The following is a 115343-nucleotide window of genomic DNA, read 5'->3' as shown; positions in this document are numbered from 1 at the left end:
TCATCCTGCAGACGGTCAACACCACCGCCCTCAAGAGCGACATCGCCAAGGCCAAGAGCGCGCACATCCCGATCTTCCTGACCTCGGTCAGCGCCGATCCGTCCGACATCCTCGGGGCGGTCGTCGTCGACCTGAAGGCGGTGGGCAAGCTGGACGCCGGCTGGATCGAGGACGACGCCGCGGGGCGCGACGTGCAGGTCGGTGTCATCGCGGGCGCCCCCGGAGCCGCCTCCGACCTGCTCGTCGGCGGATTCACCAAGGGGCTGCCGGCGAACGTGAGAGTGGTCGCGAACCAGCCCGCCATGTTCGTCGCCGCCAAAGCGAAGATCGTCGCCGCGGGCATGATCAAAGCGCATCCTGATCTGGACTACGCCTTCGTCGCCAACGAGGAGATGGCGTTCGCCGCCCGCAAGGCCTTCGACGCGGCCGGCGGCAAGGAGGTCAAGATCGTGACGGTCAACGGAACCGACGAGGCCCTCGCCGCCCTCAAGGACGGCCGTTTCGCCGCCACCGTCTCCAACTCGGCCAAGGACACCGGCGAACTGGCCGTCACCAACACCATCAGCCTTCTCCGTAAGGAGAAGGTGGAGAAGATCGCCACCACACCGGCCCGCCTGATCACCAGGACCAACGCGGACACCGCCCCGCTCTACTGCCCCTCCGACGGGTCGTGAGCGGGTCGGCGCGTCACGTCGTAGATGTGGTGTGTCACGTCGTGGACAGTGTGTCTACGACGTGACAGGCAGCCGCGCCGCCTTCCAGGCCTGGAAGCCGCCGACGAGGTCCGTCGCGCGGTGCAGGCCCAGTCGGTGCAGGGACGCGGCGGCCAGGGTGGACGCGTAACCCTCGTTGCAGATCACCACGACGCGCAGGTCGTGGTCGGTGGCTTCGGGGGCGCGATGGCTGCCCCGGGGGTCGAGACGCCACTCCAGTTCGTTGCGCTCGACGACCAGGGCGCCGGGGATGAGGCCGTCGCGGTCGCGCAGGGCCGCGTAGCGGATGTCGACCAGGAGGGCCTTGTTGCCGCGGGCCGCTTCGTACGCCGCCCGCGCCTCGATCCGCTCGTAGGTCGCGCGCGTCCGCTTCAGCAACTCGTCTATGCCGAGCGGCTGTTCGTGCGCGGCACTCACTGCCAGTCCTCCGGGCGCTCCACCTGCTCCAGGCGCAGTACCGGGCCCGTGCGGCTGTAGCGGCGGATCTGCGGCAGCGGCGGGTAGTAGGCGTGGACGGAGATCGCGTGCTCTTCGGAGGACTCGTTGAGCACCTCGTGGACGTGGTGCTGGCCGAAGGCGCGGCCCTTGCCGGTCGGCAGCCGCCGTTCGCGGTCCACGCCCTCCTCCAGTTCGAGGGTCTTCCAGCCGTTGCTCGGGAGCCGGGCGGCGAGCGAGTTCTCCTTGAGTTCGCCGGCGGCGGTGAGGAAGGCGCCGACCGACTCGGCGTGGTCGTGCCAGCCCGTGCCGCTGCCGGGCGGCCAGCCGATCAGCCACGCCTCGCTGCCGCCGGGACCTTCGAGCCGCACCCAGGTGCGGCCCTCGGGGTCGAGGGGGAGCGAGGCGATCAGCTCGGCGTCGACGGCCGTACGCCGGACGAAGTCGAGCAGGTCCGCCTGCGTCGGGGCCTGGGAGGGCGCGGCGGGGGACACGGAGGCAGAAGGGGAGACAGACACGTGCACCGTCCTGATGAGTGTTCGCGAAGGTGCGCGCAGGCATCACGACAGTGGCGCGCGCGGGTGAGAGAGATGCGAATTCAGCAGGCGACGTGACACACACAGCCCACGTAGCGGACGAGGTCCAGGTGGACCTTCCGCCAGAGGTGGACAGAGGTGTCGGTCATGGTCCGGAGTACAGCACGGCGGTGCGGGCCGGTCAACTCAGCGTCACTATGTGGACAGTTCGGATACGTCGGCCTCAGCGCGAGCCGGCCGTGGCCTCCGTCCTCGTCGGGCCGCCCAGGGTCGCCTCGGCCGCCGCGTACAGGTCGGCCGGACGCACCCCGCTCAGCGCCGTGACCAGGTGACCGTCGGGCCGTACGAGAAGGACGGTGTGGGCGGCGGCGCCCGGGTAGCTCTCGGCGACCAGCAGCTCGGCCGGGTGCGGCAGCGCCGTCACGGCGGCCGCGAGGCGGGGCATGATTCCGGCCGTCACCCAGTGCTTGCGCTCCCACACGCCCGTGCCCGGCGCGACCAGGACGACCAGCAGGGAGCCGCGCCCTAGGCGGTCCCGCAGCCGTACGAAGGCGCCGTCCTCGGCGGTGACCAGGACATCGGCGACCGGCGCGCCGGGCGGGGTGTCCACGGGCACCTCCGCCTCGATGTGCCGGGGCGCGAGCGGCGAGTCGGCGTACGCCCCCGGCGCACCGAGCGCGCCGTGCCCCAGGTGACCCTCCGTGAGCAGCACGTCGTGGCCGCGGGCCGAGCCCGGCACGACCGCGCGCAGTCCGGCGCCGCCGCGCACCAGCGGCAGCGCCTGGTCGGCGGCGCGCAGCCGGGCCGCGACGACCGCCCGCCGCTCCGCCTGATAACTGTCGAGCAGCGGCTCGTACGGCCCGTGGTGCCAGGCCAGGGCCAGTTTCCAGGCGAGGTTGTCGGCGTCCCGCAGCCCCTCGTCCAGCCCCTGTGTCCCGAGCGCCCCCAACAGATGTGCGGCGTCCCCGGCGAGGAACACCCGTCCCGCCCGCCACCGTCGCGCGAGCCGGTGGTGCACGGTGTGCACGCCGGTGTCGAGCAGTTCGTACGGCGGTGTCGGGCCCTCGGTCCAGCCCGCGAGCGTCTCCCGGATGCGGGCCAGCAGCAGCTCGGGGGTGACCAGGTCCTTGCCCGGCGGCAGCAGCCAGTCCAGGCGCCACACGCCGTCCGGGAGGGGGCGTCCGGTGACCTCCCCGGCCGAGGGTCCGGACGTCCGCCACGGAGGCGCCCGATGCAACAACGCCTGGTCGGGCCACGGAAGTTCCGTGCGCAGCGCGGCCACGGCGTGTCGCTCCACCGCCGTACGGCCGGGGAAGCGGATGTCCAGGAGTTTGCGCACGGTCGAGCGCGGGCCGTCGCAGCCGACCAGGTAACTGCCGCGCCACCAGGTGCCCTTGGGGCCGCGGGTGTGGGCGGTGACGCCCGTGGGCTCCTGTTCGAGCGAGTCGAGACGGTTGTCCACGGCGATCTTCACCAGCCGCTCGCCCGCGAGGGCCTGGCGGAGGGCGCCCGTGAGGACGTGCTGCGCGATGTGCAGCGGGGCGGGCTCGGTCTCGTCGAACGTGATCTCGCGCATCACCTGCTTGCGCCGCATCGACCGCCATCCGGCCCAGCGCGTCCCGAGCTCGGCGAGCGGCACGCCGGTCAGTCGCTCCAGGAGCGCTGCGGTGTCCTCCCTCAGGACGACGGTGCGCGCGGGGCGAGGTTCGTCCTTGCCCGGGCCCTCGTCGAGGAGGACGGAGGGCACCTCCTGCCGCGCCAGTGCCAGGGCGAGCGTGAGCCCCACGGGCCCCGCCCCGACGATGATCACCGGGTCCACGGTGCGGCGCCCCCTGCCCGTGACGGTGTCCTCAGGGACGCATGTGAGCAGGAAGTTGGAGCAGGGTGCACGATCACAGAACGTATGCAACCCATTGCCGGTGCTTGCGTCAAGTGACGGAGGCAGTGGCGATCATGCCACTGCCTCCGTGTCGTTCATGCCACTTGACCGATCATCAGATCGAGCCGCCGGCGCCGGCTCCGAAACTGCCCTGCACCTGCGCGGGGTTGAGCCCGGTGGCGTCTTCGAGGGCGACTGTCGCGCCCGTGCTCTTCTTGCTGCGCCGCAGCCTGCGCTCCAGCCAGCTCGCGAAGGTGGTGAGGGCGAGGTTCAGCACGATGTAGATGATTCCTACGACGATGAAACTCGCCACCACGTTGGCGTAGTTGGCCGCCAGGGTGCTGCGCGCGTTGAGCAGTTCGGTGAAGCCCAGCATCACACCGCCCAGCGCGGTGTCCTTCACGATGACCACGAGCTGGCTGACGATGGCCGGCAGCATGACGGTGACGGACTGCGGGAGCAGGATGCTCGTCATCGTCTGGCCCTTGCGCAGACCGATCGCGTGCGCGGCCTCCGTCTGCCCCTTGGGGAGGGACAGAATGCCCGCCCTGACGATCTCGGCGAGCACCGAGGCGTTGTAGAGCACCAGGCCGGTGACGACGGCGTACAGGGGCCGTTCCTCGCTGCCGATGCCCGTGGAGCGGACGTAGAACTCGTTCGCGAACAGCATCAGCAGCAGGACCGGGATCGACCGGAAGAACTCGACCACCACGCCGGCCGGGACGCGCACCCACCGGTGGTCGGACATCCGGGCGATACCGAAGAACGCGCCCAGGGGGAGGGCGATCACCATGGCGAGGCCGGCGGCCTTCAGGGTGTCGCCGAGGCCCGGCAGCAGATACGTCGTCCAGGCGTCCGACGTGGTGAACGGCTGCCACAGGGCCCACTTCAGCTGGCCCTTGTCGTCCATCGTCTGCCAGACCCACCACAAGAAGAGGGCCAGCAGGACGAAGAACACGACAGAGAGGAGCACGTTGCGCCGCTTGGCGCGGGGGCCGGGCGCGTCGTAGAGGACGGAGGTCATCGCTTCACCGCCAGTCGCTTGCCCAGCCAGCCGAGGAGGAGGCCGGTGGGCAGGGTCAGTACCACGAAGCCGAATGCGAAGACCGCGCCGATGGCGACCGTCTGGGCCTCGTTCTCGATCATCGTCTTCATCAGGGCGGCCGCCTCGGCCACCCCGATCGCGGCCGCCACGGTGGTGTTCTTGGTCAGCGCGATCAGCACGTTGGCCAGCGGAGTGATGACCGCGCGGAACGCCTGCGGAAGGATGATGATCCGCAGCACCTGACTGAAGCTCAGCCCGATGGCGCGGGCCGCCTCCGCCTGTCCGACGGGCACGGTGTTGATGCCGGAGCGCACCGCCTCGCAGACGAAGGCCGCGTGGTACCCCACGAGACCCAGCAGTGCCAGCCGGAAACCCTGCACCTTGAAGTCGTCGGACGCGCCCATGGTCATGCCGAAGATGTCGGCGAGGCCGAGCGAGGTGAAGACGATGATGACCGTCAGGGGGATGTTCCGGACGGTGTTGACGTAGAAGGTGGCGAAACCACGCATCAGGGGGACCGGGCTGACCCGCATGCCGGCCAGCAGTGTGCCCCAGACCAGGGAGCCGAGGGCGGAGAGGGCGGTGAGTTTCACCGTCATCCAGAACGCCCCGAGGACGTCATAACCTTGAAGAAAGTCGAACACTGTCTCCCGCGCTTCCGGGTATGGGGCCTGCCTTACCGGGGTTTTCTCGGGCTTACTTGACGATGTTGCCGATCTTCGGGGCGGGCTCGTTCTTGTAGTCGGCCGGGCCGAAGTTCTTGGTGACCGCGGTCTTCCAGGCGCCGCTGCTGACCATCTTCTCCAGCGCGGTGTTGATCTTGGTGACGGTCGCGGAGTCGCCCTTCTTGACGCCGATTCCGTAGTTCTCGTTGCTGAGCTTCAGGCCGGCGAGCTTGAACTGGCCCTTGAACTTGTCCTGCGCGGCGAAGCCCGCGAGGATCGAGTCGTCGGTGGTCACCGCGTCGACGGCACCGCTCTGGAGGGCCGCGATGCACTCCGAGTAGCCCGAGTTCTCACGGAGGTTGGCCTTCGGGGCGATCGTGTCGTGGATGTTCTGCGCCGAGGTCGAGCCGGTCACGGAACACAGGTTCTTGCCGTTGAGGTCCGTGGCCTTCGCGATCGTCGAGTCCTTCTTGACGAGCAGGTCCTGGTGGGCCAGCAGGTAGGGCCCGGCGAAGTCGACCTTCTTCTTGCGCTCGTCGTTGATCGAGTACGTGGCCGCGATGAACTTGACGTCGCCGCGGGCCAGCGCGTTCTCACGGTCGGCGCTCTTGGTCTCGACCCACTCGATCTGGGCGGGCTTGTAGCCGAGCTGCCCGGCCACATAGGTCGCCACGTCCACGTCGAAGCCGGCGTAGGTCCCGTCCGGCTGCTTCAGGCCGAGGCCCGGCTGGTCGAATTTGATACCGATCTTGATCTTGCTGCCGCCGCCCGAGCCCGAACCGGAGTCGTCCTTGTCGCTGCTCCCGCACGCCGTCGCGGCGAGCGAGAGGACGAGAGCGGTGGTCGCGAACACGGTGACCTTGCGGAGCTTCATGGTGAACATCCTTCGGCTGGAGAGGAGATGAGGGCCCGTCAGGGCGCGTGACGGTGGCCCTGAGGGTGTGCGGGACCCTCAGCGGCAGTCGGCGGCCGCCCGTCGTCGGCGGGCCGCCAGTGGCTGGCTGTAGCGGTTCGTCAGCGTTCGTGGCTGATCGTCGGTGGGTGTCGGCGCTGATCGCCGGCGGTCGTCAGTGGTGAAGGATCTTCGACAGGAAGTCCTTGGCCCGATCGCTGCGCGGGTTGCTGAAGAACTGGTCCGGCACGGCCTCTTCGACGATGCGGCCGTCCGCCATGAACACCACTCGGTTGGCGGCCGAGCGGGCGAAGCCCATCTCATGGGTGACGACGATCATCGTCATCCCGTCCCGGGCGAGCTGCTGCATGACCTCCAGCACCTCGTTGATCATCTCCGGGTCGAGGGCCGAGGTCGGCTCGTCGAAGAGCATCACCTTGGGGTCCATGGCCAGCGCCCGCGCGATGGCGACGCGCTGCTGCTGACCGCCGGACAGCTGGGCCGGGTACTTGTCCGCCTGCGTGGCCACGCCGACCCGGTCGAGCAACGCCCGGGCCTTCTCCTCGGCCTGCTTGCGGTCGGCCTTGCGGACCTTGATCTGACCCAGCATCACGTTTTCGAGCACGGTCTTGTGCGCGAAGAGGTTGAAGGACTGGAAGACCATCCCGACGTCCGCTCGCAATCGGGCCAGCTCCCTGCCCTCCTGGGGCAGCGGCTTGCCGTCGATCGTGATCGAACCCGAATCGGTCGTCTCCAGGCGGTTGATGGTGCGGCACAGAGTGGACTTCCCGGACCCGGAGGGCCCGATCACCACGACGACTTCGCCGCGGGCGATCGTCAGATCGATGTCCTGGAGTACGTGCAACGCGCCGAAGTGCTTGTTGACGCTCTTCAGGACGACGAGTTCGCCGGTCGCGGCCACATCTTCCTTGGCCACCGATACTTCGGTCATCGCTTGCTGGCTCCGTCCTCGTCGGTTGCGGAGGACAGTAGTGAGGCCTTACGACCAGCGTCATCACATCTGAGCGAGATCTGAGCATCACGATCGGATAGCAATAGGACACGTGTCGTAGCACTTTGTCGCCGGGATCCGTACCGGCTGGATAACGGAAGGCCGCACGCAACCGGAACCCACTTGACGGCGTCTTCGTCCATCAGCGTGACTGCCTGGGTGCACGCGCGCGTGAGACGTGCTTTTGTACAGGCCGACACCATACGAACGATGAACCGGAGGGGGCCGGGATGAGACTGCTCCTCGTCGAGGACGACAACCATGTCGCCGCCGCTCTGTCCGCGGTCCTGGCGCGGCACGGATTCGACGTCACGCACGCTCGCAGTGGCGAGGAGGCCCTCCAGGCACTCGTCCCCGAGAGCGACGGCTTCGGTGTCGTCCTCCTCGACCTCGGCCTGCCCGACCAGGACGGCTACGAGGTCTGCGGCAAGATCCGCAAGCGCACCAGCACCCCGGTGATCATGGTCACCGCCCGCTCCGACGTACGCTCCCGCATCCACGGCCTCAACCTCGGAGCCGACGACTACGTAGTGAAGCCGTACGACACCGGGGAACTGCTCGCCCGCATCCACGCCGTCAGCCGGCGCAGCGTCCACGAGGACGCCGGCGGGAGCGGAGACACCGCGCTGCGGCTCGGCCCGGTGCGCATCGAACTGCCCACCCGTCAGGTCACCGTGGACGGTTCGGTCGTCCAACTGACCCGCAAGGAGTTCGACCTGCTGGCACTGCTGGCACAACGCCCCGGAGTGGTGTTCCGGCGGGAGCAGATCATCAGCGAGGTGTGGCGCACCAGCTGGGAGGGCACGGGACGCACCCTGGAGGTGCATGTCGCGTCCCTGCGCGCCAAGTTGCGGATGCCCGCGCTGATCGAGACCGTACGGGGCGTCGGCTACCGGCTCGTCGCCCCGGCCACGTAGCGGGCCCGGGTGCGCACACGTCTTCTCCCGCTGCTCATCGTCCTGATGGCGGCCGTGCTGCTGGCGCTCGGTGTCCCGCTCGCCATCAGCACGGCCGCGGCCCAGCAGCAGAAGGTGATCGTCGACCGTATCGACGACACCGCGCGGTTCGCGGCCCTCGCCCAGTTCGTCACCGACGCGCCCACGGGATCACGCCCCGCCAACACGGTTCCGGACGAGCGCCAGGAGACCCTCGGCCGCGAACTCGCCAGCTACTACGAGGTCTACGGCATCCGCGCGGGCGTCTTCTACCGCACCGACATCTCCATGGCGAACGCGCCCGACGACTTCCTGCTGCCCAAGACGGGCGAGGTGCGCGACGCGTTCGCCGAGGCGCTTCTCAGCCGCCGCAGCCACGACCCGGAACAGGTCTGGCCCTGGCAGCGCAACCGCCTGGTCGTCGCCTCGCCGGTCATCCGGGACGGCGACGTGATCGCCGTCGTGGTCACCGACTCGCCCACCGGGCCGATGCGTTCACGGACCCTGCGCGGCTGGCTGACGATCGGCGCCGGCGAGATCGCCGCGATGCTGCTCGCCGTAGGCGCGGCCCTCCGGCTGACCGGCTGGGTCCTGCGACCCGTACGGGTCCTCGACGCCACCACCCACGACATCGCCACCGGGCGCCTCAAATCCCGGGTCGCGGCCGCCGGCGGGCCGCCGGAACTCCAGCGCCTGGCCCGCTCGTTCAACGAGATGGCGGACAACGTCGAGGACGTGCTGGAGCAGCAGCGCGCCTTCGTCGCCGACGCCTCGCACCAGTTGCGCAACCCGCTCTCGGCGCTGCTGCTGCGCATCGAACTGCTCGCACTCGAACTGCCGGAGGACAACGACGAGATCGCCTCGGTCCGTACCGAGGGCAAACGCCTGACCCAGGTCCTGGACGACCTGCTCGACCTGGCCCTGGCCGAGCACGCGGACGCCGACCTCAGGATCACCGACATCGGCGCGCTGACCGCCGAGCGCGTCGCGGCCTGGGCACCGACCGCCGAGGCCAAGGGCGTGCGCCTGGTGGGCAGTTGCCCGCCCACCACGGCCTGGGCCGACCCGGTCACGCTGTCCAGCGCGCTGGACGCGGTGATCGACAACGCGGTGAAGTTCACGCCCGAGGACGAGTCCGTCGAGGTGACGGTCGCGTCGAACGGCGAGACCACGACCGTCGTCGTCACGGACCACGGCCCGGGCCTCACCGAGGACGAACTCGCCCGCGTCGGCGACCGCTTCTGGCGCAGCGGCCGCCACCAGAACATCAACGGCTCCGGCCTCGGCCTGTCCATCTCCCAGGTCCTGCTGGCCGCGGGCGGCGGCTCCCTCACGTACGACCACCACGAGCCGCACGGCCTCAAGGTGACCGTGTCGGTGCCCAGGAGCGGGCCCACGGCCTGAACGGGCGGCTCAGAGGCCGGTGTTGAGGTTCCCGGGCCTGGGCCGGCGGTTCAGGGCCTGTGGCGGGCCCTGAGGCCCTGACGCCCGGTCCTGCGGCTCCATGTCTCTACGGCTTGACGGAGCGGTAGTAGCGTCGGGCGCCCTCGTGCAGGGCCAGGGGGTCCGTGTAGATCGCCGTACGCAGGTCCACCAGCTGTGCGGAGTGGACCTGCTTGCCGATGCCGTCGCGGCTCTTGATCACGGTCTTGGTGATCCACTCGGTGAGCCGGGCGTTCATGTCCTCGCGGGTCATCAGCAGGTTGGACACGGCGATGGTCGGGACGGTGGACCCGCGCTGGATGGTGGGGTAGGCCGACTCCGGCATGTTGGTGGCGCGGTAGTAGCGAGTGGCGTCGCCCTGCTCGTGCATCTTGGCCACGAGGGTCGCCTCTATCGGTACGAACCGGAACGCGTAGTTCTTGGCGAGGTCCTTCAGGCCGTCCGTCGGCAGCCCGCCCGACCAGAAGAAGGCATCGATCTTGCCCCGCTTGAGCAGGTTCGGTCCGGTGTCGATGCCGGCCGCCACCGGGTCGACGCCCTTCTTCGGGTCGATGCCGGCCGCCGTGAGCACCCGGTCGGCGATCAGCCGCACACCCGAGCGGTCCGGCCCTATGGCCACGCGCTTGCCCCGCAGATCGGTGACGGAGTCGATGTCCGAGTCACGCGGCACGATGAGCTGGACGTAGTCGTCGTAGAGCCGTGCGACCCCGCGCAGCCCGGCCGCACCGGGCTTGCCCTCCATCTCGTACGTACCCACCGCGTCGGCCGCGGCGATGGTGAAGTCGGCGTGGCCGGTCGCCACGCGCGCGACGTTCTCCTGCGACCCGTCGCTGTTCACCAGCTTCACCGTGAGGCCCGGCATGTCCTTGTCCAACTCGGTGCGTAGGAGCTTGCCGTACTCCTGGTAGACCCCCAGCGGGGTCCCCGTGCTGAAGGTGACCGTCCCGGTCGGCGGCTCGTCGCCCAGGGGCAGCAGCCACCACAGCAACAGCCCGAACGCGACGAGGCCGGCGGCCGCGCCCTGGAGGGCCCGGCGCCTGCTGATACGGGAGAACACCTTGAGCATGCGCGCGATCCTGCCAGCCCGTGCGCGGTGGTGACCAGGGCAGGGCGGCGGTCGGGGCTGTGCGGCGGATCGGGGCGGAGGGAATCGACGGAGGCTGATCGGCGCGGGTGACAGGGGGCTGGTGCGTGCGGTTGGAGTGCATGCGCCCCGGGTCTGCGAGCAGATCTGTCCGACAGCCCCTGGCGGTCCGGGGGTGTCAGTGGCGGCCATTAGGGTCGTCGCATGAGTTCTTCGCCCGCCGACCTGGTCCGCGAATTCCATCTGGCCTTCGGGCTCGACGCCCGCACCACCCCCGCCGAGGTCGCCCCCGACCTCGCCGCCCACCGGGGCGAACTGCTCGCCGAGGAGGCCGCGGAGGTCGCCGAGGTCTCCGTCAGCGGCCCCCTGGACCGGCTGGCGCACGAACTGGCCGACGTCGTCTACGTCGCGTACGGCACAGCCCTCGTCCACGGCGTCGACCTCGACGCGGTGATCGCCGAGATCCACCGCGCCAACATGACCAAGATCGGCCCGGACGGCGAGATCGCCCGCCGGGCCGACGGCAAGGTGCTCAAGGGGGAGCACTACGAGGCGCCGGACGTCTCCGGGGTGCTGCGCGAGCAGGGGTGGGGCACGGTCGACGAGTGACGTGAGGCACGGCGGTTTTCGGCCGCCGGAAGAGCCACTCCCGGCACCGCCTACCCTTGTCACATGAGCAGCGGTGACCGGAGCGAGGCAGTGGACGTCAAGACGTACGAAGTGCGCACTTATGGGTGCCAGATGAACGTTCACGATTCCGAGCGGCTCTCCGGTCTCCTGGAGGGGGCCGGTTATGTGCGCGCGCCCGAGGGTTCGGACGGGGACGCGGACGTCGTCGTCTTCAACACCTGCGCCGTGCGTGAGAACGCCGACAACCGGCTCTACGGCAACCTCGGCCGGCTCGCCCCGATGAAGACGAAGCGCCCCGGGATGCAGATCGCCGTCGGTGGCTGCCTCGCCCAGAAGGACCGCGACACCATCGTGAAGAAGGCGCCCTGGGTGGACGTCGTCTTCGGGACGCACAACATCGGCAAGCTGCCGGTCCTGCTGGAACGCGCGCGCGTGCAGGAAGAGGCGCAGGTCGAGATCGCGGAGTCCCTGGAGGCCTTCCCCTCGACGCTGCCGACCCGACGCGAGAGCGCCTACGCGGCCTGGGTGTCGATCTCCGTCGGCTGCAACAACACGTGCACCTTCTGCATCGTCCCGGCGCTGCGCGGCAAGGAGAAGGACCGCCGCACCGGCGACATCCTCGCCGAGATCGAGGCCCTGGTCGGCGAGGGCGTCTCCGAGATCACGCTGCTCGGCCAGAACGTCAACGCGTACGGCTCCGACATCGGCGACCGCGAGGCCTTCGGCAAGCTGCTCCGCGCGTGCGGCGCGATCGAGGGTCTGGAGCGCGTCCGCTTCACGTCCCCGCACCCGCGCGACTTCACCGACGACGTCATCGCCGCGATGGCCGAGACGCCGAACGTGATGCCGCAACTGCACATGCCCATGCAGTCCGGCTCCGACCCGATCCTCAAGGCCATGCGCCGGTCGTACCGCCAGGAGCGCTACCTGGGGATCATCGAGAAGGTCCGCGCGTCCATCCCGCACGCCGCGATCACCACCGACATCATCGTGGGCTTCCCCGGGGAGACCGAGGAGGACTTCGAGCAGACGATGCACGCGGTCCGCGAGGCGCGCTTCGCGCAAGCGTTTACGTTCCAGTACTCGAAGCGGCCCGGCACCCCGGCCGCGACCATGGAGAACCAGATCCCCAAGGAGGTCGTCCAGGAGCGCTACATGCGTCTCGTCGCCCTCCAGGAGGAGATCTCCTGGGACGAGAACAAGAAGCAGGTCGGCCGCACCCTGGAGCTGATGGTCGCCGAGGGCGAGGGCCGCAAGGACGGCGCCACCCACCGCCTCTCCGGCCGCGCCCCCGACAACCGCCTCGTCCACTTCACCAAGCCGGATCAGGACGTCCGCCCCGGTGACGTGGTGACGGTCGAGATCACGTACGCCGCCCCGCACCACCTCCTCGCCGAAGGCCCCACCCTGAGCGTGCGTCCCACGCGCGCGGGCGACGCCTGGGAGAAGCGCAACGCGGCCGAGGCCGCCAAGCCGGCCGGCGTGATGCTGGGCCTGCCGAAGATCGGCGCACCCGCGCCGTTGCCGGTCGCCACGGGGAGCGGTTGCGGCTGCGACTGAGGTCGTCGCGTCCCGCTGGGCGCGATGCCGGGCCGATGCCGGATCGACGTCGAGTCGACGGTGTGGCCATGCGGACTGTCAGCGTGACTTGTCGGGCGCCTTGTTAGTGTTCCGGCCATGCTCGTAGCCGCCGCTGTCTGTCCCTGCCCGCCGCTTCTCGTCCCCGAGGTCGCCGCGGGCGCCGCGCCCGAACTGGCCGCCGCGCGGGCCGCGTGCACCGACGCGCTGGGCGTGCTCGCCGCCGCCCGGCCCGACCGCCTGGTGGTCGTCGGGCCCGCCGAGCAGAGCGGGCGCGGGCCGCATCCTGAGGGCACCCGGGGCTCGTTCCGCGGCTTCGGCGTGGATCTCGCCGTACGGCTGGGTGGGAACGGGAACGGGGATGGGCCCGGGGACAGTGGCACGGCGTCGGAGCGTGAGCTTCCGCCCTCGCTCGCCGTCGCGGCGTGGCTGCTGGAGCGCACGGGGTGGTCCGACGCCCCGATCGAAGGTCTCGGCGTGGGGGAACCTCTTGAGGCCGAGCGGTGTATTCAAACCGGAAGGGACATCGTCGCGCAGGCCGACCGGGTCGCGCTGCTGGTGATGGGCGACGCCAGCGCGTGCCGGACGCTGAAGGCGCCGGGCTATCTCGACGAGCGGGCGGCACCGTTCGACGCGGAGGTCGCGCGTGCGCTGGGGGCGGCGGACGTCGCGGCCGTCAAGGCGCTGGACGCCGAGCTGGCGTACGAGCTGAAGGCGTCGGGCCGGGCGCCGTGGCAGGTGCTCGCGGGCGCGGCGGAGGGGGCGGACCTCGGCGGGGCGTTGTTGTACGAGGACGCGCCGTATGGGGTCGGGTACGTGGTCGCTACCTGGTCGTAGGTGCGGGTGCGGGCTCGTGGGGCGGCGGGGGCGGGGTGCTTGGCGCACTGAGGCCGTAGACGGGGGTGACGTGGTCTGGGCCGCCGTCGTCACTAGGGCGTGGCGTGATCTAGGCGTTGCGTGTGCGGGGTGCTGTGCGGTTGCGCCGGGCCGAGGGGTTGCGCCATGCGGCATGCGCTGCGCCCCAGGTGGGGTGGGGCCGGCGAGCTAGGTAGTGGTGGGGGAGGGCAACGGAGACAGTCCTCTGAGAGCGCCCTGGGGTGACCCATGCCTGCGCCCGGCGCGCGTGACACACTCCCGCCGGCCACAGTCGTTGCGCAGACGGCAGACGGCAGACGGCAGACGGCAGACGGCAGACGGCAGACGGCAGACGGGCAGCGCGGCAACCGCGCAACGCGGGTCGCCAGGCGGCGGGCCCGAGGCGGCCGCAGCGCCCACGCACCGCCGTCGCCGCCACTCACCCCGCTCTGAATCGACCCCACCCTCCGGCATCCGAACCGCCCCCGTCCCCGGCCCACGAAACGGCGGACGGCCGAGGAGTCGTACGCCCCCGGCCGTCCGCCGATCGATGTGCAGGTGCCGTTCAGGAAGCCGGCGGGGTCGGGTCCGGCGGCGTGGTCGTGCCGCTGCCCTCCGCCCCCGTGCTCCCGGCGCTTCCCGTGTCGCCCTGGTGCGCGAGTCGGTCCATGGCGTCCTTGGCCTTGCCCGTGCCCGTCTGGATCTTGTCGCTGTACTTGCCCTTGGTCTTCTCGTCGACCATTTTCGCGGCCTTGTCCAGGCCGTTCTCGATCTTGCCTCCGTGTTGCTGCGCGAGGCCCGAGACCTTGTCCTTCGCCGGGGCGAGTTTGGCCTTCCAGCTGTCCATCAGACCCATGGTTCACCTTTCCACGCGGGGCAGTTACGTTCGGGCGCCTTCACCGGCCTCGTTGTCGGCGGCCACTTCGGCGGACTGCTGCTTCGGAATCTCGACGCTGTCGACAGCGTCGACGGACTCGCCGGTCAGGACGGCCTCCTTCGCCGTCGTCTCCGCCGCTTCCTCGACCCCTGCCCCCGCCTCGGTCTCCGACACCTCGTCCGCCGCTTCGGCCGTCAGTGCCTCGACCGTCTGCGTGTCGGCCACCGCTTCGGCGGTTGACGCCTCCTCCGTAGCCTTCGACCTCCGAAGAATCCGGTCAAAAACGCCCATATCAACTCCATACGTTACTCGTGCGGGCGAAATCCCGCGTAGCCCGGTGCGTCCGTTTGCGTCGCCCGGGTCACCGCCTCCAGAACCCGGCGGCGGGATACCTCGCAACGGGCAACGACCCCGCGCGCGTGCTGTCACGTAACTCGTTCGAGGCGAGGGTCCGACGTTTGCGAGACTGGGAACGTGAGCAGCGCACCCCCCGCCCCCCGAGTCATCGCCGTCGTCGGACCGACCGCGGCCGGAAAGTCCGATCTGGGCGTCTTCCTGGCCCAGCGCCTAGGTGGCGAGGTCGTCAACGCCGACTCCATGCAGCTCTACCGAGGGATGGACATCGGCACCGCCAAGCTGACGCCCGAGGAACGCGACGGTGTCCCGCACCACCTCCTGGACATCTGGGACGTCACGGTCACGGCGTCCGTCGCCGAGTACCAGCGGCTCGCCCGTGAGCGCATCGACGCACTGCTCGCCGAGGGGCGCTGGCCGGTGTTGGTCGGCGGTTCCGGGCTGTACGTGCGCGGGGCCGTCGACAACCTGGAGTTCCCCGGCACCGACCCCGAGGTCCGGGCCCGCCTGGAGGAGGAGCTCGCCCTGCGCGGCTCCGGTGCCCTGCACGCCCGCCTGGCCGCCGCCGACCCCGAGGCCGCGCACGCGATCCTGCCCAGCAACGGCCGCCGTATCGTCCGGGCCCTGGAGGTCATCGAGATCACCGGCAAGCCCTTCACCGCCAACCTCCCCGGCCACGACTCGATCTACGACACCGTCCAGATCGGCGTCGACGTGGCGCGCCCCGAGCTCGACGAGCGCATCGCGCGCCGGGTCGACCGGATGTGGAGCGCGGGGCTCGTGGACGAGGTGCGCGCGCTGGAGGCGCGCGGTCTGCGCGAGGGGGTCACGGCGTCCCGCGCGCTCGGCTATCAGCAGGTGCTCGCGGCGCTCGCGGGGGAGTGCACGGAACAGGAGGCGCGCACGGAAACCGTGCGTGCAACCAAGCGCTTCGCGCGCCGTCAGGATTCGTGGTTCAGACGCGATCCCCGGGTGCACTGGTTGAGTGGGGCTGCGGCGGATCTCACAGAACTGCCGCACCTGGCACTGGCGTTGGTCGAACGACCGGTCACAGCCTGATCACGTCATGGCATCGGGACGCTCCGGCCGAGGTTCCGGCCTCCGGGGGCGTGCCATCATCGAGCTTCGATCGACCAAGTGGAGTCCGAGTTGGGAGGGCGCGTGGCGATGGAGGCCGGCCCTCGCGACACCGCAGAAGGCATCGATCAGGTCACCGCTGACCTTGGTGAACCGGAAGAGGCCGACGGCCGACTGAGCCCGGACGGCCCGGACGAGATCCAGGGTGGCGTGACCGCAGACGGTCCCGGGCCCGACGAGATGTTCGCCGGCCCCGAGGTCGAGGTCGAACTCCGCCCGCAGCGCCGCCTGCGGATCTGGCAGCTCGCTCCCATCGTGGCCCTGGCCGCGGTCGGCTCCCTGATGTTCGCCTTCCCGCTCGCCTTCGACTTCGGCGACAGCGGGGCCGTGGTCGCCATGCTCGGTCTGCTCATCTGCTCCTGCGCGGCCGGCTGGGGTACGACGGCCGCCCGTCGCGTCGGTTACACCTGGCCCGGCTTCCCGCAGCGCGGCTCCGGGCGCCGTCCGGACTGGCGGGTCGTCATCGCGTACGCCCTGGTGGTGGCCGTAGTCGTGGTCCTGGCCGTGTGGCGCGTGGCCAGGCTCCGCTAGCGCCGACCTCTGTCGCTGAGCCGTTCACCGGGCTCGTCGGGTTGTCATAGCCACCCCGTACGATCGAGGAATGAGCACGCGGATCGCCTTCCTCAAGGGGCACGGCACGGAGAACGACTTCGTGATCGTCCCGGACCCCGAGAACGCCATCGACCTGTCCCCGGCCGCCGTGGCCGCCCTGTGCGACCGCCGCGCGGGTATCGGCGGCGACGGACTGCTGCACGTCGTGCGGTCCGCCGCGCACCCCGAGGCGCGGGACATGGCCGCCGAGGCGGAGTGGTTCATGGACTATCGCAACGGCGACGGGTCGATCGCGGAGATGTGCGGAAACGGCACCCGTGTGTTCGCCCGCTATCTCCAGCGAGCCGGATATGTGGCCGAAGGTGACTTCGCGATCGCCACGCGCGCGGGTGTGAAGTCCATGCACATCGCCAAGGACGGTGACGTCACCACCGGTATGGGCAAGGCCCGCCTCCCCGAAGGGGATGTCAACGTGAGCGTGGGCGAGCGCAGTTGGCCCGCGCGGAACGTGAACATGGGCAACCCGCACGCGGTCGCCTTCGTCGACGACCTCGCGCAGGCCGGCGACCTGTTGTCCCCGCCGCCCTTCAGCCCGGCCGCCGCCTACCCGGACGGCGTGAACGTGGAGTTCGTGGTCGACCGCGGCCCCGGACATGTCGCCATGCGCGTGCACGAGCGCGGCGCCGGCGAGACCCGCTCGTGCGGCACGGGCGCGTGCGCGGTCGCCGTGGCCGCCGCCCGCAGAGACGGCGCCGACCCTGCCGTGACCGGGACGCACGCGACGTACACCGTCGATGTGCCCGGTGGAACGCTGGTGATCACCGAGCGGCCCGACGGTCAGATCGAGATGACCGGTCCCGCGGTGATCGTCGCCGAAGGCGAGATCGATGCCGAGTGGCTGGAAAACGCCATCCGCTGAACGGGTGAATCGCAGTCCTGGCCGCTCCGGACGCCCTGATCCGAAGTCTCCGACGTCCGGTGCGGCCGGAAACCACGGCTGACCTGATATGCCGTGGCGCAAAACCGTAAACCTGCCGACCTTCGCTCGAATGGGTGATCCGTTTCACGCTCGGCGAGAGGCGGTCAGTCGCACGTGGTGGGCTCGGTAGCATCAAGCACCGGCCCGGACGGGGGATCGAAGATCCCCTGAGCCGAGTACGCCATGGGGCACCCGTCCGCCGGTCAAGCAGCCGGAGGTGCCCATGAGTGCGGAGGCCACGAACCCTGCGAGCCCAGGCCCTGTGACCAACACAGTGCCCCGCAGGAAGGCCCGCCCCCGGATCGACCTGCGCAGGCTCGGCCGGGCCGCCCTGCTCGGTCCCACCGCGCGCGACCGGCTGCCGGACGCCATCGGCCATGTCGCCGAGGCGCATCGCGCCCACTATCCCGACGCCGACCTCGAACCGCTGCGCCGCGCCTGGGTCCTGGCCGAGTCCTCGCACCGCGGCCAGATGCGCAAGAGCGGCGAGCCGTACATCACGCACCCTCTCGCGGTGACGCTGATCCTCGCCGAACTCGGCGCCGAGACAACGACGTTGACGGCCTCCCTCCTCCACGACACGGTCGAGGACACGGAAGTGACACTCGATCAGGTCGGCGAGGAGTTCGGCGCCGAGGTGCGCTATCTCGTCGACGGCGTCACGAAGTTGGAGAAGGTCGACTACGGCGCCGCGGCCGAGCCGGAGACCTTCCGCAAGATGCTGGTCGCGACCGGCAGCGACGTCCGCGTGATGTCGATCAAACTCGCCGACCGGCTGCACAACATGCGCACCCTGGGCGTGATGCGCCCCGAGAAGCAGGCCCGCATCGCCAAGGTCACCCGGGACGTCCTCATTCCGCTCGCCGAACGGCTCGGCGTCCAGGCGCTCAAGACCGAACTGGAAGACCTGGTCTTCGCGATCCTCCACCCCGAGGAGTACGACCACACACGCGAGTTGATCGTCGACAACGCCTCGCGCACGGACGACCCGCTCGCCGAGGTCACCGACGAGGTGCGCACCGTCCTGCGCGACGCCGGCATCCAGGCCGAAGTCCTCATCCGGCCACGGCACTTCGTCTCCGTGCACCGCGTCGCCCGCAAGCGCGGCCGACTACGTGGCGCCGACTTCGGCCGTCTCCTGGTGCTCGTCAACGAGGACGCGGACTGTTACGGCGTCCTCGGCGAACTGCACACCTGCCTGAAGCCGGTGGTCTCGGAGTTCAAGGACTTCATCGCCGTACCCAAGTTCAACCTGTACCAGTCGCTGCACACGGCCGTCGCCCACACCGACGGCCAGGTCGTCGAAGTCCTCATCCGCACCCACCAGATGCACAAGGTCGCCGAGGCCGGTGTCATCGCGCTCGGCAATCCCTACGCTCCTCCTTCGGAGGAGCAACAGGCCGCGAACGACGGCGAGCGCGCCGACCCCACCCGGCCCGGCTGGCTCTCCCGCCTCCTCAACTGGCAGGAGGGCGCGCCCGATCCCGACACCTTCTGGTCGACGCTCCGCGAGGACCTCGCCCAGGACCGCGAGATCACCGTGTACCGGCCCGACGGCGGCACGTTGGGCCTGCCCGACGGCGCGTCCTGTGTGGACGCCGCGTACGCGCAGTACGGCGAGGACGCCCACGCCTGCATCGGCGCCCGCGTCAACGGCCGCCTGGCGACGCTCAGCACGGCTCTGAAGGACGGCGACACCGTCCAGCTCCTCATGGGCCAGGACCCGGCCTCCGAGCCCTCCAGGGAGTGGCTGGAGCACGCGCACACGCCCGCCGCCCGGATCGCCATCCAGCGATGGATCGCGGCGCATCCGGGAAGCGACGACGGAGAGGGCGCGGCGGTGAACGAGGGGGCGCAGAGCGTCCGTTCGGCGCCCCCCGTCTCCGAAGTCACCCCGGGCACACTGAATTCCGGGGACGCCCCCGCCACCCCGGTCGTCGACCAGCCCGGCGCGACCGTACGGCTCGCCGGCTGCTGCACGCCCGTACCGCCCGACGAGGTCACCGGATTCTCGGTACGCGGCGGCGTCGTGACCGTCCACCGCGTGGAGTGCAGCGCGGTGGCGCACATGAAGAGCGTGGGGCGCGCGGAGGTCGGAGTGCGCTGGGGCGACACCACCGAGTGCCGCGTCACGCTGGTAGCCGAATCGTTCGGCCGCCCGCATCTCCTCGCCGACCTCACCGAGGCGATCGCCCTGGAGGGCGCGGAAATCGTCTCGGCGACCGTCGAACCCCCCACCCAGCAACGCGTCCGCCACACCTACACACTCCAACTCCCGGACGCCGCGCACCTCCTGACTCTCATGAGGGCGATGCGCAACGTACCGGGCGTCTACGACGTGAGCCGCGCGCAGCACCACAACACGACGGCCTTCTGAGCGGGGCGCGGGTTGCGCTGCCAGGCCGTTGAGGTGCGGGTTCGGCTTGAGCGGCCTCTGATCTTCGGAGACCTGCGTCTGTCTTGAGCCCCCACTGCTCCCCTGAAACGGGCGTGGGGTGCGCCATCGACCCGCGATCCATGCGCTTGGCTTGAGCTGCCTCTGGTCTTCTGAGGTGTGTGCCCGCATGGAGCCGCGCCTGGTCTTCTGAGCCGGCGTGGGTTTTGCGGTCGGCCTGCGGTATACGCGCTCGGCTTGAGCTGCCCTGGGCCTCTGGGGGCGTGGGTCTGCCTGGAGCCTCTGTTCCTCCGAGCCGGGCGCCGGCCTCACCACCGGCCCGCTGAGGTGCGCGCCCGGTTTGGATAGACCGTGGTCTCCTGGAGCGTGCGTTCAGCTTGAGCCGCCCCTGGGATTCTGAGGTGTGCCCCGTCTGAAGCCGTGGGCCGGACTTCCGAGACCCGCGTCCGCCTTGGTCCGCCCCGCCTCGTTGAGATACGCATCCGTCATGAGCTCCCCCGGAGGGGGCTTTGCGACGCTCGTCCGCCGTGAAGTCCTCCGGAGCTCTCAGACACGCGCCGACGCTGAGCGGCCGGTCCTCGGAGACATGCGCCGCCGTGAAACGGTCCGCCCCGTTGAGGCGTGCCTGATTCGAGTGTCCCCGGCACCCTGGAAGGACGTGCCGACGCTGAACGGCCGGGGCTCCGAGGCGGGCGCCGGCGCGAAACGGCCCGGCCCGCTGAGACGCGCTGACTTGAGTGCCCCGGCGCCTGAAACCACGCGTAGGCCTCTCCCCGACGCTCTGAAAGAGGCACGCGCGGGCATGCCACCCCCCAGCACACGGAAAGCCCGCGCCCGCCCGCACGCCCCGGTGTGTTCGGCGCCCCGTAAGCCCCCAGGAGGACCCCGTTCGAGTGGGCCGGGCGCGAGTCGGCGCCGTGGGGTACGTGTGCGCTGGTAGCGGTGGTGCATGCTGCTCACCCCTTGCACCGGCACGACCGGCATCGGCATCCCCCGCACCGGCTCCGGTGATCCGGCTCCCCGGTCGCGCACCAGGAACTCCCGACGGCTGAAGGCGGCGCTGCTCGCCTCTGCCGTGTCCGTCTGCCTCGTCGCCGCGAGTGCGCCGCCCACGCCCCTGGGCGTCGGTGACCGTCTCTTCCCGACGCTGGGCAACCCGGGCTACGACGTGGCGTCGTACGACCTCTCGTTCACATATCCCGGCAGCAACACCAAGCCGCTCCAGGCCGTCACCACCATCGACGCGTGGACGACCGAGACGCTGGACCGGATCAACCTCGACTTCGCGCACGGCACCGTGGACTCGGTCGAGGTCGACGGGCGGCCCGCGACCTTCGCCAGTGCCGGCGAGGATCTGGTCGTGACTCCGGAGAGGCCGATTTCCGAGGGGAGTTGGACGCGGATCACCGTGCGGCACACCAGTGATCCGGTGTCGGCCAAGGGCCAGGACGGCGGCTGGGTGCGCACCAAGGACGGGCTCGCGATGGCCAACCAGGCCGACGCCGCGCACCTGGTGTTCCCGTGCAACGACCATCCCTCCGACAAGGCGATGTTCACCATCAGGGTCACCGCCCCCAACGCCTACACGGCCGTCGCCAACGGACTGCCGGCGGGCGTCGACAAGGTCGGCGGGAACACCACCTGGACGTACCGCACCCAGCACCCGATGGCCACCGAACTCGCCCAGGTGTCCATCGGCCGCTCCGCCGTGCTGCACCGCACCGGGCCGCACGACCTGCCGATGCGGGACGTCGTCCCCGCCAAGGACGCCAAGCAGCTCGAACCGTGGCTCAAGAAGACCCCCGACCAGATCGCCTGGATGGAGAGCAAGGTCGGCCGGTACCCCTTCGAGACGTACGGGCTGCTCATGGCCGACGCGTCCACCGGCTTCGAACTGGAGACACAGACGATCTCTCTCTTCGAGAGAGATCTCTTCACCGAGCCCGCCTACCCCAAGTGGTACGTCGAGTCGATCATGGTGCACGAGCTGTCTCACCAGTGGTTCGGCGACAGCGTCAGCCCCCGCACCTGGTCCGACCTGTGGCTCAACGAGGGACACGCCACCTGGTACGAGGAGCTGTACGCCCAAGAGAAGGCGCACAGGCCGATGGAGACACGCATGAAGGCGGCCTACGCGGCCTCCGACGGCTGGCGCGCCGCCGGCGGACCGCCCGCACTCCCCAAGGCGCCCGCGCCCGGACAGAAGATCAGCATCTTCCGCCCCAACGTCTACGACGGCGCCGCCCTCGCCCTCTACGCCCTGCGCCAGGAGATCGGCCGCCCGGCCTTCGAACGCCTGGAGCGCACCTGGGTAAACGTTCACCGGGACGGCACGGCCACCACCGCCGACTTCGAGGAACTCGCCTCCGCGATCTCCGGCCGCGACCTGAGCGACTTCTTCCAGGGCTGGCTCTACGGCGAGAAGACCCCGCCGATGCCGGGTCACCCGGACTGGAAGTCGCAGGCACCGGTGAAATGAGGCGGTGACGGGCAATAAATAAGGCAGTGACGTGGCGATCCGCGCCGTGCGACCATCGTCGGGTCGGCGGCGCGGGTCACCGGGGGACACATCCGGCAGCCACCGGGAATCTCCGGAGGCGCTCGCACGTTGTGACCTTTGCAGGACTCCCATCGACGTAAGGACCCAATGACCTCCTCTTCTTCCCCTTCCCAGGACACTGAGCGCTTCGCGCACGCCTACCCCGAAGGTCTTCGGGCCGATGCCCTGATGGAAGAGGACGTCGCCTGGAGCCACGAGATCGACGGAGAGCGGGACGGCGACCAGTTCGACCGGTCCGAGCGCGCGGCCCTGCGCCGCGTCGCCGGCCTCTCCACCGAGCTTGAGGACGTCACCGAGGTCGAGTACCGACAGCTCCGCCTGGAGCGCGTCGTACTCGTAGGCGTCTGGACCACGGGCACGGTCCAGGACGCGGACAACTCGCTCGCCGAGCTCGCCGCCCTCGCGGAGACCGCGGGCGCGCTCGTCCTCGACGGTGTCGTCCAGCGCCGCGACAAGCCGGACGCGGCCACCTACATCGGCTCGGGCAAGGCCAACGAACTGCGGGACATCGTCCTGGAGACCGGCGCCGACACCGTCATCTGCGACGGTGAGCTCAGCCCGGGCCAGCTGATCCACCTCGAAGACGTCGTCAAGGTCAAGGTCATCGACCGTACGGCCCTGATCCTCGACATCTTCGCCCAGCACGCCAAGTCCCGGGAGGGCAAGGCGCAGGTCGCGCTCGCGCAGATGCAGTACATGCTGCCGAGGCTCCGCGGCTGGGGTCAGTCGCTGTCCCGTCAGATGGGCGGCGGCTCGGGCGGCGGCCTCGCCACCCGTGGGCCCGGTGAGACCAAGATCGAGACGGACCGGCGTCGTATCCGCGAGAAGATGGCGAAGATGCGCCGGGAGATCGCGGACATGAAGACGGGCCGCGACATCAAGCGCCAGGAGCGCCGTCGCCACAAGGTGCCCTCGGTCGCGATCGCCGGTTACACCAACGCCGGCAAGTCGTCCCTGCTCAACCGCCTCACGGGCGCCGGCGTGCTGGTCGAGAACTCGCTGTTCGCGACCCTCGACCCGACCGTGCGCCGGGCCGAGACCCCGGGCGGACGGCTGTACACGCTGGTCGACACCGTCGGATTCGTCCGGCACCTGCCGCACCACCTGGTCGAGGCCTTCCGCTCCACGATGGAGGAGGTCGGCGACGCCGACCTGATCCTGCACGTGGTGGACGGTTCGCACCCGGTCCCGGAGGAGCAGCTGGCCGCCGTACGCGAGGTGATCCGGGATGTCGGCGCCACCAAGGTGCCCGAGATCGTCATCATCAACAAGGCGGACGCGGCCGACCCGCTGACGCTCCAGCGGCTGATGCGGAACGAGAAGCGCTCCATCGCGGTCTCGGCCCGTACCGGCCAGGGCATCGCCGAGCTGCTCGCGCTCATCGACAGCGAACTGCCGCGCCCCTCGGTCGAGATCGAGGCGCTCGTGCCGTACACCCACGGCAAGCTGGTCGCCCGCGCCCACTCCGAGGGCGAGGTCATCTCCGAGGAGCACACCCCGGAGGGCACCCAGCTCAAGGCCCGGGTGCACGAGGAACTGGCGGCGGAACTCGCGCCGTACGTCCCGGCACCGCTGGCCTGACGGTCGTAGCAAGGCAAGTCCGAAGGCCCGCCCCCAACTCTCTTCCCGGGGGCGGGCCTTCGGCATGCACGCGTGCGTGAGGGTCAGCGGCCGCCGTACGTCCTGCCCATGTTCTCGTAGAGGGACTCGGCGGTGGTGCCCAGTTGGGGGCCCGCGAGCCAGGTGTTGTCGGACGGGCCGATCGACGTGTTGGAGACCAGCTCCGTCTTGCCGTCCACCACGCGGAACCAGCCGCCGCCGGACGAACCGCCGGTCATGGTGCAGCCGATGCGGTACATCGTCGGCAGGGCCGTGCTGAGCGACAACCGGCCCGGCCGGTCGAGGCACTTGAACATCTTCAGCCCGCTGTACGGCGGTGCGGCCGGGTAGCCCCAGGCGCCCATCGAGCCGACCTCGGTCGCGGAGGGCGCCGAGAAGTCGACGTCGAGCGCGGCGCCGACGGTCTCCTCAAGGGACTTGGAACCGGACTGCGGCTTCACATGCAGGATGGCGTAGTCGTACGCGGCACCCGCGCCGCCCGTCTCCGAGCCGCCCTGGATCCACTGGTTCGAGGTCGAGGCCCAGTCCGCCCACCACTGGCCGTAGGGAGCGATCTCGGACGCCGAGGCGTTGCTCAACTGGGAGGCGGACTCGCCGAGGTCGTTGTACGAGGGCACGAACTCGATGTTGCGGTACCAGCCACCGTCCTTGCCCGCGTGGACGCAATGGCCCGCCGTCCACACGAGGTTGGACCTGCCGGGGCGGTTGACGTCCTTGACGACCGTGCCGGAGCAGACCATCGAACCCTCGGGGGAGTCGAAGAACACCTTCCCGACCGGGGCCGCGTTCTGGTGGTACGGCGTCTTCTCGGCCGCGGCCTCGACGGGCGCCGGATCCGGGTCGCTGACGCCCTGGTCGGCGGCGGCGTCCTTAGTGGAGACCGTCTTGTTGGCCTCCTCGGCGGACTTCATCCGCTCGGGCTTCCACAGCCCCTTGATCACCGGGTTGACGAAGTCCTTGGCCTCACTGAGCCACTTGTCCTTGTCCCAGTTCTTCCAGCCGCCGTCCGCCCACTTGTCGACATCGACGCCGTGCGCCTTGAGTTTGCTGGCGACGGACGACGGAATCCGGCCCTTGTCCTGGCCGGAGGCCTGAGTGGCGGTGGCGGCGGGCTTGTCGCTCGCCGAGTCGTCGCCGTTGCAGGCCGTCGCGGTGAGCGCCAGCGCCGCGACGAGACCGGCGGCGACCAGGCCGGTGCGCCGCCCGCGCCGGGACGACGCGGACGTACGTGTGGAACGCATGGTGCGATAACCCCCGTGGAAACTGCTGACCTTCTCCTGCTGACCACTACTGATCGCGCACAACTGACCGTGTATTGCTGGTCGTTCTGCGACACCCCACTTATGCCGGGGGAGTTGGGGACGAACGCCGGTGAGGCGGTGAGGTTCCTGTGAGACACCCCGCCGTCGTCTGTCCCCCGACTGTGCCCGCCGCCGCGCCTACTGGCCGGCGAACTTCTTGCTGACCGAGTCGTACACACCCTTGGCCACATCGCCCAGCCGCGGACCCGCCAACCAGCCCGAAGTCACCGGCCCGATCGATGTGTTGGACACCAACGACGGCTTGCCGTCCGAGCCCGTCTCGACCCAGCCGCCACCGGACGAACCGCCGGTCATGCTGCATCCGATGCGGTACATCGTCGGGTCCGAGGCGTTGATCGACAGGCGCCCCGGCTTGTCCGTGCACTGGTACAGCGTCGAACCGTCATACGGCTTCGCCTCGGGGTACCCGGTCGCCGTGAGGCTGGACACCTTCGGCACGGCCGGCGCGCTGAAGTTCACCGGCAGCGCCGAACCGACTGTCTCCTCAAGGGACTTGCCCCCGTTGCCCTTCTCGGGCGTCACATGGATCACGGCGTAGTCGTACGACGAACCCTGCCCGCCCGTCTCGCCACCCTGGTCGATCCACTGCTGCGAGGTCTGCGCCCAGTCACCCCACCAGACACCGTACGGAGCGACCTGGTCCCGGGTCGCGGTCTCCAACTGCGCTGCGGAACGGCCCGCGTTGTTGTACGACGGCACGAACGCGATGTTGCGATACCAGCCGCCCTTCTTGCCGGCGTGCACGCAATGGCCCGCCGTCCACACCAGGTTGGACTTGCCCGGGTGCGCCGGATCCTCCACGACCGTCGCCGAGCAGACCATCGTGCCCTCGGGGGAGTCGAAGAACACCTTGCCCGCCGTCGCCGCGTTGGTGTGGTAGGTGGGCGTCACGGCCTTCGCGTTCACCACCGCGGGCGTCGGGTCGGTCACGCCCTGGTCACCGGAGATGTCATTGGTGTCGACGCCCGTGTCCGGGTCGTTCGCGTCCCGCATCCGGCCGGAACTCCACAGCCCCTTGATGATCGGGTTGATGTAGTCGTCGGCCTCGCGCAGCCAGTCGTCCCTGTTCCAGTTCTTCCAGGCGCCGTCCTTCCACTTGTCGATGTCGATCCCGTGCTCTTTGAGCTTGTCCCTGATGTTGTCCGGGATCTTGATCTTGCCGTCACCGGTCTCACTGCTGGTGGCTGACGCGGTGGACTTGCCATCGGCCTTCGTGTCACTGGAACCGCACGCGGTCGCAGTGAGCGCGAGCGCCGAGGCGAGGGCAACTGCGGCCAGCACGGGGGAGGTTCCGCGACGCGCGCCCCTCCCACGGCGGGTGGTGAAGGACGGCCGTATCGATCGCATGGTCTTGACTCCCCCTGGGTGAACGGATGTTGCGCTTCCGGCTGTGATCTCAGCGAACCCGCAGCCTTCGGAACGGCACCACACACTATGCGCTCGCTGTGGGGGACTTCCCACGGGACGGCAACGGTTCCGTCACGGCAAGGATCTTGGGGCAACCCGTAACCCCGTGGACGGTGCGGGGTTGGTAGCGAGGGGGCCTGCTGTCGATGCGCGGTCCCCTCGGCTCGTGCGGGTGGGCCTGGCGGTGTGTCTGCGGTGGGGCGGGAGGGTGGCCTTGGGACGTCAGTCGGTGGGCGGGCCGTACGAGAGCGTCCCGCGGAATTGCATCGGTACATCGACTGGCCCGCGCCGGTACGTCGACCGGTCTCCGCCGGCACGTCGAGGTGATTGTTCCGGATGGCGGACCGCCATCGGGCACCAACTCGGCTGATCCACAGCACCAGTTGCGCAACACCCAAGCTCAACCCGAGCCAAAAAACCGGGACTTGACCCCACGCGATTCCCACTCCGAAACACCTCCCGAGGAACTGTCTTGAATCCCACGCCCACCTCTGACGGCCACTCCCGCGAGGCGAGCCCTCGACACACGCAGACCCTGGCGTCGGCGTCGGCCGAGTCCGTTCCCCGGCAGCAGCCCCGGAGCCCAGAAGCAGGTCAGCCGCGCGGCACAACCGCCGACCTCCTGGAGCACCCCGACCCCCACATCGCCGCCCAGTCCGCGGCTGTCGAGAACCTCCTGCGCTGCTGGGTACGCGAAACGAACCTCCCCGCCCCCACCAACGGCACCCTCCACATCCCCCTCCCCGCCAGCGGTACAGCCCTACGAGCTCAGGTCCACTACTGGTCCCCGACGGGCTGGCACCGCTTCGGCCTTCCGCACCTGTCCGGCGCTCCCCACGGCGCACCACCGGCCGACGCGGTGACGGTCACGGCGTTGCTCGCCAGGGAGGCACGGTGGGTCGGCGGTGCCGCCGGGGTTGCTGACGTATCGGCAGTCCCCGGCGCCTCGTCGGTCGTTGAGGAGGCGGTGACAGCGGCAGCGACAGGGGCACCCGCAACACCACCCGAAACGGCACCCGAAACCGTGACCGACCTGGTGGCCCGCGTTGCGGACTCCGTCCGCCGTACCGTCACCTTCATCACCGACCGCCGTGCACACCCGGCCGACGGTCCCGATCTCTTCCTCTCCGCCGAACAGGCACTCCTGCTCGGCCACCCGCTGCACCCGACCCCGAAGAGCCGCGAGGGTCTCTCCGAGACCGAAGCCCGCCTGTACTCACCGGAGTTGCGTGGTTCCTTCCCGCTGCACTGGCTGGCTGTCGCCCCTTCCGTACTCGCGACCGACTCGGCCTGGACCGAACGGGGCAGACCTGTCCCCGCCGCTCACCTGACGGCCCAACTCGCAGGCTCCGAACTGCCGTTGCCCGAAGGTCATACCGCTCTTCCCCTCCACCCGTGGCAGTGGCGCGAGATCCAAAACCGAGCAGATATCGCAGCCTTGCTCGATGCCGGCCTGATCCAGGACCTCGGCACCCATGGCGCCCCGTGGCACCCCACCTCCTCCGTACGAACCGTCCACCGATCCGGCGCCCCCGCCATGCTCAAGCTGTCCCTGGGCCTCCGCATCACCAACTCCCGCCGGGAGAACCTCCGCAAGGAACTCCACCGCGGCGTCGAGGTACACCGCCTGCTGCGCACCGGCCTGTCCCAGGAGTGGCATGCCGCCCACCCGGGCTTCGACATCGTCCGCGACCCGGCCTGGCTGGCCGTCGACGCGTTGGACGAGTACGGCGCCGGCCCCGGGGAGCGTCGCGCAGGTGAGTGCGGTGCTGATCGAACCGGTCATGGTGAGCGGGATGCCCGTGTGCCCTTGGCCGGAATCGACGTGGTGATCCGGCACAACCCGTTCAGCGCGTCCGACGACGTGTCCTGCATCGCCGGGCTCGTCTCACTCCGGCCGTACCCCGGGCGGAGCGCCACCGTCGGCGGACCGGCGACAACCTTGCACACCAGCCACACCAGCCTCTCCGCGTCCGGCGCACCTCCGTTGCGGTCCCGTCTGGCCGAGGTCGTCACGGGCCTCGCCGCGCGAACCGGCCGGTCGCGCGGAGCAGTCGCCGCCGAGTGGTTTCTGCGCTACCTGGAGCAGGTCGTCCGTCCCGTGCTGTGGCTGGACAGTGAGGCGGGGATCGCCCTGGAGGCGCATCAGCAGAACACCCTGCTTCTGCTGGACGGTGAAGGTTGGCCCGTGGGTGGCCGCTACCGCGACAACCAGGGCTACTACTTCCGCGCCACCCGGCGCGCGGAACTCGACGCCCGGCTGCCCGGCATCGGCGAACACAGCGACACCTTCGTCTCCGACGAGGTCACCGACGAACGCTTCGCGTACTACCTCGCGATCAACAACGTGCTCGGTCTCATCGGAGCGTTCGGTTCGCAACGTCTCGCCGACGAGCGGCTGCTGCTCTCCGCCTTCCGCCGCTTCCTCGGTGACGTGGCCTCCGGTCCCGCCCGGCTGCGCACCTCCCTGCCGGCCCGCCTGCTCGATTCACCCGTCCTGCGCTGCAAGGCCAACCTGCTGACCCGGCTGCACGGCCTCGACGAACTCATCGGCCCGGTCGACACCCAGTCCGTCTACGTCACCATCGCGAATCCCCTTCGTTCCTGACCATCACCACCACCGTCACCGGATTCGAATGCCACCGGCTGCTTCCGGCTTCGACCGCCGCTGACCCCTCTAGGCCGCGACCACCACCAATCAACCCCCGACCACTGTCAACTCCCATCGCCCCTGAGGAACATGACCCACCCCATCTCCTGAGAGGAGCGCCACCGTGCCTCCGACCGATGCGCGCGCCGGCACTGCGACTGCCTCCGGCTCCGCCCCAGGCACCAGCGCGACTGCGAGCCAGAGTTCAGGTACGGACGGCGAGGACACCCTCGACCTCCGCCTGCCCGAGGAGTTCATCGCGCTCTGCTCCGAGGTAGAGACAGCTGACCCGGCATCCCACGGCGTGGCATCCCACGGCGCCGTAGCCCACGCCATCGGGCTACGGAACCCGCCAGAGGGCACGGAAGGCACGGCTCAGCCCAACCCCGCCGTCCAGCCCAACGCCGCTGTCCCGGCCGACATAGACGCCCCACCTACCTTTGGCTTCTCGGCCAACTCCCATATCCCGCCCGGCGACCACCTCCTCGACCGTGTCGCCGACTGGGGCCCGACCCGCACCCCCGCAGGCACCTTCCATCTCCTCCCCGTCCACATCGAACGCGACCTTCCGCTGATCAACCGCTGGATGAACGACCGCGCTGTCGCAGAGTTCTGGGAACTGGCCGGCCCTCAGGCGCTGACCGAGGACCACGTGCGCGCCCAACTCACCGGTGACGGACGCAGCGTTCCCTGTCTCGGCGTGCTGGACGGCACGCCGATGAGCTACTGGGAGATCTACCGGGCGGACCTCGACCCACTGGCACGCCACTATCCGGCCCGACCCCATGACACCGGCATCCACCTCCTTGTCGGCAACGTCGCCGACCGAGGACGAGGACTGGGCGGCACTCTCCTCCGGGCCGTCTCCGACCTCGTACTCGACAAGCGCTCCGCCTGCGCCCGCGTCGTCGCGGAACCCGACATTCGCAACACCCCTTCCGTAGCCGCTTTTCTGGGAGCCGGTTTCCGGTTCTCCGCCGAGGTCGACCTGTCCGCCAAGCGGGCCGCCCTCATGGTCCGAGACCGTTCCTTGCGTGATCTGTTGTAGCGCCACGTGGCAGCGCCATCACTTTTGGTACACCGCTCGGGCCGCTCGGGTTCCCACTCCCTCGAATCGGATTCCGGCATCCGCGCCTCGACCGCCCGACCACGCCGTCCAAACTCACCGCCCGAGCCCACCCCGAACCGACCGGATCCCCGAACAATCCGAGCCGGCCTGCCGAACCAATTCACCAATCCCAGCCCCCGAACCAATCCGACCCCACCCGCAACAACCCGACCCCACCTCGGACAACCCGACCCCACCTCGGACAACCCGAGCCAGCCTCGAACAACCCGAGTCCGCCTCGAACCAAACCAGCCCCAACCAGCGCCCCGTCCGCCCCAAAAAAACCAACCCCCTCCGCCCCGAACCGATCCCCACCTGCCCTGCCCCGAACCGACCCGATCTCCACCCGAACAAAACCCACCCCCACCCAAAAGCCCCCGGTCGAGATCCACCCCCTCCCTCCGTCTTGATCGCCCGGCTGTCAGTCCCGCCCCGTAGGCTGGTCGCGCTATGACGAAGCCCTCACTCCCCGAACTCCTGCATGCTGCCGTCACTGCCGTCGGCGGTTCGGAGCGCCCCGGCCAGGTGACCATGGCCGAAGCCGTCGCGGAGGCGATCGACGACGGTTCCCATCTGCTGGTCCAGGCCGGCACCGGTACCGGAAAGTCGCTCGGCTACCTCGTGCCCGCGCTCGCGCACGGGGAGCGTGTGGTCGTGGCGACCGCCACCCTCGCGCTCCAGCGCCAGCTCGTGGAGCGCGACCTGCCGCGCACGGTCGACGCGCTGCATCCGCTGCTGCGCCGCCGCCCTCAGTACGCGATGCTCAAGGGCAGGTCGAACTACCTGTGTCTGCACCGGCTCCACGAGGGCATGCCGCAGGACGAGGAGGAGGGCCTCTTCGACCAGTTCGAGGCGGCCGCTCCCACCAGCAAGCTGGGCCAGGATCTGCTGCGGCTCCGTGACTGGACGGACGAGACCGAGACCGGCGATCGCGACGACCTCACACCCGGAGTCTCCGACCGCGCGTGGGCGCAGATCTCGGTGTCCTCCCGCGAGTGCCTGGGCGCCCAGAAGTGCGCTTACGGGGCGGAGTGTTTCGCGGAGGCGGCCCGCGAGCGCGCCAAGCTCGCCGACGTCGTCGTCACGAACCACGCACTGCTCGCGATCGACGCCATCGAAGGCGCCCCCGTCCTCCCGCAGCACGAGGTGCTGATCGTCGACGAGGCCCATGAACTGGTCTCCAGGGTCACCGGAGTCGCCACCGGCGAGCTCACCCCGGGACAGGTCAACCGCGCCGTGCGCCGAGCCGCGAAGCTGGCCAACGAGAAGGCCGCCGATCAGCTCCAGACCGCCGCCGAGGGCTTCGAGCGGCTGATGGAGCTCGCCTTGCCGGGCCGCCTGGAGGAGATCCCGGAGGACCTCGGTTATGCCCTCATGGCGCTGCGCGACGCCTGCCGCACGGTGATCTCCGCGATCGGCGCCACCCGCGACAAGTCCGTGCAGGACGAGGACGCGGTCCGCAAGCAGGCGCTGGCCTCCGTAGAGGCCGTACACGACGTGTCGGAGCGCATCACCAACGGCTCCGAGTGGGATGTCGTCTGGTACGAACGCCACGACCGCTTCGGCGCCTCCCTGCGCGTCGCCCCCATGTCCGTGTCGGGTCTCCTGAGGGAGAAGCTCTTCACGGACCGCTCGGTGACCCTGACCTCCGCGACACTGAAGCTCGGCGGCGACTTCAACGGCGTGGGCGCCTCCCTGGGCCTCGCCCCCGAAGGCACCGCGGGCGACGACCTGCCGCAGTGGAAGGGCGTCGACGTGGGCTCGCCCTTCGACTACCCGAAGCAGGGCATCCTGTACGTCGCCAAGCACCTCGCGCGCCCCGCGCGGGATGGCGATCGGGCCGACATGCTGGACGAGTTGACGGAGCTGATCCAGGCAGCCGGCGGTCGCACCCTGGGGCTCTTCTCCTCGATGCGGGGCGCCCAACTCGCCGCCGAGGAACTGCGCTCCCGCATCCCCGAGTACCCGATCCTGCTCCAGGGCGAGGAGACGCTCGGTGAGCTGATCAAGAACTTCGCGGCCGACCCGAAGACCTGTCTCTTCGGCACGCTGTCGCTCTGGCAGGGCGTCGACGTCCCCGGAGCCAGCTGTCAGCTCGTCGTCATGGACAAGATCCCGTTCCCGCGCCCGGACGACCCGCTGATGAGCGCCCGCCAGAAGGCAGTTGAGGACGCCGGGGGCAACGGCTTCATGGCGGTGGCCGCCACACACGCGGCGCTCCTCATGGCCCAGGGCGCCGGCCGTCTCGTCCGCGCGTCGGGGGACCGGGGCGTGGTCGCCGTCCTCGACCAGCGGCTCGCAACCGCCCGCTACGGCAGCTATCTCAAGGCGTCACTGCCCGACTTCTGGTACACCACGGACCGCAACCAGGCCCGGAGATCGCTGGCCGCGATCGACGCGAAGGCGAAGCAGGAGGAAGCCGAAGCGGAATGATTCAGGGCGGTGTTGGCCCGGTCCGCCGGGTCAACACAGGATCGACGACCGGCATCGGATCGACGACCGGCTGCGCCCGGGGCCCGGACAGCACAGGACCCCGGAACCGGCGCAGGGGTCCCGGGGTCCGGTCCGAGGGCCGGGCCGATGAGGCCCGCCCGCCGCGGCCGTCACACGCGCCGCAGCACTGCCACCACCTTGCCGAGGATCGTCGCGTCGTCGCCGGGGATCGGCTCGTAGGCCGAGTTGTGCGGGAGGAGCCAGACGTGGCCGTCCTCGCGCTTGAAGCGCTTGACGGTGGCCTCGCCCTCCAGCATGGCGGCCACGATGTCACCGTTCTCGGCGACCGGCTGGCGGCGCACGGTGACCCAGTCGCCGTCGCAGATCGCGGCCTCGATCATCGAGTCACCGACGACCTTGAGGACGAACAGCTCACCGTCACCGACCAGTTGGCGGGGGAGGGGGAAGACGTCCTCGACCGATTCCTCGGCGAGGATCGGGCCACCGGCGGCGATCCGGCCCACCAAGGGGACGTACGACGCGGCGGGCTTGCCCGCGGTGTCCGTGGGCTGCACCGACGAGGACTGGTCGCTGCCGCGGACCTCGTACGCGCGCGGGCGGTGCGGGTCGCGGCGTAGGAAGCCCTTGCGCTCCAGTGCCATCAGCTGGTGTGCGACCGAGGATGTGCTGGACAGGCCCACGGCCTGGCCGATCTCGCGCATCGACGGCGGGTAGCCCCGTCGCTGCACCGAGTCCCTGATGACCTCGATCACCCGGCGCTGCCGGTCCGTGAGCCCCGAGCTGTCCGCCCGGATACCGGGAGGTCGGCCCGGCAGGGAACGCTTGTGTCCCTCGGGATTCGCGGCTTCGTTCATTGCATGCACCGGCTCGAGTCGGCCCTGGGAGCGATCCTGGGCAGTGATGGTGGCACTGTCTGCGGTGGTGGTCACGTCGGCCCCTCTCGATGGTCTCCCTGCTGGACAACGGTAGTTGCTTTCGAAAGGTTGCGCCAAACACACGTTCGAGTGAAAAAGTGCAGATAGCCTGTCGCGATCATGCGTCTGGGTGTATGGCTAGCGCGGCACCTGGTGGACAAAAAAGATCATTGTTGTACTCTCCGCCGCCGTGGTGGTGACCTTGTGGGTTGTCGCCTCAGTCTGCCACCCGGTGTCCCGGCAGTCGGGGGCCGGTCCCGTTCTGTGCGGGAGCCCCACGTCTCCTCCGTGCCGCGCTCACGGTATCTCCGTAAGTGGCCTGGCGGTACGGCTGTGCGCCAGCGTGTTCGGGGTGGCGGGACGGTCGTATGGCACATGCCAATACGGGCGCGACACGCGCGTACGGCGTGTTTGTGTGAGCCAATCACCACATCTAGTGGTTGGATTGCGATAGCAGCCCAGAAGTTGTGGTCCCCCGGGTCTCCAGAGTCTCGGTCATCGCCTATGCTTGGGGCTGCTTCGAGAGGCCCAAGGGGTCTCACGAGGCTATTGAGTCTGCTGCGAGGGAGGGTTGGAGACCATGCACTGCCCCTTCTGCAGGCACCCCGACAGCCGTGTCGTCGACAGCCGTACGACCGACGACGGCACGTCGATCCGCCGGCGCCGCCAGTGCCCTGACTGCTCCCGTCGTTTCACGACCGTGGAGACGTGCTCGCTCATGGTGGTCAAGCGGTCCGGAGTCACCGAGCCTTTCAGCCGTACCAAGGTCATCAACGGTGTGCGCAAGGCATGCCAGGGACGGCCTGTCACCGAGGACGCACTCGCCCAGCTCGGCCAGCGGGTCGAAGAAGCGGTGCGGGCCACCGGAAGCGCCGAACTGACCACCCATGACGTCGGGCTGGCCATACTCGGCCCGTTGCAGGAGCTCGACCTCGTCGCCTATCTGCGATTCGCCTCCGTCTACAGGGCGTTCAACTCCCTTGAGGACTTCGAGGCCGCGATCGTGGAGCTGCGCGAAGTGACCCCCGGCCCCGCCGCGGACGACGAAGACGCGGTATCGGGGAGCCAGGAAGACGACGGCGGGACCGGAGGGGCTGTTCAGGTCCCCGTGCCCGCCCACTCCGCCGACTGACCGACGGGCCGGAACCGGGCGGAGACCCCGGGTCCGGCCGGGCGTTGGCGAACCAGGACTTGTTGCGGGGCCATGAGCTGTGGGCGCCCGCGGCATCAGACAAACACTCTGCCACGGGAACATCGTGGCATTTTCAGGCGTTTTCGCCTGTAGAGGGAGGCGGCATGACAGAGACGGCGAGCGGTCCGGCACGAGGTTCCCGCGCGAAGGGCACCAAGGCCACCAAGGGACTGCGCATCGAGCGTATTCACACCACCCCCGGCGTGCATCCGTACGACGAGGTGGAGTGGGAGCGTCGTGACGTCGTCATGACCAACTGGCGCGACGGCTCGGTCAATTTCGAGCAGCGTGGCGTCGAGTTCCCCGCCGAGTGGGCGGTGAACGCGGTCAACATCGTCACCAGCAAGTACTTCCGCGGTGCCGTGGGCACCCCGCAGCGCGAGGTGAGCCTGAAGCAGCTCATCGACCGCATCGTGAAGACGTATCGGAAGGCCGGCGAGGACCACAAGTACTTCGCCTCGCCCGCCGACGCCGAGATCTTCGAGCACGAGCTGGCGTACGCCCTCCTGCACCAGGTCTTCAGCTTCAACAGCCCCGTCTGGTTCAACGTCGGGACTCCGCAGCCCCAGCAGGTCTCGGCCTGCTTCATCCTGGCCGTCGACGACTCCATGGAGTCCATCCTCGACTGGTACAAGGAAGAGGGCATGATCTTCAAGGGCGGTTCCGGCGCCGGCCTGAACCTGTCCCGCATCCGCTCCTCCAAGGAGCTGCTCTCCTCCGGTGGCAACGCCTCGGGTCCGGTCTCCTTCATGCGCGGCGCCGACGCCTCCGCGGGAACCATCAAGTCCGGTGGCGCCACCCGCCGCGCGGCCAAGATGGTCATCCTGGACGTCGACCACCCCGACATCGAGGACTTCATCCAGACCAAGGTCAAGGAAGAAGAGAAGATCCGCGCGCTGCGTGACGCGGGCTTCGACATGGACCTGGGCGGCGACGACATCACGTCGGTGCAGTACCAGAACGCCAACAACTCGGTCCGTGTGAACGACACGTTCATGAAGGCCGTGGAGAACGGCGACAAGTTCGGCCTGACGTCCCGCATGACCGGCGAGGTCATCGAGGAGGTCGACGCCAAGCAGCTCTTCCGCAAGATGGCCGAGGCCGCCTGGGCCTGCGCCGACCCGGGCATCCAGTACGACGACACCATCAACCAGTGGCACACGTGCCCCGAGTCCGGCCGTATCAACGGCTCGAACCCGTGCAGCGAGTACATGCACCTGGACAACACGTCCTGCAACCTCGCCTCGCTGAACCTGATGAAGTTCCTCAAGGACGACGGCAAGGGCCTCCAGTCCTTCGAGGTCGAGCGCTTCGCCAAGGTCGTCGAGCTCGTCATCACCGCGATGGACATCTCCATCTGCTTCGCGGACTTCCCGACGCAGAAGATCGGCGAGAACACGCGCGCGTTCCGCCAGCTCGGCATCGGCTACGCCAACCTCGGCGCCCTGCTGATGGCGACCGGCCACGCGTACGACTCCGACGGCGGCCGTGCTCTCGCCGGTGCCATCACCTCCCTGATGACCGGCACGTCGTACAAGCGCTCCGCCGAACTCGCCGCGGTCGTCGGCCCGTACGACGGCTACGCCCGCAACGAGCAGCCGCACCTGCGTGTCATGAAGCAGCACGCCGACGCCAACGCCGTGGCCCCGCGCGCGGACGACCTGGACACGCCCATCTGGGCCGCGGCCACGGAGTCCTGGCAGGACGTGCTGCGCATCGGCGAGAAGAACGGTTTCCGTAACTCGCAGGCGTCCGTCATCGCCCCGACCGGCACCATCGGTCTCGCGATGTCCTGTGACACCACCGGACTTGAGCCCGACCTCGCCCTGGTCAAGTTCAAGAAGCTGGTCGGCGGCGGCTCGATGCAGATCGTCAACGGCACCGTCCCGCAGGCCCTGCGTCGCATGGGCTACCAGGAGGAGCAGATCGAGGCGGTCGTCGCCCACATCGCCGACAACGGCAATGTGATCGACGCCCCGGGGCTCAAGCAGGAGCACTACGAGGTGTTCGACTGCGCCATGGGCGAGCGTTCCATCTCCGCGATGGGCCACGTCCGCATGATGGCCGCCATCCAGCCCTGGATCTCCGGCGCGCTCTCCAAGACGGTCAACCTGCCGGAGACGGCGACCGTCGAGGACGTCGAAGAGGTCTACTTCGAGGCGTGGAAGCTGGGCGTCAAGGCGCTCGCGATCTACCGCGACAACTGCAAGGTCGGCCAGCCCCTCTCCGCGAAGACCAAGGAGAAGGAGAAGGTCGAGGTCACCGCCAAGGCCGAGGAGACCATCCGTACCGCGGTCGAGAAGGTCGTCGAGTACCGCCCCATCCGCAAGCGTCTCCCCAAGGGCCGCCCGGGCATCACGACCTCCTTCACGGTCGGCGGCGCCGAGGGCTACATGACCGCCAACTCCTACCCGGACGACGGTCTCGGCGAGGTCTTCCTGAAGATGTCGAAGCAGGGCTCGACCCTCGCGGGCATGATGGACGCCTTCTCGATCGCCGTCTCCGTAGGCCTGCAGTACGGCGTGCCCCTGGAGACGTACGTCTCCAAGTTCACGAACATGCGCTTCGAGCCGGCCGGCATGACGGACGACCCGGACGTGCGGATGGCGCAGTCGATCGTCGACTACATCTTCCGTCGCCTGGCGCTCGACTTCCTGCCCTTCGAGACGCGCTCCGCCCTCGGCATCCACTCCGCCGAGGAGCGCCAGCGTCACCTGGAGACCGGTTCGTACGAGCCATCCATCGACGATGTCGAGGTCGACGTAGAAGGCCTGGCCCAGTCGGCGCCGCGCGCCCAGGAGTTGAAGGCCGTGGCCCCGCCGAAGGCCGTGGCCGAGGCGGTCAAGCCCGCTCCGCAGCAGGCGCACACCAGCGCCGAACTGGTGGAGATGCAGCTGGGCATCCAGGCCGACGCCCCGCTCTGCTTCTCCTGCGGTACGAAGATGCAGCGGGCCGGTTCCTGCTATATCTGCGAGGGGTGTGGCTCGACCAGCGGCTGCAGCTGATCAAGGGCACTCGCTTGAAGTGAACCAGCTGGTCAGGGCGGTGAAGCCGGTATTCGGGCTTCACCGCCCTCAGCATGTCCGGGCCCGGGGCGAATCCGGTTTCCCAGCGGAACGATCAGCGGTTAATCTCCCTCGACGCGCATAGCGTGCGCACAGGGGGGTGGGGGCATGGTCGACAATTCCGTCGAGCCCGAAAAAGGTATGAGGGCGGGGGCCCAGGCAGTCGCGGCGGTGGTCGTGGTCGGGGGTGTCGTAGGCGGCATGTGGGGACTCGGGGAAGTCCTGCCGAAGACGTCGCAGCAGGACGGCAGACCGGCGACCTGCACGGCGAGCACAGACAAGACACTGCCGGCGAAGTACGTCTCGCCGGCACAACTCTGCACGGCACTGAACCGCACGGACCTTCCGGTGCTCCTGAGGACCCCGGACGAGCACGCGGAGACCGCCGGAGGGAGCGCGGGCTGGATGACGCTCGCCGGTGGCACCAAGATCGCCAGCCCCGAGGCCGAGGTAGACCTGACGACCTATTCCGTACGACTGTCGGCGTCCTACGACGACATTCCCGTCGCCCAGGCGGCCCGGTACGTGGATTCCAGCTCGCAGGTGAAGATGGTCCTGGGGCACCCGGCCGTTCTCTACTCGAACCAGACCATCGCGATTAGCTTCAACCTCGGTGGGGGCAAAGCCAGTACGGGCCCAGGGGGCATCGCCCGCAGCCTCCTGGTGTCCACCAGTGCGAAGGACGGCGGCGACTCCTTCGAGATATCCATCTGGCGTCAGGACGACGTGCCACCCGACGACGAGGCGCTGTTCCGCATCGCCGAGGAGGTGCTGCCGACGGTCCCGGGCTGGACCGCCGGCTGACGCGCCGTCCGCGACGGGCTCAGGGCTGCTGCTGCGCCCTGCCCATCGTCCTGGTGAAGGTCGCGGGGTCGTCCTCGAAGCCGCGGATGCCGGGATGGAAGTCCCAGCTTCCGGACTCGTCCCGGACGAATTCCCCGACCGTCGCCGCCGTAGCACCGAGGACGTCACCGAAGTCGTCCTCGGTGAGGACGGTGTACCCCTCGCGGATGCGCAGCTTCGGGTTGAGGACGTTGACGAACGTGCGGTGGGCGACGCGCTGTTGGATGACGACACCGACCACCACGCGCGCGTACCGGTCGGAGAGCCGGTCGAGCTCCAGGGTCATGACCTCGTCCCAGCCGAAGCCCTTGCCGTCCTTGCTGTCCCGGTTGAGATAGATGGTGCCGTCGGGCGAGCGGCTGTCGAAGTGCACGGCGTACGCGGGAGCGCCGTACAGATCGCCCGCCACATACGTGGTGGCGACGATGTCCAGATCGACGGGCGGCTGCCCGGTGGGACTCGGATCCCACTGGAGCCCGACTTCGGCCTTGCGGATCCCCTTGTTGAGGCCGTTCACCACAGTTCCCCTTCCCCGTTCGCCTTGATCGCGCGCCCCAACTACTGGGCGATCAGCCTTCGTTGTCCATCGTGCCACGCGCGCGGGGGCGTATGCGCCGACGATCTCAGCCGGAGCGTGACCGGCGCCACGCTCCAGGGCCTTACGATGGCGCGGTGCTGGTCAAGTGGATTCGCTGCACCGTGGTGGACCGCCGCGGCTTCGAGCGCGGGCAGCGAAAGTGGGCGGGGCTTCTGGGGGAGCCGGGATTTCGGGGACAGGGGGGAGGCTGGAGCAGAGCGCGGCCAGGGGTGGCACACATTTTCGCGTTCTGGGAAAGCCGCGCCTTCTACGACTCCTTCATGGCCCGATCCCATGACCGGCTTGCGTCGGCCCAGGTGGGCACCTTCAAGGACGTGCAGGTCAAGCTGTTCGATCACCGCTTCGACGTGAAGACCGGCTTCGAGCCGCGCTTCACCGACGCCGACCTGGTGCGGGTGGCCCTGTTCCGCGTCCACGAGGAGCGCGCCGAGCACTTCACGCTGATGCAGGAGAAGGTCTGGAACCCGGCGATGGCCGGTTCCCCCGGCATGCTCCGCGGCCTGTTCGGCGAGGCCCCGGGACACGAGTTCATGGTGCTGTCGATGTGGCGCTCGGCCGCCGAGCACGGCAAGTACCGCACCGAGCGGATTGAGCGGCTCGCCCTGCGGGCCCAGATCGAGGCGGACATCGACTCCCTCACGGGAGACATCGTCCAATTGGAACCGTCCTGGACGGTTTGAAATCCGAACTGACGGCACCGGCGTCCCACGGTGTGAATCGTGCGCCCCTATGTGGCCGATCGGGCAGAATTCGTGTGACCTACGCCGTATGGAGCCCGTACGAGTGCTCGATATGCCGTCTCTCGATCTAGGGTTTTGGCATGGCACGACCACGGCGCATCGTCCTTGTCCGGCACGGCGAGTCAACGGGCAATGTTGATGACACTGTGTACGAGCGTGAACCCGACCATTCCCTGGCGCTGACCGACCAGGGCTGGCGACAGGCAGAGGAGACCGGAAAGCGGTTGCGGGAGGTGTTCGGCCGCGAGCGCCTCAGCGTGTACGTCTCCCCGTACCGCCGTACGCACGAGACCTTCCGGGCCTTCCACCTCGACCCCGACCTCGTCCGTGTCCGCGAGGAACCCCGGCTGCGTGAACAGGACTGGGGGAACTGGCAGGACCGCGACGACGTACGCCTCCAGAAGGCGTACCGGGACGCGTACGGGCACTTCTTCTACCGCTTCGCCCAGGGCGAGTCCGGTGCCGACGTCTACGACCGGGTGGGCGGCTTCCTGGAGAGCCTGTACCGCAGTTTCGAGGCCCCCGACCACCCGCCGAACGTGCTCCTGGTGACCCACGGCCTGGCGATGCGGCTGTTCTGCATGCGCTGGTTCCACTGGACGGTCGCGGAGTTCGAGTCGCTGTCGAATCCGGGGAACGCCGAGATGCGGATGCTCGTTCTGGGAGAAGACGGCCGGTACGCGCTGGACCGACCGTTCGACAGCTGGCGGGACCCGGAGCCGTACGGGATCACCGGATAGGGTGGCGGACCGATGATCGCTGACTCCTCTTCCGGTACTCCCGGCCCTTCTGTTACTTCTGCCTCTCCCGACTCACCCGATGCGCGCCTGGACCGCGCCCTGGCCAGCCTGCGTGGACTCGCCGTGGGCGACGCGCTGGGCTCACAGTTCTTCGTCCCTGTGAACCATCCGCTGCTCCTGGGCCGCGAGCTGCCCCCGACTCCCTGGCAGTGGACGGACGACACGGAGATGGCGTGCTCCGTGGTCGCCGTCCTGGCAGCTCACCGCCGTATCGACCAGGACGCCCTGGCCCGTTCCTTCGCCGAGCACCACGACTTCGACCGCGGCTATGGCCCCGCGGTCAACCGGCTCTTGCGCCTCGCCCGCGAGGGCGGCGACTGGCGCGAGCTGTCCTCCGCGCTATTCAAGGGACAGGGTTCCTGGGGCAACGGCGCGGCGATGCGGATCGCGCCCCTGGGCGCCTGGTACGCGGACGACCCCGAGCAGGCCACCCACCAGGCGGAGATCTCCGCCTACCCCACGCACCAGCACCGTGAGGCCGTGGTCGGCGCCATGGCCGTCGCCGCGGCCGCCGCCTTGGTCGCGGCCCCCGGCGGCCCGCCCACTGCCGAGGCACTCCTCGACGGCGTCATCGCACTCGTACCGAAGAGCGCCGTCGGCGCGGGCCTGCGTCGCGCCCGGGACATGCTCGACTACGCCGATCCCGGCACCGTCGCGGCCGTCCTGGGTTGCGGGCGCCGTACGTCCGCCCACGACACGGTCCCCTTCGCGCTCTGGTCGGCCGCGCGCGGCCTCAGCGACTACGAGGCGGCGTTCTGGGTCACCTCTCAGGTCGGCGGGGACGTGGACACCACCTGCGCCATCGTGGGCGGTGTGATCGCCGGAGGGAAGGCGGGGACGCCGCCCGCCGAGTGGTTGGAGCGGACGGAGGCGCTGCCGGGCTGGGTTCCGACGTCCGTCTGACGCCCTCACCTCGCCATCCGGGCAGCGCCGCCCCCAACCGACCGAAACTCTCCGTGCCCGTTGGGAACTCTCCGTGACTGCCCGCCCGTTGTCGTGGCGGTCGCTGTGCGGCACATGAGTCCGCACAGACGGGACACGACAGTCGGGGGGTGTGGTCATGAGGTTTTCGCTGGTGTCCGTGGGCCGGGCCCTGCCCTGGCTCGGCCGGCGGTCAGCCGACTCCCGCAGCCGCCGTGCCCGCGAGGGCGTCGAGGTCGCTCTTGCGGACCCGGATCACCAACCAGGCGGTGACCAGGGCGAGTACGGCCATCGCGGCGGCAGGGATGAAGGCCGTCGCGATGCCGTGCGCGAGCACCTCGTGTCCCCAAGGCGCGGGCAGTTGGTGCGACTTGGAGAATGCCGCCTTCTGACCCGCCGATCCGTCGGCCAGGAACTTCGGCAGCTGCTTCTTCGCCTCGTCCTTACTGGCCGAGCCGAACACCGTGGTCAGGATGGACAGACCGAGCGAACCGCCCACCTGCTGCATGGCGTTGAGCAGCGCGGAGGCCGCGCCCGCCTCGTGCTGGGCGACACCGGAGACGGCGGTCACCGTCAGCGTCACGAAGTTCAGGCCCATCCCGAAGCCGAACACGAGCATCGGGCCGAGCACTCCGCCGACGTACGAACTGTCCGAGCTGATGAGGGTCTGCCAGGCCAGCCCGATCACCGCGAGCGTCGAGCCCATGAGCATGAAGGGCCGTGGCCCGAGCACCGGCAGGAACCGCTGGGACAGCCCCGCGCCGGCCGCGATCACGAACGTCACCGGCAGGAAGGCGAGCCCCGCCTGGATCGGGGTGTATCCCAGCACGTTCTGCACGAAGAGCACGATGTAGAAGAACATCCCGAACATCGCGGCGGCCAGGCTCAGCATGATCACGTAGGTGCCCGAGCGATTGCGGTCGGCGAACATCCTGAGCGGGGTGATCGGCTCCTTGGCCCGGGACTCGGTGACTACGAAGGCCAGCAGCAGGACGACCGCCGCGGCGAAGGAGCCGATGGTCAGGCTGTCACGCCACCCCTTGTCCGCCGCGCGGATGAAGCCGTAGACGAGGGACGCCATGCCCGCCGTCGAGGTCAGTGCGCCCGCGATGTCGAAGCGGCCGGTGTGCCGTTCGGACTCGTTGATGTACAGCGGTGTGAGGACGGCGATCAGTATGCCGATCGGCAGGTTGACGAAGAACACCCAGCGCCAGTCGAGCCACTCGGTGAGCATTCCGCCCGCGAGCAGACCGATCGCGCCGCCGCCCGCCGAGACCGCTGCGAAGACTCCGAACGCCCTGTTCCGTTCCGGACCTTCGGGGAAGGTGGTGGTGATGAGCGCCAGCGAGGTGGGCGACGCGATCGCGCCACCCATGCCCTGGAGGACGCGCGCGGCCAGCAACTGCCAGGGTTCCTGGGCGAGTCCGCCGAGCAGCGAGGCGAAGGTGAAGAGCAGGATGCCGGTGGTGAACACCCGCCGTCGGCCGAGGATGTCGCCGGCCCGGCCGCCGAGAAGCAGCAGGCCGCCGAAGGTGAGCGTGTAGGCGCTGACGACCCAGGTGAGGTCGGTGGTGCTGAAACTGAGAGCGGCTTGAATGTGCGGGAGAGCGATGTTCACAATCGTCGCGTCGAGTACCACCATGAGTTGACAGGCCGCGATGACCGCGAGCGCGATGCCGGGATGCCCCTCCCGGCGGGCCGCTCCTGGCTTGGGGTGCTGAATCAACTGAGAGGTTGTCACTATGGGTCCCCCACAAGTGTGTTAGTGAACGCTCGCGTTCACTGCCGGGTCAACGGTAGTGAGTCCCCAACAGTGAACGCAAGCGTTCACTTAACTCGCCTTCGTGCGGCATCTCCCCGTCGCTGCCGCGTGACGCATCCCCGGTCCCCGTTCCCGATCCCCGGAATTCCCCATTCCACTGCTCGCTGGAGAAACTCAGATGGTTACTTCGGGCTGGACGGCCGCCCCCGCTCGGACGGCCTCCCTCCGACGCCGCGGCGCCGTGCTCGAACGCGCGATCCTGGACGCCGCGTTGGAGCAACTCGGCACGGTCGGATGGAACGCCCTCACGATGGAAGGCGTCGCCGCCGGCGCCCAGACCGGCAAGGCCGCGGTCTACCGGCGCTGGTCGTCCAAGGAGGACCTCGTAGCGGACGCGTTGCAGGCAGGGCTGCCGCGGTTGAACGAGGTGCCCGACCTCGGGAATGTACGCGAGGACCTGCTGGCGTTGTGCGCGCAGGCGCGCGACGCGATGTACTCGCGCCCCGGATACGCCCTGCGCTCGGTGATTCACGAATGCGACACCGCACAGGCGGAGCGCTTCCACGGCGTGATCTTCGAGGGGGTGGTAGAGCCGACGATCCGACTGCTCGAGGAGGTGATCAATCGAGGAATAGAGCGAGGTGAGGTCCGCGCCGACGCCTCCAACGGCTATGTCCTGGACGCTGTTCCGGCGATGATGATGTACCGCTCGAAGATGTGCGGCAGTGAATGGGGCGACCACGACATCGAGGAAATGATCGACCAGTTGATGCTTCCGCTGCTCCGGCCCGGCGGTGCGTGAAGCCGTATCGGAACGGTCTTCGGGGGGCTCGCGGAAACCCGGGTGTCGCAGAGGGGTCCGGGCGGCGTACCCTGAGCACGCCATGCCGTACGAACCACCCACTCACACCGTCGAGCGCTCACTGCGCGCCACGACCGGGGCCAAGGTCATTGCCGGCGTCGACGAGGTGGGGCGCGGTGCGTGGGCCGGCCCTGTCACCGTCTGCGCGGCGGTCACCGGGCTGCGCCGACCCCCCGAAGGCCTCACCGACTCCAAGCTCATCGCGGTCAGACGACGAACCGAACTCGCCGAGGAACTCCGCAAGTGGGTCTCGGCGTACGCCCTGGGACACGCCTCCCACGAAGAGATCGACGACCTGGGGATGACGGCCGCGCTGCGGCTCGCCGCGGTGCGTGCTCTGGAGTCCTTGCCCGTTCGCCCCGACGCGGTCATCCTCGACGGGAAGCACGATTACCTCGGGGACCCCTGGCGGGTCCGTACGGTGATCAAGGGCGACCAGTCGTGCGTGGCGGTCGCGGCCGCTTCGGTGATCGCCAAGGTTCAGCGCGACAAAATGATGGCCGAACTGGGCATCGACCATGCAGACTTCGCTTTCGCGGCCAACGCCGGGTATCCCTCACCCGTGCACAAGGCCGCACTGGAGGAGCGGGGGCCCACCCCGTACCACCGGTTGTCGTGGGCGTATCTTGATGCGCTGCCCCAGTGGCGGCACCTCAAGAAGGCCCGCAGTTGGGCGGAGGGAAACGTTCCGAAGATCGAGGGCCAGCTCGGTTTCGACTTCTGACCGTTCCGCTCGCACTCATGTGCCACCCGCTGCCGCAAGCCGCACCAGCGTTTGATAAAAATCAGCTCATGCCTCTCATTCCCGAGGAGCCTCAGATTCACGAGAGTGCCCAGGGTCCCAGCGTCACTCCGGCCAGTGGCCGCGTCGCGCCGACCCCCCGCCCTGTACCCGGTCCCCGCCCCGCGGCTCCGTCGCGTCCCGGTCGTCCCGGCCCCCTGCGGCCCACGGCGCCGGCGCAACGTACGCCGCGTGACGTGGCCGTGGCCAAGCCCGGACCCTCGGGTCCGGCTGTGCCCGCCTCCTCCGACACCGCTGTGGCGACCCCGCAGATCCAGCTGATCCCGGCCTCGGCCGAGGGCGCGCTGGACGCTGCCGAGGAAGCCCTGGACCTGCTCCTGGAGGCGGGCCGCGCCCCCGGTGACGTGCTGGTGATCACCACCGGCGAACTTCACCCGTGGGCCGCCCACGAACTGTCCTTCGGTGAAGCCTCCTACTGGGCGCAGCACGACGCGCGCGACGACGTCTTCTACGCGGACGCCGCCGTCGCGGGCCGGGCGGCGTCCCGTCCCGTCGTCGTGGTCGCCGTCAACGGCGGCGCGGCCGACGTTGCCACCACCGTCCTGCCCCTGGCCCTCGGCCGGGCCGGCACCCTGCTGATCGTCTGCGGCGACCCGCAGCAGATCAACTCGGTGCTGGGCGCGGGCGTCTGAGCCCTCCGGGAACTTCCGGAAGGCTCTCGGAGGGCGACGGCGGCCAGGTGAACGCCGTCGCGGCGGTCTGCGCACGGTGACGCATGCGGCGTGCACGGATTTCTGGTGCGGTCGGTGAAGTGCGCCTGCTGCGGCTGTACTTCTGTTCCGTGCGCCGTGACCGGAGTGCGGGCGGCTCGGCGTCGTAGGGACTCCACAGGGGTGGGACCGTACGGTCCGGGCACGGAGCCCGGACCGAGTGTCAGCGGGCCGCGGCGCGGCGCAGGACCTCCGACGCGGCGCCGCCGGTGCGGGGCAGCAGGGGCGGTACCTCGGACATGGCGAAAGGTTCCGGCGCGGAGTCCGCGCTGGGCCTACGGCCGCCGCGCCCTTCCCCGAGCACCTGCCAGCCGTCACGCGTCAGCGTGATGTAGGCCCCGCAGCGCAGCCCGTGCAGGGTGCAGGCGTCACGCAGCCCCCACATCCACGCGCCGTCCTCCTCCGTCCAACGCGCGTCGCCCTCACGGCAGTAGAGCAGCACGGCCGTACGCACCGGAGTGCGGCGGCGCAGATCGTGCGGGATGACACGGCGCAGCTGCGCGAGCAGCGCGTTGCGGAACATCCAGCCGTCGGCCGGGGCGGACCGCCGGACGAACGAGGCGCTCGCCAATAGCCGCTCGTCCGGATCGAGAACGGCCACGACCGCCGTCGCCGGTCTCGGCCGATGCCGGGAGTGCAGCCCGCTGACGACCTCGCGGGGATTGCGCAGCAACGGGATTCCGGCGGCTGCCCATTCGGAGGGTTCGAGCAGACGGGCGAGGGGGTTGGCGGAAGCGGCGGACAGGTCGGCAGACGTCGACGTGGATGCCGCGGAGGACGGAGCGAATCCGAAGGTCACGGTCCTCCCTTCGGCTACGCGCCCACACTTCGGGCGGGGTCGGATTCGGGGGAGCGCACACCGCAGCAGAGCCCTACCGGATCACGGACGAGCCGCGCGGGGAGCGGACTCCAATTCTTCCTGCCGAACTGGGATGCGGCAACGAGCAAATGGGGCCACCGACCCTTATCTGACGGACTATGGCTTATATCCCTACCCAACGCGTCACCTGGCGACGCCTGGGACATTCGGGCACGACACTTTCGTACGCCACTGAGGTGCGGAAGGTCCAGAGGGAGCCGGTCGGCCCGGGTGCGGGACAGGGGACCGCGCGCTTCGCCACGGCGGGGGATTGGGCCGTTGTCAGTGGCGTGCGGTTGCATGGGGGCATGAGCAACCAGGAGCTGCGTGCAGAAGCCGACGCCATCCTCGCCGAACTGGTCGGTGATCAGAGCGGTACGGCACGGCTGCGCGAGGACCAGTGGCAGGCGGTGGCTGCCCTGGTGGAGGAGCGCCGGCGCGCGCTGGTGGTGCAGCGCACCGGCTGGGGCAAGTCGGCGGTGTACTTCGTCGCCACCGCCCTGCTGCGCCGGCGCGGCTCCGGTCCCACGGTGATCATCTCGCCGCTGCTCGCGCTGATGCGCAACCAGGTCGAGTCGGCGGCGCGTGCCGGAATCCGGGCGCACACCATCAACTCGGCCAACCCCGAGGAGTGGGACGACATCTACGGAGAGGTCGAACGAGGCGAGACCGACGTTCTCCTGGTCAGTCCCGAACGGCTGAATTCCGTGGACTTCCGCGACCAGGTGCTGCCCAAGCTCGCCGCTACGACCGGCCTCCTGGTGGTCGACGAGGCGCACTGCATCTCCGACTGGGGACACGACTTCCGCCCCGACTACCGCAGGCTGCGGGCGATGCTCACCGAACTGCCCGCCGGCGTACCGGTGCTGGCCACTACCGCGACCGCCAACGCGCGCGTGACCGCCGATGTGGCCGAGCAGTTGGGCACGGGCGCCGGCGAGGCCCTGGTGCTCCGCGGTCCGCTGGAGCGGGAGAGCCTGCGGCTCGGAGTGGTTCAACTGCCGGACGCCGCGCACCGTTTGGCGTGGCTCGCCGAGCACCTGGACGAGCTGACCGGCTCCGGGATCATCTACACGCTCACCGTGGCCGCCGCCGAGGAAGCCACCGCCTTCCTGCGCCAACGCGGCTTCAAGGTGGCCTCGTACACCGGCAAGACGGAGAACGCCGACCGGCTGCAAGCTGAAATCGACCTCCAGGAGAACCGGGTCAAGGCCCTGGTCGCCACCTCGGCGCTCGGCATGGGCTACGACAAGCCGGACCTGGGCTTCGTGGTCCACCTCGGCTCACCCTCCTCACCGATCGCCTACTACCAGCAGGTGGGCCGAGCGGGTCGCGGTGTGGCCCACGCCGATGTGCTGCTCCTCCCGGGCCGCGAGGACGAGGCCATCTGGCGCTACTTCGCCGATACGGCCTTCCCGCCCGAGGTGCAGGTCAGGCAGACCCTCTCGGCCCTGGCCGACGCCGGACGGCCCCTGTCCGTGCCGGCCCTGGAGACGGCGGTCGACCTACGACGTGGCCGCCTGGAGACGATGCTGAAGGTCCTGGACGTCGACGGGGCGGTCAAGCGCGTGAAGGGCGGCTGGGCGGCCACGGGCGCGGAGTGGGTGTACGACGCCGAGCGGTACACGTGGGTGGCCAAGCAGCGGGCGGCCGAGCAGCAGGCCATGCGTGACTACGTGAGTACGTCCCAGTGCCGGATGGAGTTCCTGCGCCGGCAACTGGACGACGAAGGCGCGATGCCGTGCGGGCGCTGCGACAACTGCGCGGGCGCCTGGATCGACTCCTCGGTCTCCGTGGAGACGCTGACGGGGGCGACGAAGGAACTGGACCGCCCGGGGGTGGAGGTCGAGCCGCGGCGCATGTGGCCGACCGGGATGGCCGCACTGGGCGTCGACCTCAAGGGCCGTATCCCGGCGAAGGACCAGTGCTCCACCGGGCGCGCCCTGGGACGGCTCTCGGACATCGGCTGGGGAAACCGGCTGCGCCCGCTGCTGGCCGAGAACGCGCCCGACGGCCCGGTCCCCGACGACGTCCTGAAGGCCGCGGTGGCGGTCCTCGCCGACTGGGCGCGCTCTCCGGGCGGTTGGGCACCGAACGTCGCGGATGCCTCCGCCCGGCCTGTGGGTGTCGTGGCCGTACCGTCCCTGGGGCGCCCGCAACTGGTCGGCTCCCTCGCCCAGGGCATCGCGACCATCGGCCGTCTCCCCCTCCTGGGCACCCTGACGTACACCGGACCGGACGGCACGCACGGGGCACGCCGCAGCAACTCCGCCCAACGGCTCAGGGCCCTGTCCGACGCCTTCGCCGTCTCCGGGGAGCTGGCAGACGCCTTGGCCGCCTCTCCCGGTCCTGTCCTGCTCGTGGACGACTGCACCGACTCGGGCTGGACGCTCGCGGTTGCTGCCCGACTGCTCCGCCGGGCAGGTAGCGAACAGGTTCTGCCGTTGGTTCTGGCTGCGGCGGGCTGAGGTTTCGCTTTCGGGACCTGGTCGTGGGTGATCTGCGGTCGGGGTGATGGCGGCCTGCGGATGTGGTGATTCGCGCCGAGCCGGGGCGGGCTTCGGCGGCGCGGAATTGCCTCAGTCGGGGCGAGCTTTGGTTGCGGCGACTGAAGAGCCTCGGTAACCCCCTCCCCGCAGGGCGATCACACTGTCCATCGCCGAGGGCGGTCCGGATTTCCCGGTCAGGTGGGCCGACTTGGCCCTGTCGAACCTCATGTGGCGTGTCCCTGACCGGACTTATCCACAGGCTCAAGCGGAACCTCGCAATCCGCGAGATCGTCGAGGCATGACGAACCACAGCGAAACGACAGGATCCTCCGAAAACGGCGACATCGGCCCCACCGCGTACGACCGACACGGCAACCCCGAGCACCAGCTCACCTTGCGCACCCCCGCCGAACTCGCCGACGCCCTGCCCTATCTGCTCGGATACCGCCCCGAGGACAGCATCGTCCTTGTCGCCCTGCACGATCGGGACGGCCGGGGGCGGTTCGGCGGCAGGGCCCGGCTCGGCATTCCCGCCGGCGCGGACGACTGGGCCTCCGTGGCACGGCAGTTGGCCCACGGCCTGGTGACCGGCAGCGAGCGCAGGGGAACCCGGCCCGAGCAGATGATCGCCTACGTCTGTCAGGAACCGGCGCCGGGAGAGTCGGGGCGCCAGGTCATGGAGCGCCTGCGCCCGCTCGTGCAGAAGCTGCGCACCGAGTGCGGTCGGCTGGACGTGACGGTGATCGAGGCGCTCTGTATCTCGGACGGCCGCTTCTGGTCGTACTGCTGCGCGGGCAAGGGATGTTGCCCGGTCGACGGGTCCCCGATGGGCCTGCCCGGCACCTCCGTACTGGCCGCTGCGGCGACCTACGCGGGACTCCAAGTGCGCGGCACGCTGAGGGAGTTGCGGGCCAGGCTGCAGCCCTGGGAAACGGCTGTGGCGCTTCGGCAGGAAGTCGCGCTGGACGCCGCCGGTATGACCCTGGTTCCTAGGATCCTCGACGACGCCAGCCGAGCGGACGTGGCACAGGAGACCCTGGATCTGGCTCGGCGGATCATGAGGCGATTCGCCGCCGCACCGCACGTGTCCGGTGCCCTCCACGCGGACTTCCGTGACGACGCACTGCTCGCCCACGACGAAGCCGCCACGCTGATCCTCGGCCTCCAGGACCGCACGACCCGCGACCGCGCCGCCGAGTGGATGGAGGGCGAGGACGGGGCACCGGCCCTGCGCCTCTGGCGCGCGTTGGCCCGCCGCTGCGTCGGACCGTACGGCGAGCACGCCGCGGCTCCTCTCACCCTCGCCGGCTGGGTCGCTTGGTCAACCGGCGACGACCTGGAAGCCAGGGAGGCCCTGGCCATGGCCCTCGGCGCGGACCCTGACTACCTGTTCGCCCGCCTCTTGCACCAGGCCTGCAACGAGGGCCTGGACCCGGAGTCGATTCGGCGGTGTCTGCGCGCGGAGCGGGTGGGGCGGGCAGGAGCGGCGGAAGTTGGAGAGGGGACGGGTGCGGTAAGGGGCGCGGGAGTCGGAAGGGCGACGGGAGTTGGAGGGGCGGCGAGCGCCGGAGGGAAAGCCGGCGCTGGAGGAGCGGCGAGCGATGGAGAGATGACAGGGACTGGAAGGACGGCGGGAGCCGGAGAAACGACGGGAGTTGGAGAAGCGGCAGGCGTCGGCGAGATGGCGGGAGTTGGAGGGGCAGTGGGCGCTGGAGAGGTGTCGGTAGTTGGAAGGGCGGCGGGAGCCGGAGAGATGGCCGGCGCAGGAAGGGTGCCGGGAGTTGGAGGTGCGGCTGGAGTCGGAGAGGTGACGCGCGCTGGAGTGGCGGGCAGCGGCGCGGCGACAGCCGACGGTTCCGCACAACAGGGCGCGAGCGGCCCCGTCGACGGCCCGGCACCGGAGGCGGCCTCGCCCACGGTCTCCCGTCGTCGGCGACGCACCCGTACCGCGGACGGAACCGAGGGCCGTCCGCATCCCTCGGGCGTGAACGGCCGCCGATCCGGAACCGAGGGATCCCGTCCGCGCACACCGGCGCAGGGCACCGCACGCCCCGGCAGCACACGTCCGCATACCTCGAAGAAGGTCGATTCGCGGCGCTACGACACGTGCTCGGATGCGCCGCAGCCGGGGAGCAACGGCGTTGAGGGGGACGGGTGATCAAGGGTTGGAGGAGTGGAAGGCGGCCTCGCCGGTCCAGCGGTCGGAAGGGTGCGTTCGGAGCTTGGTTCCACGCTTGGCTTCACCGGGGCGTCCGATCGGCGGCGGTGACTCCGCAAGCGGTCAGTGTCCCCAGCGCGCGGGCTGACGCCGGACTTGCCGAGGGGCACGAGGCGCGAGAAACGGGCACGTGCGACCGACGGGCCGTGCGCCGGTTCGACGGTCACCGGGACCGGGGGACCAGCGTCGGCTGTCCGCCCTCTCAGCCCTCTCCGCCCCCTCCACCGCGCCGCCATTCGGTCGGCTTCCCAGGCCGCGGGCGTGACCACGAGGAGCCCGGCTCCGTTCACCTGAGTGGCGGAACGCCTGAACGGGTCGTGTCGCCGGACAGCCCTTGTCCTCCCGGAACCGTCCATCCGGCGCCGAACACGTCCGAGGCGCACAGAGCGCAGAAGAAGCCGCCCATGCACCAGCCGACTCCGCCCTCCGCCGCCGACGACCAGACTGACTCCGGTGTCCCCGAGCCGCGCCCGAGCCGGGGTACCAACTCATCGCCGCCGTACACGGGCACCGGCTCCCCGCTCCCGCACACGGGCGCGTCCGAAACGGGCACCGTCGACCCGGAGCACCCGCCGCAACCGTCCCATCCGCCCGCAGAAGGGTGGGCGCCCGGCCAGATCCGCCGCCCACCCCCGCCCGCATCCCCACGTCAGCCGTCTCCCAGCTCTTCACGCCGGCCCTCCCCGCCTCAAACTCCACCGCCATCCCAGCCACCCCCGTCCCGCCCGACGCCCCGCCGTTCCCTCGAACTACCCCCCACCCACACCACCCTGATCTGCGTAGCCCTCCCGGGCCTCGCCGTCTCCACCGAGCAAGGGCAGCTGAACGGCCGGGGGTTGGAGGGGTTCTACCGCGCGGGGCGACGTGTGCTCTCCCGCTGTCAGGTGCGAGTGGCCGGGCGGGAACCGCTGGCGGTGCAGGCCAGGATGACGGCTGCCGACCGCGCCCGTTTCGTGGGGACCATGCGGGTGTCCCCGGACTGCGGCCCGGACCCGGACCTCGTCGTCGAGCGCACCCGGCACGCCGACGGCACCGAGCGCATCACCCTGCGCAGCGTCTCCTGGCGCCCGCTGCGCCTGCCGGTCGAGGTCGCGCTCGGCACCGACATGGCTGACCTGGGCGCGATCGCCGCAGGCGGTGCAGGACCCGAACTGCCCGCGAGCGTCCACGACTCGGGCCTGCGATGGTCCGGCCCCACCGGCAACTCGGCGGTCACGGCCGACCCGCCGCCCGCCGACGCGCTGGCTTCCGCGGGGCTCCTGCGCTGGGAGTTCGAACTGCCACCGGGCGGCACGATGAGCGTGGAACTCCGGGTACGGCCGGACGGCGCGGGACCGATCCGGGCGGTGGGCCACGGCGCGACGAGTCCCCTGGCCTCCGCACGGGCGACCGGCGACGACCCCCGAGTCCAAGTGCTCATACGGACCAGCATCGAGGACCTCCAGGCGCTGCTGCTCCGCGACTCCGCGCACCCCTCCGACACCCACCTCGCGGCCGGGGCACCCTGGCGCTGCGGTCTGGCGCCGGCGGAGTCGCTCACGGCGGCGCGGATGACGCTGCCTCTCGGTACGCGGCTCGCCGCGGGCACCCTGCGGATCCTCGCCCGCACCCAACTCAAGCGTGCAGGAACGCAGTTGGGCATGATTCCCGGACCACGTCGTGACGCCGGTTCCCGCCTGCCGCCGAGTTGCACGGGGACGGAGGCGACCCTGCTCTTCCCGGTGCTGCTCGCGGAGGCCCGCCGCTGGGGGCTCCCCGAGCAGGAGACACGGGAGTTGGTCCCGGCCGCCGAGCGCTGCCTGGCCTGGCTGCGGACCACCGTGGGCGACGGCACATATCTGCGCGATCCGCACCCGGGTGGCCCCGTCCGCTGCGAGACACAGGCCCACGCCCACCGGGCGGCGCTGCTCGGTGCCGATCTGCTCGACGCGTTCGACAGACCCGGTGGCGTGGAACTGCGGCAGTGGGCGCAGGAGTTACGCACCGCTTTCCGCGAGGACTTCTGGATCGGGGATCTGGGCGGCGGCCGTCCGGCAGCGGCCAGATCCCCGGACGGACGCCTCGTACCGCACCTCGGCGCGACGGCGGCCCACCTCCTGGACACCGGCCTCTTGGGCGGTGGCGAGTACGCGCCAGGCCTCCTGGACAAGGTGCGGGCCGAACAACTCGCCCGGTTGCTCGGCGCCCCGGCCATGGATTCGGGCTGGGGACTGCGCAGTCTGGGCGTGAAGGAACCGGGATACAGCTCGTTCAGTCACCGGGGCGGAGCCGTGCGGGTGGCGGAGACGGCGATCGCCGTCGCGGGCCTGGCCGCCGCCGCGTACGAGAAGGAGGCGACCTCCCTGCTGCGGGGCGTCCTCGCCGCGGCCGAGACGTTCGGACACCGGCTCCCCGAGATGTACGCGGGGGAGCAGCGCACGGACGGGAGCGCTCCCCTTCCGCACCCGGCGGCCTGTCGCCCGGCGGCCACGGCGGCGGCCGCCGGGGTGCTGCTGCTGACCACCCTCGCGGGTATCCGCCCCGACGCCCCCGCCCGCACGGTCACCCTCCGCCCGGTGCGCAGCGCGCCCCTGGGCGAGATCGGCCTCGCCGGGCTGCGGATCGCGGGCGCCCCCTTCTCCGTACGGGTCGGCCGACTCGGTGTCGCCATGGTCGAAGAGGCGGCCGATGGCCTGCAATTGGGAGCGTGACCTCGGAGGGGGCCGTATCGGGAGACGACCGGAGGCGGTGGGCGAGCCGCACATCGCACCGAAGTGGATCAGTCATGGCGGTACCGACGAAGGGAGTGTTTATCGTCAGGCAGACGACTATGATCGCCGCATGTCCTACGACCCGTCAGCGTATCCGCCCTTCGCCGTCACCGTGGACCTGGTCGTGCTGACCGTGCGCCGCCATGCTCTGTGCGGGCTGGCGGTACGCAGGGGCGAGCCGCCGTTCCAGGGGCGCTGGGCGCTGCCCGGCGGCTTCGTGCGGGCCGACGAGGATCTGTCGCAGGCCGCCGCACGCGAACTGGCCGAGGAGACGGGACTGCGCGCCCACGACCCGGGCGCCCCCGCCCAGGACAACGGGGCGCATCTGGAGCAGCTCGCCACCTACGGCGACCCCAAGCGCGACCCGCGGATGCGCGTCGTCAGCGTCGCCCACCTCGCGCTCGCTCCCGACCTGCCCGCACCCCGCGCCGGTGGCGACGCCAGCAACGCACGCTGGGCGCCCGTCGACGAGCTGCTGAAGCAGGGCGGGTTCGGACGCGACGGTGATCCGGTGGCGCCACTCGCCTTCGACCACACGCAGATCCTGTCCGACGGCGTGGAGCGCGCCCGCTCGAAGATCGAGTACTCGTCCCTGGCCACGGCGTTCTGCCCCACCGAGTTCACCGTCGGTGAGCTGCGCCGCGTCTACGAGGCGGTGTGGGGCGTGGCGCTCGACCCGCGCAACTTCCACCGCAAGGTGACCGGCACGCCCGGGTTCCTCGTCCCGACGGGCGGTACGACGACCCGTCAGGGCGGCCGCCCCGCACAGTTGTTCCGGGCCGGCGGGGCCACGCTGCTCAACCCGCCCATGCTGCGCCCCGAGGTGTGACGCCGTAGCGTATCGCCCGAGGCGATCAACCGTTGCGGAGCGGGCCGTTCGGTGCCCGGAAAAACGGATATAGCGCGCTATCTTGCTGTGGGTGATCCAGGCCTTCGGACTGACCAGCAACGCCCGCAAGGAGCATCCGCCCGCCGTCGACGACGTCTCCTTCGAGGCACGTGCGGGCCGTGTCACCGCACTCCTCGGAGCACCGGGCGCGGGCAAGACGGCCGCGCTCAGGCTCATGCTCGAACTCCAACAGGGACGTGGAATCACCTACTTCAGGGGCCGCCCCCTGCACCGCATCGCCCACCCGTCGCGCGAGGTCGGCGTGCTCCTGGGCGATGTGCCGGGACACCCGGCCCGATCGGTCCGCGGCCACCTCCGGATGCTGTGCGCCGCGGCGGGCGTTCCGGCCCGGCGCGCCGACGAAGTCCTCGAAGTGGTCGGCATCGTCAGCCTGCGCGACGAACGCCTCGGCAGCCTCGCCCGCGGCATGGACCGCCGCCTCGGCCTCGCCTGCGCCCTGCTGTCCGACCCGCACACACTCGTGCTGGACGAACCCGCGGACGCTCTCTCCGCCCGCGAAAGCCGTTGGCTGTACGGCCTGCTGCGCGCCCACGCGGCCCAGGGTGGCACGGTCCTGTTCACCACCGCCGACCCCAAGGAGGCCGCCCGCAGCGCCGATCGGGTCGTCACCCTGGAGCAGGGCCGACTCGTCGCCGACCAGGGGGCCGGAGACTTCGCCCGCACCCGGCTGCGCCCCCGCGTCGCCGTCCGCAGCCCGCACGCCAACCGCCTCGCCGCCCTCCTCGCCAAGGAGGCCCGCACCGCACACCGCTCCGTAGAAGTCGTACGGGAGGACGGCAACCGCCTTTCCGTGTACGGCAGTACATGCGCCGACGTCGGCGAGACGGCGTTCCGGCACGACATCCTCGTCCACCAACTCGCGGACGAGATCGGGGACATGGGACCGGGCGCAGGAACGCCTTCCTACGGTGAGCCGGAATCCATCGATGAGCCGCGAGTGTCGGACGCCCCGTCGACAGCCGAGATGCCATCGGCCAGCACCGATGTGCCACGTGCCGAGCCGCCGACACGACTCACAGATGTTCCGCCCGTCGCCGAAGAACCGGAACCCGTCGCCGAACCCCACCCGTCGTACGAGGCCCGCGCAGCGGCCACTGCAAGCAACTCCGCCACAAACTCCCGGCTGGTTCCCCTCATCGACCCCGAGGAGTCGGCCGGCACCCGCCCCCGCGCGCGTGCCCCACGCGCCTCCCAAGTCCTCACCGCCGACGCCCTGTCCCCGCTCCCGCCCCCCATCTCCGTCCGCTCCGCCCCCAGCCCGCTGCGCCCGCTCCGCTACGAGTTGCGGCGGGCCGCCGGTGTCGGCACCGGGTTCCTGACCGGGGCCGCCGTGCTCGTCGTGTCCGCCCTCACCGCGCTGCTGTTGGCTCGCATCGGGCACACCCCACAGCCCCGTCTCCTGGCCGCGTGGCCGCGGGAGTTGCCCCTGCCTCCCGCGGCGCTCGGTGCGGGACTGCTCGGGGCGTTCGCGTTCGGTGACGAGTTCCGTCACCCCGCCCTGGCGGCGGACCGCGGCACCGTGCCCCGACGGATGGGGCTGCTCGTCGCGAAGCTCCTCGTCTCCGCGGCCACCGCGCTGCTGCTGGCCTTCCTCACGGTGGGCTGCGACGCCGAAGTGCTCTATCTCGTCTACGGACGGGAGCTCGCGCAAGTTCCCGCCGACTGGCTTTCGACGGGCGCGAGTTGGATCGGCCTGGTCGTCGGCTGCGCCTGGGCCGGCGTCCTGGCGGCCGGCATCTTCCGGTCCACCACGGCCGGGCTCGCCGCGGTGGTCGCCGTACCGATTCTCGTCGTACCCCTCGTGCACAAGGCGTTGGCAGGGCCTGCCGTGCGGACCGCGGAAGGCTTCCCGATGCGGATGCGGAAGGTGTTGCTGCTGCAGTGGCCCTTCGGGGGCGAGCGTTACCTGTCCGCTGCGGCGCGGGTGATCGCCCAACCCGTGGGCGGGGCACTGGCGTTGTCGCTGACCGCCCTGCTCTGCGCGTATCTGCTCACGACCCTGCGTAGCAGGGTCCGATGACGACCGTCCGCACCCTTCGGGGTGCCGCTCTGCGCACAACTCCCCGCAGAAAGCCCATTTCTTTCCGATAAGGCGTCAATTGCGACGGGGTGAGCGATCACCCTTTCGTGTGCTTTTCACCAAAGACCTCAAGGGAGTTGGAGACAGCGCCGACAAATGATCCGTGAGTACCCTTGCGCACACCATGATGACCGCCGCCCGCTCCGCAGACTCCGGTCTCGCCGGCCCGGGCGAACTCGACCGCTACCCCTTTGCCGAGGCGCCCGTCACCGAGCGCCTCGGAGCCCCTTCCTGGGACGGTTCCGACCCCGAGCTGGGCCGCGTGGGCCGGCGTGCCGCGGGCAACCGCGGACGCGGGCTGCACGGCCAACTCGTCCAGCAGCTGGGTCAGATGATCGTCTCCGGGGACCTGGGCGCCGACCGTCCGCTGGTGCCCGAGGAGATCGGCCAGCGTTTCGAGGTCTCCCGCACCGTCGTCCGTGAATCGCTCCGCGTCCTGGAGGCCAAGGGCCTGGTCAGTGCCCGCCCGAACGTCGGCACGCGCGTGCGTCCCGTCAGCGACTGGAACCTCCTCGACCCGGACATCATCGAATGGCGTGCCTTCGGCCCGCAGCGCGACAACCAGCGCCGTGAGCTGAGCGAGCTGCGCTGGACGATCGAGCCGCTCGCCGCGCGCCTCGCCGCCGGCCACGGGCGCGAGGATGTCCAGCAGCGCCTCTCCGACATGGTCGAGATCATGAGCCACGCCATGGGGCAGGGTGACGCGCTGACCTTCTCCCGCGCGGACGCCGAGTTCCACTCGCTGCTCATCCAGGTCGCGGGCAACCGGATGCTGGAGCACCTTTCCGGGATCGTCTCCTCGGCCCTCCAGGTCTCCGGTGGCCCGGTCACGGGCTGTGACCGCCCGACCGACGCCTCCCTGGGGCACCACGCCCGGATCGTCGACGCCCTCGCCGCCGGCGACGGTGCGGCGGCCGAGGCGGCCATGCGGCAGCTGCTCATCGTGCACCCCGAGGTGGAGCGCGTGGTGCCCGCCCCGCGCGAACACTGACGCGCACGGGATGGTCCGTGCGGTCGAGGTGTGCCGCGTTCTCGTGGCGGCGCCCGGCCGGGGCGCCCGTCTTCCGCCGGACCCCGCAGGATCCTCCAGGGAATCCGGCGGGGTCCGGCGGTGCGACGGGATGTCGGATCTCCCCGAGGAGCGCCTGTCACGGCCGCAGGTGCCCTCCTCTGCCCGTGTCTGACCGTTTTTGAACGCTTACGGGGTGTGACTCGGGCCACGCAGATTGGGCGTAACGCTCGCGGGCACTGTGCGATGACCTAAGAGGTGACAGCCGCGGAAGGGAATACGGACGCCGTTCAAGGCGCTGTGTTTCTTCCCGGCCCCAGCCCGCGCCGTCGGCCCATCCCCAAGTCGGCGGTCGTCGGCTCCTGTCCGTACCGGACGGGGCCGGAAGCCGTTTTCCATCGTTCCGAGAGGTTGTTCGTGTCGGCCAGCACATCCCGTACGCTCCCGCCGGAGATCGCCGAGTCCGTCTCTGTCATGGCGCTCATCGAGCGGGGAAAGGCTGAGGGGCAGATCGCCGGCGATGACGTGCGTCGGGCCTTCGAAGCTGACCAGATTCCGGCCACTCAGTGGAAGAACGTACTGCGCAGCCTCAACCAGATCCTCGAGGAAGAGGGTGTGACGCTGATGGTCAGTGCCGCGGAGCCCAAGCGCACCCGAAAGAGCGTCGCAGCGAAGAGTCCGGCCAAACGCACCGCCACCAAGACGGTCGCCGCGAAGACGGTGACCGCCAAGAAGGCCACCGCCACCGCCACTCCGGCGGCCCCCGTCGCCGACGCTCCCGTCGAGGACGACGCCGCGCAGAAGGTCGCTGCCAAGAAGACCGCGCCCGCCAAGAAGGCGGTCGCCAAGAAGGTCGCCGCCAAGAAGACGACGGCGGCGGCCAAGAAGACCAGTGCCAAGAAGGACGACGCCGAGGCAGTCGACGAAGAGGCGACCGAGGAGACCCCCGGCAAGACCGGGGACGAGCCCGAGGGTGCCGAGAGCGCCGGGTTCGTGCTCTCCGACGAGGACGAGGACGACGCGCCCGCGCAGCAGGTCGCCGCCGCCGGTGCCACCGCCGACCCCGTCAAGGACTACCTCAAGCAGATCGGCAAGGTCCCCCTCCTCAACGCCGAGCAGGAGGTCGAGCTCGCCAAGCGCATCGAGGCCGGTCTGTTCGCCGAGGACAAGCTGGCCAACGCCGACAAGCTCGCCCCCAAGCTCAAGCGCGAGCTGGAGATCATCGCCGAGGACGGCCGCCGCGCCAAGAACCACCTCCTGGAGGCCAACCTCCGTCTGGTGGTCTCCCTGGCCAAGCGCTACACCGGCCGCGGCATGCTCTTCCTGGACCTCATTCAGGAGGGCAACCTCGGTCTGATCCGCGCGGTCGAGAAGTTCGACTACACCAAGGGCTACAAGTTCTCCACGTACGCCACCTGGTGGATCCGTCAGGCCATCACGCGCGCGATGGCCGACCAGGCCCGCACCATCCGTATCCCGGTGCACATGGTCGAGGTCATCAACAAGCTCGCGCGCGTGCAGCGCCAGATGCTCCAGGACCTGGGCCGCGAGCCCACCCCGGAGGAGCTGGCCAAGGAACTCGACATGACCCCGGAGAAGGTCATCGAGGTCCAGAAGTACGGCCGCGAGCCCATCTCCCTGCACACCCCCCTGGGTGAGGACGGCGACAGCGAGTTCGGTGACCTCATCGAGGACTCCGAAGCCGTCGTCCCGGCCGACGCGGTCAGCTTCACCCTCCTCCAGGAGCAGCTGCACTCCGTCCTGGACACCCTGTCCGAGCGCGAGGCCGGTGTGGTCTCGATGCGCTTCGGTCTCACCGACGGTCAGCCGAAGACCCTCGACGAGATCGGCAAGGTGTACGGGGTCACCCGTGAGCGCATCCGCCAGATCGAGTCCAAGACCATGTCGAAGCTGCGCCACCCGTCGCGTTCGCAGGTGCTGCGCGACTACCTCGACTAGGTCGTGGTCGTACGACACGGAAGGCCCGGTTTCCCCTCAGGGGACCGGGCCTTCGTGCTGGCCGCGGGTGCGGCGCGCCGCGTGCTGGATCACTCTGGGTCTCCCATGACCATCCCAGAGTGAGGAACGTGCATGCGTCGTCCCCTTGCCCGGGCGCTGACCCGGCCGCTGGTCCTGGCGGCCGCCGCGTCCGCCATACCGCTGGTCTCGGCGGCCCCCGTGGCCGCCGACAGCATCGTCGTCGGCGGGTTCCCGGTCGATGTCTCCGTGAGCCCCTGGACGGTGGCGCTGTCCAGCCGTGACCGGTTCGGGGGTACCCGGGCGGGGCAGTTCTGCGGCGGCGTGGCCGTGGGCCGGACCACCGTGCTGACCGCGGCCCACTGCATGGGCGACGACGTCCTGGGGGCGCCGCCGCACCGGGCGGCCGACCTCAAGGCCATCGCGGGCCGTACGGACCTGCTGTCGGGCCGGGGCCAGGAGATCTCCGTACGCGATGTGTGGGTCAATCCGGAATACGACCCCGCCAGCAACGCCGGCGACTTCGCCGTGCTCACTCTCGCCGATCCGATGCCCCAGAGCTCGGTCATCGCGATGGCGGCCGCGGGCGACACCGCCTACCGGGCGGGCACGGCCGCCACGGTCTACGGCTGGGGCGATCTCACCGGCAGCGGCGACTACGCGGGAAGCCTGCACGCGGCGCGCCTGCACGTGCTGTCCGACGCGCAATGCCAGGAGGCCTATCCGGCCGGTGCCGACGGCACCTACCTCCCCGAGTCCATGCTCTGCGCCGGAGAGGCTCAGGGAGGCCGTGACGCCTGTCAGGGGGACAGCGGGGGGCCGCTGGTCGCCCAGGGTCGGCTGATCGGGCTCGTGTCGTGGGGCAGCGGCTGCGGGCGGGCCGGGAGCCCAGGCGTCTACACCAGGGTGTCTGACGTCCTGCGGACGCTGGGCCGCCACCGCGGCTCGCCAGGGCCGCACAAGGGTGCCTGACGGCATCTGAGAGGCATCTGCGGGTACGAAGACGGGCGGCCCCGCTCCTGTGGTTCAGGAGCGGGGCCGCCCGTCGCCGGCCTGGGCCGGTGCTGGCTCGTCGTGGACGCGATGTGTCAGCGGTCTTCTTCAGGAACGCTTGCTGCTGGAGCGGAGGTCAGCCGCTCCGACTCGTCCTGTATCTCAGCGGCGATCTTCTTGAGTTCCGGCTCGAACTTGCGGCCGTGGTGGGCGCAGAAGAGCAGTTCTCCGCCGCTCAGCAGGACGACGCGCAGGTATGCCTGGGCGCCGCAGCGGTCGCAGCGATCGGCGGCCGTCAGTGGGCTCGCGGGGGTCAGAACAGTAGTCACGTCGCCTCTTCTCTAGCTCGACGAGCTGTCGTACCAGGGTCAACATCCAACCAGGCCGAAAACGTTCCCGCTCGTGGCCTTTTCTCGAAAAATTCTTCCGGGGCGGCTGTCTGCTGCCGGTTGGCGGCGAATGTGCCGTATTGCGTGTCTATGTGTCTGTACGGGTTCGCGCTGTGGGGTCAGGGTCGGGTCCACCCGGCTGGATTGCCGGTTGTTCATGAGGACGTGCCCGGAGCCTAAATGGTTCATGCCCCGAAGGGAACGTGATATGTACTTCACTCCATCGAGGGATCGAACAGGCATACGACCCTGGACTAGTGTGAGGAGGAGACGAGGGTGGCGTTACAACGGCTCTACCAGGCCTCGGTACCCTCTGAGCGGCAACCGAAGCCGGGCCCTTACCCAAAAGGGCCTCATCTGAAATTCAGCGAGGAGCGAACCGCGTGACCGCCGAAACGTCCGTGCCGTCGACAGCGCTGCTGGCAGGAGCAGACCGGGACGGTTCCAACTACACCGCGCGGCACCTGCTCGTCCTTGAGGGGCTAGAGGCCGTACGCAAGCGCCCGGGCATGTACATCGGGTCGACCGACAGTCGTGGCCTGATGCACTGTCTGTGGGAGATCATCGACAACTCCGTGGACGAAGCCCTCGGGGGCTACTGCGACCACATCGAGGTGATCCTGCACGACGACGCCTCGGTGGAGGTCCGGGACAACGGCCGGGGCATCCCGGTCGACGTCGAGCCCAAGACCGGCCTCTCCGGTGTCGAGGTCGTCATGACCAAGCTGCACGCCGGCGGCAAGTTCGGCGGCGGCTCGTACGCCGCCTCCGGCGGTCTGCACGGCGTGGGTGCCTCCGTGGTGAACGCTCTGTCCGCGCGGCTGGACGTCGAGGTGGACCGCAGCGGCAACACCCACGCCATCAGCTTCCGGCGCGGTGTGCCGGGCTCCTTCGTGAACGCCGGTCCGGACGCCACGTTCGAGCCCGGTGGCCTGCGCAAGACCAAGCGGATTCCCAAGACCCGCACCGGCACGCGCGTGCGCTACTGGGCCGACCGCCAGATCTTCCTCAAGGACGCGAAGCTCTCCCTGGAGGGCCTGCACCAGCGGGCCCGGCAGACCGCGTTCCTGGTGCCCGGGCTGACCATCGTCGTCCGCGACGAGTACGGCCTCGGTGAGGGCGGCAGCAAGGGGGAGGAGTCCTTCCGCTTTGACGGCGGCATCAGCGAGTTCTGCGAGTACCTGGCGAGCGACAAGCCGGTCTGCGACGTACTGCGCCTGTCGGGCCAGGGCAGCTTCAAGGAGACGGTGCCCGTCCTGGACGACCACGGCCAGATGACGCCCACCGAGGTCACCCGGGAACTCGGCGTCGACATCGCGATGCGCTGGGGGACCGGTTACGACACGACGTTCAGGTCGTACGTGAACATCATCGCCACCCCCAAGGGCGGCACCCACGTGGCCGGCTTCGAGCAGGCCGTCGTCAAGACGATGAACGAGGTGGCGCGCGCCAAGAAGCTGCTGCGCGTCGCCGAGGACGACGTCGTCAAGGACGACGCCCTGGAGGGCCTCACCGCGGTCGTCACCGTCCGGCTCGCCGAACCGCAGTTCGAGGGCCAGACCAAGGAGGTGCTCGGTACGTCGGCGGCCCGCCGGATCGTCGCCAACGTGGTCGCCAAGGAGCTCAAGGACTTCCTGACCTCGACGAAGCGTGACGCGGCGGCCCAGGCCCGCGTGGTCATGGAGAAGGCCGTCGCCGCCGCACGCACGCGTATCGCGGCCCGGCAGCACAAGGACGCGCAGCGCCGCAAGACGGCCCTGGAGTCCTCCTCGCTGCCCGCCAAGCTCGCCGACTGCCGCAGCGACGACGTCGAGCGCAGCGAGTTGTTCATCGTCGAGGGAGACTCCGCGCTCGGTACGGCCAAGCTCGCCCGGAACTCCGAGTTCCAGGCGCTGCTGCCGATCCGCGGCAAGATCCTCAACGTCCAGAAGTCGTCCGTCACCGACATGCTGAAGAACGTCGAGTGCGGGGCGATCATCCAGGTCATAGGAGCGGGGTCGGGCCGTACCTTCGACATCGACGCGGCCCGCTACGGCAAGATCATCATGATGACCGACGCCGATGTGGACGGTTCCCACATCCGGTGTCTGCTCCTGACTCTGTTCCAGCGCTACATGCGGCCCATGGTCGAGGCCGGCCGGGTGTTCGCCGCGGTGCCGCCGCTGCACCGCATCGAACTCGTCCAGCCCAAGAAGGGCCAGGACAAGTACGTCTACACGTACTCGGACCGTGAGCTGCGCGAGAAGATGCTGGAGTTCCAGAGCAAGGGCGTCCGGTTCAAGGACTCCATCCAGCGCTACAAGGGTCTCGGTGAGATGGACGCCGACCAACTGGCCGAGACGACGATGGACCCCCGCCACCGCACCCTGCGCCGGATCAACCTCTCCGACCTGGACGCGGCCGAGCAGGTCTTCGATCTGCTCATGGGCAACGACGTGGCCCCGCGCAAGGAGTTCATCTCCAGTTCGGCCGCGACGCTGGACCGGTCGAGGATCGACGCCTGACCACAGGACCGGGCCCGGGTTCGACCTGGGCCCGGACTCGTGTCCCACCCGGGCCCGGGCCGCGGCTCGGAGGCTTGCACCCGGCCTCGGCGTGATCGCTCCGTTCCCGGCACGGACCCCTGTCGCCCCGCCTGGCCTCGGAACGGCGCCACCGGTCGGCTCCACCCGTGGGTGGAGGCTGACGCGTTTCGGAGATCCACCCACGATCCACCCTGGCGCCGATCTGCCGACCTGCGAATTTCCGTAGCGTCGAAGGCGTCGGCAGCGCTCGCCGCCGACGTCCTCTTCCGTTCACGGAGGCTCTGATGTCCGGGCTGGTCAACGCGTTGGTGATCGTGGCCGTCGTCGCGGTGGTGATCGTGCGGCAGTTCCGCGCCCGTCGGATCGACACCGACCGGCGCTGGTGGCTCCTCCCCGTGATCCTCGCTGTCGTGGCGCTGCGCGACCCCGGCATACTCGACGCCCACCACCACACCGGGTCGGCCCTCCTGCTCGCCGTCGAATTGGTCGTCGGGCTGGCCACCGGAGCCGGCTGGGCCTGGACCACGCGCCTGTGGGTCGAGACGGACGGTTCCGTGTGGAGCAAGAGCACCAAGGCGAGCGGGGGCGTCTGGATCGTCGGCATAGCCCTGCGCGTCGGTCTCATGGCCCTGGGCGCGGTCGTGGGCGTGCACCAGAACAGCTCGGCCCTCATGCTCGGTCTCGCGGCGACGCTACTGGTCCGCTCCGGGGTCCTGGCCTGGCGGGCCCAGTCCTTCACCGGGTCGGCCGGTTCGGCCCCGGCGTACGGTTTCGGCATGGCGCGGCCTGCCCGGAAGGAGCGCGTGTGACGGAGAACGCCTGGACGCGCTGGCCCTCGCGGGAGGCGCTGGGCCGAGAGGGAGTCTCACGGCCCCGGCGGTTGCTCGCCTGGGCCGTCCGGCTGCTGGTGATCGGCGTGTTGTTGGGGGGCGCCTTCACCGGCGGCCACGTGCACGGCTGGGCCCTGGCCGGCGGCGCGGCGGGGATCCTGGTGGCTGCGGTCCTCGCCTGGGCCTTCTGGCGCACCACCCTCGCCCACAGGCTCTGGCCGTCGGTGGCACTCATCGCCGCGCTCCTAGGGGTCGCGATCGGGGGACAGGCCGTCGGGTTCACGGTCCCGGCCCTCGTCATCTGGTGCGGTTGTGCGGTCGGTTCGCTGGAGCGGCTGCCCATCGCGGTCGCCGTGCCCGTGACCTCGGTGTCCCTCGCGGTCTTCGCCGCGGTCAACAACGACGTCTGGCTGACCACCGCGGTCACGACCGCGGGGCTGGCCCTCGCGGGATACACGCTCCGCCTCGACGCCGAGGCACGGGGCAACGCCCAGCGGCTGCTCACCCAGGAACGCATGGCACGTACTGCCGAGGCGGAGTCCGCCGCGCTGGCGGAACGCGCCCGTATCGCCCGGGAGATCCACGACGTGCTGGCCCACAGCCTCTCGGCCCAGCTCGTGCACCTGGAGGCGGCCAGGCTGCTGATCGAGCGGGGCGCCGACCGGGAGACGATCCTGGAACGGGTCGTGGCAGCACGGGGGATGGCCCGCGACGGCCTGGTGGAGACCCGGCAGGCCGTGTCCGCGCTGCGGGGCGAGATGAGCCCGCTGGAGGACTTCCTGTCCGAGATCGTCGGTACGACGGGCGGTGCAGAGGTCACCGTTACGGGTGACCGGAGACAGCTGCCCGCCGAGGCCTCGCAGGCCGTGCGCCGGGTCGCCCAGGAGGCCCTGACGAACGTCCGCAAGCATGCCCCGGGCGCCAAGGTGCTGCTCACGCTGGACTACGGCGAGCACGAAGTGACGCTGGACGTACGGGACTCGGGCGGATCCCCGGGCGAACTCACCGGGGCGGGAGGTGGATACGGTCTGCTGGGCATGCGGGAACGCGCCGAGCTGCTGGGCGGTTCGCTGCGGGCCGGGCCGGACGAGGAGGGATTCGTGGTGACGCTGAAGGTGCCTGCATGACGGATGAGGCCGTGAGGAAACCCGCGCGGGTCGTGGTCGCGGACGACCAGACCGTCGTACGGGAAGGCATCGTGATGCTGCTGGGGCTGCTGCCCGGGATCGAGGTCGTCGGCGCCGCCGCCGACGGGGACGAGGCGGTGCGGCTCGTCGCCGAACTCGCCCCGGACGTCGTGCTGATGGACCTGCGCATGCCGCGCTGCGACGGTGTCGAGGCGACCCGGCGGATCCGTGCGGAGCATCCCGGGACGCAGGTCGTGGTGCTCACGACGTTCGCGGACGACGCGTCGCTGTTCCCGGCGTTGCGCGCGGGGGCGCGTGGCTACCTCACCAAGGACGCGGGCGGCGACGAGATCGTACGGGCCGTGGAGAGCGTGCTGTCGGGGGACGCGGGGCTGTCGCCGAGCATCCAACGGCGGTTGCTGGAACGCCTGTCGGAGCCCGAGCCGCAGCCGTCGTCGGAGCCCGCCGAGCCGCCGGACGGGCTCACCGCGCGGGAGACCGAGGTGCTGCTGCTGATCGCCGAGGGCCTGACCAATCAGGAGATCGCCCGCACGCTGCACGTCTCCACGGCGACCGTGAAGACCCACATCAACAATCTGTTCGCCAAGACGGGGCTCAAGGACCGTGCGCAGGCGGTTCGTTACGCCTACGGCAAAGGACTGGTGCGGCCACCAGCGGGTTGAGTCACCTGATGGGGTGAAGACAGCGGAGAAGAAGAGTCGGGGATCTTCCCGTTCTGTCCATCCTTGGGCATGCAGTCAAGCAACGGTCGTTCCCGCGGTGGCGGGAGTGGTCACGAGAGTCCGGCCGAGAACCACGAAGGTCATGACCTGACCCCTGCCGAGGCAACCGGAAAGGTGAGGTACCACGACCCTTGGTACGACGCGCTCGCGTCCGGCTGGGGCGAGACGGACGGCACGGGCGGGCCCACGCCCGAAGTGCCCGCCGCGCGCCGGGAGGACGCGGACCACGCCGTCCGCGCGGGTGATGTGTACCGGGAGGTGCAGCGCAGCGCGGCCTTCCAGGAGGTGCGCGGCCGGTATCTGCGGTTCGTGGTGCCGGCCACCGTCGTCTTCTTCGCCTGGTACGTGGCCTATGTGGTGACGGCGACGACGGCGCCCGGATTCATGGCCCGGCCGGTGGTCGGCGCGGTGAACGTGGGGATGATCGCGGGACTGGGGCAGTTCCTCACCACCTTCCTGCTCACCTGGGCCTACGCCCGGCACGCGCGGCTGCGCAGGGACCGGGCCGCGCTCGAACTGCGCTGGGACACACAGGAACTGACACGAGGCATTCGAGGCGGTACGTCGTGACCGGGAACCATCAGACGCTGGCGCTGCTGCTGTTCAGCGCGTTCATCGCGGTCACCCTCGGGATCACCACCTGGGTGAGCCGCAACCGGCATGGTTCGGAGGAGGAGTTCTACGCGGGCGGACGTCTCTTCTCCCCGATGGAGAATGGTTTTGCCATCTCGGGTGATTATCTGTCCGCAGCCTCGTTCCTCGGGGTCACCGGGCTCATCGCGCTGTTCGGCTACGACGGCCTGCTGTACGTGGTGGGCTTCTTCGTCGCCTGGCTCATGGTGCTGTTCCTCGTCGCCGAACTGGTGCGCAACTGCGGGCGGTTCACGCTCGCCGACGTGGTCGCCGCCCGGATGAGCGAGCGGCCGGTACGGATCGCGGCGGGAACTTCCTCGGTCACCGTGTCCGTTCTGTATCTGGTGGCGCAGATGGTGGGCGCGGGCAGCCTGGTCTCGCTGCTGCTGGGCGGGACGAGTCCGGCCGCGCGGGCCTGGACCGTCATCGGCGTCGGTGCGCTCATGGTGATCTATGTGTCGATGGGAGGGATGCGGGCCACCACCTGGATCCAGATCGTCAAGGCGGTCCTGATGATGAGCGGCACCATCGCGCTGACGGTGCTGACCCTGGTGCGCTTCCACGGGAACCTGAACCACCTGCTGCTCACGGCCGCCGCGCGCAGCGGTCACGGCGCCGCCTTCCTGGCGCCGGGGCTCAAGTACGGCGGGGACTGGACCGCGCGGTTCGACTTCATCAGCCTGGGCCTCGCGCTCGTCCTGGGCACGGCCGGGCTGCCGCACATCCTGTCCCGCTTCTACACCGTGCCGACCGCGCGGGCCGCGCGCCGTTCGGTGGTGTGGTCGATCGGGCTCATCGGTGCCTTCTACCTGATGACGATCATCCTCGGCTTCGCCGCGGCGGCGGTCGTGGGACCGGACACCCTTCGGAAGTCGAACGAGGCCGGGAACACGGCGGTCCCGCTGCTCGCCCTCGACCTCGGCGGAGGCGCCGATTCCACCGGAGGCACCGTCCTGTTCGCGATCGTCGCGGCCGTGGCCTTCGCCACCATCCTCGCGGTGGTGGCCGGGATCACCTTGGCCTCCTCGGCATCCGTGGCGCACGACCTGTACGCGTCGCTGCGGCGCCCGAACGCCAAGCCGCGCAGTGAGGTAGCCGTGGCGCGGGTCGCCGCGGTCGGCATCGGTGTCGCGGCGATCGGACTCGGCCTCATCGCCAGGAACCTCAACGTCGCCTTCCTGGTGGGCCTCGCCTTCGCCGTCGCCGCCTCCGCGAACCTCCCGGTGCTGCTGTACTCGCTGTTCTGGCGCGGCTTCACGACCCGCGGCGCCGTGTGGGCCGTATACGGCGGACTGATCCCCGCACTGGTGCTCGTGCTGCTGTCGCCGGTCGTGTCGGGCAGCCCCCAATCGCTGTTCCCGGGCGTCGACTTCCAGTTCTTCCCGCTGCAGAACCCCGGCCTCGTCTCGATCCCGCTCGGCTTCCTGGCCGGCTGGCTCGGCACGGTCACCTCCACGGAGGTCCCGGACGAGGCCAAGCACGCGGAGACCGAGGTACGGGCGCTGACGGGGGCGGGGGCCGTGTAGCGGGGCCCGTGTGCCGTAGCCACGCGCGGCAGTGCGGCTGTCGCGTGGCTACGGCGCCACCCAGGCGTAGCGGTGTTCCGGGCGGCCCGTGTCGCCGTACTTGAGGGACAGGCGGAGGCGGCCGGCCTGTTCCAGGTGGCGGAGGTAGCGCTGGGCCGTGGAGCGGCTCAGGCCGGTCTCGGCGGCGACCTCGTGGGCCGAGAGCGGGTGGCCGGCGCTGTGCAGGACGCCGCAGATCAGGTCGGTCGTCGGTTCCGAGTGGCCGCTGGGCAGACCGGGGGAGGCCGGCGCGGTCGTCGTGCGCAGCGCGCCGAAGATGCGGTCGACCTGCTCCTGGCCGGCGATGCCGCGGCCGCCGACGCGGTCGACGGTGCGGCGCAGGGCGGCGTACGAGTCGAGGCGTGTGCGCAGCGCGGCGAAGGTGAACGGCTTGACCAGGTAGTGCAGGGCGCCCAGGCGCATCGCCCGCTGCACGGTCGTCACATCACTGGCCGCCGTGATCATGATGACGTCGGTTGTGTGGCCCTGTTGGCGCATGCGGTGGACGAGTTCGAGACCCGTCTGGTCGGGCAGATAGTGGTCGAGCAGCACCAGGTCGATGGTCCCGCGCTCCACGGTGGCCAGCGCCTGGGCGGCGCTGTGCGCGCGGGCGGCGACCCGGAAGCCGGGAACCTTTCCCACGTACTTGGCGTTGATCTCGGCGACGCGGAAGTCGTCGTCCACGACCATGACGTCAATCATTGGGCCTCTTTCCTCAAGGCCAGGCGAGCGTTAAGCCCGTGTTTCGGCTCCGCAGTTGTAGCGCGAGCAAAACGAGCACAACAGGCTCTTGCGAGCAAAAGAACGGCTTGCGCCCAGAAGACTGCTGCTGTGGTCCGCGCCACATCTACGGTCCCGGCCATGAGCGCAGACACCAGCCCCGCCATCGAGCTGCGGGGCGCGAGCAAGACCTTCAGGACCCCGTCGGGGGGTCTGCACACGGCCGTACGGGGGCTTGATCTCACCGTCGGACGTGGCGAGTTCGTGGCGGTCGTCGGCCCCACGGGCTGCGGCAAGTCGACCACGCTGACCCTCGTCAGCGGGCTGGAAGAGCCCTCCGAGGGCGATGTGCTGGTGGCCGGGGAGCCGGTCTCCGGCGTCGGCGACAAGGTCGGCTTCGTCTTCCAGCAGGACGCCACCTTCCCCTGGCGCACGGTCCTGTCCAACGTCATGGCGGGCCCCCGCTTCCGCGGCGCACCGAAGGCGGAGGCCAGGGCGAAGGCACGTGAGTGGCTGGCCCGGGTAGGGCTCTCCGCCTTCGAGGACCGCTATCCGCACCAGCTCTCCGGCGGTATGCGCAAGCGCGTCGCGCTCGCCGCGACCTTCGTCAACGACCCCGAGATCCTGCTGATGGACGAGCCGTTCTCGGCGCTCGACGTGCAGACCAGGGCCCTGATGTCGGACGAACTCCTGGAGCTGTGGGAGGGCACCGGTACCTCGGTCGTCTTCGTCACCCACGACCTGGAGGAGTCCATCGCGCTGGCCGACAGAGTCGTCGTGATGACCGCCGGGCCCGCCACCGTGAAGCAGGTCTTCGACATCGACCTGCCGCGGCCCCGCAAGGTCGAATCCGTGCGCCTGGAGCCGCGGTTCATCGAGATCTACCGCGAGATCTGGGAGTCGCTCGGCGAAGAGGTCCGCATCACGCGCGAGAGGGGTGCGGCCAATGTCGCCTGACGTCATGCCCGAGGACAAGGTCGTACCGTCCACGACCGAGCCCGGCACCAGGACGGACCGCGCCCATTCACGCGCGCGTGCCGCCCGTAAACGCAGAGTCGGCGTCGGAGCGGCCCGTGTGCTGCTCCTGGTCGCCTTCCTCGGCCTGTGGGAATGGCTCTCCCGGGCCAAGGTCATCGATCCGTTCAACTTCTCCATGCCTTCGAAGATCTGGGACCAGATCTACACCTGGGTGATGCACGGGACCGCGCTCGGATCCCTGGGGGAGCAGATCTGGGCCACGCTCCAGGAGGCGTTGATCGGCTGGGTCATCGGTGTGATCGCCGGTGTCGTGTTCGGTATTGCGCTGGGCCGGATCACCTTGATGGCCGACATACTTGGTCCATACATCAAGGTGCTCAACTCCATACCCAGGATCGTCCTCGCCCCGATCTTCGTGATCTGGTTCGGACTCGGACCGGCCTCCAAGGTCGCGTCGGCCGTGGTGCTCGTCTTCTTCCCGGTGTTCTTCAACGCCTTCCAGGGCGCCCGCGAGGTCGACCGCAACCTCGTCGCCAACGCCCGCATCCTCGGCGCCAGCGACCGCAGAGTGACCCTCCAGGTGGTCATCCCGTCCGCCACCTCCTGGATCTTCACCAGCCTCCACGTCAGCTTCGGCTTCGCCCTCATCGGCGCGATCGTCGGTGAGTACATCGGTGCCACCAAGGGCATCGGCCTGCTCGTCGCGCAGTCCCAGGGCACCTTCAACGCGGCCGGCGTGTACGCCGCGATGGTGATCCTCGCGGTCGTCGCCCTGGTCGCCGAAGGGCTGCTCACCTTCGCCGAGAACCGCATCTTCCGCTGGAAGCCGTCGGGCTCCGACAGCTGAACGGCCCCTCGCCGCAGCCCTGTTGAAGACGCACCTCTTCCTCCCCGCACCGCACCCTCACAAGGACGTGAATCGCCATGCGCAAGACCGCCAGATACGCCGCCCTGGCCGCCTCGGGCCTGCTCGCCCTCTCCTCGCTCACCGCCTGCGCCAACGACGCGGCCAGCACCGCCTCCACCGGCAAGGGCGACGGCAAGGGCGTGAAGGTCAAGATCATGGTCGGTGGCCTGGACAAGGTCATCTACCTGCCCGCGATGCTCACCCAGCGGCTCGGCTACTTCGACGCCGAGGGCCTCGACGTCGAGCTGCTGAGCGAACCGGCCGGCGTCCAGGCCGAGACCGCGCTCGTCTCCGGACAGGTGCAGGGAGCCGTCGGCTTCTACGACCACACGCTCGACCTCCAGGTCAAGGGCAAGTCGGTCGAGTCCGTGGTGCAGTTCTCGCAGGCACCCGGTGAGGTGGAGGTCGTCTCCACCAAGGCGGCGGGGAAGGTCAAGTCGGCCAAGGACTTCAAGGGCAAGAAGCTCGGCGTGACCGGCCTCGGCTCCTCCACCGACTTCCTCACCAAGTACCTCGCCGTCAAGAACGGCGTCAACGTCAGCGAGTTCACCCCGGTCGCCGTGGGCGCCGGGCCGACCTTCGTCGCCGCGCTCCAACAGGGCTCCATAGACGCCGGGATGACCACCGACCCGACCGTCGCCACGATCCTCGACAAGAAGGCCGGCAAGATCCTCGTCGACATGCGGACGCCCGAGGGCTCGCAGGCGGCGCTCGGTGGGCCGTACCCCTCGTCAAGTCTGTACATGCAGACGGACTGGGTGAACAGCCACAAGTCCACTGTGCAGAAGATGGTCAATGCATTCGTCAAGACGCTCAAGTGGATGTCCACCCACAGCGCGACCGAGATCGCCGACAAGATGCCCGCCGACTACTCCCAGGGCAACAAGTTCCTCTACTCCACCGCGATCAAGAGCACGCTGCCGATGTTCACCAAGGACGGGGTGATGCCGGCGAACGGCCCGGAGACCGTCGAGAAGGTGCTGAAGGCGTTCAACCCCACCATCAAGAACGCCGATGTGGACCTCGACAAGACGTACACGACCGAGTTCGTGAAGAACGCCACAGGCTGACGGCCGCGCGGTCGGCATCCGTAAAGAAGGAGGGGTACGGCCCCTTCCCCCGCCCCCACCGGCCGTGCCCTCAGACGCGGGTCGCCCACACGTAACGGTGTTCCGGGCGGCCCGCGTCGCCGTATTTGAGCGTCAGCCTGGCCCGTCCGGTGCGCTCCAGGAGCTTCAGATAGCGCTGGGCGGTCTGCCGGCTCACTCCTGTGCGGTCGGCGATCTCCTGGGCGGACAGGGGGCCTTCGGCGTTCATCAGGGACCGGCGGACGAGTTCCGCCGTGGTGGGGGAGTGCCCTTTGGGCAACCCGGGCTCCGAAGGCGCGGACAGCGCGCCGAAGATGCGGTCCACCTCGGCCTGTTCGGCCTCGCCGCCGCCGTCGAGCGTGCGGCGCAGGTCCGCGTACGCCTCCAACTTGGCCCGCAGGCCCGCGAACGCGAACGGCTTGACCAGGTACTGCAGCGCGCCCTGCCGCATCGCCGCCTGGACGGTCGTCACGTCCCGTGCCGCCGTCACCATGATCACGTCCGTCTGGTGGCCGCGTCGGCGCATCTCCTGGACGACCGTGAGACCCGTCTCGTCGGGCAGATAGTGGTCGAGCAGGACGAGGTCCAGATGCGGCAGCGCCTCCAGCCTGTCGAGTGCCTCAGCCGCGCTGTGCGCCTCGGCCGCGACATGGAAGCCCGGCATCTTCTCCACGTAGGCCGCGTTGACCTGTGCGACCCGGGTGTCGTCGTCCACGACCAGGACCTCGATCATCGCGACTCCTCCTCGGCGGTCTCCCTGGGGGCGGTGAGAGCGGGTTCCAGGCCCGGCTCGGTCAGCGCCTCGGTCAGTGCCTCCGGTAGGACGACCGCGAACTCCGCGCCCCCGCCGAACGCCTCCGTTACCACCGCGCTGCCGCCCTGCCGTTCGGCGAGCCGACGCACCAGGGAGAGGCCGATCCCGCGCTTGCCGTGGGCCGGGGGCTTCTTCGTGGACCAACCCTCGGTGAAGATCAACTCCCGTTGTTCCTCCGGGATTCCGGGGCCCGTGTCGCGCACCCGGAGCACGGCCGTACGCCCCTCCGTCCGCAACTCGACCTCCACGCGTGCGTGCGGTGTGCCCGCGACGGCGTCGAGCGCGTTGTCCACCAGGTTGCCGACGACCGTGACCAGTCCGCGCGGGTCGATCAACCGGTCGGGCAGCCAGGTCCGGTCGGAGATCCACAGGGCGACACCCCGCTCGGCCGCGACGGTCGCCTTGCCCACCAACAGGGCGGCGATCAGCGGGTCCTGGATCTTCTCGGTGACCTGTTCGGCGGTGGCCCGGTGATCGCCGACCACCTCCCCGACGAAGTCCACGGCGTCGTCGTACATCTCCAGTTCGAGCAGTCCCAGGAGCGTGTGCATACGGTTGGCGTGCTCGTGGTCCTGGGCGCGCAGGGCGTCGATCAGACCGTGCGTCGAGTCCAACTCCCGGCCGAGCTGCTCCAGTTCGGTGCGGTCGCGCAGGGTGGCCACGGCGCCTCCGTCGTCGGTGGGCATCCGGTTGGTGACCAGGACCCGCTGGCCGCGGACGGCGAGCAGATCGGTGCCGGTCACCCGGCCGGCCAGGACGTCGGTCGTACGTCCTCCACCGAGCGCCTCGTCCAGGGAGCGGCCGACCGCCTCGTCGCCGATGCCCAGGAGGCGTCGAGCCTCGTCGTTCAGGAGGCGTATGCGGCCGGTGCGGTCCAGGGCGACGACGCCCTCCCGGATGCCGTGCAGCATCGCCTCGCGCTCCGAGAGCAGCGCCGAGATGTCCGAGAAGGCCAGGTCCCGGGTCTGTCGCTGGACCCTCCGGGAGATCAGCCAGGCCGCCAGCGCGCCGACGGCGAGAGCGCCCCCGGCGTACGCCAGCAGCCCCGGGATCGCGCTGATCAGCTGCGCGCGGACGCTGTCGTACTTGATACCCACCGAGACGGCCCCGACGACCGTGCCGTCGGCGGCCCGCAGGGGCACCTTGCCGCGGGCCGAGCGACCCAGGGTGCCCTTGTCGATCTCCTTGACCTCCTGACCGGCCAGAGGCTGGCCGGGAGAGGTCGAGACGAAGCGGCCGATCTCGCTCGGAGTCGTGTGCGACCACCGCATGCCCCGCCAGTCCATCACCACCACGTACTCGGCCTTGGTGGCCTTCCGGATCCGCTCCGCCTCCTTCTGCACGGGTCCGTCCACGGTCGGAGGGGTGTCCTGGACGTCCTTGATGATCTGCGGCTGCTGCGCGGTGGTCTGGGCGATGGCCAGAGCGCGGTTCATCGCCTCCTGGTCCAGCTGTTTGCTCAGCGGTGCGAGGAACAGCCCGGTCGCCAGGACCGCGACTCCCGCGGCGATCGCCAGCTGCATCAGCAGCACCTGGGAGAACACCCGCCGCGGCAGCCCGAGGCGACGACGGCGTGCGGGAGGTGTGGGGCTCATACCCCTGACGGTACGTGCCGGGGCGGGGGCTGCCCCAGGGGTGTGGCGTGGATCTCTTGACCAGTTCTTGGGGAAAGCGGCCTTCCGTAGAGGGCGATTTTCGGCGGAAACCGGCACGGCGGCCGGGTGCCGTGCGGGTCAGCCCGCCAGCGCCGTCGTCAGCTCGCGCACCGCCACCACGTCCATCCGCGCCGGTGCGCCGAGGACCGACGCCCCGCAGCTCTCCGGGCGGGGCGGAAGCGAGGCCCCCTGGGCGACGATCACGCGCCAGTGGCGTCCGTCGGCGTGCGCGACGGTCACCTCCCAGCGTGGTGCGGCGCCGTCGGTCCGTACGACGCTCAGGGCGTCCATCGCGTACTCGCCCGCCGATGTCCGCACGGCCAGCTCCGCCGCCTGTCCGGGTCGTTCCCAGGCCGAGCCGCCCCGGCAGCCCTCGACGACCACACGGCCCTCCTGGACGCCCTGGAGGATCTCCTTGATGCCGTGTGCCTGGACCCGCCCGTACGCGTAGCCGTACGGCAGGACGAGCACCGTCGGCGAGAAGCGGTGACCGCCCAGATGGGTGACCTCCCAGGCACCCTCGACCCCGGAGGCGGCCAGTTCGGCGGCGAGAGGGCGGCCGAGGAGCGCGCAGCAGCGGTCGCGCTTGCCGTTGGTGCAGACGAGCGCGAGCGGGGCACCGGTGTGGGCCCGCCCGCCGAGCGCCGAGCCGAACGAGCGCGGGTCGCCCGCACCCAGGGCGGCGAAGTCGAGGGCGAGCAACTGCCCCGGGTCCTCCGTCGTGGCGCTGTGCAGCCATACGTTCCCGGGAACGGTGTGGGCCGCGTACACATGGCGCACCGGCGACGCTGCGGGATCGGCGTGCCGACCGGGGCGCCGGATGAGCGCGACCCGTACGCCCGTGTTCGCGGCGGCCGCTTCCAGGGCACGCCCCAGCGCGGGGTCCAGGTGGCTCGAAGTGAGCGCTTTGGCACCCCAAGGACCGGGCTGTTCCAGCAGCAGCCACGTCGTCGCCGTGGCCGCGGTTCCGGAAATGGGCTCGTCGAGGTCCCGAGAGACGGTCGCGCACGTACTCACAGAGGTGAGCCTAACCTGACTTGGCCCAGGGCGACTTCCGGCCGCGCTCGTGTCCTACTCCGGTAGTGGTTGAGGCGGCCTGGGGCCCACGTAGTGACCGCTGGGCCGCATGCGCAGCGGCCGCTCCCCGTACTCCTCCAGAGCGTGCGCGATCCAGCCCGCCGTACGGGCGACGGCGAAGATCGTCTCGCCCGCCGTGGAGGGCATCCCGGAGGAGACGGTGAACACGGCGAGCGCCAGGTCGACGTTGGCGTGCAAGGGGGTGTGGCGGGCGGTGGTGGCGACGATGTCGCGGGCCGCGGCGAGGGCGGGCGCGGCGCCCGGGACCTGCTTCAGGAGCGCGAACAGGGCACGCGCGCGTGGGTCTTCGCCCGGGTAGAGCCGGTGCCCGAGTCCGGGGACGCGGCGGCCGGCGCGCAGTTCGTCCGCGACCACAGGGGCGGCGGTGCCCTGGTCGAGCACGTCGAGCAGCAGTCGGTGCGCCAGGCCGCTGGCGGCGCCGTGCAGGGGGCCTTCGAGGACCCCCAGGCCGGAGGAGACGGCCGCGTAGGGGTGTGCGCGGGCCGAGGCGGCGACGCGCACCGCGAGCGTCGAGGCGGCCAGGTCGTGGTCGACGAGGAGCCCAAGTACCGTGTCCAGGACGTGCAGTGACGCCTCGTCAGCCGGCCGTCCACTCAGTCGCGCCCACAGACGGTGGGCCAGCGGACCCTCGTCGCGATGCGCGCGCCGTACCGGCGGCAGGGCCGCTACGAGGGTGGGGACGAGGATGCGCGCGGTGCCGAGCACGGCGTCCTCGGACAGGTCGAAACGCAGCGGGTCCGCGGTCGCCGCCGCGATGGCCGCGACCCGCAACCGGTCGGTGGGACCGGTGTGTTCGGGCAGCGCGTCGACGGCGCGACGGGCGACGCTGACGGACGCCTTGGGCGCGGTGAACGTGATCCCGGGGCGCAACTCCCCGGTCCACAGCCACTCGGCGATCTCCTCGTAGGAGTGGCGCGCGGCCAGCTCGGTCGCGTCGACGCCCCGGAAGTAGTACCGGTCCTTCTCGATGAGCGTGATCCGGGTCCGTACGGACAGCTCACCCCCGGAGCCCGAACTCCCGCTGCTCTCCCGCTTGTTGCGCCGGGCGAGCGCCTCCACCTCCTTGGCGTCGAAGGTGCTGCCCCGTCCGCCGGGCTCGCGCCTGCTGCTCAGCTGTCCGCGACTCACGTACGCGTACACGGTGTCGGGCTTCACGCCGAGCAGTTCGGCGGTCTCCTTGGTGGTCAGCCGTCGCTCGGGATGACCGGGAGCGGTTTCTTGATCGCGCATGGAGGCCACGGTATCCATCCCTTGCATATATTGATTCAATCAATATTGACAGAGATTGAATCAATCATGGACATTTGAATCAAGTCCAGGGAGGAAACATGTCCATCAACAGGGCCGCAGCCACTCGTATCGAGGTTCCCCGGGGACTCGCGGGCGTCGTCGTCACCGACACCCGAATCGGTGACGTCCGGGGGATCGAGGGCTTCTACCACTACCGCCAGTACTCCGCCGTCGAACTCGCGCAGACCCGCGGCTTCGAGGACGTCTGGCATCTCCTCGCCCATGGCGAACTGCCGGACGCCGAGCGGAGCGCCGCGTTCGCCGCCGAGACCGCCGCGCTGCGCGGGCTGCCGGAGGAGGTACGGGCCGCGCTGCCCGCGGTGGCGGCGGCGAGCGGCACGTCCGGACCGCTGTCGGGGATGCGTACGGCTCTGTCGCTGCTCGGCGCCGCGAAGGGCTTCCGGCCGGTGTACGACATCGACGCGGACGCGCGCCGCCGGGACACCCTCGTGGCGTCCGCGGCGGTACCGACGCTGCTGACCGCGCTGTACCGGCTGGGGCAGGGACTCGACCCCGTGGAGCCGCGCGAGGACCTCTCCTACGCGGCCAACTACCTCTACATGCTGACGGGTTCGGAACCGGACAAGCAGCAGGCCAGGGCGATCGAGCAATACTTGATCTCAACCATTGACCATGGATTCAATGCGTCAACCTTCACCGCGCGGGTCATCGCGTCGACGGGGGCGGATGTGGCGGCCTGCCTGGTCGGGGCGGTCGGGGCGCTCTCGGGTCCGCTGCACGGGGGTGCGCCCAGCCGGGCCCTGGACACTCTGGACGCGATCGGAACCCCGGACCGTATCGACCCCTGGATCCGCGAACGCGTTCTCGCCGGCGACCGCATCATGGGCTTCGGCCACGCGATCTACCGCACGGAGGACCCGCGTTCCCGGATGCTGCGCGAGGTCGCCCAGCAGTTCGGCGGCCCACGGGTCGAGTTCGCCGTCGAGGTCGAACGCCGGGTGGAGGCCATCCTCGCGGAACTCAAGCCGGGCCGTGAGCTGCATACCAACGTCGAGTTCTACGCGGGGCTGGTCATGGAACTGTGCGGGCTGCCGCGGGAGATGTTCACTCCCACGTTCGCGGCTGCGCGGGTGGTGGGGTGGAGCGCGAACGTGGTGGAGCAGGCGGAGGACTCGAAGATCATCCGGCCGGTTGCGCGGTATGTGGGGGTGGGGGCTCCCGTGGCGGTGCCGCTCATGAGCTGACTTCGCGGAACGGTCAGGAGTGAGGCCCGGCACCGCGGGGTGCCGGGTTCTCTGTGTGTGCAGGTTCTCTGTGTGACCAGAGGGAGAGACGTGCCTTGGCGGTCGGAGGCGTCAGGCGTTGGGGATGTCCCGTTTTGCCCGTACGAGGGTCTCGCGACTGATCACGACGATGCGCTCGTAATCGGCACGTGCGGCGTCAGGAGGGAGCTCGGAGTCGAGTTCCGCAGTCGCTTCGCGCCCAATGACGGCGAAGTCGCCGTTGCTGAGCTCGAAGATGTCGGGGCAAGTCTGGCCTGTGGCGCTGCCTCGCTCGCGAGGCGAGGCCCCGACACGTCGCACGATTCTCACTGAGAGTTACCACCCTTACTCGGAGTGAACTGAAATTCTCCGAGTGTGGCTCCTTGTGGCTCGGAGGGACGGAAAGCCTCCGAGCGTGGCGGCGCCCAGGCAGGTGTGGCGCCGGAGCATGTACGTCTCCGAGCGTGAAGGGTGTTCGTCGGAGTGCCCGGAGAGGGCCAGGTGACAAGATAGCGACAGTGTGGGTGGTGGTGGGGCACTTGAGGCCAAGCAATGAGGTGAAACCTGTCGCCTTTCGCTTGACGGATCGGTTTCCGAGGCGCCGACGCCGGGTCCGGGTGAACCGGTTGGTGTCAGGGCGAATCGCCCGGTGTCTCTCCGACGACCCACCACTCGTCGGTGTCCGAGTCGTCGAGTTCCTGGATCAAGTCGTCCATGATGCGGCCGAGCCCGGCCTCCTCCGAGGAGTCGGGCAGGCTCTTCCTGTGGTGCTTCGTTGCCGCCCAGTACTCGCGGAAGACCTGGTTCTGGCACATGACCCGGAAATGGCCGTGAAGTTCGGGCAGGGTCAGGGCGCCGATGCGGTGGTAGTAGAGGGCGTTTGCGTAGAGGGCGTTCGCGAAGAGGTACTGACGCTGCTTCTCGGGTGGCACCTCGGTCTCGTACGTATTGAGGACGCCTGCCAGGGCGGGGTCGTCCATGGCTTTGCACAGGAGGGCGAAGTGGAGCCGATGCTGTTCGGCGAGAGCTGCTTCGCGCCGATGGCGTGAGGTCGGCCCGGCAAGGGACGCGATCATGCCGGCGATCCTCGCTTTGACGGCTGAACTGAGCCCCTGTATCCCCACGTTCTGTGTGGCCATGTCAACAACCCCCGAATCAGGCGGCCGTCCGCCGGTCGTCGGGGTGCGGGTCGACTGATGGGGACCGGCGAGCGATGGGCGGCGCTTGCCGTCTCCCAGAGTGCCGAGCGGCTCTGATCGGCAGGGAGGCGGAGAGGAGGCGCACGGAGGGAAGCGAGGGTCGCACGAACCGGCGCCTTCCCCAACGTCTGCCCCGCAAGCGCTGCTAACAATCGTTCACTTCGCGGCGATTCTTCCGGCTCGTATCCTGGGGCGGCATTCAACCTCCGTACGTGTGCCGGACCGCGAGCCGGTGCACGCGTCGGCGTGAAAGAGGTCGCACGTTGAGCCAGCAGAGCCCGAGCGCAAGCCCGAGCCAGAGCACCGAACCGGCGTCGGTCCCGAGTACGGATCCGAGCCTGCCCGCAACCTCGGTTCCGAGCGCGGCCACGACTCCGGTTCCGAGCCGGAATTCGACTGTGGCTCCCACCTTGGACCCGACCTCGATTCCTGTCCCGGACCCGGACCCGGCCCCGATCCCGACCTCGACTCCGGCTCAGGGCCCGATCCCGGCCTCGGCCCCGGCTCAGGCCTCGACCCCAGCTTCGGCTTCGGCTTCGGTTCCGGCCCCGACTTCCGACCCGACCCCGCCTCCGATCCCCGCCCCGGCGCCCGCCCCGACCCCTTCCCCGGATCCAACCCCGCCGCCGACCCCCCACCAGATCCCCGTCCTCGTCCTCGCCGGATTCCTCGGCTCCGGCAAGACCACCCTCCTCAACCACATCCTCCACCGCAGCGGAGGCAGCCGTATCGGTGCGATCGTCAACGACTTCGGGGCGATCGAGATCGACGCGCTGGCCGTGGCCGGGGCGCTCGGGGACTCGACCGTGTCGCTCGGGAACGGGTGCCTGTGCTGTGCCGTGGACGCCAGTGAACTCGACGTCTATCTGGAGCGGCTCGCGCGGCCCTCAGCCGGTATCGACGTCATCGTCATCGAGGCCAGCGGACTCGCCGAACCGGAGGAACTGGTGCGGATGTTGCTCGCCAGCCAGCACCCGGGGATCGTCTACGGCGGACTCGTCGAGGTCGTCGACGCCGCCGAGTTCGACGACACGCGCGCGAAGCACCCCGAGGTCGACCGGCATCTCGCCCTCGCCGACCTCGTAGTCGTCAACAAGCTGGACCGGGCGGTCGACGCCCCGCGCGTCCTCGGACTCGTCCGCTCACTCGCCGACCGTGCCGCCGTCGTGCCCGCCACCTATGGCCGTATCGACCCGGAGTTCCTCTTCGGCTGCCGGCCGAACGAGGAACGTGTCGGGCAGCTGACCTTCGACGACCTGCACGACCACGCCGGTGCGGAGCCGGACGAACACGACGCGCACGCCGACCATTTGCACACCGCCTACGACAGCCTCTCCTTCGCCTCCGACGACATGCCCATGGACCCGCGACGGCTGATGGCGTTCCTGGACAGCAGGCCCGAGGGGCTCTACCGCATCAAGGGGTACGTCGACTTCGGCGCCCACGATCTGCGCAACCGGTACGCCGTGCACGCCGTAGGACGCTTCTTGAGGTTCTATCCGGAGCCCTGGGCGAGCGGCGACACCCGGCTGACCCAGCTCGTGCTCATCGGCACCGGCCTCGACATGCCCGCCCTCGGCAAGGAGTTGGAGGCGTGCAGGCAGGACGCCCCACACGCCGACGAACACGGCATGTGGGGCGTCCTGCGCTACGTACAAGAACCGGACCAGGAGCCGAAGTCCGACGAGGAGCCGGGACCGGAGGCCTGAGGGGCCGGCGCTACACCGGCCCCGCCACCACCGACACCGTCTTCGCCAGCGACACGCCCGAGCCGTCCCGTCGCGGGTCCATTTCCGGGAGTTCCGCCGGTGTGCCGTCCCGTTGTGCCGCCTTGGCCGGTACGGGGCCCGTCCAGGCCAGGGAGAGACAGTCCTCGCCCTTCAGGAAGCGCTGGCAGCGGACGCCGCCGGTGGCGCGGCCCTTGCGGGGGTACTGGTCGAACGGGGTGAGCTTGGCCGTCGTCTGGACGGAGTCGTCGAGCGTGCCGCGCGAGCCCGCGACCGTGAAGACGACCGCGTCCACGGCGGGGTCGACGGCCGTGAAGGAGATGACCTTCGCGCCCTCGGTGAGTTTGATGCCCGCCATGCCGCCGGCCGCGCGGCCCTGGGGGCGCACCTGGGCGGCCTGGTAGCGCAGCAGTTGGGCGTCGTCCGCGATGAAGACCAGGTCCTCCTCGCCGGTGCGCAACTCGACGGCGCCGACGATCCGGTCGCCGTCCTTGAGCGTGATGACCTCCAACTCCTCCTTGTTCGTGGGGTAGTCGGGGACCACACGTTTGACGACGCCCTGCTCCGTGCCGATGGCCAGGCCCGGGGAGGACTCGTCGAGGGTCGTCAGGCAGATGACCGTCTCGCCCTCGTCCAGGGAGACGAACTCCGAGACCGGGGCGCCGCCGGAGAGGTTCGGCGCGGCGGCCGTCTCCGGGAGCTGGGGCAGGTCTACGACGTTGATGCGCAGGAGGCGGCCGGCCGAGGTGACCGCGCCCAGCTCGCCGCGGGCCGTCGCCGGGACCGCCGAGACGATCACGTCGTGCTTGGTGCGCCGGGCCTCGGAGTCCTCGGGGAAGGGCTCGCCGTTCGCCGTACGGGCCAGCAGACCCGTCGAGGAGAGCAGCACCCGGCACGGGTCGTCGGCGACCTGGAGCGGCACGGTGGCGGTGGGGGCGCCCGCCGACTCCAGCAGGACCGTACGCCGGTCGGTGCCGAACTTCTTTGCCACGGCGGCCAGTTCGGTGGAGACCAGCTTGCGCAGCTCGGTGTCCGACTCCAGGATGCGGGTCAACTCGGCGATCTCCGCGCGGAGGCGCTCCATCTCCGACTCCAGCTCGATCCGGTCGAACCGGGTGAGGCGGCGGAGCGGGGTGTCCAGGATGTACTGCGTCTGGATGTCCGACAGGGAGAAGCGCTCCATCAGACTCTGCTTCGCCTGCGCGGAGTTGTCGCTGGAGCGGATGAGCCGGATGACCTCATCGATGTCGATGAGCGCGGTGAGCAGACCCTCCACCAGGTGGAGGCGGTCGCGCCGCTTGGTGCGGCGGAACTCGCTGCGTCGCCGTACGACGTCGAAGCGGTGGTCGAGATAGACCTCCAGGAGTTCCTTGAGGCCGAGCGTGAGGGGCTGACCGTCCACCAGGGCAACGTTGTTGATGCCGAAGGACTCCTCCATCGGCGTCAGTTTGTAGAGCTGCTCCAGGACCGCTTCCGGTACGAAGCCGTTCTTGACCTCGATGACCAGGCGCAGGCCGTGCGCGCGGTCGGTGAGGTCCTTGACGTCGGCGATGCCCTGAAGCTTCTTCGCGCCGACCAGGTCCTTGATCTTGGCGATCACCTTCTCGGGGCCTACGGAGAAGGGCAGTTCGGTGACGATGATGCCCTTGCGGCGTGCCGTCACGTTGTCCACGGCGACCGTGGCGCGGATCTTGAAGGTGCCGCGGCCCGTCTCGTACGCGTCCCGGATGCCGGTGAGGCCGACGATCCGGCCGCCCGTCGGCAGGTCGGGGCCGGGGACGTGCCGCATCAGGGTGTCCAGGTCCGCGTTCGGATAGCGGATCAAGTGCCGGGCGGCCGCGATGACTTCGCCCAGGTTGTGCGGCGGCATGTTGGTGGCCATGCCGACCGCGATGCCCGACGAGCCGTTCACCAGGAGGTTCGGGAAGGCGGCGGGCAGGGCCACCGGCTCCCGCTCCTGGCCGTCGTAGTTCGGGGTGAAGTCGACCGTGTCCTCGTCGATCGACTCGGTCATCAGGTTGGCCGCTTCGGACGGCCGGCACTCTGTGTACCGCATGGCGGCCGGCGGGTCGTCGTTGCCCAGCGAGCCGAAGTTGCCGTGGCCGTCGGCCAGCGGCACGCGCATGGAGAAGGGCTGGGCCATGCGCACCAGGGCGTCGTAGATCGACGCGTCCCCGTGCGGGTGCAGCTTGCCCATCACTTCACCGACGACACGCGCGCACTTCACGTAGCCGCGGTCGGGGCGCAGGCCCATCTCGTCCATCTGGTAGACGATCCGTCGGTGGACCGGCTTCAGGCCGTCCCGGGCGTCCGGCAGGGCTCGGGAGTAGATGACCGAGTACGCGTACTCAAGGTAGGAGCCCTGCATCTCGTCGACGACGTCGATGTCGAGGATCCGCTCCTCGAACGAGTCGTCGGGCGGCGGGGTCTTCGTGCTGCGGCGGGCCATCGCTGCCGGCTCCTCTTTTCTGGTCGCTCGCCTGGGGGTCGCTCCCCTTCGGCTCACTCATGCTGAAGCGTGAACGGGGTCTTGACGTGAACCATTGTGGACCGCGGCACTGACAACGCGGACCAGGACCCGGCGTTGCCCGCTCGGGTCCGTCGCCGGCGGCTGCCGTGTGAGTCCACGTGTGCGACTGCCCGCAGGCTACGCGATCTCGCTCTCGGCGTACGTCCGCCGGGAACTTCGCCGACGGTCCGCACGCTTGCATACAGTGGCGGGACGAGCAGGATTTCTGCGGTTCCAGCCAGATAATCCGCGATCGAAGGGACGTACATGCCCATGGGTCACACGGCCACCGCCGAGGCAGGGTCCGGCGGTCTGACAGCGACCGAACACCGCTTGGCCAACGGTCTGCGCGTGGTCCTCTCCGAGGACCACCTGACCCCGGTCGCGGCGGTGTGCCTCTGGTACGACGTCGGTTCCCGCCACGAGGTCAAGGGACGCACCGGCCTGGCTCACCTCTTCGAGCACCTGATGTTCCAGGGCTCCGGACAGGTGAAGGGCAACGGACACTTCGAACTGGTGCAGGGCGCGGGCGGTTCGCTCAACGGCACCACCAGCTTCGAGCGCACGAACTACTTCGAGACCATGCCCACCCACCAGTTGGAGCTCGCGCTCTGGCTGGAGGCGGACCGCATGGGTTCCCTGCTGGCCGCCCTGGACGAGGAGTCCATGGAGAACCAGCGGGACGTCGTCAAGAACGAGCGCCGCCAGCGCTACGACAACGTGCCCTACGGGACAGCGTTCGAGAAGCTGACCGCCCTCGCCTACCCGGAGGGTCACCCCTACCACCACACGCCCATCGGCTCGATGGCGGACCTGGACGCGGCCACCCTGGAGGACGCGCGCGCGTTCTTCCGCACCTACTACGCGCCCAACAACGCGGTCCTGTCCGTGGTCGGCGACATCGACCCCGAGCAGACGCTCGCCTGGATCGAGAAGTACTTCGGGTCCATCGCGTCGCACGACGGCAAGCCCGAGCCCCGCGACGGCACGCTGCCCGAGGTGATCGGCGGTCAACTGCGCGAGGTCGTCGAGGAGGAGGTCCCGGCCCGCGCCCTGATGTGCGCCTACCGCCTGCCGAACGACGGCACGCGCGCGTCCGACGCGGCCGACCTCGCCCTCACCATCCTGGGCGGCGGCGAGTCCTCGCTCCTCTACAACCGCCTTGTACGGCGCGACCGTACGGCCGTCGCGGCCGGCTTCGGTCTGCTGCGGCTGGCCGGGGCGCCCTCCCTGGGGTGGCTGGACGTCAAGACGTCCGGGGACGTCGAGGTGCCGGTCATCGAGGCCGCCATCGACGAGGAGCTCGCCCGGTTCGCCGAGGAGGGCCCCACCGCTGAGGAAATGGAGCGCGCCCAGGCCCAGTTGGAGCGCGAGTGGCTGGACCGGCTCGGCACGGTCGCGGGCCGCGCCGACGAACTGTGCCGGTACGCCGTCCTGTTCGGCGACCCGCAGCTCGCCCTGACCGCCGTGCAGCGTGTCCTGGACGTGACGGCGGAGGAGGTGCAGGAGGTCGCCAAGGCCCGTCTGCGCCCCGACAACCGCGCGGTGCTCGTCTACGAGCCGATCGCGGACGAGGATGACGAAGCAGAGGCCGGCGACGAGAACGAGGAGGCGGCCAAGTGACCGAGCTCGCCACGATGGAATTCCACCCGCAGCCCCAGGCCGGCGAAGCCAGGCCGTGGGCCTTCCCGGCCCCGGAGCGCGGGACGCTCGGCAACGGCCTGACCGTGCTGCGCTGCCACCGCCCCGGCCAGCAGGTCGTCGCCGTCGAGGTGCTCCTGGACGCGCCCCTGGACGCCGAACCGGCGGGCCTGGACGGTGTCGCCACGATCACCGCGCGGGCCTTCTCCGAGGGCACCGACAAGCACTCCGCCGAGGAGTTCGCCGCCGAGCTGGAGCGCTCCGGCGCCACCCTCGACGCGCACGCCGACCACCCCGGGCTGCGCCTGAGCCTGGAGGTCCCGGCGTCGCGCCTGGCCAAGGGACTCGGCCTGCTCTCCGACGCGCTCAGGGCGCCCGCGTTCGCGGACAGCGAGGTCGAGCGGCTGGTCCGCAACCGCCTCGACGAGATTCCGCACGAGACGGCCAACCCGTCCCGCCGCGCGGCCAAGGAGCTCTCCAAGGAGCTGTTCCCGGCGACCTCGCGCATGTCGCGTCCGCGCCAGGGCACCGAGGAGACCGTCCAGAAGATCGACTCCGGGGCCGTACGCGCCTTCTACGACCGGCACGTCCGCCCCGCGACGGCCACCGCCGTGGTCGTCGGCGACCTCACCGGCATCGACCTGGACGCGCTCCTGGCCGACACTCTGGGTTCGTGGACGGGTTCCGCCGCGCAGCCGCGTCCCGTGCCGCCGGTGACCGCCGACGACACCGGGCGCGTCGTGATCGTGCACCGTCCCGGCGCCGTCCAGACGCAGCTGCTCATCGGCCGCGTCGGCGCCGACCGGCACGACCGCGTGTGGCCCGCGCAGGTGCTCGGCACGTACTGCCTCGGCGGCACCCTCACCTCCCGCCTGGACCGCGTCCTGCGGGAGGAGAAGGGCTACACCTACGGTGTGCGGGCGTTCGGCCAGGTGCTGCGTTCGGCACCCGACGGCACGGGCGCATCGATGCTCGCCATCAGCGGCTCCGTCGACACCCCGAACACCGGTCCGGCGCTGGACGACCTGTGGACGGTGCTCCGCAAATTGGCCGAGGGCGGACTCACCGACGCCGAGCGGGACATCGCCGTACAGAACCTCGTCGGGGTGGCGCCGCTCAAGTACGAGACCGCCGCGGCCGTCGCGAGCACGCTGGCCGACCAGGTCGAGCAGCACCTGCCCGACGACTACCAGGCGACGCTGTACCAGCAGCTCGCCGCGACCGGCACCGTGGAGGCCACCGCGGCGGTCGTGAACGCCTTCCCGGTGGACCGTCTGGTGACGATCCTGGTCGGCGACGCGGAGCAGATCAAGGAGCCCGTGGAGGCTCTCGGTATCGGCGAAGTGACCGTCGTCCCGGCCGAGTAGACGACCCGTAGCGAGCCGAACAGCGGCACGCGCGCGTGGGGGCCCTGGTGACTGAAGAGTCACCAGGGCCCCCTATTGTCCGAATTGGGGGAGAGGTTGCCTGTCTGCGCTGTGGCATGTGCAACAAAACCCGTGATCCGTTTGGGGATTGAAAGTGGCCCCGCTTAGCGTCGGTCCGGCTGTCCGTCAGGCACCGCGCCGCACTCGCGGCACCGGACAGTCATCGCCGAGTCCCCGTACGGCGCGAGCCAGGGGAGCCGGGGACCCACGTCCCTGGGGTGAATCGGACGCCCGCGCGCGGAGCGAGGGGGTCCGTAGGAGACCTTCCTGCTCCGAACCCGTCAGCTAACCCGGTAGGCGAGAAGGAAGGAAAGGACCACCCACTTCATGGCGTTCACCCGCGCCACCGGGAAGCACCGTCGCCCGAGCCGGACCCACCGCACCACCGTTCGCGTCGCGAGTGTCGCGGCCCTCACCACCACCGGCGTCGTCGGCACCCTCGCGAGCGCCCCCGCGTTCGCAGCGGAGCCCGCCGTGGAGCAGACCGGCCTCACCCCCGTCATCGCCATGGGCGACGCCGTCGCCGAGAAGATCGACGCCCAGGCCGCCGCCCAGCAGCAGGCCGCGGCCGAGCAGGCCGCCAAGGAAGAGGCCCGAGCCAAGGCCGCCGCACTGGCCAAGGCGGAGCGCGCGGCCGAGGTACGCGCCGCCCGCGCCGCCGAGCGCAAGAAGCTCAACACCTTCGTCGCACCGGTCACCGGCTCGTATGTCTCCACCGGCTACAAGACCGGCGGTTCCCTCTGGTCCTCCGGTGCCCACACCGGCATCGACTTCCACGCCTCGACCGGCACCTCCGTGCACGCGGTCGGCTCCGGCACCGTCGTCGAGGCCGGCTGGGGCGGCTCGTACGGCAATCAAGTGGTGATCAAGATGGCCGACGGCATGTACACCATGTACGGCCACCTGTCGTCCATCGGTGTCTCCGTCGGCCAGACGGTCACCCCGGGCGAGCAGATCGGCCTCTCCGGGGCGACCGGCAACGTCACCGGACCGCACCTCCACTTCGAGGCCCGCACGACCGCCGAGTACGGCTCCGACGTCGACCCCGTCGCCTACCTCCGCAAGCACGGTGTGAACGTCTGACGACGCACCGCCGCACTTCCCGAAGCCCTGGCCCGCCCGGCCGGGGCTTTCGGTGTTTCCGGAGCCCTCCTGTCCAAAAAATATCCATGGATTCCGGTCCGCCATCGGAAATTCCCGCTCATTGCAATAGAGTCACGGAACACACGTCAATCGTCGACGTTTCACGGGGATTAAGGCGGAGGTCGGACATGCGTATTCCGGCGCACTCGGTATGCACGGCGATCCGGGACGACATCGTCGCCGGTGTCTACGAGCGCGGCAGCCGGCTCACGGAGGAACTCCTCGCGCGCCGGTACGGGGTCTCGCGCGTCCCCGTCCGGGAGGCCCTGCGCACGCTGGAGGCCGAGGGGTTCGTGGTGACCCGGCGGCACGCGGGCGCGTGCGTCGCGGAACCGACCGAGCAGGAGGCCGCCGACCTGCTGGAGATGCGGATGCTGCTGGAGCCGCTCGGCGCCTCACGGGCCGCCCAGCGCCGCACCGAGGCCCACCTCAAGGTGCTGCGCGGCCTCGTCAGGCTGGGTCAGGAGCGCGCCAGGCGGGGCAACAGCGAGGATCTGCGCTCCCTGGGCAGTTGGTTCCACGAGACGCTGGCACAGGCCTCCGGGAGCCCCGCGCTGACCTCGATGCTGACCCAGCTGCGCCACAAGATCGCCTGGATGTACGCGGTGGACGCCCCGGCCAACCCCGTCGAGTCCTGGGCCGAGCACGGGGCCATCGTGGACGCCGTGGCCCGCGGCGACGGCGAGCGCGCCCGGGCGATCACCGCCCTGCACACCGAGCGCGCGGGCACCGCGCACCGGCTGCGCTTTCCCGGCGGGGCGAACGGCGCGAACGGCACGGAACGTGTGAGGACTTCGCAACCTCCCGTAAACATGTCGGGTCTGCGGCATTAACACGGGCGCCGTATACAAAGAGAGGCTAATTCGCGGGGGATTATTTATGCTGCCCGCAAGTGGAATTGCGAAGGGCTCGCCCGGTAATTCGGACGAGCCCTTCGAGGTTGCGGTACATCGTTTTTGGACGAAAAGCACCGCACCTAGCAATTGCGGGATGTTCAGACGGTCTCGGGGAGTTCCTCAAGACCTTCCGCGACCAGCTTCGCCAGTCGGTCGAGGGCCGCGTCCGCGCCCTCGGCGTCCGACGCGAGGACGATCTCCTCGCCGCCCTGGGCGCCCAGGCCCAGAACCGCGAGCATGGAGGCCGCGTTGACGGGGTTGCCGTCGGCCTTGGCGATCGTCACGGGGATACCCGAGGCCGTGGTGGCCCGGACGAAGATGGAGGCGGGGCGGGCGTGAAGGCCCTCCGCCCAGCCGACGTTGACGCGGCGCTCAGCCATGTGATGCTGCCCTTCAGAGTCTCAGGGTTGTCTAGACCAGTTTCCCACACGCGAAGCGAGCCCGGACCGGTCCCGTGGACCGTCCGGAGCGAGTCGTCGGACCGCGGCCTCGGCCCGACTTCTCCTCGCTGCTTTTCACCCACAGACTGCCTCGCGCCGTTGTCAGACGCGAGCCGTACGCTGGGCCCCATGCAGCAGACCTCGTCGGACCGGCACGAGTACCCCGCCCACTGGGAAGCCGACGTGGTGCTGCGCGACGGGGGTACCGCGCGCGTCAGGCCCATCACCGTCGACGACGCCGATCGCCTGGTCAGCTTCTACGAGCAGGTCTCCGACGAGTCGAAGTACTACCGCTTCTTCGCGCCGTATCCGCGCCTGTCCGCCAAGGATGTCCACCGCTTCACGCACCACGACTTTGTGGACCGGGTGGGACTCGCGGCCACCGTCGGCGGCGAGTTCATCGCCACCGTACGCTATGACCGCATTAGTGCCGACGGGCGTGCCGCCACCGCCCCGGCAGACGAGGCCGAGGTCGCCTTCCTGGTGCAGGACGCGCACCAGGGGAGGGGCGTCGCCTCCGCCCTCCTGGAGCACATCGCGGCCGTCGCCCGGGAGCGCGGCATCCGGCGCTTCGCCGCCGAGGTGCTGCCCGCCAACAACAAGATGATCAAGGTGTTCACAGACGCGGGCTACACCCAGAAGCGCAGCTTCGAGGACGGCGTCGTACGCCTGGAGTTTGACCTCGAACCCACCGACAGGTCCCTCGCCGTGCAGCGCGCGCGGGAGCAGCGCGCCGAAGCGCGGTCCGTACGGCGGCTGTTGGTGCCCGGCTCGGTCGCCGTCGTCGGTGTGGGCCGTACCCCCGGAGGGGTGGGCCGCAGCGTTCTCGACAACATCAGGGACGCCGGGTTCACCGGTGGCCTGTACGCCGTGAACAAGGCGTTCCCCGAGGAGCGGAAGGACCTCGACGGGGTGCCGGCGTACCGCTCGGTGCGCGACATCGAAGGCCCCGTGGACCTGGCTGTCGTCGCCGTTCCGGTCGAGCACGTCCCCGAAGTCGTCACCGAGTGCGGCGAACACGGGGTGCAGGGGCTCGTCGTGGTCACCGCCGGGTACGCCGAGAGCGGCCCCGAGGGACGCGAGCGCCAGCGTGAACTCGTGCGCCACGCGCGCACGTACGGCATGCGCATCATCGGGCCGAACGCCTTCGGGGTCATCAACACCGCAGCCGACGTACGGCTGAACGCGTCCCTCGCCCCCGAGATGCCGCGCCCCGGACGCATCGGGCTGTTCGCCCAGTCCGGTGCCATCGGCATCGCCCTGCTGTCCCGCCTGCACCGGCGCGGCGGCGGGGTCACCGGAGTCACCGGAGTCTCCACGTTCGTGTCGTCCGGCAACCGCGCGGACGTGTCCGGCAACGACGTCCTTCAGTACTGGTACGACGATCCCGACACCGACGTCGCCCTCATGTACCTGGAGTCCATCGGCAACCCCCGCAAGTTCACCCGCCTTGCCCGGCGCACCGCGGCGGCCAAACCGCTGGTCGTCGTCCAGGGCGCCGGATCCGCCCCCCAAGGACACGCGGTCCGTGCGACGCGACTGCCGCACGCGACCGTGTCCGCGCTGCTGCGCCAGGCCGGGGTGATCCGCGTCGAGACGATCACCGAACTGGTCGACACAGGGCTGCTCCTGGCGCGCCAGCCGCTGCCCGGCGGGCCACGCGTGGCGATCGTCGGGAACTCCGAGTCGCTCGGGCTGCTGACCTACGACGCGTGCCTCTCCGAGGGGTTGCGGCCGCTCGCCCCGCTGGATCTGACCACGGCGGCGACGGCGGCAGACTTCCATCGGGCACTGTCGGAGGCGTTGGCCGACGAGGCGTGCGACGCGGTCGTGGTGACGGCGATACCCGCGGTGGGGGAGGGGCCGGCCGAGGACGCGGCGCTGGCGGAGGCACTGCGGTCCGCCGCCGCGGCGGCTCCCGGGAAGCCGGTGCTGGTGGTGCACGTGGAACTCGGGGGGTTGGCTGAGGCGCTGTCCGCCGCGATGAGCACGGCACCACAGGTCGCTTCCAAGGCGCCCGGTACCGAGGGGGGCGCCGACCGGTCCCGCCCTGCGCAAGGACCACCCCGACAGAGCGCCGTAGAACCGGAGCAGGCCGTCCCCGCGATGCCCGCCCCCGAAGGCGGCGGCCTCATCCCCGCCTTCCCCGCCGCCGAGCGCGCCGTCCGCGCCCTCGCCGAAGCCGTGAAGTACGCGCAGTGGCGGCGCGAGGCCACTGACCCGGGCCGGGTGCCCGAGTTCGAGGACATAGACGAGAAGGGCGCCGCCGGACTGATCGGCGGGCTGCTCGCGCGCGGACAGGGCCTCACGCTCGGCGTCGACGACACCTGCGACCTGCTCGGGAAGTACGGCGTCGACGTCCACCGCGCGCTGCCCGCGCCCACCCCCGACGCCGCCGCCGAGGCCGCCCGCACCCTCGGCTACCCGGTCGCCCTCAAGGCCACCGCCCCGCACCTGCGGCACCGGGCCGACCTGGGCGGCGTACGACTGGATCTCGCGGACGAGGACCAACTACGGCGGGCGTACGCCGAGTTGGGCGAGTTGTTCGGGAAGCCGGAGGAGCTGCGGCCGGTGGTGCAGCGGATGGCGCCGCGCGGGGTCGACACCGTCGTACGCGCCGTCATCGACCCGGCGGCCGGGGCCGTTCTGTCGTTCGGGCTCGCCGGAGCCGCCTCGCAGCTGCTCGGGGACACCGCGCACCGGCTGGTTCCGGTCACGGACCGGGAGGCCGGGTCGCTGGTCCGGTCGATCCGGACGGCGCCGCTCCTGTTCGGCTGGCGCGGCTCCACGCCGGTCGACACGCCTGCCCTGGAGGAGCTGCTGCTGCGGGTGTCGCGGCTGGTCGACGATCATCCCGAGGTCGTTGCCGTGACCCTGGAGCCGGTCGTCGTGGCCGCGCACGGACTGAGCGTGCTCGGCGCCTCCGTCCGCCTGTCCCCGCCGCCCGCCCGCGACGACCTCGGCCCGAGGACGCTTCCCGTGTACTGACAGATGTACTGACGGATGTGCCGACGGAAGCTTCCCGCGCACCGGTCCCGTGTACTGAGACAGCTGTGACGAGACCGTGCTCGGCGGTGCCTCGCAGTCAGTGCGCCACCGTAGGATGGACGTCATGGCCAAGACCAGTACGACGACCCAGGGGCTGCGTGCGGCGATCGAGCGCAGCGGCTACTACCCGGCCCTCGTGGCCGAGGCGGTGGAGGCCGCCGTGGGCGGCGAGCCGATGCGGTCGTTCCTGGTCCACCAGGAGACCACGTTCGACCAGAACGAGGTGCGCCGGCATGTGACCGTGCTCGTCCTCACCGGCAACCGCTTCATCGTCAGCCACACCGACGAGCAGGCCGCCGACAGCACCTCCCCGACGCCGTACGCGACGACGTCCACGGAGTCCGTGAAGCTCGGCCGGATCTCGTCCGTGGTGCTCAGCCGCGTGGTCGCCAACCCGGAGTCGTACACGCCGGGCACGCTGCCGCGCGAGGTCGTGCTGACCATCGGCTGGGGTGCCGTCGCCCGGATCGACCTGGAGCCGGCCGCCTGCGGCGACCCCAACTGCGAGGCGGACCACGGCTACACGGGCAACTCGACGGCGGACGACCTGAGCCTGCGCGTCAGCGAGGCCGGCGACGGCCCGGAGACGGTGCAGCAGACCCTCGCCTTCGCGCAGGCTCTCTCCGAGGCGACCGCGGACGTTCCCCGCTGATGGCACAGCCAGCTACCTGGGACCACCCCGAGCCCCTGGCCGTCGAGTCCGCGCCCGTTCCCGAGTACGGTTCCGGCTCCCTCGCCGACCTGCTGCCCACGCTGGCCGCGGGCATGGGCGTACCCGGTACGACCGCGGCGATCCCGGAGCTGACCCCGGCCGACCGCAACTGCGTCTTCCTGATCGACGGCCTCGGCTGGGAGCAGATCAAGGACCACGCCGACGAGGCGCCGTACCTGCACGCACTCCTCGGCAGCTCGCGCGGCGGCACCGGACGTCCGCTCACCGCCGGCTACCCGGCGACCACCGCGACCTCCCTCGCCTCCGTCGGCACCGGCCTGCCGCCCGGCGCCCACGGCCTGCCCGGCTACACCGTGCGCAACCCGGACACCGGCGCGCTGATGAACCAGCTCCGCTGGCAGCCGTGGACCAAGCCGGGGGTCTGGCAGCCGTACCCCACGATCTTCCAACTGGCCCAGGACGCGGGCGTGCACGCCGCGCAGGTCTCCTCGCCCACGTTCCAGAACACCCCGCTGACGAAGGTCGCGCTCAGCGGCGGCACGTTCCACGGGCGGCTCACCGGCGAGGAGCGCATGGACCTCGCGGCCGAGCAACTGGCCGCCGGGGACCGCTCGTTGGTGTACACGTACTACGCCGAACTCGACGGCGCCGGCCACCGCCACGGCGTCGCCTCCGACACCTGGCGCGGTCAACTCATGTACGTCGACCGGCTCGTCCAGCGCCTCGCCGAGCAACTCCCGCCGCGCAGCGCGCTGTACGTCACCGCCGACCACGGCATGATCGACGTGCCCTTCGACGAGGACCACCGCATCGACTTCGACGCGGACTGGGAACTGCGCGCCGGCGTCGCCCTCCTCGGCGGCGAGGGCCGCGCCCGCCATGTCTACGCGGTACGGGGCGCCGAGAACGACGTGCTGACCTGCTGGCGCGAGGTCCTCGGCGAGCAGTTCTGGATCGCCTCACGGGACGAGGCGATCGCGGCCGGCTGGTTCGGCCCGCACATCGACGAGCGCGTCCACGACCGCCTCGGCGACGTGATCGCGGCGGCCCGGGACGACGTCCTGATCATCGCGTCCGAGCGCGAGCCGAAGGAGTCGGCGATGGTCGGCAACCACGGCTCGATGACCCCTGCCGAGCAGCTCGTCCCCCTGCTCGAAGTACGCTCCTGAAGTCCCACCGTCCTCCGTCTTGCCGAAAGGTGCTCAACTCCCCATGCCCGAGCTGGTGTTCTTCTCCGGAACGATGGACTGCGGGAAGTCGACCCTGGCGCTCCAGATCGAGCACAACCGCTCGGCGCGCGGCCTGGCGGGGATGATCTTCACACGCGACGACCGCGCGGGCGAGGGAAAGCTTTCCTCACGCCTCGGCCTGGTCACCGACGCGGTGGAGGTCGAGGACGAGCAGGACCTCTACGCGTACGTCGTCGACCACCTCTCCCAGGGCGGTCGCGCGGACTACGTCATCGCCGACGAGGCACAGTTCCTGGCGCCGGTGCAGATCGACCAACTCGCGCGCGTGGTCGACGACCTGAGCCTCGACGTCTACGCCTTCGGAATCACCACCGACTTCCGCTCCAAGCTCTTCCCCGGCTCCCAACGCCTGGTCGAACTCGCCGACCGCGTGGAGGTCCTCCAGGTCGAGGCCCTCTGCTGGTGCGGCGCCCGCGCCACCCACAACGCCCGCACGATAGGCGGCGAGATGGTCGTCGAGGGCGCGCAAGTCGTCGTAGGCGACGTCAACCAGGCGGAAGCGGTCGGTTACGAGGTCCTGTGCCGCCGCCATCACCGCCGCCGGATGACGGCGGCTACGGCGCGGGCGGCGGCGCTGTCACCGGATGTGCTGCCGATGACGTCGGCGTAGCGCTCAGGGCACCTGCCATTCGCCGACGTCGTCGGAGAACCCGCTGTCCATGGCGAACTGGACGCCGACGATGCGTGATGCCCTCGGCACCTCGAACGTGATGAAGCCGAGGGCCGTCTTCCCGGGGCTGATCGTGACGCTGCCCGGGAACGACGGACCGGCCGTGGAATCGTTGAACGATTCCGAGAACCGCTGCCCGTCCTTGTCGATCACGGTCGCCCCGTTGGACGGCGAGTCCTTGTAGACGACGGTTCCCGTGTTCTTGAGCTTGAACTGCACCGCCACGAAACGGTTTCCCGCGGACGGGGTCTCGTACTGCCCGGCACGGGCCGGATCGACGACCTTCACGACGGTCACGTCGAGCTTCTCACCGGATTTGATACCGGTGAGGCCCAACGTGTCGCCCACCTTGCTGCCGGACATCGGCGCCAGAGCCAGCGCCGGAACTGCCAGCAGACAAGTCAACAGCGGTGCTGTACGACGACGCATCGCTCCTCCAGGTGTGCGGAGCGGCTGATGACCCCCATGATCCGCCCGCACCGCACCCGAAGCGACCCGAAGGACTACCGCGGTCCCTCGATCACCGAGAACATCGCGCCCTCGGGGTCCGCGACCGTCGCCACGCGGCCGTGGGGGCTGTCGTGGGGTGGTGTGAGGATGTGCCCGCCGAGGTCCGTGACGCGGCGTAGGGCCTCGTCCGTGTCGGCCACCTCGAAGTACGTCATCCAGTGCGGGCCCCGGTCGCGGGGCAGGGCCGTGCCGACGCCGTGGATGCCGGCGACCGGGTGGCCGTCCAGGTGCAGGGTGACGTAGTCGAGGTCGGCGGAGGCCACCGGTACTTCCTCGTAGCCGAACACCGCCTCGTAGAACTTGGCGACGCTCGCGGTCTCGGAGGTCAGCAGTTCGTTCCAGGCGGGTGTGCCGGGGACGCCGGTGAGGATCGTGCCGAGGTGGTCGGAGGCCTGCCAGATGCCGAAGACCGCCCCCGACGGGTCCGAGCCGATCGCGAGCCGGCCGGCCTCGGCCGCGTCCAGGGGGCCCACCCCGACCGTCCCGCCACACATTCGTACCGTCTCGGCCGTCTGGTCGACGTCGTCCGAGGCGAGATACGGCGTCCACGCGATGGGCAGATGCCGGTCCGGAGGCAGTTGCCCGATGCCGGCCACCTCCTGCCCGTCCAGCAGGGCCCGCGCGTAGGGGCCGAGCTGCTGGGGACCGGGTTGGAATTCCCAACCGAACAGCTCTCCGTAGAACTCCTGAGTCGTGGCCATCCCGTGCACCATCAGACTCACCCAGCAGGGCGAGCCCTGCGTACGCCGAGTGTGCGTGTCGCCGTTCAGGCCGGCCGACCCCCGTGCCTCGGTCATCGTCACCTTCTCCTAGGCCCCTCGCGGTGGCCGTATCGCTTCCGCAGTGCGGATCCGCGTGCCGCAGCCGCGTGCACGCCCCGTGCCGATGCTCGCACCCCCCGTGACGCACCGCGTCCCGGCCGCGCCGTCGACGGGCGGCTCACCTGGGGAGGATGACCGATCTGCGGCCACTCGTCCGTTTCCGGATGATTGCCGAGGGGTGTCCATCAGCTGTACAGCATGTGCTCGTTCCCGTACGCCTCGTGATCGAGACTGTCCGGCCGAGCAGAGTAGTCGGACCTGGACGCCACGGCCACCCCTTGCGCGAGGATGGTGGCCATGAACGCCATCATCTCCGCATCCGAACTGGCGAGCGATCTCGCCGGGACGAACCCGCCGGTCCTGCTCGACGTCCGCTGGCAGCTCGGCGTCGCGAAGGCCGCAGGTGAGCCGCCCTTCGACGGCCACGTCGAGTACGCGGCCGGGCACATCCCAAGTGCCGTCTACGTAGACCTCGATCAGGAACTCGCCTCGGCCGCCGGCGCCCACGGCCGCCACCCCCTGCCGGACACCGCGCGCTTCGGCGCCGCGATGCGCCACGCGGGCGTGTCGGCCGACCGGCCGGTCGTTGTGTACGACGGCGGCCAGGGCTGGGCGGCGGCGCGCGCGTGGTGGCTGCTGCGCTGGACGGGTCACCCGGACGTGCGGGTCCTCGACGGCGGCCTTCCCTCCTGGGAGGGGTCTCTGGAGACGGCCGCACCGACGCCGACCGAGGGCGACTTCACCCCGGAACCGGGCGCCGTGGAACTCCTCGACGCCGACGGAGCCGCCGCCCTCGCCCGCACCGGCATCCTGTTCGACGCCCGCGCGGGGGAGCGTTACCGGGGTGAGGTGGAACCGATCGACCGCGTCGGCGGCCACATCCCGGGCGCCCTGTCCGCCCCGACCAACGAGAACGTGGGCCCGGACGGCCGCTTCCTCCCGCCGGAGCGACTGGCCGCCCGCTTCAAGTCCCTTGGCGTTACGGAGGGTTCGGGCGTCGGCGTGTACTGCGGCTCCGGCGTCTCGGGCGCCCACGAGGTACTGGCCCTGGCGGTCGCCGGGATTCCGGCCGCGCTCTACGTGGGCTCCTGGTCGGAGTGGTCCGCGGACCCGGAGCGGCCGGTGGCCGTGGGCCCGGACCCCCAGTAGTACCCGTACACCCGTAGTAGCCGTATCCCGTACGACGACGGAGGCCCGCAGCCGAACCGGCTGCGGGCCTCCGTACGAGCAACTGTCCTGCTACTCCTGCTTCTTCCTGCGCGTCCCGAAGACGATCTCGTCCCAGCTCGGAACGGCCGCTCTACGACCCGGACGGACGCCGTCCGCCTCGGCCTGGCGGTCGGTGGAGCCGATGAGCCGGTCGCGATGGGCCCCTACGGAGCGGGGCATCAGGACATCCGCGTACGCCGAACCGGCCGAGGCCGCGGGAGCCGGGGGCTCCTCCTCTTCCGGTTCCGCCGCGGGCTCCTCCGGGGGATCCGAGGGGCGCTCGGGGACCACCATGTCGCCGCGGAAGCTCGGTACCGCCTCCAGGAGGCTGGTCAGCGAGTCGCGCTCGCTCTCCTCGACCGGCTCGGGCGACGGCAGCGCGGGACGCTCCGGGCGCTCCAGGGCACGGTCCAGCGGCCGGTCCCGGGGCAGCCGGGCGATCCGCGGCACGAACGGGAAGCTGGGCTCGGGTGTGACGGAGAGGTCGTCGGACTCGCCGATCAGCGAGCGCGCCTCGTCGTCGACGGCCTGGACGAGCCGCCGGGGCGGGTCGTACGTCCAGCTCGCCGAGTGCGGTTCGCCCGCGACGACGTAGACGAGCAGGACTTCCCAGGTGCCGTCGTCGCGGCGCCAGGAGTCCCACTGGACGGTCTCCTTGTCGGCGCCGCGCAGCGTGAGACGTTCCTGGACGGCCTCGCCGAGCTGGGGTCCCGCGTTCTCGCCGGGGCGGCGGACAGGGGTCTTCCGGGCGCGCTCGGCCATGAAGGCGCGCTCCGCGAGGACGGGACCCTCGAAGCGCCGCACTCGGTCGACGGGGATACCGGCTAGTTGGGCGACTTCCTCCGCGGAGGCGCCGGCACGTATACGTGCCTGAATGTCTCGGGGGCGGAGATGGCTCTCCACCTCGATCTCGATCTGGCCGAGGCGGGGACGGTCGCCGCGTACAGCGGCGCGCAGACGCTCGTCAATCGGAAGCGTGTACTCCGTGCTGTCCGCAGCCTTCAGCACCAGCCGTGTGCCGTCGTTAGAGACGGCCACGACACGCAGTTCGGGCATGGGGACCTCCCGGGTGGTGCCTGCCGACGTCACGTGCGTCGCTGCTTCCGCTAGTCGAGTGTGGCCTGCCCGGGTGCAGCCTGCCACAACCTTGCCGAGTTGCCCGGCGTGTCGGGCGCGGGCCCGAACTCGCCGTTATGGCACGGTTACCTATTCGCAACGCTAAGTGACAAACTACGTCACCCTGTGCAACTGGCCTCCTCTGGGCGGTCCATTGAGGCCGCGGACGCCCTGGCAGGAGACCGCACCCAGGGCTCGCAACAGTACTCCATTTGGACCACGTGCGTGGATTGGCACGCCGCCCAACTTCTTGTGGGGGGCGGGACTTGGCGGCCTGGAGCGGGGTTCGGGCGATCTTGAAAGTGGCGTACTTCACGCAATAGCCGGAAACGGAACTATTGGTTTCGACCGTACGTCCCTTTGTCGTACAGATAGTTGATCAGGTACGAGAAAGCGAGGCAAGGTCCCGGAATGCGTGCAAGGCCCGATGTCAGCAAGAAGCGGATCGATCTGAGCGTCCCTCAAGTCGCGGGCGGCGCGGTGGCGGCGGTGGTGGCCGCCAAGCTCGCCTCCTACTTCGGGGTCTACGGCACGATCCTCGGCGCCGGCGTCGTGAGCGCGATAGCCACCTCCGGAGGCTCCGTCTTCCAGCACTTCTTCAGCCGGACCGGCGCACAGCTCCGGGAAGCGACCGTCACCTCCGAGGAGGCGGCACAGACTCCCGCTCGTCCAGGGGAGTTCACGGAGGCCACGGTCTACCGCGCGCGGGTGGGCAGTTGGAGGCGCCCGCTGCTCGCCGCGGCCCTCGTCTTCGGGGTCACCATGACCGGGATCACCGTCTACGAACTGGTGTCCGGCGACAGCTTCAGCGGTGGCAAGGGGACCACGGTCAGCGCCGCCGTCACCGGCCACGACACGTCCTCGTCCCCGAAGTCCGGTGACGGCGAGCCGAGTCCGACCGATTCCCCGTCCGGCTCCTCGAACGGCCCGTCGGCCGACCCGGAGACGTCATCCGGTGCGACCGACGGTGGCGCAGAGTCCAACAGCGGCGATACGACGTCGAGTCCGACGCCGACGCCCAGTGCTTCGGACGGCGGCGGTACGCCGACCCCCACGCCGAGCGCGTCGGCTACTGACCCAGCACCCTCCGCAAGTAGTCGTTCTGGAACCGGCGATCAGGATCCAGCCGGTCCCGAAGCGCCGTGAACTCGCCGAAGCGCGGGTACACCCCGGCGAAGTACTCGGCGTCCCGGGTGTTCACCTTGCCCCAGTGCGGCCGGCCCTCGTGCGCGGTGAAGATGCGCTCGGCCTCGGTGAAGTACGCCTGGTAGGGCGTGCCCCGGAACATGTGCACGGCGATGTAGGCGCTGTCCCGGCCGGAGGCGGTGGACAGGGCGATGTCGTCCGCAGGGGCGGTGCGGACCTCCACCGGATAGCTGATCCTGAAGTCCGAGTGGTCGATCATCGCCTTGAGTTCCCGCAGCGTGTCCACCAGGGCCGCGCGCGGAACGGCGTACTCCATCTCCACGAACCGCACCCGGCGGGGCGAGGTGAAGACCTTGTAGGGGATGTCCGTGTACGTCCGTGCGGACCAGGCCCGGGTGGAGATCTGAGCGATGGTCGGAACGGTCGCGGGCACCGCGCGGCCGACCATGTTGGCCACCTGCCAGAGGCCGTTGGCCACGAACTCGTCGTCGAACCAGCCCGCCAGCGGCTTCACGGGCTGCTCCGGGCCCATGCTGCGGTTGTTGCGCTTGGTGTTGGTGGACGCCGTGTGCGGGAACCAGTAGAACTCGAAGTGCTCGTTCTCGGTCCAGAGTTCGTCGAAGCGGCTGGTGACCTCGTCGAAGGGCATCGGCTCCTCGCGGGCCGTGAGCAGGAAGACGGGCTCCACGGCGAAGGTGATCGCGGTGATGACGCCCAGGGCGCCGAGGCCTATGCGGGCCGCCGCGAAGACGTCCGGATTCTCCTTCTCGGAGCAGGTCAGCACCGAACCGTCCGCCAGGACCAGTTCAAGTCCCCTGATCTGGGCCGCGATCGAGGCCGAGTCGCGGCCACTGCCGTGGGTGCCGGTGCTGGTCGCGCCCGAGACCGTCTGCTCCATGATGTCGCCCATGTTCGTGAGCGACAGACCCTCGCGCGCGAGGGCCATGTTGAGTCTCTTGAGCGGGGTGCCCGCCTCGACCGTGACCGTCAAGGCATCGCGATCAATGTTGCGGATGCCGGTCAACAGTTGAGGGCGGATCAACACACCGTCCGTGGCGGCGATCGACGTGAAGGAGTGCCCGCTGCCGACGGCCTTCACCGTCAGACCGTCCTCACCGGCCCTCCGTACGGCCGCGGCCAGTTCCTCCACGGAGGCGGGCGTGACCTCCCGCGCGGGCCGGGACGCGACCGTGCCGCCCCAGTTACGCCACGTGCCGTTCTTCGCGCTCGCTGTGGTGCTCAACGGTGCCTCCCCGACCCGGTGCCGGTCTGCTGAGCCGGCGGTACCCGAGGAAACCCACCGCGACCGCGACGGCACCGGCGACGACCGGAACCCCGTACCCCGCACGCGCGCCGGCCGCGTCGATCACCCAGCCGGCGACGGAGGAGCCGAGCGCGACCCCGACCGCCAGGCCGGTGCTCACCCAGGTCATGCCCTCGGTGAGCTTCGCGCGAGGTACGTGCTCTTCTATGAGGGACATCGTCGTGATCATCGTGGGTGCGATGGACAGGCCCGCAAGGAACAGCGCCACGGCCAGAAGCGGCAAGTTTCCGACCAGTAGGAGGGGGATCATACTCACGGCCATCGCGCATATGCCCAGCAGCCACCGACGTTCCGGGGCTCCCCGGAAGCGCATCAGCCCGAACACGACTCCCGCCGCGCAGGAGCCCGCCGCGTACAGGGCGAGCACCACACTGGCGCCGCCCTTGTGACCTTGCTCGTCGGCGAACGCCACGGTGACCACGTCGACCGCCCCGAAGATCGCCCCGGTCGCCACGAACGTGGCCACCAGCACCTGGAGACCGGCCGTTCGCAGCGCCGAACCACCGCCCTTGTCCCCACGCGCGCGTGGATGCGGCGCGGGCTCGGTGGCACGCTGCGCGGTCAGCCAGAAGACGCCGACCGCAAGGAAGCAGGCGGCGAGCAGCGGACCGGCCTCCGGGAACCACGCCGTGGACAGTCCGATGGAGATGATCGGCCCGAAGATGAAGCACACCTCGTCGACCACGGACTCCAGGGAGTACGCGGTGTGCAGTTGCGGGGTGCCCCGGTACACGGCCGCCCAGCGCGCGCGGACCATCGCCCCCAGGCTCGGCACCGATCCGATGCCGGCGGCGCACACGAACAGCACCCAGTCCGGCCACTCGAAGCGGGCGGCCAGCAGCAGCCCGGCCGCCGCGGTCAGCGCGACGAGCGTCGCCGGCCGCAGCACCCGCCGCTGCCCGTACTGGTCGACCCAGCGCGAGATCCGCGGCCCGATCGCGGCGGCGGCCAGCGCGATGGCGGCCGACAGGGCGCCCGCGAGCCCGTAGCGCCCGTTGATCTGGGAGATCATCGTGACCACGCCGATGCCCATCATCGACAGGGGCATACGGCCGAGGAACCCCGCGGCGGAGAAGCCCTTGGAGCCGGGTGCGGCGAAGAGGGCGCGATAGGGGCTGGGCACGGGGGTCTCCGGTCGGGAAGAAGCGGGGGCGGCTCGGGGGGAGCAGTCACGGCCCGGTGAGGGGCAGTGACGGCTCGGTAAGGTGCGAATGCGGCTGATACAGCTTACGAGCAGGTCGGCCCCGATGCACCCGCCAGTGAGGCGCCTGGATCTCTGCCCCGATCCGCAAGAGGATCTCCGTCCCGACCCCCGTCCGGCACCCCGCCGTTTCCCGGCTGTCAGTGGCGGGTGGCAGGATCGGAGGCATGCCAGACGTGCTCGATGCCACCCCCTACGACGCCCTCCTCCTGCTCTCGTTCGGCGGCCCCGAAGGCCCGGACGACGTGGTTCCGTTCCTGGAGAACGTGACGCGTGGGCGCGGCATCCCCAAGGAACGCCTCAAGGAAGTGGGGCAGCACTACTTCCTGTTCGGCGGGGTCAGCCCGATCAACGACCAGAACCGCGCCCTCCTGGACGCCCTCCGCAAGGACTTCGCGGACCACGGCCTGGACCTGCCGGTCTACTGGGGCAACCGCAACTGGGCCCCGTACCTCACGGACACCCTGCGCGAGATGGTCGCCGACGGCCGCCGCCGCATCCTGGTCCTCGCCACCAGCGCGTACGCCTCGTACTCGGGCTGCCGCCAGTACCGCGAGAACCTCGCGGACTCCCTGGCCGCCTTGGAGGCCGAGGGGCTCGACCTCCCGAAGGTCGACAAGCTGCGCCACTACTTCAACCACCCCGGCTTCCTGGAACCGATGATCGACGGGGTGCTCGATTCCCTCGTCGACCTCCCCGAGGACGTCCGGGACGGCGCGCACCTCGCCTTCTCGACCCACTCCATCCCGACCGCCGCGGCGGACAGCTCCGGCCCGGTCGAGGACCACGGGGACGGCGGGGCGTACGTCGAGGAGCACCTGGACGTCGCCCGGCTGATCGCCGACGCCGTCCGCGAGCGTACCGGCGTCGACCACCCCTGGCAGCTCGTCTACCAGTCCCGCTCCGGAGCCCCGCAGATCCCGTGGCTGGAGCCCGACATCTGCGACCACCTGGAGGAGCGCCACGCGGCCGGCGTCCCCGCGGTCGTCATGGCACCCATCGGCTTCGTCTCCGACCACATGGAGGTCCTCTACGACCTCGACACAGAGGCCATGGCCAAGGCCGCCGAACTGGGCCTGCCCGTACGCCGGTCGGCCACCGTGGGCGCCGACCCGCGCTTCGCCGCCGCGATCCGCGAGCTGGTCCTGGAGCGCGCCGCCGTCGAGAGCGGGCACCAGGTCACGCCCTGCGCCCTGGGCGCGCTCGGCGCCGGCCACAACCTCTGCCCGGTGGGCTGCTGCCCGGCCCGCGCCCCCCGCCCCGCCGCCGCGGGCGCCGACAGCCCCTACGCCTGAGGAGCGCCGTGACCGACCCCCTGCACCAGGAACTGCTCGCACTCGCCCAGGAAGCCGCCTACAAGGCCGGCGCCCTGCTGCGGGACGGACGCCCGGCCGACCTCGCGGTCGCCGCCACCAAGTCCAGCCCGATCGACGTCGTCACCGAGATGGACATCGCGGCCGAGAAGCTGATCACCGACCTGATCTCCGAACAGCGCCCCGACGACGGCTTCCTGGGCGAGGAGGGCGCCTCCGTCACGGGCACCAGCGGCGTCCGCTGGGTCATCGACCCGCTCGACGGCACGGTCAACTACCTGTACGGACTGCCCACTTGGTCCGTCTCCATCGCCGCCGAGCTGCACGGCGAGACCGTCGCCGGGGTCGTCGCGGTCCCGATGCGCGGCGAGACGTTCCACGCGGTGCTCGGCGGCGGGGCGTGGGCCACGGGCGCGTGGGAGGGCGAACGCAGGCTCGCCTGCCGTCCCGCGGCACCCCTGGAGCAGGCGTTGGTCTCGACCGGCTTCAACTACGTCACCGAGGTCCGCAGCCACCAGGCCGACGTGGCGCAGAAGTTGATCCCGTTGCTGCGTGACATCCGGCGGGGCGGTTCGGCGGCGGTCGACCTGTGCGACGTGGCCGCGGGGCGCCTGGACGGTTACTACGAGCGGGGGTTGAACCCGTGGGACCTCGCGGCCGGGGACCTGATCGCCCGTGAGGCGGGCGCCCTGACCGGTGGACGCCCGGGAGAACGCCCCGCACGCGATCTGGCGATCGCGGGCACCCCAGGCGTCTTCGAGCCCCTCCAGCGCCTGTTGGAGGACTTCGGGGCGTGGCACGACTGACGTGAGTGGTCTGGGGTGCCTGGGCCGGTGCTGGGAAGCTGCTGCGTAGGTGGGCCCGTGTTGAGCAGGCACCCACGCGCGCACCTCTTTTGGTTCGGTCGCCTTCGGGGCGCTGGGAGCCGGTGTCGAGAGACCCACCGTGCTCGGCGCTGCGCGTCTCCGCGCTCCCCCAGAGGGGGGACCCCCAGCCTCTCGACACCGGCGCGCCCCTACGGCTCCCTCTCGGCCGTCCGCGTGGGGACAGTTGGACTTGGTGGGCCCTCGCCCGGGGTTGAGCTGAACGCCGTGGGTTTCAGGGGCGGAAAACGACAGAACCCCGGCGCTGGATTCGCCGGGGTTCTGTCGTCCTGCTGGCCGCACTGATCAGACGCTCGTCGCGCCGACCTCCACACCGTGGTCGGCGGCGAGGCGGCGCAGGTCGTCGAGCTCGGCCTGTTCCACCTCGACGAGGAAGTCGTCGCCCTCGTCACGAGCCCGCGTCAGGTCGGTCTCGGTCGCCCTTATGCGCTGCAGAAGTCCTGCGGTGAATGCGTCCATGCTGCGCCCCCTCGTCCTGGGTCGTGGGTCGTTTGGCACGGGGGTGTGCCGTCCGGAAGGGGCGATCACGTCTGCGGTATTGGGGTGCCCAGCGCTGCCCTGGCTGGGCGGCGACGGTGCCGGACACCCACGCCCGCTCTGCGGAAGCGGTTGGACGTACCACAAGGTGGCTTGCCACGTGCAGAGCGTGATCGCGGGGTGTAAAGCCGTCCTCCCCCCGCTCCCTTCCGTGGAAACCTCAACCCACCGAGAAAATCCCGCATTCCCGGGCCTCACACCCGACCTTCATCTCGCGCCCGGCCGCCTTACAGCCGACTTATGGCCGAAAAGGGCAGGATGGAGGTCACACAGCCACGAAGACCCTGCCCGCATGCGCCGAGGCGCGCTACGCGGGTGGACAGAGGAAGGACAAGCGACGTGCGCGTACTCGTCGTCGAGGACGAGCAACTGCTCGCCGATGCGGTGGCCACCGGACTGCGCCGGGAGGCCATGGCCGTCGACGTCGTGTACGACGGTGCGGCCGCCCTGGAGCGCATCGGCGTCAACGACTACGACGTGGTCGTCCTCGACCGCGACCTCCCGCTCGTGCACGGAGACGACGTCTGCCGCAAGATCGTCGAGCTCGGCATGCCCACCCGCGTGCTGATGCTCACCGCGTCCGGCGACGTCAGCGACCGTGTCGAGGGCCTGGAGATCGGCGCCGACGACTATCTGCCCAAGCCCTTCGCGTTCAGCGAGCTGACGGCACGCGTGCGTGCCCTCGGCCGGCGCACCAGCGTGCCGCTGCCGCCCGTCCTGGAGCGCGCCGGCATCAAGCTCGACCCGAACCGCCGCGAGGTGTTCCGCGACGGCAAGGAAGTCCAGCTCGCGCCCAAGGAGTTCGCCGTCCTGGAGGTGCTGCTGCGCAGCGAGGGTGCCGTCGTCTCCGCGGAGCAACTCCTGGAGAAGGCCTGGGACGAGAACACGGACCCGTTCACCAACGTCGTGCGCGTCACCGTGATGACCCTGCGCCGAAAGCTCGGCGAACCCCCGGTCATCGTCACCGTCCCCGGCTCCGGCTACCGGATCTGATCCACTGTGGCCACGACCCCCGCGCCTCCCCAGGCGCCCCCGAAGCCCACGTGGGACCCCAGAAGGCCCGAACCGCCGTTCCCCTGGCTGCGTCCCACCATCCGCATAAGGCTCACGCTGCTGTACGGCGGCATGTTCCTGATCGCCGGCATCCTGCTGCTGTCGATCATCTACCTGCTCGCCGCGCACGCGTTGAACGTGGGCAGCGATCTCCCGTTCAAGATCCTCGAAGGCTCGGTGAGCAGCAAGACCTGCAACTTCCCGTCGCAGCCGTCGGCGACCGAGATGAACAGCGCGATGAACGAGTGCGTCAACGAGCAGCGCCAGCACGCTCTGGACGACCTGCTCAGCCGCTCGCTGCTGGCCCTGCTCGGTCTCGCGATCATCGCCTTCGCCTTCGGGTACGCGATGGCGGGCCGGGTGCTGTCCCCGCTGGGCCGAATCACCCGGACCGCCCGCGCGGTGGCCGGCTCGGACCTGTCCCGCCGGATCGAGCTGGACGGCCCGGACGACGAACTCAAGGAACTCGCGGACACCTTCGACGAGATGCTGGACCGGCTACAGCGCGCCTTCACCGCCCAGCAGCGTTTCGTGGGGAACGCGTCGCACGAGCTGCGCACCCCGCTGGCGATCAACAGAACGCTCCTGGAAGTGCACCTGTCCGATCCCGGCGCCCCCATCGAGCTCCAGCAGCTCGGCAAGACGCTGCTGGCCACCAACGAGCGCAGCGAGCAGCTCGTGGAGGGTCTGCTGCTGCTCGCCCGCAGCGACAACCAGATCGTCGAGCGCAAGCCCGTCGACCTCGCCGAGGTCGCCGAGCAGGCCGTCGACCAGGTGCACGCGGAGGCGGTCGCCAAGGGCGTGGTCATCCGCGGCGAGCGGAAGCCCTCCGTCGTCCAGGGCAACGGCGTCCTGCTGGAGCGGATCGCCCTGAACCTGGTGCAGAACGCGGTGCGCTACAACGTGCCGGAGGACGGCTGGGTCGAGGTCACCACCGAGGTCCAGCACGGCCAGGCGGTGCTCATAGTCTCGAACACGGGTCCGGTGGTCCCGGCGTACGAGGTCGACAACCTCTTCGAACCCTTCAGGCGGCTGCGTACGGAGCGGACCGGCAGCGACAAGGGTGTGGGCCTCGGGCTGTCGATCGCGCGGTCCGTGGCGCGGGCGCACGGCGGCCATATCTCGGCCCAGCCGCGTGAGGGGGGTGGACTCGTGATGCGAGTCACCCTGCCCATCTGAGATCATGTCGCCGACACACGAGGATGTTCGCTTTGCGCGGAATTTTCTGGCCGCTTCTCCGGCAACCCCGTGTGTGATCGATCACAAGCGCGATTTTCAGGCCATCTACTCTCCGTGATCATGCACCCTGTCGGAAAGCCGGGAAAATCCGGGTTTTCGGGGGTCTTGATCACGGGAAGTACACGATGAGGTGCCTTTGAAGAGCGGCACGAGGACCGTGTACGGTCCCCTTCGCCATCCAAGCCGATCACTCTTGAGGGGTCCGGTTGGGTGTCGATTGAGTAACAGACCTTGATGTGAGGCAAAATCTCCGCCTCAGGTCGGGCACAAGTCCGGCCTCTCACGCGTTACGTGCGCTGGAGACACCGCAGACACCCAGAGGGGGAGAGCGCGACATGGCAACGGATTACGACACCCCACGCAAGACCGACGACGACGTCGACTCGGACAGCCTTGAAGAACTCAAGGCGCGTAGGAACGACAAGTCGACTTCCGCAGTGGACGTCGACGAATTCGAGGCCGCCGAGGGCCTTGAGCTGCCCGGAGCGGACCTCTCGAACGAAGAGCTGGCCGTCCGGGTGTTGCCCAAGCAGCAGGACGAGTTCACTTGCATGAGCTGCTTCCTGGTGCACCACCGCAGCCAGCTGGCCCGCGAGAAGAACGGCCAGCCGATCTGCCGCGACTGCGACTGAGGAGGGGTCGGCCGTGACTGGCTCGACCCCACCCTGGAAGCGCCGCTCCCTCAAGCCGGGAGCGGACGAAGGGCCGACAGACGGTCCTCATGGCGCGCGTGACGACGAGCGGGGCTCATCCGTACCTGGATCAGCCTCGCTCGAACCGGCGGCCGACCGGGCTGACCTCCCGGTGCCGACGGACGTTCCCGCAGCCGCCCCCGTTGCCAAGCGACGGGCGGCGGTGATCCGGGACAAGGCCAGGGAAGGCGTCCGTAAGGGCGGCAGCCGGGCCAGGGCCGGTCTGGCGTACCTCGCCGACCGGATCATCGACATAGCCCCGCGGATCCCCGTACGGGACCTTCAGGCGCTTCGGCGGCAGTTCCCGGGCCTCGGCCCCGAGCAGCTCGCCGACAAACTGGTGGCGGGCGCCGCCAACGCGACATCGACGGTCGGCGCGGGCATCGGTGCCGCGGCGATGCTGCCGGTGCCGCCAGCGATGCCCACCGAACTGGCCGCCGAGATCACCGGCGTCGCCGCGATCGAGCTGAAGCTCATCGCCGAGCTCTACGAGGTCTACGGCGCCCGTCCGCCCGGCGACCTCCGGCAGCGCAGCACCACGTATCTGAACTCCTGGTCCGGGGAGCGCGGTATCGACGTGACCAAACCGTCGACCATGAGTGCCGCGCTGAACGGGCACATGAAGCGCGAGCTGCGCCAGCAGATCATGAAACGCATGGTCCGCGACCTGCCGAACCTGATGCCCTTCATGGTCGGCGCCGCCGTCGGAGCGGTCATGAACCGCCGGGACACCAGGAAACTCGCCGAGCGCATCCGCAAGGACCTGCGCAAGGCCCAGGTCCCGTGGGACGCGCTGCCCGAACTGCCGCCCCTGGAGACCCCGCCGGACCCGCTCCGGATGGGTGAGATCCCGAAGGAACTCGGTCGTTGAACGGGCCCTAGACGGCTGCCGCGCGGGCCGTCTTCAGCGCCTCCGCCAGCCGCTCCGGCTCGCGGGTGGACAGATACAGGTACGGCGTCGGGTCGTCCGGGTCGGTGACCTCGACGCGCAGTGCCCTCGGGATGTACGAGCGCAGCAGCAGGAAGGCGCGGGTGTCGGCCTTGTAGGTGCGCCAGGCGCGGGCCTCCTCCGGGTCCAGGATCTCCGCCTCGCCCAGGGCCGTCACCGGGATCTTCGCCTCGCCGGCGATCAGCTGGTCGCCCACGATCCGGATCCGGAGCGAGCCGTAGGAGCTGGCCATCACGGATGCGACCGCCGTGCCGCCGACCAGGCCGCCGAGCAGCGGCAGGGTGCCGAAGGGCAGCAGGATCAGGGCGAAGGAGACGCCGACCAGGAACGAGATGAACCACCACGAACGGGGGGCGGTGAGGCGCTCGTCGTAGGGGGAGGCGGAAAGCTGCATGGAGCCAAGCTTGGCACGGTGTCGGGAACCCACCGACGCGCGGGTAAGGTCTGCGGCTGTGAGTGGTACTTCTCCAGCTCTTAAGCCTCCGTCCGACGCCGTGAAACCGGTGCGGCACCCTGACGCGCCCGCGCCGGGCGAGCTGCTCGGTGCGCACTACGAACAGTGTTTCGGGTGTGGCGGCGACCAGCCGCACGGGCTGCACCTGGAGGCGCGGGCCGGTGAGGGCGTGACCATCACCGCCGAGTTCACCGTGCGGGCCGCCCACCAGGGCGCCCCGGGCCTCGCGCACGGCGGCGTGCTCGCCAGCGCGCTGGACGAGACCCTCGGCTCGCTGAACTGGCTGCTGCGGACGATCGCGGTGACCGGCCGCCTGGAGACCGACTTCGTCCGGCCGGTGCCCGTGGACACCGTGCTGTACCTGGAGGCCGAGGTGACGGCCGTGGCCGGCCGGAAGATCTACTCGACCGCCACCGGACGCATCGGCGGCCCCGACGGGCCCGTCGCGGTGCGCGCCGACGCCCTCTTCGTCGAGGTGAAGGTCGACCACTTCATCGACAACGGTCGCCCGCAGGAGATCCGGGCCGCCATGGACGACCCGGACCAGGTCCGGCGTACCCGTGCCTTCGAGGTGAACCCGTGAGCCGTGACCCGCTGGACGTGTCGATCCGCCGCGTCGACCCGGACGTACCGCTTCCGTCGTACGAGCATCCCGGTGACGCGGGAGCCGATCTGCGGACCACCGAGAGCCGGGAACTGAAGCCGGGTGAACGGGCCGTACTGCCCACGGGGGTGTCTATCGCTCTCCCGGAGGGGTACGCGGCCTTCGTACACCCTCGTTCGGGGCTCGCCGCCCGCTGCGGTGTTGCCCTGGTGAATGCCCCGGGGACGGTTGATGCCGGGTACCGTGGGGAGATCAAGGTGATCGTGGTGAATCTCGACCCGTACGAGTCGGTTCGGTTCGAGCGCTTCGACCGGATCGCCCAGCTTGTCGTCCAGCAGGTCGAGAGGGTCCGCTTCCAGGAGGTCGCGGAGCTTCCCGAATCGGCGCGGGCCGAGGGGGGCTTCGGGTCCACCGGCGGTCACGCCGCCGTGGGCGGCACCACGGGTGGGAATCGATACGCTTCGGTCGTATCCGACCGGGAAGGACAGTGACGTGTTCGGACGTCGCAAGAAGGGCACTGCCGCCGAGGACGCGGCGAGCGAGGCCGAGCAGGTCGTCGACAATGTCGACACTGAGGCGGACGGATCGGTCGAGCGCGTGAAGCTCGAACCGGAGCCCCGCCCCGACGGACCCTGGGACGACTCGGAGATCGGCGACCCCGCCGAGGGCCGGGTGGACCTGGGCGGTCTGTTCGTGCCGGGAGTCGACGGCATGGAGTTGCGGGTCGAGGTCGCGGGTGACGCGATCGTCGCCGCCACCGTGGTCCTCAAGGACAGTGCCGTCCAGTTGCAGGCCTTCGCCGCTCCCAAGCGCGAGGGCATCTGGGGTGAGGTACGCGAGGAGATCGCCAGCGGCATCACCCAGCAGGGCGGCATCGTCGACGAGGTCGAGGGGCCGCTGGGCTGGGAGCTGCGCGCGCAGGTTCCGGTGCAACTGCCGGACGGCACGGGCGGTTTCCAGGTCGTGCGGTTCGTCGGCGTGGACGGTTCGCGTTGGTTCCTGCGCGGGGTGATCTCCGGGCAGGGCGCGGTGCAGCCGCAGGCCGCCGGGCTGCTCGAACAGATCTTCCGGGACACGGTCGTCGTGCGCGGCGAGGGCCCGATGGCGCCCCGCGACCCGATCGTCCTGAAGCTGCCGAACGACGCCCAGATGGTTCCCGAGGGCGTCCAGCAGGAGGAGGCGGGTTCCCGCTTCTCCGGCGGCATGGGCCAGTTGCAGCGCGGACCGGAGATCACCGAGGTCCGCTGAGCGCTCCGCTGCGAGGGCCGGGTCGCGCCGTCCGTCGTCCGCGGCGCCGTCGTGGCTGGTCGCGCAGTTCCCCGCGCCCCTTCGGAGCGCGGTCGAACCGTGGCCGACTTCGCCGGACCCGCCTGATGGAACGAATAGCGGCGAAAGGGCCGTATCCCTCCGGGGGTGCGGCCCTTCGGCATGCGCGGACCCTTGACGGCGGATTGGTCCGTACCTATGGTCTCGGCTCAACGCCCAAGTTCATGAGGGTGCTCTGTGTTCACATACGAGAACGGAGTCACCGTGCGCCGCGCTGCCCTGCTCTCCGTCGTCACCGCCCTGGTCCTGGGCTTCTTCGCCCAGCCAGGCACCGCCGCCCAGGCCGCCCCCGCCACCTTCGTCCACCCCGGAGTCGACGTCTCCCGGAGCCAGTTGGACTTCGCCCGCACCGAGGTCCTCGCCGGCGCCCAGCCCTGGAAGGGCGCCTACGACCAGATGATGGCCAGCTCCTACGCCAGCCTGAGTCGCACCCCGAAGCCCAGAGCCGTCGTCGAGTGCGGCTCGTACTCCAACCCCAACTACGGCTGCACCGACGAGCGCGAGGACGCGATCGCGGCCTACACCGACGCGCTCGCCTGGTACATCACCAAGGACGCGCGCTACGCCCAGAAGGCCATCGAGATCATGGACGCCTGGTCGGCCACGATCACCAGCCACACCAACAGCAACGCGCCCCTACAGACCGGCTGGGCCGGCTCCTCCTGGCCCAAGGCCGCCGAGATCATCAAGTACACGTACACCGGAACGTGGACCAACTCGGCCCGCTTCTCGACCATGCTCCGCAACGTGTACCTGCCCGAGATCATCAACGGCTCCAATTCCAACGGGAACTGGGAGCTGACGATGATGGACGCCGCCGTCGGCATCTCCGTCTTCCTGGAGGACAAGACGTCGTACGACAAGGCCATGGCGCTCTTCCGGACGCGGACGGCCGCGTACATCTACCTCGCCTCGGACGGTTCCGTACCGAAGACCGTGCCGAGCCAGAACCTCAACACCACGGCGAAGATCGTCAGTTACTGGCAGGGTCAGTCGACCTTCGTCACCGGGCTCACCCAGGAGACGTGCCGCGACTTCACGCACACCGGGTACGGCCTCTCCTCGATCTCGCACGTCGCCGAGACCAGCCGGATCCAGGGCACCGACCTCTACGGCACCGACGTGGGGGAGCGGCTGCGGCAGGCGCTCGGGTTCCAGGCCAAGTACCAGCTCGGCACGGCCGTCCCGAGCTGGCTCTGCGGCGGCTCGCTGACCCTCGGGCTCGGACCGGTCACCGAGGTCGGCTACAACGCCCTGCACAACCGCCTGGGCATCGCCATGACCAACACCCAGACGCTCACCCTGAACAACCGCCCGGCCGGCAGCAACAACCTCTTCGTGGCCTGGGAGACCCTGACCCACGGCGACAACCCCAACTGAACATCCTGAACAGCGCCGGACCCTGATGCCCGTACGGTGCCGTACGGGCATCAGGGATGCGTCAAAGACGTCCCCTGCCGCACTCCCCACCCCATTTGTCGGACTTATTGGCCGTAAAGTCGACGCTGCGTACAGAGCTGTGACGGGAAGACAATGGGGCCATGGGACGCGGCAAGCTTCGGATCTACCTCGGTGCGGCACCGGGCGTCGGCAAGACGTACGCCATGCTGTCCGAGGCCCACCGCAGGGTGGAGCGGGGCACGGACTGCGTGGTCGCCTTCGTGGAGCACCACGGGAGGGCCCGCACCGAGGTGATGCTGCACGGCCTGGAGCAGGTCCCGCGCGCGGAGCTGGCCTACCGGGGGACCGTCTTCACCGAGATGGACGTCGACGCGGTGCTGCGCCGGGCCCCCGCCGTCGCCCTGGTGGACGAACTCGCCCACACCAACATCCCGGGCTCCCGCAACACCAAGCGCTGGCAGGACATCGAGGAGCTGCTCGCGGCCGGCATCGACGTGGTGTCCACCGTCAACATCCAGCACCTGGAGTCCCTCGGCGATGTCGTCGAGTCGATCACCGGGGTCCGGCAGCAGGAGACCGTGCCGGACGAGGTCGTCCGCCGGGCCGACCAGATCGAGCTCGTCGACATGTCGCCCCAGGCGCTCCGCCGCCGCATGGCGCACGGCAACATCTACAAGCCCGACAAGGTCGACGCGGCCCTCTCGAACTACTTCCGGCCCGGAAACCTCACCGCCCTGCGGGAGTTGGCGCTGCTGTGGGTGGCCGACCGGGTCGACGAGTACCTCCAGGAGTACCGCAGTGAGCACCAGGTGTCGGCGATCTGGGGTTCCCGTGAGCGGATCGTCGTAGGGCTGACCGGCGGTCCCGAAGGGCGGACGCTGATACGGCGGGCCGCGCGGCTCGCCGAGAAGGGGGCCGGCGGTGAGGTGCTGGCCGTCTACATCTCGCGCAGCGACGGGCTGACCTCGGCCTCACCGAAGGAACTCGCCCTCCAGCGCACCCTGGCCGAGGACTTGGGCGGCACCTTCCACCACGTCGTCGGCGACGACATCCCGGCCGCGCTGCTCGACTTCGCGCGCGGGGTGAACGCCACGCAGATCGTCCTCGGCTCCTCGCGCCGCAAGACCTGGCAGTACGTCTTCGGGCCGGGCGTCGGTGCCACGGTCGCCCGCGAGTCGGGGCCCGACCTGGACGTCCACATCGTCACGCACGAGGAGGTCGCCAAGGGGCGCGGGCTGCCCGTGTCCCGGGGCGCGCGGCTCGGGCGGGCCCGGATCGTCTCGGGGTGGCTGGTCGGGGTGGTCGGGCCGGTGGGGCTCGCGCTGCTGCTGAACGCCGTGCATCTCGGGCTCGCCAACGACATGCTGCTGTTCCTGTCGCTGACGGTGGCGGCGGCGCTGCTCGGCGGGCTGGTGCCGGCGCTGGTCTCGGCGGCCGTCGGATCGTTCCTGCTGAACTACTTCTACACGCCTCCGCTGCACCGGCTGACGATCGCCGATCCCAAGAACATCGTCGCCATCGCGATCTTCGTAGGGGTCGCCGTGTCGGTCGCCTCCGTGGTCGACCTCGCCGCGAGACGCACCCAGCAGGCCGCCAGACTGCGTGCCGAGTCCGAGATCCTGTCCTTCCTCGCGGGCAGCGTGCTGCGCGGCGAGACCAGCCTTGAGGCGCTCCTGGAGCGGGTCCGGGAGACCTTCGGCATGGAGTCCGTCGCCCTGCTGGAGCGCAAGAGCGACGTCGACCCC

The 115343-nt window shown here is 70.0% G+C and carries 97 protein-coding genes and 1 riboswitch (2 of these 98 only partly in view); of the genes, 64 read left to right on the top strand and 33 right to left on the bottom strand.

What is annotated here, in order from left to right; genetic code table 11:
• Positions 1-674, top strand: partial view of a sugar ABC transporter substrate-binding protein gene (locus OG194_RS12010; protein WP_327400865.1) — the 3' portion only. Its footprint begins 256 nt before the window's first position; only the last 674 of its 930 coding nucleotides appear in the window; its start codon lies off the left edge, out of view; its stop codon occupies positions 672-674.
• A 54-nt stretch (positions 675-728) separates the two neighbouring features.
• Here the strand turns inward: OG194_RS12010 and OG194_RS12005 are convergent, their stop codons facing one another.
• The 7 genes from OG194_RS12005 to OG194_RS11975 form a co-directional block, all read right to left on the bottom strand.
• The gene (locus tag OG194_RS12005; protein ID WP_327400864.1) at positions 729-1130 is read right to left on the bottom strand and encodes a rhodanese-like domain-containing protein; all 402 of its coding nucleotides are present in this window, start codon (positions 1128-1130) and stop codon (positions 729-731) included.
• On the bottom strand, positions 1127-1666 hold the full coding sequence (locus tag OG194_RS12000) for a cysteine dioxygenase (RefSeq protein WP_327400863.1): 540 nt from the start codon (positions 1664-1666) through the stop codon (positions 1127-1129). The genes OG194_RS12005 and OG194_RS12000 overlap by 4 nt, the downstream gene beginning before the upstream one ends.
• A 241-nt stretch (positions 1667-1907) precedes the next feature.
• A complete protein-coding gene (locus tag OG194_RS11995) occupies positions 1908-3503 on the bottom strand; it encodes an FAD-dependent monooxygenase (RefSeq protein WP_327400862.1) in 1596 nt (531 codons plus the stop codon).
• Between the two features lie 175 nt (positions 3504-3678).
• Complete coding sequence (locus tag OG194_RS11990) at positions 3679-4587, bottom strand: amino acid ABC transporter permease (protein ID WP_327400861.1); 909 nt, start codon at positions 4585-4587, stop codon at positions 3679-3681.
• Entirely contained in the window at positions 4584-5252 is a 669-nt protein-coding gene (locus OG194_RS11985) for an amino acid ABC transporter permease (protein ID WP_327400860.1), read from the bottom strand. The genes OG194_RS11990 and OG194_RS11985 overlap by 4 nt, the downstream gene beginning before the upstream one ends.
• 52 nt (positions 5253-5304) lie before the next feature.
• A complete protein-coding gene (locus tag OG194_RS11980) occupies positions 5305-6147 on the bottom strand; it encodes a glutamate ABC transporter substrate-binding protein (protein WP_327400859.1) in 843 nt (280 codons plus the stop codon).
• A 193-nt stretch (positions 6148-6340) separates the two neighbouring features.
• Complete coding sequence (locus OG194_RS11975) at positions 6341-7117, bottom strand: amino acid ABC transporter ATP-binding protein (protein ID WP_019060965.1); 777 nt, start codon at positions 7115-7117, stop codon at positions 6341-6343.
• 290 nt (positions 7118-7407) lie between these two features.
• Here OG194_RS11975 and OG194_RS11970 point away from each other — a divergent pair, with 290 nt between their 5' ends.
• Positions 7408-8094 (top strand): response regulator transcription factor, encoded by a 687-nt coding sequence (locus OG194_RS11970; protein ID WP_327400858.1) that lies wholly within the window; start codon positions 7408-7410, stop codon positions 8092-8094.
• Positions 8095-8103: 9 nt separating this feature from the next.
• Positions 8104-9516, top strand: coding sequence for a sensor histidine kinase (locus OG194_RS11965; RefSeq protein WP_327400857.1), 1413 nt, complete (start codon positions 8104-8106; stop codon positions 9514-9516).
• A 106-nt stretch (positions 9517-9622) separates the two neighbouring features.
• Here OG194_RS11965 and OG194_RS11960 read toward each other — a convergent pair whose 3' ends face one another.
• Positions 9623-10621, bottom strand: a complete 999-nt coding sequence (locus OG194_RS11960) for a TAXI family TRAP transporter solute-binding subunit (RefSeq protein ID WP_327400855.1) — start codon at positions 10619-10621, stop codon at positions 9623-9625.
• Between the two features lie 222 nt (positions 10622-10843).
• Here OG194_RS11960 and OG194_RS11955 point away from each other — a divergent pair, with 222 nt between their 5' ends.
• The 3 genes from OG194_RS11955 (at position 10844) to OG194_RS11945 (ending at position 13684) form a co-directional block, all read left to right on the top strand.
• Positions 10844-11248, top strand: a complete 405-nt coding sequence (locus OG194_RS11955) for a MazG nucleotide pyrophosphohydrolase domain-containing protein (RefSeq protein WP_327400854.1) — start codon at positions 10844-10846, stop codon at positions 11246-11248.
• A gap of 63 nt (positions 11249-11311) precedes the next feature.
• On the top strand, positions 11312-12829 hold the full coding sequence (miaB, locus tag OG194_RS11950) for a tRNA (N6-isopentenyl adenosine(37)-C2)-methylthiotransferase MiaB (protein WP_327400853.1): 1518 nt from the start codon (positions 11312-11314) through the stop codon (positions 12827-12829).
• A 117-nt stretch (positions 12830-12946) separates the two neighbouring features.
• The gene (locus OG194_RS11945; RefSeq protein ID WP_327400852.1) at positions 12947-13684 is read left to right on the top strand and encodes a class III extradiol dioxygenase subunit B-like domain-containing protein; all 738 of its coding nucleotides are present in this window, start codon (positions 12947-12949) and stop codon (positions 13682-13684) included.
• A gap of 583 nt (positions 13685-14267) precedes the next feature.
• On the opposite strand, the gene OG194_RS11940 is transcribed toward OG194_RS11945, so the two are convergent.
• Complete coding sequence (locus tag OG194_RS11940) at positions 14268-14558, bottom strand: antitoxin (protein ID WP_327400851.1); 291 nt, start codon at positions 14556-14558, stop codon at positions 14268-14270.
• 24 nt (positions 14559-14582) lie between these two features.
• Positions 14583-14804 carry a hypothetical protein gene (locus OG194_RS11935; RefSeq protein WP_327400850.1) on the bottom strand — a complete coding sequence of 74 codons (222 nt, stop codon included), beginning with the start codon at positions 14802-14804 and terminating at the stop codon, positions 14583-14585.
• A 249-nt stretch (positions 14805-15053) separates the two neighbouring features.
• Here OG194_RS11935 and miaA point away from each other — a divergent pair, with 249 nt between their 5' ends.
• From miaA to hflX, 6 genes are all read left to right on the top strand, one after another.
• The gene (gene miaA / locus OG194_RS11930; protein ID WP_327400849.1) at positions 15054-15992 is read left to right on the top strand and encodes a tRNA (adenosine(37)-N6)-dimethylallyltransferase MiaA; all 939 of its coding nucleotides are present in this window, start codon (positions 15054-15056) and stop codon (positions 15990-15992) included.
• A gap of 108 nt (positions 15993-16100) precedes the next feature.
• A complete protein-coding gene (locus OG194_RS11925) occupies positions 16101-16601 on the top strand; it encodes a hypothetical protein (RefSeq protein WP_327407040.1) in 501 nt (166 codons plus the stop codon).
• A 70-nt stretch (positions 16602-16671) separates the two neighbouring features.
• Positions 16672-17541, top strand: a complete 870-nt coding sequence (gene dapF, locus OG194_RS11920; RefSeq protein ID WP_327400848.1) for a diaminopimelate epimerase — start codon at positions 16672-16674, stop codon at positions 17539-17541.
• 283 nt (positions 17542-17824) lie between these two features.
• On the top strand, positions 17825-19978 hold the full coding sequence (locus tag OG194_RS11915; protein ID WP_327400847.1) for a RelA/SpoT family protein: 2154 nt from the start codon (positions 17825-17827) through the stop codon (positions 19976-19978).
• Between the two features lie 967 nt (positions 19979-20945).
• Entirely contained in the window at positions 20946-22475 is a 1530-nt protein-coding gene (locus tag OG194_RS11910) for a M1 family metallopeptidase (RefSeq protein WP_327400846.1), read from the top strand.
• Between the two features lie 168 nt (positions 22476-22643).
• A complete protein-coding gene (gene hflX / locus OG194_RS11905; RefSeq protein ID WP_327400845.1) occupies positions 22644-24137 on the top strand; it encodes a GTPase HflX in 1494 nt (497 codons plus the stop codon).
• Positions 24138-24220: 83 nt separating this feature from the next.
• Here hflX and OG194_RS11900 read toward each other — a convergent pair whose 3' ends face one another.
• Both OG194_RS11900 and OG194_RS11895 read right to left on the bottom strand, forming a co-directional pair.
• A complete protein-coding gene (locus tag OG194_RS11900) occupies positions 24221-25417 on the bottom strand; it encodes a trypsin-like serine peptidase (protein WP_327400844.1) in 1197 nt (398 codons plus the stop codon).
• Positions 25418-25615: 198 nt separating this feature from the next.
• Positions 25616-26845, bottom strand: coding sequence for a trypsin-like serine peptidase (locus tag OG194_RS11895; RefSeq protein ID WP_327400843.1), 1230 nt, complete (start codon positions 26843-26845; stop codon positions 25616-25618).
• 532 nt (positions 26846-27377) lie between these two features.
• Between OG194_RS11895 and OG194_RS11890 the strand changes: the two genes are divergently transcribed.
• The 3 genes from OG194_RS11890 to OG194_RS11880 all read left to right on the top strand — a co-directional run bounded on the left by OG194_RS11890 (position 27378) and on the right by OG194_RS11880 (position 33096).
• On the top strand, positions 27378-29513 hold the full coding sequence (locus OG194_RS11890; protein WP_327400842.1) for an IucA/IucC family protein: 2136 nt from the start codon (positions 27378-27380) through the stop codon (positions 29511-29513).
• 166 nt (positions 29514-29679) lie between these two features.
• Positions 29680-30603: a GNAT family N-acetyltransferase gene (locus OG194_RS11885; protein ID WP_327400841.1), complete on the top strand. Its 924-nt coding sequence runs from the start codon at positions 29680-29682 to the stop codon at positions 30601-30603.
• Positions 30604-31113: 510 nt separating this feature from the next.
• Complete coding sequence (locus OG194_RS11880) at positions 31114-33096, top strand: ATP-dependent DNA helicase (protein ID WP_327400840.1); 1983 nt, start codon at positions 31114-31116, stop codon at positions 33094-33096.
• Between the two features lie 170 nt (positions 33097-33266).
• On the opposite strand, the gene lexA is transcribed toward OG194_RS11880, so the two are convergent.
• Positions 33267-34046: a transcriptional repressor LexA gene (lexA, locus tag OG194_RS11875; RefSeq protein ID WP_026151025.1), complete on the bottom strand. Its 780-nt coding sequence runs from the start codon at positions 34044-34046 to the stop codon at positions 33267-33269.
• Between the two features lie 565 nt (positions 34047-34611).
• Here lexA and nrdR point away from each other — a divergent pair.
• From nrdR to OG194_RS11860, 3 genes are all read left to right on the top strand, one after another.
• Positions 34612-35163: a transcriptional regulator NrdR gene (gene nrdR / locus OG194_RS11870; RefSeq protein ID WP_327400839.1), complete on the top strand. Its 552-nt coding sequence runs from the start codon at positions 34612-34614 to the stop codon at positions 35161-35163.
• A gap of 164 nt (positions 35164-35327) precedes the next feature.
• On the top strand, positions 35328-38228 hold the full coding sequence (locus tag OG194_RS11865; protein ID WP_327400838.1) for a vitamin B12-dependent ribonucleotide reductase: 2901 nt from the start codon (positions 35328-35330) through the stop codon (positions 38226-38228).
• A gap of 168 nt (positions 38229-38396) precedes the next feature.
• Positions 38397-39092: a DUF6215 domain-containing protein gene (locus tag OG194_RS11860; RefSeq protein WP_327400837.1), complete on the top strand. Its 696-nt coding sequence runs from the start codon at positions 38397-38399 to the stop codon at positions 39090-39092.
• Between the two features lie 19 nt (positions 39093-39111).
• Here OG194_RS11860 and OG194_RS11855 read toward each other — a convergent pair whose 3' ends face one another.
• Positions 39112-39648 carry a TerD family protein gene (locus OG194_RS11855; RefSeq protein WP_327400836.1) on the bottom strand — a complete coding sequence of 179 codons (537 nt, stop codon included), beginning with the start codon at positions 39646-39648 and terminating at the stop codon, positions 39112-39114.
• Positions 39649-39803: 155 nt separating this feature from the next.
• Here OG194_RS11855 and OG194_RS11850 point away from each other — a divergent pair, with 155 nt between their 5' ends.
• The 3 genes from OG194_RS11850 to OG194_RS11840 all read left to right on the top strand — a co-directional run bounded on the left by OG194_RS11850 (position 39804) and on the right by OG194_RS11840 (position 42172).
• Positions 39804-40409 (top strand): YdbC family protein, encoded by a 606-nt coding sequence (locus OG194_RS11850; protein WP_327400835.1) that lies wholly within the window; start codon positions 39804-39806, stop codon positions 40407-40409.
• A gap of 140 nt (positions 40410-40549) precedes the next feature.
• Positions 40550-41209 (top strand): histidine phosphatase family protein, encoded by a 660-nt coding sequence (locus OG194_RS11845; RefSeq protein ID WP_327400834.1) that lies wholly within the window; start codon positions 40550-40552, stop codon positions 41207-41209.
• A gap of 12 nt (positions 41210-41221) precedes the next feature.
• Positions 41222-42172, top strand: a complete 951-nt coding sequence (locus OG194_RS11840) for an ADP-ribosylglycohydrolase family protein (RefSeq protein ID WP_327400833.1) — start codon at positions 41222-41224, stop codon at positions 42170-42172.
• A 211-nt stretch (positions 42173-42383) separates the two neighbouring features.
• Here the strand turns inward: OG194_RS11840 and OG194_RS11835 are convergent, their stop codons facing one another.
• The gene (locus OG194_RS11835) at positions 42384-43931 is read right to left on the bottom strand and encodes an MFS transporter (protein ID WP_327400832.1); all 1548 of its coding nucleotides are present in this window, start codon (positions 43929-43931) and stop codon (positions 42384-42386) included.
• 199 nt (positions 43932-44130) lie between these two features.
• Here OG194_RS11835 and OG194_RS11830 point away from each other — a divergent pair, with 199 nt between their 5' ends.
• From OG194_RS11830 to OG194_RS11820, 3 genes are all read left to right on the top strand, one after another.
• Entirely contained in the window at positions 44131-44754 is a 624-nt protein-coding gene (locus OG194_RS11830; RefSeq protein WP_327400831.1) for a TetR/AcrR family transcriptional regulator, read from the top strand.
• An 82-nt stretch (positions 44755-44836) separates the two neighbouring features.
• On the top strand, positions 44837-45538 hold the full coding sequence (locus tag OG194_RS11825) for a ribonuclease HII (protein ID WP_327400830.1): 702 nt from the start codon (positions 44837-44839) through the stop codon (positions 45536-45538).
• A 68-nt stretch (positions 45539-45606) separates the two neighbouring features.
• A complete protein-coding gene (locus OG194_RS11820; protein WP_327400829.1) occupies positions 45607-46248 on the top strand; it encodes a hypothetical protein in 642 nt (213 codons plus the stop codon).
• Positions 46249-46489: 241 nt separating this feature from the next.
• On the opposite strand, the gene OG194_RS11815 is transcribed toward OG194_RS11820, so the two are convergent.
• Positions 46490-47125, bottom strand: coding sequence for a hypothetical protein (locus OG194_RS11815; protein WP_033286213.1), 636 nt, complete (start codon positions 47123-47125; stop codon positions 46490-46492).
• Between the two features lie 368 nt (positions 47126-47493).
• Between OG194_RS11815 and OG194_RS11810 the strand changes: the two genes are divergently transcribed.
• The 8 genes from OG194_RS11810 to OG194_RS11775 all read left to right on the top strand — a co-directional run bounded on the left by OG194_RS11810 (position 47494) and on the right by OG194_RS11775 (position 61590).
• The gene (locus OG194_RS11810) at positions 47494-49653 is read left to right on the top strand and encodes a RecQ family ATP-dependent DNA helicase (protein WP_327400828.1); all 2160 of its coding nucleotides are present in this window, start codon (positions 47494-47496) and stop codon (positions 49651-49653) included.
• Positions 49654-49972: 319 nt separating this feature from the next.
• Positions 49973-51832 carry a DUF4192 domain-containing protein gene (locus OG194_RS11805; RefSeq protein ID WP_327400827.1) on the top strand — a complete coding sequence of 620 codons (1860 nt, stop codon included), beginning with the start codon at positions 49973-49975 and terminating at the stop codon, positions 51830-51832.
• Between the two features lie 833 nt (positions 51833-52665).
• Positions 52666-54582, top strand: coding sequence for a glycogen debranching N-terminal domain-containing protein (locus OG194_RS11800; protein ID WP_442811790.1), 1917 nt, complete (start codon positions 52666-52668; stop codon positions 54580-54582).
• 130 nt (positions 54583-54712) lie between these two features.
• Complete coding sequence (locus OG194_RS11795) at positions 54713-55471, top strand: NUDIX hydrolase (protein ID WP_327400825.1); 759 nt, start codon at positions 54713-54715, stop codon at positions 55469-55471.
• 91 nt (positions 55472-55562) lie between these two features.
• Complete coding sequence (locus tag OG194_RS11790; RefSeq protein ID WP_327400824.1) at positions 55563-57572, top strand: ABC transporter ATP-binding protein; 2010 nt, start codon at positions 55563-55565, stop codon at positions 57570-57572.
• A gap of 163 nt (positions 57573-57735) precedes the next feature.
• Complete coding sequence (locus OG194_RS11785; protein ID WP_327400823.1) at positions 57736-58623, top strand: FadR/GntR family transcriptional regulator; 888 nt, start codon at positions 57736-57738, stop codon at positions 58621-58623.
• A gap of 435 nt (positions 58624-59058) precedes the next feature.
• The gene (locus OG194_RS11780) at positions 59059-60600 is read left to right on the top strand and encodes an RNA polymerase sigma factor (protein ID WP_327400822.1); all 1542 of its coding nucleotides are present in this window, start codon (positions 59059-59061) and stop codon (positions 60598-60600) included.
• Between the two features lie 132 nt (positions 60601-60732).
• Positions 60733-61590, top strand: coding sequence for a S1 family peptidase (locus OG194_RS11775; protein ID WP_327400821.1), 858 nt, complete (start codon positions 60733-60735; stop codon positions 61588-61590).
• A gap of 116 nt (positions 61591-61706) precedes the next feature.
• Here OG194_RS11775 and OG194_RS11770 read toward each other — a convergent pair whose 3' ends face one another.
• A complete protein-coding gene (locus OG194_RS11770) occupies positions 61707-61940 on the bottom strand; it encodes a DUF7455 domain-containing protein (RefSeq protein WP_019061015.1) in 234 nt (77 codons plus the stop codon).
• 443 nt (positions 61941-62383) lie between these two features.
• Here OG194_RS11770 and OG194_RS11765 point away from each other — a divergent pair, with 443 nt between their 5' ends.
• The 6 genes from OG194_RS11765 to OG194_RS11740 all read left to right on the top strand — a co-directional run bounded on the left by OG194_RS11765 (position 62384) and on the right by OG194_RS11740 (position 69384).
• Positions 62384-64504 carry a DNA gyrase/topoisomerase IV subunit B gene (locus OG194_RS11765; RefSeq protein WP_327400820.1) on the top strand — a complete coding sequence of 707 codons (2121 nt, stop codon included), beginning with the start codon at positions 62384-62386 and terminating at the stop codon, positions 64502-64504.
• A gap of 305 nt (positions 64505-64809) precedes the next feature.
• Positions 64810-65334: a DUF1453 domain-containing protein gene (locus OG194_RS11760; RefSeq protein WP_327400819.1), complete on the top strand. Its 525-nt coding sequence runs from the start codon at positions 64810-64812 to the stop codon at positions 65332-65334.
• Positions 65331-66482, top strand: a complete 1152-nt coding sequence (locus OG194_RS11755; protein WP_327400818.1) for a sensor histidine kinase — start codon at positions 65331-65333, stop codon at positions 66480-66482. The genes OG194_RS11760 and OG194_RS11755 overlap by 4 nt, the downstream gene beginning before the upstream one ends.
• Entirely contained in the window at positions 66479-67165 is a 687-nt protein-coding gene (locus tag OG194_RS11750; RefSeq protein ID WP_327400817.1) for a response regulator transcription factor, read from the top strand. The genes OG194_RS11755 and OG194_RS11750 overlap by 4 nt, the downstream gene beginning before the upstream one ends.
• A 69-nt stretch (positions 67166-67234) precedes the next feature.
• On the top strand, positions 67235-67795 hold the full coding sequence (locus OG194_RS11745; RefSeq protein WP_327400816.1) for a DUF485 domain-containing protein: 561 nt from the start codon (positions 67235-67237) through the stop codon (positions 67793-67795).
• Positions 67792-69384 carry a solute symporter family protein gene (locus tag OG194_RS11740; RefSeq protein ID WP_327400815.1) on the top strand — a complete coding sequence of 531 codons (1593 nt, stop codon included), beginning with the start codon at positions 67792-67794 and terminating at the stop codon, positions 69382-69384. The genes OG194_RS11745 and OG194_RS11740 overlap by 4 nt, the downstream gene beginning before the upstream one ends.
• A 48-nt stretch (positions 69385-69432) precedes the next feature.
• Here the strand turns inward: OG194_RS11740 and OG194_RS11735 are convergent, their stop codons facing one another.
• Complete coding sequence (locus OG194_RS11735; protein WP_327400814.1) at positions 69433-70125, bottom strand: response regulator; 693 nt, start codon at positions 70123-70125, stop codon at positions 69433-69435.
• A 159-nt stretch (positions 70126-70284) separates the two neighbouring features.
• Here OG194_RS11735 and OG194_RS11730 point away from each other — a divergent pair, with 159 nt between their 5' ends.
• The 3 genes from OG194_RS11730 (at position 70285) to OG194_RS11720 (ending at position 73098) form a co-directional block, all read left to right on the top strand.
• Positions 70285-71100 carry an ABC transporter ATP-binding protein gene (locus tag OG194_RS11730; protein WP_327400813.1) on the top strand — a complete coding sequence of 272 codons (816 nt, stop codon included), beginning with the start codon at positions 70285-70287 and terminating at the stop codon, positions 71098-71100.
• On the top strand, positions 71090-71968 hold the full coding sequence (locus tag OG194_RS11725) for an ABC transporter permease (protein ID WP_327400812.1): 879 nt from the start codon (positions 71090-71092) through the stop codon (positions 71966-71968). The genes OG194_RS11730 and OG194_RS11725 overlap by 11 nt, the downstream gene beginning before the upstream one ends.
• Before the next feature lie 77 nt (positions 71969-72045).
• A complete protein-coding gene (locus tag OG194_RS11720; RefSeq protein ID WP_327400811.1) occupies positions 72046-73098 on the top strand; it encodes an ABC transporter substrate-binding protein in 1053 nt (350 codons plus the stop codon).
• A gap of 70 nt (positions 73099-73168) precedes the next feature.
• Here OG194_RS11720 and OG194_RS11715 read toward each other — a convergent pair whose 3' ends face one another.
• The 4 genes from OG194_RS11715 to OG194_RS11700 all read right to left on the bottom strand — a co-directional run bounded on the left by OG194_RS11715 (position 73169) and on the right by OG194_RS11700 (position 77913).
• Positions 73169-73849 (bottom strand): response regulator, encoded by a 681-nt coding sequence (locus OG194_RS11715; protein WP_327400809.1) that lies wholly within the window; start codon positions 73847-73849, stop codon positions 73169-73171.
• On the bottom strand, positions 73846-75525 hold the full coding sequence (locus OG194_RS11710; protein ID WP_327400808.1) for a sensor histidine kinase: 1680 nt from the start codon (positions 75523-75525) through the stop codon (positions 73846-73848). Before OG194_RS11710 ends, OG194_RS11715 begins: the two co-directional genes overlap by 4 nt.
• 138 nt (positions 75526-75663) lie before the next feature.
• A complete protein-coding gene (locus OG194_RS11705) occupies positions 75664-76602 on the bottom strand; it encodes a sucrase ferredoxin (protein ID WP_327400807.1) in 939 nt (312 codons plus the stop codon).
• A gap of 54 nt (positions 76603-76656) precedes the next feature.
• Positions 76657-77913, bottom strand: coding sequence for a citrate synthase family protein (locus OG194_RS11700; protein ID WP_327400806.1), 1257 nt, complete (start codon positions 77911-77913; stop codon positions 76657-76659).
• Between the two features lie 98 nt (positions 77914-78011).
• Here OG194_RS11700 and OG194_RS11695 point away from each other — a divergent pair, with 98 nt between their 5' ends.
• Positions 78012-79178 carry a citrate synthase/methylcitrate synthase gene (locus tag OG194_RS11695; protein WP_327400805.1) on the top strand — a complete coding sequence of 389 codons (1167 nt, stop codon included), beginning with the start codon at positions 78012-78014 and terminating at the stop codon, positions 79176-79178.
• 111 nt (positions 79179-79289) lie between these two features.
• On the opposite strand, the gene OG194_RS11690 is transcribed toward OG194_RS11695, so the two are convergent.
• Together OG194_RS11690 and OG194_RS11685 are read right to left on the bottom strand one after the other, a co-directional pair.
• Positions 79290-79526 carry a hypothetical protein gene (locus OG194_RS11690; protein WP_327400804.1) on the bottom strand — a complete coding sequence of 79 codons (237 nt, stop codon included), beginning with the start codon at positions 79524-79526 and terminating at the stop codon, positions 79290-79292.
• 302 nt (positions 79527-79828) lie between these two features.
• Entirely contained in the window at positions 79829-80335 is a 507-nt protein-coding gene (locus OG194_RS11685; protein WP_327400803.1) for a DUF6082 family protein, read from the bottom strand.
• A 635-nt stretch (positions 80336-80970) separates the two neighbouring features.
• Between OG194_RS11685 and OG194_RS11680 the strand changes: the two genes are divergently transcribed.
• Complete coding sequence (locus tag OG194_RS11680; protein ID WP_442811789.1) at positions 80971-82104, top strand: CobW family GTP-binding protein; 1134 nt, start codon at positions 80971-80973, stop codon at positions 82102-82104.
• A gap of 10 nt (positions 82105-82114) precedes the next feature.
• Here OG194_RS11680 and OG194_RS11675 read toward each other — a convergent pair whose 3' ends face one another.
• Entirely contained in the window at positions 82115-84571 is a 2457-nt protein-coding gene (locus tag OG194_RS11675) for a DNA gyrase/topoisomerase IV subunit A (protein ID WP_327400802.1), read from the bottom strand.
• Between the two features lie 327 nt (positions 84572-84898).
• On the opposite strand from OG194_RS11675, the gene OG194_RS11670 reads away from it, so the two are divergent.
• The 4 genes from OG194_RS11670 (at position 84899) to OG194_RS11655 (ending at position 89675) form a co-directional block, all read left to right on the top strand.
• Positions 84899-86254 carry a M16 family metallopeptidase gene (locus OG194_RS11670; protein ID WP_327400801.1) on the top strand — a complete coding sequence of 452 codons (1356 nt, stop codon included), beginning with the start codon at positions 84899-84901 and terminating at the stop codon, positions 86252-86254.
• A complete protein-coding gene (locus OG194_RS11665; RefSeq protein WP_327400800.1) occupies positions 86251-87639 on the top strand; it encodes a M16 family metallopeptidase in 1389 nt (462 codons plus the stop codon). Before OG194_RS11670 ends, OG194_RS11665 begins: the two co-directional genes overlap by 4 nt.
• A gap of 214 nt (positions 87640-87853) precedes the next feature.
• Positions 87854-88013, top strand: a riboswitch (cyclic di-AMP (ydaO/yuaA leader).
• Positions 88014-88026: 13 nt separating this feature from the next.
• Positions 88027-88782, top strand: a complete 756-nt coding sequence (locus OG194_RS11660; RefSeq protein ID WP_327400799.1) for a M23 family metallopeptidase — start codon at positions 88027-88029, stop codon at positions 88780-88782.
• 188 nt (positions 88783-88970) lie between these two features.
• Entirely contained in the window at positions 88971-89675 is a 705-nt protein-coding gene (locus OG194_RS11655; RefSeq protein ID WP_327400798.1) for a GntR family transcriptional regulator, read from the top strand.
• Between the two features lie 161 nt (positions 89676-89836).
• On the opposite strand, the gene OG194_RS11650 is transcribed toward OG194_RS11655, so the two are convergent.
• Positions 89837-90118: an HPr family phosphocarrier protein gene (locus OG194_RS11650; protein ID WP_013000229.1), complete on the bottom strand. Its 282-nt coding sequence runs from the start codon at positions 90116-90118 to the stop codon at positions 89837-89839.
• 189 nt (positions 90119-90307) lie between these two features.
• Here OG194_RS11650 and OG194_RS11645 point away from each other — a divergent pair, with 189 nt between their 5' ends.
• The 4 genes from OG194_RS11645 to OG194_RS11630 all read left to right on the top strand — a co-directional run bounded on the left by OG194_RS11645 (position 90308) and on the right by OG194_RS11630 (position 95759).
• On the top strand, positions 90308-93166 hold the full coding sequence (locus OG194_RS11645; RefSeq protein WP_327400797.1) for a bifunctional acetate--CoA ligase family protein/GNAT family N-acetyltransferase: 2859 nt from the start codon (positions 90308-90310) through the stop codon (positions 93164-93166).
• 115 nt (positions 93167-93281) lie between these two features.
• A complete protein-coding gene (locus OG194_RS11640) occupies positions 93282-93878 on the top strand; it encodes a DUF5998 family protein (RefSeq protein ID WP_327400796.1) in 597 nt (198 codons plus the stop codon).
• The gene (locus OG194_RS11635) at positions 93878-95068 is read left to right on the top strand and encodes an alkaline phosphatase family protein (protein ID WP_327400795.1); all 1191 of its coding nucleotides are present in this window, start codon (positions 93878-93880) and stop codon (positions 95066-95068) included. The genes OG194_RS11640 and OG194_RS11635 overlap by 1 nt, the downstream gene beginning before the upstream one ends.
• Before the next feature lie 43 nt (positions 95069-95111).
• Positions 95112-95759: a thymidine kinase gene (locus tag OG194_RS11630; RefSeq protein WP_033283967.1), complete on the top strand. Its 648-nt coding sequence runs from the start codon at positions 95112-95114 to the stop codon at positions 95757-95759.
• Between the two features lie 3 nt (positions 95760-95762).
• Here OG194_RS11630 and OG194_RS11625 read toward each other — a convergent pair whose 3' ends face one another.
• Entirely contained in the window at positions 95763-96248 is a 486-nt protein-coding gene (locus OG194_RS11625; protein ID WP_327400794.1) for a DUF4352 domain-containing protein, read from the bottom strand.
• Positions 96249-96322: 74 nt separating this feature from the next.
• Complete coding sequence (locus OG194_RS11620; protein ID WP_327400793.1) at positions 96323-97126, bottom strand: VOC family protein; 804 nt, start codon at positions 97124-97126, stop codon at positions 96323-96325.
• A 321-nt stretch (positions 97127-97447) separates the two neighbouring features.
• Between OG194_RS11620 and OG194_RS11615 the strand changes: the two genes are divergently transcribed.
• A complete protein-coding gene (locus OG194_RS11615) occupies positions 97448-98299 on the top strand; it encodes a sulfurtransferase (RefSeq protein WP_327400792.1) in 852 nt (283 codons plus the stop codon).
• Positions 98300-98389: 90 nt separating this feature from the next.
• Here the strand turns inward: OG194_RS11615 and sepH are convergent, their stop codons facing one another.
• Positions 98390-99415 (bottom strand): septation protein SepH, encoded by a 1026-nt coding sequence (gene sepH / locus OG194_RS11610; protein WP_327400791.1) that lies wholly within the window; start codon positions 99413-99415, stop codon positions 98390-98392.
• Between the two features lie 471 nt (positions 99416-99886).
• Here sepH and OG194_RS11605 point away from each other — a divergent pair, with 471 nt between their 5' ends.
• Positions 99887-100621 carry a hypothetical protein gene (locus tag OG194_RS11605; protein WP_327400790.1) on the top strand — a complete coding sequence of 245 codons (735 nt, stop codon included), beginning with the start codon at positions 99887-99889 and terminating at the stop codon, positions 100619-100621.
• Here OG194_RS11605 and OG194_RS11600 read toward each other — a convergent pair.
• A complete protein-coding gene (locus tag OG194_RS11600; RefSeq protein ID WP_327400789.1) occupies positions 100545-101864 on the bottom strand; it encodes a D-arabinono-1,4-lactone oxidase in 1320 nt (439 codons plus the stop codon). The genes OG194_RS11605 and OG194_RS11600 overlap by 77 nt on opposite strands.
• The gene (locus OG194_RS11595; protein WP_327400788.1) at positions 101824-103068 is read right to left on the bottom strand and encodes an MFS transporter; all 1245 of its coding nucleotides are present in this window, start codon (positions 103066-103068) and stop codon (positions 101824-101826) included. Before OG194_RS11595 ends, OG194_RS11600 begins: the two co-directional genes overlap by 41 nt.
• 245 nt (positions 103069-103313) lie before the next feature.
• Between OG194_RS11595 and OG194_RS11590 the strand changes: the two genes are divergently transcribed.
• Both OG194_RS11590 and OG194_RS11585 read left to right on the top strand, forming a co-directional pair.
• Positions 103314-104441, top strand: coding sequence for a ferrochelatase (locus OG194_RS11590; RefSeq protein ID WP_327400787.1), 1128 nt, complete (start codon positions 103314-103316; stop codon positions 104439-104441).
• Positions 104442-104449: 8 nt separating this feature from the next.
• Entirely contained in the window at positions 104450-105265 is an 816-nt protein-coding gene (locus tag OG194_RS11585; protein ID WP_327400786.1) for an inositol monophosphatase family protein, read from the top strand.
• A 363-nt stretch (positions 105266-105628) separates the two neighbouring features.
• Here the strand turns inward: OG194_RS11585 and OG194_RS11580 are convergent, their stop codons facing one another.
• Complete coding sequence (locus OG194_RS11580) at positions 105629-105802, bottom strand: hypothetical protein (RefSeq protein ID WP_019061061.1); 174 nt, start codon at positions 105800-105802, stop codon at positions 105629-105631.
• 417 nt (positions 105803-106219) lie between these two features.
• On the opposite strand from OG194_RS11580, the gene OG194_RS11575 reads away from it, so the two are divergent.
• The 4 genes from OG194_RS11575 to OG194_RS11560 all read left to right on the top strand — a co-directional run bounded on the left by OG194_RS11575 (position 106220) and on the right by OG194_RS11560 (position 109735).
• Complete coding sequence (locus OG194_RS11575; RefSeq protein ID WP_010983842.1) at positions 106220-106873, top strand: response regulator transcription factor; 654 nt, start codon at positions 106220-106222, stop codon at positions 106871-106873.
• 6 nt (positions 106874-106879) lie between these two features.
• Positions 106880-108112, top strand: a complete 1233-nt coding sequence (locus OG194_RS11570; protein ID WP_327400785.1) for a sensor histidine kinase — start codon at positions 106880-106882, stop codon at positions 108110-108112.
• A 395-nt stretch (positions 108113-108507) separates the two neighbouring features.
• Positions 108508-108804, top strand: coding sequence for a DUF4193 domain-containing protein (locus tag OG194_RS11565; RefSeq protein ID WP_005481602.1), 297 nt, complete (start codon positions 108508-108510; stop codon positions 108802-108804).
• 13 nt (positions 108805-108817) lie between these two features.
• Entirely contained in the window at positions 108818-109735 is a 918-nt protein-coding gene (locus OG194_RS11560; protein WP_327400784.1) for a hypothetical protein, read from the top strand.
• A 7-nt stretch (positions 109736-109742) separates the two neighbouring features.
• On the opposite strand, the gene OG194_RS11555 is transcribed toward OG194_RS11560, so the two are convergent.
• On the bottom strand, positions 109743-110207 hold the full coding sequence (locus OG194_RS11555) for a DUF3093 domain-containing protein (RefSeq protein WP_033283956.1): 465 nt from the start codon (positions 110205-110207) through the stop codon (positions 109743-109745).
• A 58-nt stretch (positions 110208-110265) separates the two neighbouring features.
• Here OG194_RS11555 and OG194_RS11550 point away from each other — a divergent pair, with 58 nt between their 5' ends.
• The 5 genes from OG194_RS11550 to OG194_RS11530 form a co-directional block, all read left to right on the top strand.
• On the top strand, positions 110266-110850 hold the full coding sequence (locus tag OG194_RS11550; RefSeq protein WP_033283955.1) for a PaaI family thioesterase: 585 nt from the start codon (positions 110266-110268) through the stop codon (positions 110848-110850).
• The gene (gene dut, locus OG194_RS11545) at positions 110847-111362 is read left to right on the top strand and encodes a dUTP diphosphatase (protein ID WP_327400783.1); all 516 of its coding nucleotides are present in this window, start codon (positions 110847-110849) and stop codon (positions 111360-111362) included. Before OG194_RS11550 ends, dut begins: the two co-directional genes overlap by 4 nt.
• A 1-nt stretch (position 111363) precedes the next feature.
• Positions 111364-112119 carry a DUF3710 domain-containing protein gene (locus tag OG194_RS11540; protein ID WP_327400782.1) on the top strand — a complete coding sequence of 252 codons (756 nt, stop codon included), beginning with the start codon at positions 111364-111366 and terminating at the stop codon, positions 112117-112119.
• A 282-nt stretch (positions 112120-112401) separates the two neighbouring features.
• Complete coding sequence (locus tag OG194_RS11535) at positions 112402-113577, top strand: alginate lyase family protein (protein WP_327400781.1); 1176 nt, start codon at positions 112402-112404, stop codon at positions 113575-113577.
• Positions 113578-113738: 161 nt separating this feature from the next.
• Positions 113739-115343, top strand: partial view of a sensor histidine kinase KdpD gene (locus OG194_RS11530; RefSeq protein ID WP_327400780.1) — the 5' portion only. It continues 948 nt past the right edge of the window; the window shows 1605 of its 2553 coding nt (coding positions 1-1605); its start codon is at positions 113739-113741; its stop codon lies off the right edge, out of view.

The organism is Streptomyces sp. NBC_01288, assembly GCF_035982055.1.
Taxonomy (GTDB): Bacteria; Actinomycetota; Actinomycetes; order Streptomycetales; family Streptomycetaceae; genus Streptomyces.
The sequence above is the reverse complement of the archived record's forward strand: the minus strand, read 5'-3'. Positions and strand labels throughout refer to the sequence as shown.

Bases quoted from the DNA above. Each gene is read 5' to 3' on its own strand.
- sepH (WP_327400791.1), bottom strand. From the start codon at position 99,415: ATGCCCGAACTGCGTGTCGTGGCCGTCTCTAACGACGGCACACGGCTG.
- OG194_RS11730 (WP_327400813.1), top strand. From the start codon at position 70,285: ATGAGCGCAGACACCAGCCCCGCCATCGAGCTGCGGGGCGCGAGCAAG.
- OG194_RS11915 (WP_327400847.1), top strand. From the start codon at position 17,825: ATGAGTGCGGAGGCCACGAACCCTGCGAGCCCAGGCCCTGTGACCAAC.
- OG194_RS11590 (WP_327400787.1), top strand. From the start codon at position 103,314: ATGCCAGACGTGCTCGATGCCACCCCCTACGACGCCCTCCTCCTGCTC.
- OG194_RS11645 (WP_327400797.1), top strand. From the start codon at position 90,308: ATGCAGCAGACCTCGTCGGACCGGCACGAGTACCCCGCCCACTGGGAA.
- OG194_RS11720 (WP_327400811.1), top strand. From the start codon at position 72,046: ATGCGCAAGACCGCCAGATACGCCGCCCTGGCCGCCTCGGGCCTGCTC.
- OG194_RS11640 (WP_327400796.1), top strand. From the start codon at position 93,282: ATGGACGTCATGGCCAAGACCAGTACGACGACCCAGGGGCTGCGTGCG.
- OG194_RS11940 (WP_327400851.1), bottom strand. From the start codon at position 14,558: ATGGGTCTGATGGACAGCTGGAAGGCCAAACTCGCCCCGGCGAAGGAC.
- nrdR (WP_327400839.1), top strand. From the start codon at position 34,612: ATGCACTGCCCCTTCTGCAGGCACCCCGACAGCCGTGTCGTCGACAGC.
- OG194_RS11925 (WP_327407040.1), top strand. From the start codon at position 16,101: ATGGAGGCCGGCCCTCGCGACACCGCAGAAGGCATCGATCAGGTCACC.
- OG194_RS11760 (WP_327400819.1), top strand. From the start codon at position 64,810: ATGTCCGGGCTGGTCAACGCGTTGGTGATCGTGGCCGTCGTCGCGGTG.
- OG194_RS11990 (WP_327400861.1), bottom strand. From the start codon at position 4,587: ATGACCTCCGTCCTCTACGACGCGCCCGGCCCCCGCGCCAAGCGGCGC.
- OG194_RS11630 (WP_033283967.1), top strand. From the start codon at position 95,112: ATGCCCGAGCTGGTGTTCTTCTCCGGAACGATGGACTGCGGGAAGTCG.
- OG194_RS11725 (WP_327400812.1), top strand. From the start codon at position 71,090: ATGTCGCCTGACGTCATGCCCGAGGACAAGGTCGTACCGTCCACGACC.
- OG194_RS11810 (WP_327400828.1), top strand. From the start codon at position 47,494: ATGAGCAACCAGGAGCTGCGTGCAGAAGCCGACGCCATCCTCGCCGAA.
- OG194_RS11735 (WP_327400814.1), bottom strand. From the start codon at position 70,125: ATGATTGACGTCATGGTCGTGGACGACGACTTCCGCGTCGCCGAGATC.
- OG194_RS11555 (WP_033283956.1), bottom strand. From the start codon at position 110,207: ATGCAGCTTTCCGCCTCCCCCTACGACGAGCGCCTCACCGCCCCCCGT.
- OG194_RS11845 (WP_327400834.1), top strand. From the start codon at position 40,550: ATGGCACGACCACGGCGCATCGTCCTTGTCCGGCACGGCGAGTCAACG.
- OG194_RS11895 (WP_327400843.1), bottom strand. From the start codon at position 26,845: ATGCGATCGATACGGCCGTCCTTCACCACCCGCCGTGGGAGGGGCGCG.
- OG194_RS11910 (WP_327400846.1), top strand. From the start codon at position 20,946: ATGCTGCTCACCCCTTGCACCGGCACGACCGGCATCGGCATCCCCCGC.
- OG194_RS11670 (WP_327400801.1), top strand. From the start codon at position 84,899: ATGCCCATGGGTCACACGGCCACCGCCGAGGCAGGGTCCGGCGGTCTG.
- OG194_RS11685 (WP_327400803.1), bottom strand. From the start codon at position 80,335: ATGGCCACACAGAACGTGGGGATACAGGGGCTCAGTTCAGCCGTCAAA.
- OG194_RS11840 (WP_327400833.1), top strand. From the start codon at position 41,222: ATGATCGCTGACTCCTCTTCCGGTACTCCCGGCCCTTCTGTTACTTCT.
- OG194_RS11975 (WP_019060965.1), bottom strand. From the start codon at position 7,117: ATGACCGAAGTATCGGTGGCCAAGGAAGATGTGGCCGCGACCGGCGAA.
- OG194_RS11710 (WP_327400808.1), bottom strand. From the start codon at position 75,525: ATGAGCCCCACACCTCCCGCACGCCGTCGTCGCCTCGGGCTGCCGCGG.
- OG194_RS11830 (WP_327400831.1), top strand. From the start codon at position 44,131: ATGGTTACTTCGGGCTGGACGGCCGCCCCCGCTCGGACGGCCTCCCTC.
- OG194_RS11565 (WP_005481602.1), top strand. From the start codon at position 108,508: ATGGCAACGGATTACGACACCCCACGCAAGACCGACGACGACGTCGAC.
- OG194_RS11650 (WP_013000229.1), bottom strand. From the start codon at position 90,118: ATGGCTGAGCGCCGCGTCAACGTCGGCTGGGCGGAGGGCCTTCACGCC.
- OG194_RS11970 (WP_327400858.1), top strand. From the start codon at position 7,408: ATGAGACTGCTCCTCGTCGAGGACGACAACCATGTCGCCGCCGCTCTG.
- OG194_RS11960 (WP_327400855.1), bottom strand. From the start codon at position 10,621: ATGCTCAAGGTGTTCTCCCGTATCAGCAGGCGCCGGGCCCTCCAGGGC.
- OG194_RS11805 (WP_327400827.1), top strand. From the start codon at position 49,973: ATGACGAACCACAGCGAAACGACAGGATCCTCCGAAAACGGCGACATC.
- OG194_RS11820 (WP_327400829.1), top strand. From the start codon at position 45,607: ATGCCTCTCATTCCCGAGGAGCCTCAGATTCACGAGAGTGCCCAGGGT.
- OG194_RS11715 (WP_327400809.1), bottom strand. From the start codon at position 73,849: ATGATCGAGGTCCTGGTCGTGGACGACGACACCCGGGTCGCACAGGTC.
- OG194_RS11980 (WP_327400859.1), bottom strand. From the start codon at position 6,147: ATGAAGCTCCGCAAGGTCACCGTGTTCGCGACCACCGCTCTCGTCCTC.
- OG194_RS11620 (WP_327400793.1), bottom strand. From the start codon at position 97,126: ATGACCGAGGCACGGGGGTCGGCCGGCCTGAACGGCGACACGCACACT.
- OG194_RS11865 (WP_327400838.1), top strand. From the start codon at position 35,328: ATGACAGAGACGGCGAGCGGTCCGGCACGAGGTTCCCGCGCGAAGGGC.
- hflX (WP_327400845.1), top strand. From the start codon at position 22,644: ATGACCTCCTCTTCTTCCCCTTCCCAGGACACTGAGCGCTTCGCGCAC.
- OG194_RS11825 (WP_327400830.1), top strand. From the start codon at position 44,837: ATGCCGTACGAACCACCCACTCACACCGTCGAGCGCTCACTGCGCGCC.
- dapF (WP_327400848.1), top strand. From the start codon at position 16,672: ATGAGCACGCGGATCGCCTTCCTCAAGGGGCACGGCACGGAGAACGAC.
- OG194_RS11775 (WP_327400821.1), top strand. From the start codon at position 60,733: ATGCGTCGTCCCCTTGCCCGGGCGCTGACCCGGCCGCTGGTCCTGGCG.
- OG194_RS11945 (WP_327400852.1), top strand. From the start codon at position 12,947: ATGCTCGTAGCCGCCGCTGTCTGTCCCTGCCCGCCGCTTCTCGTCCCC.
- OG194_RS11655 (WP_327400798.1), top strand. From the start codon at position 88,971: ATGCGTATTCCGGCGCACTCGGTATGCACGGCGATCCGGGACGACATC.
- OG194_RS11860 (WP_327400837.1), top strand. From the start codon at position 38,397: ATGGTCGACAATTCCGTCGAGCCCGAAAAAGGTATGAGGGCGGGGGCC.
- OG194_RS11615 (WP_327400792.1), top strand. From the start codon at position 97,448: ATGAACGCCATCATCTCCGCATCCGAACTGGCGAGCGATCTCGCCGGG.
- OG194_RS11695 (WP_327400805.1), top strand. From the start codon at position 78,012: ATGTCCATCAACAGGGCCGCAGCCACTCGTATCGAGGTTCCCCGGGGA.
- OG194_RS11635 (WP_327400795.1), top strand. From the start codon at position 93,878: ATGGCACAGCCAGCTACCTGGGACCACCCCGAGCCCCTGGCCGTCGAG.
- OG194_RS11750 (WP_327400817.1), top strand. From the start codon at position 66,479: ATGACGGATGAGGCCGTGAGGAAACCCGCGCGGGTCGTGGTCGCGGAC.
- OG194_RS11700 (WP_327400806.1), bottom strand. From the start codon at position 77,913: ATGCGCGATCAAGAAACCGCTCCCGGTCATCCCGAGCGACGGCTGACC.
- OG194_RS11900 (WP_327400844.1), bottom strand. From the start codon at position 25,417: ATGCGTTCCACACGTACGTCCGCGTCGTCCCGGCGCGGGCGGCGCACC.
- OG194_RS11880 (WP_327400840.1), top strand. From the start codon at position 31,114: ATGACGAAGCCCTCACTCCCCGAACTCCTGCATGCTGCCGTCACTGCC.
- OG194_RS11955 (WP_327400854.1), top strand. From the start codon at position 10,844: ATGAGTTCTTCGCCCGCCGACCTGGTCCGCGAATTCCATCTGGCCTTC.
- OG194_RS11625 (WP_327400794.1), bottom strand. From the start codon at position 96,248: ATGCGTCGTCGTACAGCACCGCTGTTGACTTGTCTGCTGGCAGTTCCG.
- OG194_RS11605 (WP_327400790.1), top strand. From the start codon at position 99,887: ATGCGTGCAAGGCCCGATGTCAGCAAGAAGCGGATCGATCTGAGCGTC.
- miaB (WP_327400853.1), top strand. From the start codon at position 11,312: ATGAGCAGCGGTGACCGGAGCGAGGCAGTGGACGTCAAGACGTACGAA.
- OG194_RS11580 (WP_019061061.1), bottom strand. From the start codon at position 105,802: ATGGACGCATTCACCGCAGGACTTCTGCAGCGCATAAGGGCGACCGAG.
- OG194_RS11795 (WP_327400825.1), top strand. From the start codon at position 54,713: ATGTCCTACGACCCGTCAGCGTATCCGCCCTTCGCCGTCACCGTGGAC.
- OG194_RS11675 (WP_327400802.1), bottom strand. From the start codon at position 84,571: ATGGCCCGCCGCAGCACGAAGACCCCGCCGCCCGACGACTCGTTCGAG.
- OG194_RS11745 (WP_327400816.1), top strand. From the start codon at position 67,235: ATGCAGTCAAGCAACGGTCGTTCCCGCGGTGGCGGGAGTGGTCACGAG.
- OG194_RS11660 (WP_327400799.1), top strand. From the start codon at position 88,027: ATGGCGTTCACCCGCGCCACCGGGAAGCACCGTCGCCCGAGCCGGACC.